The organism is Palleronia sp. LCG004, assembly GCF_032931615.1.
GTDB lineage: Bacteria > Pseudomonadota > Alphaproteobacteria > Rhodobacterales > Rhodobacteraceae > Palleronia.
On record NZ_CP136759.1, the window covers coordinates 1356148 to 1470868 of the forward strand.

Consider the following 114721-nt stretch of genomic DNA (forward strand, 5'->3'; position numbering starts at 1 on the left):
AATCCGTGGTCGAGTGGATCAGGACCACACCGATTGCGGCCATGACGCGGTTCGCGTCGAACCAGGTGAGGCGGGGCTTTCCGGACTTGCTCATCTTTGGCTCCAGTTCGCGGTGCAGGCACGTGGAAGGACGATCCTTGGCTTCGGCTTGGCGAAGACCTGTTCCTCGGGGTGGCATTCGGTCGCCGCGATCCCGTCGGCAGTGTCGATCGGGCGGCAGTAGCGGAAATCGTCCCAAGCGACGGCGTATTGTGGCTCAGGCAAGTCACCGCAGGCGCAGCAGGACACTTCCTTCACCATCGGTTCGGGCAGGCACTTGTTCTTGCGGATGTCGGACTGCGAGAACGCCATGTCCCAGTACTGGGTGTTGTCGTTCAGCCGCTGGAGGATCGGCCCTTGCACCTTGTAGAGAAGTGCAGCCAGGATGATCCCGTTGTTGTTGGCGGTCTGCAGCGGGATGTAGCCGTTGCCGTTCTCGTAGAGGCCCTCGTAGAAGCCGAATTCGGGATCAGAGAGGTCCGCCACCGCCTCGAAGAGGGTGTCGGTATAAGGCACGTCCCAGAGCGCCCACATGCCGATCGCGGCCTTGGCGGCGACGGCGGCGCGGTCCGGCTGATAGACCTGGCTGGGGTCGAGGGTGTTCCACGCATAGCCGTCGGCAAAGATCGAGTCGTAGACGAAGTAGGGCTTGCCATCGACCTGATGCTCGGAACGGGCGGTCAGGATCCCGGTCTGCTCGAAGCGGCGCTGCTGCACGAGGAAAATGCGGTGTGCGAACTCCGCGCGCCACCCTTGGCTGGCCACACCCGGCCACCCGTCATCGCGCTGCGGAAGATCCCAACCGAGTTCCAGCCCGTCGAGCAAGTAGCTCTCGGTCAGAACGTAATTCTGGTTCTTGAAGACCCGCGGATCGCGACCGTCATAAGGCACATCCACATCATAGATGCGGGTATAGGCCAGCGGCTCGGGGTCGAGTGCGCCGGGCACGTCGAAGCCCCACAAGGCAAAGCCCTTGGCGGCATATTCCTCGTAGCCGAGACGGCCTTCCTGAACGTAGCGATTCTCGCCATCGCCCGTGACGATGGATCCGAAGAGCCGGCCGTCGTCGCCAACCATATTGCAGAAACTCCAGCGCATCGGAATGTTGTCGACGCTGTTGGCGAGATAGGGATAGCGTTGCTTAAGGATCTGGAGCCAGTTCAGCATCCGCCCGATATCGAGCACCGAGAACCCGACCTCGCCGGGCTGGTTTGCGTAGTTCACCTTCTCGCCGGTCTCGGTGTTGTACACCTTGTTGGGTGCCTCGCCCCGATAGAGGTCGAGATTGCGCAAGGTCGCGATGAGTTTGGTGGCGCGGTCATCGAAGGTGCGCTTGTCGATGATCCCGAGTTCGTAGGCGGCAACCAGCCCGCTGATATAGGAGGCGGTGTCCCACATGGTCGTCGACGGGTACGACCCGACCGCGTTCACGAGGCCGGTCTCGGGCTGGTATCGCTTCTCGAAATAGGACCAGGCGGTGCGGGCCATCGCCATCTCACGCTCGGTAAGCGGGCCGCGCCGACCAAAGACGTAGTCTGGATCGACTTCGCCATAAACGGGATCTTCCACGCGCGACAACGGCTGTGCCGCGGGTGTGAGGAGCGATCGCAGATCAGGCAGGCCCGAGCCAGCCGGACGCGACCAGAGCGGCGCAAGATCCACAGGCTGCCCTGCCCCGCCGGTGACCGCAGCGGCACCGGCATCCCCGCTATCCGGACCCGCAGGAATCAATGCAGGCAGCAAGGCTTCGGGTTCGTCCGCCTCTACCACCGTGGCGGAATTTCCGCCGGATGGCGCAGCGGCGACGAGTTCGGCCCAGGCGGCCGGCTCGGCGTTGAGATCCTCCGCCCATGCCGTGAGCGAGCCGTCGCAGAGGAAGATCGCACTCGTCAGCGCGCAGGTCAGGAAGGGAAGGCGTGGTGTCATGCGGTCTCTCCTTTGCGTCGGTGGAGGTCGGTTCGGTCCGGGTCGGAATTGTGCGCGCCAAGGCCGAGCGGGTCTGCCAAGCTCGCCGCGAGCTGCGGTCGAGTCACGGGTTTGATCAGGATGTTGGAGATGCCGACGGCGAGACACGCTTCCCGTTCGGTTTGCGTCGCGTTGGCCGTCAGCGCCACGATCGGGGTATGACGGGCGGATCCCGCCCGGATCGCGCGGGCCGCTTCAAAGCCGTCCATCACCGGCATCGAGAGGTCCATGAAGATGAGGTCGTAGTCGAACCGCTCTGCCGCCTCGACGGCCTCCTTGCCGTTCGCCACGAAATCCACCTTCTGCCCGAGCGCCTGAAGCATGGCACGCGCCACGATCTGATTGGTCGGATTGTCCTCGGCGACGAGGATGCGCATTGGCTTCAGTATGTTTGGAACGTCCTTGCCCGGGGCGTCTACCCGCGGTTCTGCTGGCTGGACTGGAATATCCATCCAGAAGGTCGACCCCGCGCCTTCGGCACTGGAAAAGCCCATCTCGCCGCCCATCAATTCAGCAAGGCTGCGGCAAATCGAAAGGCCGAGGCCAGTGCCGCCGAAACGGCGGGTATAGGAGGCGTCGAGCTGGTCGTAGCGACCGAAGACCTTGTGATGATTGGCCTTCGGTATGCCAAGGCCGCTATCCTCGACTGCGAAGCGCAGGCTGGGCGCTGCGTTCGGCTCCTTCGAAATCCGGCTTACGCGGATCACGACACGGCCGTCGGGCGTGAACTTGACGGCGTTGCTGACGAGGTTCGAGAGGACCTGGCGGATCCTTCCGGAATCGGCCGTGATCCAGGTTGGGACGTCTCGATCGACCGCACCGTCAAGCCGGATGCCTTTCTCGCACGCCTTCTGGGCGTAGAGATCGACGACGCTCTGGATAAGCGAAGGCAAGTCGAACGGTGCCACCTCGACCTCGAGCTTGCCGGCCTCGATCTTGGAAGCGTCCAAGATGTCGTTGAGGATTACAAGAAGGGTGTCAGCACTGGCGCGGGCAATACGGAGTTGGTCGCGCTGTTCGCATCCAAAGGCCGCATCGTCGAGCGCGCCGAGCATTCCGATGACGCCATTCATGGGCGTGCGCAGTTCATGACTGATTACGGCCAGAAATTCGCTCTTGGCCGCGTTGGCGCGTTCGGCGGCGGCGACGGCTTCGCGCAGATCTGCCTCGCGTCGAACCTCGTCCGTCACGTCGCGGATCACGCCTGTCAGGATCTCGGCCTCGCCTCTATCGTCGTAACTCATCTCCATTGCGGCACGCACGTGTCGGTAAGCGCCATCGGCGTGACGCATCCGGAAATCGACTGTCGCAAGCCGCTTCTCCAGGGGAGCGTGAGGCTCGTAGATTACTTGAAGCTTCGCTTCGAGCTGCGCCCGCTCCTCCTCATCGGGCAGAAGTTCGGGAAGCGGTGCCGGTCCTGCCTCGGGATCGCGTCCAAGCAAGTCGTAAAGTTCCTTGGACCATTCGACCGTTTCGCTCGCGACCGTCAGGCGAAAGCTTCCCAGACGGGCAACCCTTTGTGCCGCAGCGAGGTGGCGCTCGCTCTCCTTGAGGCGTCGCTTGGCGCAGGCTGTTTCGGTAATATCTCGGACGGTCGAGATCATGCTGACCGGATGTCCGTCCATGTCGGCGCGGAGCTCGGAAAGGGATTCGACCTCTACAAACGTTCCGTCCGTCCGCCGCATCCCAAAGCTGATTTCGCGTCGCACGGGCGCGCCTGTGCGGGCGGATTCGTCCAAGGCCCGCCGCTCGCTTTCCACGATCCGGTCGAGATCCCCCGGCGCGACAAGCGCCGCAAACTCGGTGCCGTTCATCACTCCGCCCGGGGCGAGACCGAAAAGACGGGCGTATTCGTCCGACCAGACGACCTTGTCGCGTGAGAAGTCCCACCTGACTGTCCCCATCCGAGCAATGCGCTGTGCCTCGGCCAGCTCGTGGGTGAGTGCAGCCACCCGCCGACGATGGGCCCTCCCGTGAACGACGAGGGCCGCGAGCAGCGCGATCGAAGCGAGCGTTACCAAGGTGCATGCCCAGTGGGCCGTGGCGAACGCGATCACGACCCGTCACCCCGCACGAACTCCAGGGTGAGCCGGTTCGTCCCGTCGGACGAACGGTAGGACACGCCGTCGGCGAGATGGCCGATCAGTGATAGCCCGCGCCCGCTCTCCGCCATCGTGTCGATAGCCTCGAGCGCCGGAGCGTTCTGGAAGAGGTCGGGTGGCGCGGGACGGCCCATGTCCGAAACGACGAGCGCGACCGTGTCGGAGCCCGCCTCGAATTCGACCGTGATTGCTCCTGTGCCTGCCCCGTCGAAAGCATGTTCGACGACGTTCACGAGCGCTTCGCACAGCGCAATCTCGAACGCCGCCAATTTGTCATCGGAAAGATAGCCTGCGGCGACGGCCTTCAGGGAAACGACCGTTGGATCGACAGCGTCGATCGTCGCAGGCATTTCGAAGGCCCGTCGCATCAGACGCGTTCCTGCAGCGCGTGGATGGCGTCGTCCGCGTCGTAGTACGACGCGAAGACACGGTCCATCCGCGTAATGCTGAACATCTGCGTGACGGTGCCGGACAGGCCGCAAACCACGATCTCTCCGCGGTTGCCGACCTTCTTCAGAAGTCCGACCATTGCCCCGAGACCAGAGCTGTCGACGAAGATCACCTCACCGAAATCGATCACGATCCGGTCGTGACCGGCTTCGATGAGATCAAGGGTCTCGGCCTTGAAGGTTTTGGCGTTGGCCGCCGTCAGCCTTTCGCTGCCGGGCCGGACGATGCAGATACCGTCCTCGATGATTTTGCTTCTGATCATATTACAGTTTTCCTTTCGCAGGCAAAAATGGTCAGATCGTCTTCCAGGGGGGTGCCCGCGCGCCATTCGGCAAGCGCGGTCACGAGAGCGTCGGGAATGCCCGCCGCATCGGCAGCCGCAGTGGCGATCTGCCGTTCGAGTCGGTCCTGACCGAAGGGCTCGCCCGCGCCGTTCTCGGCTTCGATCGCACCGTCGGAATAAAGCACGAGTGTTTCGTCCAGCCCGAACGGAGCGCGTCCGGTCTCGAATGTCGCGCTATCGATCAGGGCGACGGGAAAGCCACCGTCGCCGATCTCGCGCATGCTTCCGTCTCGCGCGACGATCAGCGGCGAGGGGTACCCGGCCTGGCAGTAGTGGAGAATGCTGGTCTCGCGGTCGATGACGGCGCAGAATATGGTGAAATAGTCGGTACTGTCCTCGCGGTAAAAGCGTTGGTCGAGGACCGAAACCAGCCCTGCCGGGTCCGGGCAGCCGTTCGCGGCGATGGCGTAGTGGCGGAAGTAATCGGCTGTCACCAGATGCCCGACCGCCACCGACATAAGCGCGGCGTGGACGCCATGACCCGAGACATCCATCGCATAAAGTCCGGTGAACCGTTCCGATATCTCGAAGAAACCGAACATGTCACCCGATACGAATGACGATGGCACGAAGGCCGAATGAAAGCGGCAATCGCGAGTCGCGGCATGGCTGGGCGGCAGCAGCCGGCGCTGCGCCTGAGCGGCATTGAGCAGATCACGTTCGATATGCTCCCTGGCCTCTTCGAGAACCCTGTTACGTTCGGCCAGCACCTCTTCGTGACGCGCAAGCCGGGACGCCGCTCGCATCCGGACGGTCAGGATGGCGGTATCGATCGGCTTGGCCATGAAGTCATCGACGCCAGACTCGAGCGCACGACGTCTCTCGGAAGCTTGGTCCTGGCCGGTCACCATCAGGATATGAACATAGCGGTCACCCGAACGCGCGCGGATCCGCCGGGTCAGTTCGTGACCGTCGATACCGGGCATGTTGAGGTCGCAAACGACAATGGACGCATCGAGCTCGGTCACGAGGTCGAGCGCACGTTCGCCATCGCCCGCTTCGACCGGACTGTACCCCAGATTTTTCAGAATCGCCGAGATGAACGTACGCTGGATCTCGTCGTCATCGACTACGACTACATGCATTCGACATGCCTCGAACGGAAATGATCTCGAAGCACCCAATGCCTGAAGGAAATGAATTCATGCTTAACCGGGCAAAGATTGGCACCGCTTTGAAAAGGTTGGGGATACGGGCAAGACGACTTGGACCGACCTCCGAGCGGCATAACGTCTATCGCCAATATGGAGGCGGTCCGGTTGCCCGACCAACAGGCGCAGATGACGCCCTGCCCCAGATCGCAATGTCCGGCGCATGAATCGCCTATCTCGCCGCCAATGAATTTCTCTGTCGGAATGCAGAACCGGCACGTACTCCATCCGGAATTCCCGAAAGCTGCTGACGGGTATGCGTGACGAGCCAAAATCAGCGACAATTCCGGGAAGTGATTCAAAGGATTTACAAGGACAGGCTGACACATCTGAAATGATCCTGATGCAGGCCCATCGCGGGCCTTTGTTTCAATCCGGTCTGGAACGATATCGACTAAAGCGCCGCTCTTAGGGCGTTGCGCGTGTTGCGCCAGAGGGCTGGAAGGCGCGAAAGATCCTCGCGTGCTCCGTCTTGCGCGGCGTTCTCGATTGTCACGAGCTCAGCCCGGAAATCGCGCGCGCCAAAGACTGCGGCGCTGCCGGCGGTTTTGTGAACGCGCTCTCGGATCTCGTTGATCGGCGGATCTGTCCCGAGCCAGTCCAGAAGCGCGTCGGTTTCGCTTTCGAACCGGTCCAGAAGCGGCTCGAAGGTTTCGCCGACTGCCGCGCGCATGTCGGCAAGGTGTTCCAGGTCGATCACGGTCTGATCGGGGTCTTGCGACGGTTCCGGCAATCCCGACAACATCGCGTCAAGCGCTTTGCGCGACAGCGGCTTCGACAAGATGGTTGTCATGCCGTCATCTAGGAACGCCGCACGTTCGCTCGCCATAGCATTGGCGGTAAGCGCCACGATGGGTACGTCAGCCGATGCACCGTCGCCCGCCCGGATTGCCCGCGTGGCCGCACGGCCGTCCATCACCGGCATCGAGATGTCCATCAGGATCAGATCGTATCGCGTGGCGGTCGCGGCCTCTACACCGGTGCGACCGTCGCTGACGACAGTCACGTCGTGCCCGTCGAGGAGAAGCATGTCGCGTACCACCTGCTGGTTGATGGGATTGTCCTCGACAACCAGGACGCGGCGCGGTGCAACCTCGATCCGTCGGGTTTCCGCAGGTTCGGCAGGTGCCTCCGGCATGTCGACCGATTTGACGGGCAAATGCAGAGTGAACCGGCTCCCCTTGCCGAGGATGCTCTCGACGCTCACCTTGCCGTTCATCGCAGCGGCGAAGCGGCGGACGATGCCGAGCCCGAGGCCGGTGCCTTCGGCCATGCGATCGTAAAGTACGTCGCCGGTCACGAAATCCTGGAAGATCCGGTCGATCTGGTCGGGCGCGATGCCGATTCCGGTGTCGTCCACCCGGATCTCCAGATCGGCCCCGTCAGACGTGGTGCCGACGATCTCGAGCGTGATGTCGATCCGGCCCTCACGGGTAAATTTCACCGCGTTGCCGATCAGGTTCATGAGGATATGTTCCAGCCGGTCGCGATCCGCCGCGATCCAGTCGAGCGGCTCACCGCTCCACCTCCAGGAAATCTGCGTGCCGTGGCGTGCCGCAGCGGCGGACTGCCCATCAACGAGGTCCTGTACCAGGCCTCCGAGATCCATGGGCGCAGGCGTGATCTGCAACTTGCCCGCATCATACCGGGTAATGTCGAGCACGTCGCTCACGTGCCGCATCAATTGGCGGCCGGACGTGTCCATGTTGGCCACGAAGCCGCTCTGCCGTTCGTCGAGCGACGTATCTTGAAGCAGGGAAAGATTGCCGAGAAGCCCGTTCAGCGGTGTGCGGATTTCGTGGCTCATTACCGCAAGAAAATCGGTCTTCGCGCGTTCTCCGGCGAGCGCCTGATCACGGGCCTCCATGAGTTCCTGTTCGGCCACGACGCGGGCTGTGATGTCGCGAAGGAAGGCGATGAATATCTCGCCGGTATCCGTGCTTGCCGACTGGATCGCCAGTTCGCAGGGAAAGATGGTACCGTCTGCGCGCATTCCCTCAAGCTGAACGCGGCCCTTGCCTACGACGTTGCGCGGCCCGTTGCGGCGCATGCGCTCCATTCCGGCCTCGTGCATGCCACGGTACTTCTCGGGCACGATCACGTCGCCGATGCTACGACCCTTCACGTCCGCAGCGGCATGACCGAAGATGCTCTCGGCGGCAGCATTGAACTCAAGGATATGGCCACCCGCATCGGTCACCACGACCGCGTCGAGTGATGCGGTGATTACGGTGTTCATGCGCTGGCTTGTCTGGGCGATCTGCCGCTGACGCTCGACCCCCTGGGCGTTCAGGCGGGTCAGGTAGAGGACCAAGAGGCCCAGCGTGATGATTAGCGCGGCGAGCGCTGCGGCGAGGCGGCCGAGCGTGATGCCGACATCGGTTCGGCGAGCGTCGGATTCGGAGGCGAAATAGTCGAGACTCGAAGTGACAAGCGTACGCAGAGCTTCATGCAGCGTCTCCGCCTCCTCGATCAGGGTCGGCAGCGCGGCGTAGAGCGCGGTGTCGCCACCGTCGATGAGTGGCACGGCTCGATCTAGGAAAGCACGTACGTCGCCGAGCGCCCGCTCATAAACCGGATCCTCGCGCATGGGGGCGTAGAGCGCAGCCTCCCCGAGTGTACTGATCCGGCTGTAGAAGACGTCGAACTTGCGTCGCAGGTCGATCATCGACCGGTCCGATCCGGTCTGCGTTTCCAGGATCTCTGCCTCGAATTCGAGGAACTCGACCTCGGTCTGTGCTATCGTCCATTCAACATTATCCGACGTCGCCGTATCCAGCAGCCGCATGTCGCGCGCCACGTCGCTCACAAGAAGCGCAATGACCGCGAGCCCGATCAGCCCGGCCAAGGCGAAAACTATGACCGGGCGGCGGCGTCTGCGAATGGACGGGGTCAGTTCTTCACCTCGATCCGATCGAGTTGCCAGATACTCCGCGAATAGATGACTTCGGTGCGGTACTCGGAATTGTCGTCGTAGGGGTAGACAACCCAGAGAGGACCCTTGTCGCGGATCGACATGTCACGCCCATTGCGGCGATAGGCGAGGATCGGTCCACCTTCCACCGCGTCGGCGACCGGGATTTCGATCGAGTAATCGTTGATCGCGGTGGCCCGCAGCGTGCCATCCTCGACTCCGAGCGTTTCCATGAGATCGACGAGTGCGACGCCCTCGAAACTTTGCGTCCCGTCGGTCCAGATCGTGGATGTCTCGAACGCGGAAATGCCGATTTCCTCGAGCATCGCCAGATCGAACTCTGCCATCCCGTCGGCGTTGGTGGACGCGATATCCCCCGATACGGTCAGGATCACGTCGCCCTCGGGTCGGGGCAGATCGGCTGCGATGGCCGCTCCGACACTCAGGACAGTGGCAGCGATGAAAGTGCGTGTGAACATAAGGATCTCCCTACCCTTTCGGTTGAAGTAGGTTTTGGCACGAAAATCCTAAAGTTGCATGGCAGCGTCCGGATAGGACGACCTATCCTGAAGGATAGGTTCTGGCCGCAGCTACCTCCTCCCCGCACGGAACATGAGACGCACCATGCAGGTCGGAACGATGCGATTGAGTGTGCTGTCGACGTTTTCGTGGAGCTCGAGCCGACTGGCATCTACAGGGCGAAGCCTCACGATAATTGCACCCATCGACTCGCGCTTCCGAGCGTGGGGGCAAAATGAGTGAAACATCGCAACCAGCCTTTAATCTGGTGCCGCTCCGGCACCCTGATCACCAAAATTCCCGTCGTCCATAGCCAATTGGCATACGGCCTAACTTTCATCGTGACGTTGCCCGCCATTCCACCCCTACGGTGCTTCGCAAAGGATATGCTTCGGGTATTCGTTGTAGGGTGGCCAGTTCGGGGATGAGCGTCATGGGAGCATTTCTGCGAGAACGAGGGTTTAAATAGCAGTACATGAATCGTTCAACCCTGATCGGTAGCAGTATCCACTCTTGGCGCGACACGCCATCGGGGTCCGTCGAATTGTTTAGAAAGGCTTGGAGCAATTAGATGTTAAGTATGAAACAGCACGTTGCGATGAGCTTATCCCAAAAGCGACGAGGAAACACTTTTCTCGGCAGAGGATTCAGTTGGACACTTTCGAATGAAATCAGCGCCAGTTTTTCCGACTTGTCAGGTAGAATCTTGCCCACTGACAAAGAACTCAATTAGTTTTAGGCAGAACGACGGGCATGACAAATTGCCTGACGGATTTCATACAATACCAGTCGACAGGCATGATTCGTTCGATATTCTGGAAGTTGCAACCTTTCTACGCTAGGTTGAGAGGAGGTGCCGCTGGAGCCGTATCTCGATGCGTATACTCATTGCAGACGACCATGACCTTCTACGCGACATGTTCGTCCTCTTTCTTCAGGGCGAACGTATGGAGGTCGATACCGCAGCGACGCTCGAGGGGGCACTCAGGCGGATCGAAGACGATGCGGATTACGACCTGGTCATCCTCGACTACAACATGCCTGGAATGAATGGGCTCGATGGGCTGGCTCGTGCGCTGGAAAGCGGCGCGCGTGTCGCTCTGATCTCGGGAGAGGCGACCCGTGAGGTTGCGGAAAAGGCACTCTCGTCTGGCGCGGCGGGATTCTTGCCCAAAACCTTGCCGGCGAAATCCATGATCAATGCGGTGCGCTTCATGGCGATGGGCGAGCAATACGCCCCGCTCGACTTTATGAAGGCAACGCACGAGACGGCCGCCCACCCGTTGGCCGACAAGCTGACGCCGCGCGAGCTGCAGGTCCTCAAAGGATTGACTGAGGGCAAGGCCAACAAAGAGATCGCGCGCGATCTCGACGTAACCGAACCCACGGTAAAGCTTCACGTGAAGACACTCTACCGCAAGGTCGGTGCCGCCAACAGAACGCAGGCTGCCCTCATCGCACGAGAAGCGGGATTGTTCTGAAGAACGTTCCTTGAAGGCACGAATTCCATGATGCCGCTTGGACCTGACCTTCTCGGGAATCCTCAAGCCGCTCTTCCGGCGATCCCTTCCTATCCTTCCGAATAGCAACCGATACCACGGTGCACCTAACCTGTCCGGCCGCGCGAAAGACGCAGCTGGTCCGCTGGGATATTCCTTTTCTCGACAAGACGAACACGGAACGGGCCGATCGAAGGACCTCGTTCCTCAGCGAGAAGGAAGATCGACATGACCACGAACAGCTTTGCGAAAGTCCGGGAACTTGGCTTGCTTGCCCTTGTGCTGGTGACGCTCGCCGTCCCCGCGCTCCTCGCCTCGGGCAACGGTATCCGCCCGCTCGACACCGCGTACCTGCTGACGCTCTCCGACCAATAAGTGGCTTTCCCTGCCGCGCTTCGGCCCGATTGACGCATACGATGCACGGCGTTCGATCGAAGCATGGCAGGCATGGACAGTAAGGTCGCACCCCCTGCCCCGGGTCGACCCGGCCGCATTGATGCAAATGACAGCTTTGCCATTACTGCCTACAGACTGGCCGAGACCCCCGACCGGTGCGGAAGGCTATCCTAGCCGCTTCGAACACTTAGAGCCGCACGCGCCTTTCACAGGCTAGGCCGCCTGACAGGCGTTTTATCGCCGGTTAAACTCGACCTTGGTGATAAGGGCTCCGGACGACGATACCGGAAAAAGCCCGGCATGCAGGTCGCGCGAAAACCCAGCGGACAACTCTGGTCATATTGCCAGCGTTACAGGACTGCAGGTCGCATCAGGAACATCTGACCTACCCTGGCTTGCACCCGCATTAATGACGCATGAATGCGTTCCATGTCGCGTCTGGGGTAAGCCGTATCAAGCGCGTGCTTGCCACCCCGATGACACCCCTATCCATCGGTATAACCCAGCCATCCGACAGCGCTTTCGCTTATGCGAATGGGTCCGAGACGACGGAGAAAGCGGGGCGGTAGCAAGACATCATCGAACGCAGCCGGATCAACCAGCGATCAGACGCACTGCAAGAGACCGGTTTTTGTAACGAGGTACACGTGATGGACGATAACATGATGAACCTGATCCAGGGAACGGCGCAGGACGATCGGATCTACGGAACCGGCGGAGCCGATCTGATACTTGCAGGGGCTGGCTCCGACGTTGCCCAGGGCGGGTCCGGATCGGACCACTTGATTGGAGACGATTCGCAGGCGGTGACATTCAAGACGGATCTTCTGACAATGGCGGAGGACCGAGCTATCACCATGACCTTCGATTTCGAGGAAGCCGCTTACCGCAACACGATCGGCGTCTACAAGGTCGACGCAGAAACGGGCGAGTTCCGTGACATCGCACTCGTCTGGGCCAACGCATCGCTCGAAGGGTCCGGTGGCACTCTCGTTTCCGGAATATCATCGGTCGAATACACCGTCGAAGCAGGTGACAAGATCGGCTTCTTTCTGGTCGCGAACGGCTACGCCAATGCCGGCCTCGACGAGATGACCGAAAACGGAGAGTTCTACTTCGTCGATGGGCGGAAGGATGCCGCTACGGTTGAGTCGACCGGGACCAAGCTCATGCATCGCTCGGCCGACGGTCAGGTCCGGTTGGTCTATGGCGACATCTATCACACGGCGGCGTTCGGCGATCGCGCCAAACTCAACTCCGACGGCATTGAACATACCGTCGGCCTGAAGAACGACGATGGGGGCAGCTTTCAGATCGGGTTCGAGGACCTGTCACATGGCGGAGACCGCGATTTCGACGATGCGATCTTCACGGTCGACATCGGAGGCGCCAGCATCGCGGTGCTGAACGCTCACTATGACCAGACCCTGCAAACCGCGACCGAAGGGATGTACATATCCGAAACCTCCAGAATGCGCGCGGACCCGGGCAACGATCGCCTTGCCGGTCAGGAAGGAAGCGACACGATCGAGGGGATGCAGGGCCACGACCTGCTGGCCGGCGGGGATGCTGGTGCTGAATGGAGCTTTGTCGACGGTCGGTGGATATTCGACCCGACACAGCTGCACGGCGATGGCACCTACACCCCAGACGAACATGACGACCACCTCATGGGCGGCACCGGCGATGACGTCCTCCTGGGAGGTCGCGGGAACGACACGCTCGATGGCGGCGCCGGCAACGACACGCTTAACGCCGGACGCGGTCGCGACGCCGCCGACGGGGGTGACGGCAATGACCTGATCAATCTCGAGGACGGTGACGATCTCGGCCTCGGTGGTGCGGGCGACGATGTGATTAATGCAGGCGCTGGTAACGACGTGGCCGAGGGAGGCAGCGGCACCGACCAGTTACGCGGCGCTGACGGCGACGATCGACTGAGCGGCGACGACGGCGCGGACGAATTGCATGGCGGTGCGGACAACGACCTACTCGATGGCGGCACCGGTAATGACAAACTCTTCGGGGGCGCAGATGATGACACGCTCTCAGGTGGGACTGGCGACGATCATTGCTCAGGTGGTCAAGGCGCCGACGACATTGCCGGCGGCGCAGGATGCGACGTCCTTATGGGCGGCACAGGGTCCGACACCCTCGACGGCGGAAGCGATGCCGACAAGATCGTGGGGGGTGCCGGGTCCGACAGGCTGTCGGGCGGTAATGGCAACGACCATCTCTGGGGCGGGGAATGGCACGCTGACGGAGCGGCGGACACCTTTGTCTTCGAGCGGGGATCGGGACGTGACATGATCCACGACTTCGAGGTCGGCGTCGACCGGATCGACCTCTCCTCATGGAACCTCGGCACCGAAGATCTCGCCGACTGCATCGTGGACAAGAACTGGAGCACGGAGATCGTTCTAAGCGGCGCAGACGACACTCTGATCCTCAAGGCTGTCGCCGGAACGGAGCTTGGAATGGAAGACTTCATTCTCTGATCAACAGGAGGTTCGATCAGCGATCTTTGTCGGATTGTCGGCGCGGGCAGGCAATCCGACAAGAAACATCGACCACCGTCAAGGCTGACCCGAACCAGTCCCCGGCGTAACTTCGCAGCCAGAACTCTAAGGCCGCAAATGGAACAACTACTCTCGCAGTAACGCGCCAATCCGTCCGATTCCATTAATCTACCCATCTGACCCTAACAGCGAACCCCTTGGAGAAATTAAGTGGAATGGCGATAGCGTTTTTGTTGCGTTACAGATCGGCTGAAGATGCATGCGGTCCAGGCACGCTTGTCTTTGGGGTACGCGCCCAAATGCGAGGTCAGGATCGCGAGGCGCGCCGCAATTCGGTCAATGTCTGACCGTAGGCAGCGCGAAACGCGCGGCCAAGGGTCGCCGCCGAAGAGAAGCCGCAGCGGGCCGCGATCAGATAGGCGGGGATCTCCGTCTCAACCGCCAAATTTTGCGCATGGGCCAAGCGGACGGAGGTGTAGTAGCGGCCCGCCGTCACCCCAAGTTCTCGCTGGAAGAGCCGTTCGAGAGTCTTCAGTGACACGCCAGCCCGTTCGGCGATCTTACCAAGAGGCAGCGGCTCCTCGATATTCCGGAGCATGATCCTGAATGCGCGGCTGAGAGGTGCCGACAGGGTACCGCTGGCCGCCTTCCGCGTCTCGGCCGGGTCGAAGACAAACAACGTGCTTACGTCATAGGCGAGGACATCGTCGCCAGCCTTGCGGATCACATCCAGGATCAGCGCCATGGCCGAGTTTGCGCTGCCCGCGCTCCATCTGTCGCGGTCGACGACCTTGCTCTCATCAACCACTTCGACGTCGAGAAAGGTCTCGGCGAAGGCATCCAGCTCCTGCCAATGTACCGTCGCTCGCCGCCCGGCAAACGCCCCGCAGGCCGCGAGAATCCAGGGGCCCATGTCCAGCCCCGCGACGACGTCGGCTTGCCGGACAGCCGTTTGCAATGCGAACCGCAGCGTCGGGTCCGATGCCTGCGCCCGTGCACCGTAGCCCGCGATGACGACCAGCATGTCCACAGACGGCACATCGACCAGCGCCGCATCCGCACGCAGGACGAGCCCCGAGGAAGAGCGGGCCGGTTCGCCGTCGAGAGTGAGAACCTGCCACTCGAAAAGCGACCGCCCCGAGAGGGAACATGCGGCGCGTAGTGGCTCCATGGCACTGGCGAGAACCATGTTCGAGAAGCCGTCGAAAACAACGAAGGCGATGGAGGTGGGCCTTTCTGACGTCATAGGCACGATATGTGACGTTTTGGGCAAAATTGAAAGGCCGGGATGCCCCTAACGTCGCCGGATCAAGACATTCCGGATTATTGGAGGCCCAATCGTGAACTGGGACGCATTCATCACCTGTGCCGTGACGGGCTCTGGCCAGAGCCAGCATAAAAGCGACAAGATCCCGGTCACGCCGAAGCAGATCGCGGAGGCCTGCATCGAGGCGGCGAAGGCCGGTGCCGCAATCGCGCATGTCCATGTGCGAGACCCGGAAAGCGGTGCGCCGTCGCGCGATCCCGCTCTCTACCGCGAGGTCGTTTCGCGTGTGCGCGACAGCGGAACCGACGTGATCCTGAACCTCACGGCGGGCATGGGCGGAGACATCGTGCTGGGCTCGGCCGAGGCACCATTGCCTCTGAATGACGAAGGCACCGACCTGATCGGCGCGACCGAGCGGCTGATCCATGTCGAGGAACTGTTGCCCGAGATCTGTACCCTCGATTGCGGCACGATGAACTTCGCCGAAGCCGATTACGTCATGACCAACACGCCCGGAACTCTGCGCGCCATGGCGCAGCGGATTCAGGCCGCCGGCGTGAAGCCCGAGATCGAGGTTTTCGACCTTGGACATCTCTGGCTTGCCAAGGTGCTCGTCGAAGAGGGGCTGATCGACGACCCGGTACTGGTGCAGCTGTGCATGGGGATCCCCTACGGCGCGCCGAACGACCTGAACTCGCTCATGGCGATGGTGAACAACATGCCCGCGGGCTGGGTCTACTCGATGTTCTCGATCGGGCGGATGCAGTTGCCCTTCGCTGCGCAATCGGTGCTTGCAGGCGGCAACGTCCGCGTCGGGCTGGAAGACAACATCTGGCTCGAGAAGGGCGTCCCTGCATCGAACGGCCAGTTGGTCGAACGGGCCGCGACGATGCTTTCAGCGATGAACGTGTCGCTCAAGACGCCGGCGCAGGTGCGCGAGGATCTCAATCTCAAGAAGCGCTGGTAAGTCCGGCGCGCAACAAGGGACCTCAAGGTCCCGCAACGACACGGGGGAACGATCATGTCCACCTATGACCTCAATCGCCGCGGCTTCCTGCGCGGCGGCTCCGCCGCGGCTCTCGGCCTCGGGATGACTCCGATGCTCGCCAGCGCTGCCCGCGCCCAGTCGGGACCACAGCGCGGCGGAAGCATACGCATCGGCCATTCCGGCGGTGCAACTTCGGACACCATGGATCCGGCGACCTATGCCGCCGGCCCCCTCGTCCTCGCGATGCTGGGTGGTGTGTGCAACAACCTCGTCGAGATCGACGAGACCGGTGCCGTGAAGCCCGAACTGGCCGAAAGCATCGAGCCCAGCCAGGATACCCGTACCTGGACCTTCCGCCTGCGGGACGTCACCTTCTCGAACGGCAAACCGCTGACGGCAGCGGACGTCATCGCCTCGTTCGACCACCACCGCGGCGACGACACGACCTCGGGGGCCAAGGATCTTCTGACCGATGTGACCGAGATACGTGCCGAGAACGACCGCACCGTGGTCTTCGAACTGGCATCCGGCAATGCCGACTTCCCCTTCGTGGCGGCGGATTATCACCTCGTCATCATGCCCGCGAACGCCGATGGCCGGATGGATTGGCAGTCGGGCATTGGAACGGGCGGCTACACGCTGGAAGAACACGAACCCGGCGTACGCATTCGTCTGGCCCGGCGCGACGATTACTGGAAAGAAGACCGAGCCTGGTTCGACGAAGTCACTCTGCTGACGATCAACGATCCCACCGCGCGGCAGAACGCACTCGTGACCGGCGAAGTCGACATCATCAACGGCGTTCCGACCAGCACCGTCCACCTGCTCGAACGCCGCCCCGGCATCGACATCGTCGAAGTGACCGGCTCGGCGCATTATCCGTTCCCGATGCATTGCGACGCCGCACCGTTCGACGATGTGAACGTGCGCCTCGCGCTCAAGCACGCGATCGACCGTGAGGAGTTGGTGGCCAAGGTGCTGCGCGGTCACGGCGTGGTCGGCAACGACCAACCCATCGGACCTGCCTACCGCTTCCACGACCCTGATCTGGAACAGCGCAGCTATGACCCAGACAAGGCCAAGTTCCACCTGCGCGAAGCGGGCCTGGACAGCCTCGACGTGACGCTGGCGACTTCCAGCGCGGCGTTCTCCGGTGCGGTCGACGCCGCAGTCCTGTTCCAGCAAAGTGCCTCCGCTGCGGGCATCGACATCAACGTTCAGACAAAGCCGGCGGACGGCTACTGGTCGAATGTCTGGCTGAAAGATCCGTTCTGCTCGGGCTACTGGAACGGGCGCCCGACCGAGGACTGGATGTTCTCGATGGTCTATGCGTCAGGCGCGAACTGGAACGAGACGCATTGGCAGAACGAGCGTTTCAACACGCTTCTGCGCGAAGCGCGGGTCGAGCTGGACGAGAGCAAGCGCGCGGCGATGTATGCCGAGATGCAGCAGCTCTGCCGCGATGACGGCGGCGCGATCATCCCGATGTTCGCCAACTTCCTCGACGGCAAGGCCGAGCGCATCCAGCACGGCGAACTGGCCTCGAACCGCTTTCTCGACGGCTGGAAGGTCATCGAACGCTGGTGGGTGGCCTAAGGCTCCCGCCCTCCTCACTTTGCCTGCCCCGCCGCACTGGTGGCGGGGTCCTTGGCCATCGACCCGGAAAAGAGGCCCGCAATGTCCCAGATCATCAACAAGGCCGCCTGTATCGGCGGCGGCGTCATCGGCGGCGGATGGATCGCCCGCTTCGCGATGAACGGCATCGACGTCGCAGTCCACGACCCCCACCCCGATGCGCGCCGCATCGTCCAGGAGGTGCTCGACGGTGCCCGCCGCGCCTACGACCGCATGCTCTCCGTGCCGCGTGGCCCAGAGGGACGGGTGACCTTCCACGACGAGCTGGCAGAGGCCGTGGCGGATGCCGATTACATTCAGGAAAGCGTGCCCGAACGGCTGGACCTCAAACACAATGTCTTCGCCGCGATCGAGGCCGCGGCCCGGCCCGATGCCCTGATCGGCTCTTCGACCTCGGGCTTCAAGCCGTCCGAATTGCAGGCCGGGATGACCCATCCCGAACGTCTCTTCGTCGCGCATCCTTTTAACCCCGTCTACCTCGTCCCACTGGTCGAGCTGGTTGGCAGCCCCCTCAACGACGACGCGGCCTTGACCCGAGCCGCCGAGATCCAGCGCGAGATCGGCATGCATCCGCTGCGCGTGCGCAAGGAGATCGACGCCCATATCGGCGACCGCCTGCTCGAAGCCGTCTGGCGCGAGTCGCTCTGGCTGGTCAATGACGACATCGCCACCACCGAAGAGATCGACGACGTCATCCGCTTCTCCTTCGGGCTTCGCTGGGCACAAATGGGTTTGTTCGAGACCTATCGCATCGCCGGCGGCGAGGCGGGCATGAAGCATTTCATCGAACAGTTCGGCCCCGCCCTGAAATGGCCATGGACCAAGCTGATGGACGTGCCGGACATGACCGACGCGCTTGCCACGAAGATCGGTGACCAATCCGATGCGCAGTCCGGCCAGCATTCCATCCGCGAGCTGGAACGGATCCGCGACGACAACCTGATCGGCATCTTCCAGGCCTTGAAGCAGCAGGACTGGGGGGCGGGCCGGACCCTTGCGGCGATGGAGGCACGGATGCGTGACCGTGCTGCTCCCGCAGAGGAGCCCGATCCCGCCGCGCCGCTCACGCTGCATCGCGCGCAGGTGCCCGCCGAATGGCTGGATTACAACGGCCACATGACGGAGCATCGATACCTGCAGGTCTTCGGCGATGCGACCGACGCGTTCCTGGAACATATCGGAATGGACGCAGGCTACCGCGCCGCCGGCCGCTCGGTCTACACGGTCGAAAGCCATCTGCGTCATCTGGCCGAAACCGGGCCGGGCACGACGCTGACGGTACGCACCTCCGTGCTGGGTCACGACGTCAAGCGCATCCGCATCCATCACGAGATGGTCGATGGCGCGGGCCGGGTGCAGGCCACGGCCGAGCACATGCTGCTTCATGTCGACACCACGGCCGGCCGCGCCGCGCCCATGCAGGCACCGTTGACGGATCGCCTTGCTGGGCTGTCGGAAGGGCAGCGCGGGATCGCGGTGCCGGACCATGCGGGGTGCCCGATCCGCGACATCGGCTGGCCGACACAGGAGGCCGAATGAAGATGCATCCCCTTCTCACCATGACGCTTCAGCGGCTGGCGATGGGTTTGCTGACGCTCTTCGCGATCACGCTGCTGATCTTCTTCGCCATCGAGTTGCTGCCCGGTGACCTGGCGGAAGAAGTTCTGGGTCAATCGGCGACGCCGGAGACCGTCGTTGCCTTCCGCGCCGAACTCGGCCTCGATCAACCTCCGGTGCAGCGTTACCTGAGCTGGCTTGGAGGCATCGTACAAGGCGATCTCGGCACCTCGCTTGCCAATGGGCGTGAGATCGCCGGCCTGCTGGCCGGGCGTCTCGGAAATACGCTCTTCCTTGCTGCCTATGCCGCTGCCATCGCGGTGCCGCTGGCGCTCGTTCTGGGGCTGCTCGCGGCGCTCTACCGTGGCAGCTGGTTCGACCGGGCGGTCAACGTGACCACCCTGTCCTCCATTTCGTTCCCCGAATATTTCATCGCCTACATTCTGATGCTGTTCCTGTCGGTCAAATGGGGCCTGTTTCCCTCGATCGCCGATATCGGGCCGGATGCGGGACTTGGCACGATGCTCTACCGCACGTTCCTGCCCGCGCTGACGCTGGTCCTTGTGGTGACCGCACACATGATGCGGATGACCCGCGCCGCGATCATCAACCTTCTGGCGCAGCCCTATATCGAGATGGCCCGCCTTAAGGGTGCCTCGCCGATGCGGGTGGTCCTGCGCCACGCTCTCCCCAACGCGCTGGCCCCGATCATCAACGTCGTCGCCTTGAACCTCGCCTATCTGGTAACCGGCGTGGTCATCGTCGAGGTGGTCTTCGTCTATCCCGGCCTCGGTCAGCTGATGGTTGATTCCGTGACGACGCGCGACATCCCCCTTGTTCAGGCCTGCTGCCTCATCTTCGCCGGCATCTACATCCTCCTAAACCTCTGCGCCGATCTGCTGGCCATCGCCACCAATCCGCGCCTGATGAGCCGGAGGTAACCCAATGGATCTGCATAGCTTTAAATCGGTTCCGCCGACCGCATTCTTCGGCATGACCGTCATCACCATCGTCATCCTCACCGGCATTTTCGCTCCGCTCATTGCCCCGTACGGCCAGACCGAGGTCGTAGGCCTGGGCTTCGAGCCTTGGGGCGGCGACTACCTGTTGGGTACCGACAGCCTTGGGCGCGACATCGCTTCGCGACTGATATTCGGCGCGCGCAACTCGGTTGGCATCGCGCTGGCGACGACGGTTCTGGCATTCCTCGTGGGCACGGCGCTGGGACTTCTGGCCGCGGGCTTGGGCGGCTGGACCGATCAGATCCTTGCCCGCCTGATAGACCTGTTGATTTCGATCCCGTCACTCGTCTTCGCCCTGCTGCTTCTGTCAATCTTCGGCACCTCGATCCCGATGCTGATCCTGATCGTTGCCACGCTCGAAATGACGCGGGTCTTCCGTCTGTCCCGCGCCGTGGCGATGGACATCGTGGTGATGGATTTCGCCGAGGCGGCGCGCCTGCGCGGTGAGGGACTGTTCTGGATCCTGCGTCGCGAGGTCTTGCCCAACATCACCGCCCCTCTCATAGCCGAGTTCGGTCTGCGCTTCTGCTTCGTGTTCCTGGCGATCTCGGCGCTGTCGTTCCTGGGCCTCGGCATCCAACAGCCCACCGCCGACTGGGGCTCGATGGTGCGCGACACCGCCCAGCTCATCACCTTCGGAGAGGCGATCCCCCTTCTGCCCGCGGGCTGCATCGCGCTGCTCACGGTCAGCATCAATTTCGTCGTCGACTGGATGCTTCACCGCGCATCGGGACTAGAGGACTGACACCATGACCGCCCCCCTTCTGAGCATCCGCGACCTCTGGATCGAAGGCCGACATGGCCGCGACTGGCAGCCGATCGTCAGGGGCATCGACCTCGATCTGAACCGGGGCGAGGTTTTGGGTCTGATCGGCGAATCCGGTGCTGGTAAATCCACGCTGGGGCTCGCCGCCATGGGCTATACCCGCGACGGCACCCGCATATCGGGCGGTGATATCCGCTTCGACGGGCAGGATCTTCTGGGATTGAGCGAGCGCCAGCGCCGCGGCGTGCGTGGCAAACGGATCGCCTATGTCGCGCAGAGCGCCGCGGCGAATTTCAATCCGGCGCACCGTTTGATCGACCAGTACGCCGAGGCACCGACGGCGATCCACCACCTTATGAAGCGCCCTGAAGCCCTTCGGGAGGCGCAGGCACTTTACCAAAGGCTGCGCCTGCCCGATCCGGCAGAGATCGGCTTTCGATATCCGCACCAAGTCTCCGGCGGCCAGCTTCAGCGCGCGATGACGGCAATGGCGATGTCCTGCAAGCCTGACCTCATCATCTTCGACGAGCCGACAACGGCACTCGACGTCACCACCCAGATCGAGGTGCTGGACGCAATCCGCAACGCGGTGAACGAGTTCGGCACCGCCGCGATCTACATCACCCACGATCTTGCCGTGGTGGCCCAGATGGCCGACCGCATCAAGATCCTGCTGCGTGGCGAGGAGGTCGAGGAGCAGGAAACCCGTGCGATGCTCTCTACCCCAAAGGAAGCGTACTCGCGCACCCTCTGGGCCGTTCGCAGCCACGCCGCCCCGGCCCGACCCAAGGTCGACGATACGACAAATCCGGTTCTTCGGGTCCGGAACGTCAGTGCAGAATACACCCGCGGGATCCCGGTTCTGTCCGAGGTCGGATTCGACGTACATGCCGGGCGGACCGTCGCCGTCGTTGGCGAAAGCGGATCGGGAAAATCGACTCTGGCGCGGGTGATCACGGGCCTCCTGCCCCCCTCCGACGGCGGAATCGAACTGGACGGATCGCCCATGCCCCCGCAGCTCGGGGCGCGCAGCAAGGATCAGCTGCGTCAGGTGCAGATGATCTACCAATCGGCGGATACGTCGCTCAATCCGAAGCAGACGATCCGCGAGATCATCGGTCGGCCGATCCGCTTCTATCTCGGGCTGCGCGGTGCCGCGCTCGACACCCGCATCCGCGAGCTTCTGACCGCGATCGAGCTCGACCCAGACAGCTTCATCGACCGGCTGCCCGGCGCGCTTTCAGGCGGTCAGAAGCAACGCATCGGCATTGCGCGCGCCCTTGCCGCCGAGCCCAGGTTCATCATCTGCGACGAGGTGACCTCGGCTCTCGATCAGATCGTCGCCGAGGGCATCCTCAAGCTCTTGAAACGCCTGCAGGAAGAGCGCGACCTCGCCTACATGTTCATCACCCACGACCTTGCCACGGTTCGGGCGATCGCGGATCACGTGGTCGTCATGCAGAACGGCCGCGTGGTCGAACAGGCACCGCGTGACGAGATGTTCTCTCCCCCGCACCATCCCTATACCGAGCTGCTGCTCGGCTCCGTCCCCGAGATGGATCCCGACTGGCTGGACCGGACGATCGCGCAAAGGGCCAGGAAATGACGATCACCGACCCCGAGATCCTCCGCTTCATCGAGAGAACCGAAGCCGCCTATCCGGCCGAGGCGAACGATGCCGATGCCGCCCGCAATCGTCATTTCTACGATGCAATGTGCGCCGTCTTCCGCGCACCACGTCCCGAAGGTCTGCCAGTGCGCGACGAGACTGTCGCGGGCGTGGCGGTTCGCCGCTATACGCCGGAAGGTGCCGTATCGCGTCCCTTCGTGCTCTATGCCCACGGAGGCGGTTTCGTCGTGGGGTCTTTGGAAAGCCACGACGACGTCTGTGCCGAACTTGCCACCGCCACCGGGTGCGAGGTCGTGTCGGTGGACTACCGACTTGCACCCGAACATCTCTTTCCGGCGCAGATCGACGATGTCGCCGCCGTCTGGCTGGCCGAAACGGAACAGGGCCGGAAAGGTATCGCCGTGGGCGACAGCGCCGGCGGGACCCTGGCGGCGGCGCTGTGCCTGAGGATGCGACGCGTGGGCGGGCAGATGCCATTGGCACAGGTGTTGATCTATCCGGGGTTGGGCGGTGATACCGACGCCCCCTCCTACATTCAGAACGCGGAGGCACCGCTGCTGCGCACGCGCGACGTGATCGGCTATGCCGCGACGATCACCGGCGGAGATATGGAGCTCAAGCTCGGCAACCCGGAGGCCTCGCCGCTGCGCGCAAACAGCTTCGTTTGCCTCCCGCCGGCCCTGATCGTCACCGCAGACGTCGATCCGCTGCGTGACGACGGCACTGCCTACCACGCGGCCCTGCAGGCATCCGGCAGTCGCGCCATCCTGCGAAACGAGCCGCAGCTCGTGCACGGCTATCTCAGGGCGCGTCATATCTCTGCCCGAGCGGCGGCGAGCTTCGACGCGATTTGCACATGGGTCAGCACAGAGATCGACGGAGCCACCGCGCCTGCTCCCTAGCTTACGTGCCTGATTTCGATGCGCACTGGCGTATGTTGTTACGTGCAAGTGACACAATGCTGGAGCCGCTGCAGATCCTCACAAGCAACATTCGCGGGACTTTCGACGTCGGTTCGACACCGCTCGGCACTGCATCGATGTTCCGCCCAACTTGTAGGCAGCCAATCATCCTGGCGCACAGAAGATAACCAACGGCTCGCAGTTTTGGATCTCGAAATGTCGCCGGGCCTACCGGATCGGCGCGGCGGGCGGCTTTCTGACCGCATCTTTAGAACCCCGCGACCCGGCGCGGTGCCGGGTACCGCCGCCAAAGACTGCCACAAGGATTTGCCCCATGACCATTCGCTCTGCTCCTCTCGCCGCCGCGATGCTGGCGACCCTTGGCATCCCGGCCCTCGCCCAGGAACAATCCTGCCCCGTGAAAGTCGGCATCCTGCACTCGCTGTCGGGGACGATGGCGATCTCGGAGACGACGCTCAAGGACACGATGGAGATGCTGATCGAACAGCAGAACGAGGCAGGCGGGCTCCTCGGGTGCGAGATCGAGGGAGTCGTGGTCGATCCGGCTTCCGATTGGCCGACATTTGCCGCCCGCGCGCGGGACCTGCTTACACAGGACGAAGTCGACGTGATCTTCGGTGCCTGGACCTCGGCCAGCCGCAAAGCGGTTCTGCCTGTGCTGGAAGAACTTAACGGATTGATGTTCTACCCGGTCCAGTACGAGGGTGAGGAAAGTTCCAAGAACGTCTTCTACACCGGGGCCGCGCCGAACCAGCAGGCGATTCCTGCGGCCGATTACATGCTGAACGAGCTCGGTGTCGAAAGGTTTGCGCTTCTCGGTACCGACTACGTCTATCCGCGCACGACGAACCGCATTCTCGAAGCCTATCTCAAGGACCAGGGCGTCGCTGAGGAAGACATCTTCGTCAACTATACCCCCTTCGGCCATTCCGACTGGTCCACGATCGTATCCGACGTGGTCGCCATGGGATCAACCGGACAGCAGGTTGGCGTCATCTCGACCATCAACGGCGACGCGAACGTGGGCTTCTACACCGAGCTTGCGGCCCAGAACATCGACGCCTTCGACCTGCCAGTCATCGCATTTTCCGTGGGCGAGGAAGAGCTCTCCGGACTGGATACGGAACCGCTTGTCGGGCACCTCGCTGCGTGGAACTACTTCCAGTCCGCGGATAGCGACCTCAACGACGAATGGGTGGCGAACTGGAAGGCACGGATGGGCGAGGATGCCGTGACCAACGATCCGATGGAAGCCCATTACATCGGCTTCAACATGTGGGTGCAGGCGGTTGAGGAAGCGGGCACCACCGACGTGGATGCCGTGCGCGATGCGATGTACGGCCAGACCGTACCGAATCTCACCGGCGGCACGGCCGAGATGCTGCCGAACCATCATCTCACGAAGCCAGTCCTCATCGGCGAGATCACCGAGGATGGCCAGTTCGACATCCTCGAGCAGACGGAAGAGGTGCCCGGCGACGCCTGGACCGATTATCTGCCGGACTCGGCCGTGCTGACCTCCGACTGGCCGGGGCTCGAATGCGGAATGTACAACACCGAGACCGAAACCTGCGTTCAGATCCAGTCGAACTACTGACGCAATCGGCGGGGCACGGAATGCCCCGCCGCCTTTCCGGGACCTCAGCAATGCGCCATCTAAGACGGTTCCTCGCCGTCCTGACCCTTGCCGTGCTGCCGCTCGGCGCGCCTGCGCAGGATGCGGGCATCGAGGCCGTCCTCGATGCACAAGGCGACCTGATCGAAGAAAGCTCGCGCCGCACGATCGAGCCGGCGATCGCCGCGCTCACGGAAAGCGGGCTGCCGCAGGCACGCGAGGTCCTGCGCCGCTGGCAGGAACGCGAACTCTATCGCCGGATATCCGACGGCGAATTCTTCTTCGCTCAAGAAGCTGGCGACGACACGTTGGCGCTTACCGTCATCGCCACGGGAGAAAGCGCAGGAGAGGGATCCGAGGACGACTTCACCGAGATTCGGCCGAATGCCGGAATCCGCGCAATGATCCAGTCGGCCCTCGCCCAGTTCAGACTTCAGGACGAGGATATTACGCTCAGACGGCGCGCGGTCGAATCCATCGCCCGGAGCCCCGAGCCAGAGCATCTCGCTATGCTGCGAAACGTCATCCCGGCCGAGCCCGACTGGGGCCTCAAGGCGCGCATGGAGCGGCTCGAACGGCTCCTCACGGTACAGTTCGGCGAAACGGATGCAGAGCGCATCGAGGCCATCGAGAGCTTCGGGGCGGATACCGCGCGCGAAGTGCGCGCGGCGCTCACGCCGGTCGTCGCTACCCGCCGCATGGCTTCAGCCGACGGGCCGGCGGAGGGCGACAACGTCGCACGCAACCTTGTTCCCGGTTCTGCCGATCTGTCGGTCGAGGAGGCTTACGGGCTGCTCGTCTCGCGCGGGCTGGCTCCCGAACGGATCGACCGCGCAGCCCGTCGCGACGCGCTCGTCGCCAATATTGTCGACGGACAGGTGGGTGGCGTGCCGGTCGCAGCGCTCGACACCCAGGAGGCGCGCGATGACGCCTATGCCGCGCTCGCAGCCGAAGGCATCGTGCCAGCCACCGCGCTCGAATCGGAAATCGAGGAGATCGTGGATGCGCATGCCTTCTACGACGTCTACACCGAACCGTCGCCCCAAGTCACCGAAGCGGCTCAGGATGCGATCGACGGCATCGCCTTCTCGCTCGAGGCGCAGCAATATGTCGACCTCGGTCTGGATGCGCTGAGCCTTGCGTCGATCTATTTCCTCGCAGCGATCGGCCTCGCGATCACGTTCGGGGTCATGGGCGTCATCAACATGGCCCATGGCGAGTTCATCATGCTCGGGGCCTTTACCGGCTGGCTTGTCCAGACGGTTGTACCCAACTACACGATCTCGCTCATCGTCGCGCTTCCGCTGGCCTTCGCGGTCGCCTTCACGGCAGGCGTCGCGTTGGAGCGGCTCGTGATCCGGCACCTCTATCACCGCCCGCTGGAGACGCTGCTTGCCACCTTCGGCATATCCATCGCGATCCAACAGCTCGTGAAGAACGTCTTCGGTGCGCAGGCAAAGCCGCTGACGCCGCCCGACTGGCTGGCCGGTTCGTTGGTCATCAACGACATCATCGGGATCAGCTATCTCAGGATCGGGATCTTCGGGATGGCACTCGTTTTCCTGGGTCTTCTCCTGTTCGTGCTGAACCGGACGCGGCTGGGTCTCGAAGTCCGCGCGGTCACGCAGAACCCCCGCATGGCGGCGTCGATGGGGATCAATCCCGGGCGGATCAACATGCTGACCTTCGGGCTCGGCTCCGGCATCGCGGGGATCGCCGGTGTCGCGATCGGCATGTTCGCGCAGGTGACGTCCGAGATCGGGCAGAACTACATCGTTCAGAGTTTCATGACAGTGGTGATCGGCGGCGTCGGCAATATCTGGGGCACGCTGGCGGGTGCCTCGCTGATCGGCCTCCTGCAAAAGGGGATCGAGGATTTCAATCCCTCGAACACGCTTGCCGCACAGACCTACATGATCCTCTTCGTCATCCTGTTCATCCAGTTCCGACCGAAGGGCATCGTTGCGCCCAAGGGTCGTGCCGCGGGGGATTGAGCGCAATGTTCCTGAGACGCCATCCCCATCTGCTCGTCTTCCTGAGCCTGCTTGCCCTCTTCACGCTTGGCGTGACGGTGCTGTCCGAAGCGATGGGCACCGGGGCACTGACAACCTCCTTCACCAAGATCCTCGGTCAGACGCTTTGCCTCTGCCTGATCGCGATCGCGATGGATCTCGTCTGGGGCTTCGCGGGCATCCTGAGCCTGGGGCATTTCGCTTTCTTCGGGCTCGGGGGCTACATGATCGGCATGTGGCTGATGTACGAGCGCACACGGCTGATCGTCGAACCCGCGCTTCTGGCGCAGGCCCTGCCCCCCACGGTCGGAGAGGTACAGGACGCCATCGCGGCGCAGATCTTCGGCGTCGTCGGCGCGTCGGAGCTTCCGGCGATCTGGACCTTCGCGGGATCGCTTCCCGCGCAATTGGCACTCGTCGTTCTGGTGCCGGGGCTGCTCGCGCTGGTCTTCGGTTGGCTCGCCTTCCGCAGCCGGGTGACGGGCGTGTATCTATCGATCCTGACGCAGGCGATGACGCTGGCGCTCTCCCTCTATCTTTTTCAGAATGAAAGCGGGCTGCGTGGGAATAACGGCCTGTCGGGTTTGCAGAACATCCCCCATGCGGGCGGCGTTTCCCAGGCCTGGATCACGCTCTGGTTCGTCTGGGGGTCGGCGCTGGCGCTCGCGATAGGCTACATCCTCGCGACCTGTATCGTCTCGGGGAAGTTCGGGTCGGTCATCCGGGGCATCCGCGACGACGAGGCGCGGGTACGGTTCCTGGGCTACCCGGTCGAAACCTACAAACTCTTCGTCTTCACCCTGTCGGCGGTGATGGCGGGGATCGCGGGCGCGCTCTACTACCCGCAGGCGGGCATCATCAATCCGGCCGAACTCGCCCCTATCGCGTCGATCTATCTGGCGGTCTGGGTCGCCATCGGAGGACGCGGGCGACTCTGGGGCGCGGTCCTCGGTGCCGCGAGCGTCAGTCTGTTGTCGAACTGGTTCTCGGGTGGCGGAGCGCCCGATGTGACGATCCTTGGCTACACCATCGCCTGGGTATCTTGGTGGCAGGTCATGCTGGGCATAGGCTTTGTCCTCGTGACCATTTTCGCACCGAAGGGTCTTTCCGGCCTTGTCGATCTCGTGCTCGCGCGGCGCAATCCCGACCGGCACGGAGCGGCGGTCGGACGCGACGAAAGCGCGCTCCGCGATGCGGAGGAGGCACGATGAGCACGCTTCTCGAAGTTTCCGGCGTGTCGAAAACCTTCGACGGGTTCAAGGCGATCAACAACCTTTCCTTCGTCATCGGTCAGGCCGAGCTGCGCGCGGTGATCGGGCCCAACGGTGCAGGCAAGACGACGTTCATGGACATCGTCACGGGCAAGACGCGGCCCGATGAAGGCACGGTCCGCTGGGGCGATCTCGGAACCTCCCTCACCCGCATGTCGGAGGCGCGGATCGCACGTGAGGGGATCGGCCGCAAGTTCCAGCGCCCAACCGTCTTCGAAGATCAAAGCGTCGAGGAAAACCTCGTCATGGCGCTCAGCAATCCTCGCGGACCGTTCTCAGCCCTCTTCTACCGACGCAGCGACGCGGATATGGACCGCGTGCGCGGGCTTGCCGCGCAGATCGGACTGAAGGCACACCTTTCCCGCCGCGCGGGCGAACTCAGCCACGGTCAGAAGCAGTGGCTCGAGATCGGAATGCTTCTGGCGCAGGAACCGCGCTTGCTGCTCGTTGACGAACCTGCCGCCGGCATGACGCTGGAAGAACGCGAACACACGACCGACATTCTGAAAGAGGCCGCCAAGACACGCGCGGTCGTCGTGGTCGAGCATGACATGGATTTCGTTCGCCGGCTCGACTGCCGGGTGACGGTCCTGCACGAGGGGTCGGTGCTGGCCGAGGGCAGCATCGACCACGTCACGCGCGATCCACGCGTCATCGATGTCTATCTGGGACGTTGAACATGCTTCGGATCCGCGACCTGACGCTGCATTACGGACAAAGCCAGATCCTCCACGGCATCGACCTTGACGCCGCGCCGGGCGAGATCACCTGCGTCATGGGGACCAACGGCGTCGGCAAGACGAGCCTGCTCAAGGCGATCGCGGGGACCCATCCGCGGTCCGGCGGGACGGTCGCGCTCGATAACGAGACGCTCGACCGAGCAACGGCCTTCGAGATGGCCCGCCGCGGCGTGGGCTACGTCCCGCAGGGTCGTGATATCTTCCCGCTCCTGACCGTGCGGGAGAATCTCGAAACGGGGTATGCCTGCCTGCCGCGCGGCGAACGGAATGTCGCAAATGAGATCTATGACCTCTTCCCGGTCCTTAAGAAGATGGCGGGCCGTCGCGGCGGTGATCTGTCCGGGGGGCAGCAACAGCAGCTCGCGATCGCGCGGGCGCTGGTTATCCGGCCGCGCGTCCTACTCCTCGACGAGCCGACGGAGGGCATTCAACCCAACATCATCCAGCAGATCGGCCGTGTGATCTCGCATCTCAAGGATGAGGGGCTCGCCATCGTGCTTGTCGAGCAATATTTCGATTTCGCTTTCGACCTCGCTGATCGGATCGTGGTCATGGATCGCGGTCACGTAGTCCATTCGGCCCCGAAGTCCGAGGCGGATCGGCAGCGGATTACGGATCTCATGTCGGTCTAGCAGTTCTGAAGGGTTTCCGCTGTATACGGTCTCTTCTCTTTCGGGCGGGACGTCACGGCGCGGGGGATTTTTCCGCCGGACAGCCAACGGCTCAGATCTTCGGGTGCGGGGAACTATCGTCGGCATCGACGTCAGCGAGACGTATCTCACCGTGCGCGTGCACCATTCCGGGGATCGGTTCCGGGTCCGCAATGGCGCGGCCGGATTGCAAGAGGTACGAGATCGCTGTCTAGCTTCCATCGCCAGCTTGGTCGTGATGGAAGCAAAGGGACGTTATCACCGGGCCACACACACCTGCCTGCACGAAGCGGGCATTCCGGTTGCGATCATTGATGCGTACCGGACCAAATGGTTCGCCGATATCTTCGGACGAGTTGCCAAGACGGACATGATCGATGCGAAGATACTGGCGAAGTTCGCAGCCATTTTGGATCCCGTACCGACGGAGCTACTAATTTTGACTATGACATGAATCACGGAGATCATCGTCGCCCGGCGACAGGTAGTCGGGGAACGCCAAGCGATGGAGAACATACGCGCATGCAAAACTGGATCTTGTAAGAAATCGGCATAACGAGCAGGTCGCGGTTTGTGGAAGGCATCGCAAAGCCTTCAAGGCGAGCCTTTCAGGTTTATTCGATCTGAAAGGACGATCGAACGGCGCTATTACATCCTGGCTTCGATCGCCGCTATCGGACCGACCACGGCTGCGGCGCTACTCTGGAAGAGGAAGGAGCTCAGAGTACGAACGCGGAGGGGTCACCGCTTCAGCAGAAATTGAACCGATGAACCGGGATTCCGGAATGATGCGAGGTCGGAAGATAATCCGCAGTGGCCGAAATCGCCGTCCGGAGCAAACTCTACATAGGGCAGTAGTCACGTTAATTAAAACCAGGACCTCGCGACCTTCTACAACCGACTGCGCGAGGCCGGAAAGCCGTTCAAGGTCACGATCACCGCGGCAATGCGGAAGCTGCTGCTTCGCGCCAACACTCATCCTAAAGAAGACCGAGTCTGGTCGCCCACGCCACCTTGATCAGCCGTTCGCTCCACCGTGCCGGAAGGTCAGGATTGCGGCTCGAAGCTATCACCGAGCGTTCTCCTTAGTGGCGTTCCCTGCTCCGCTGGTTCGCCACGTCAATGCAATTTGTCGCAAAATTGGTCAGACTGCGAAAACCACACAACTTGCACTCGGCATCACCGAAAGCACCATGCTTGACCCCGCCCGATTGCTCGAACGCATTACCGGCAGCTGGAAATAGCCGCCCCCTGCCGTCCGCCACATCCTGCGTTTTGATCCAGTCTCCATTGGAGCTCTTGAACAGCCGTATCTTCGTCCGTTTCTGATCAGCCAGGGTCTCGGCTGTATGGAGCGCTGAGCACCGGTTCCACTGACGCCGATCATCAGTACCCTCATGGGCTCGCGATACTGCAGTCGCCCAAGCGGCGTACGCTCTCCCGTCGCTCAGGGCGGCCAATGCGGCCAATGCGGCCAATGCGGCCAATGCGGGGTGAGGTAGTCGTCTGCATCCCTCCCATTCAGGCAAATAGAGAGGTTTGGTGCTCACTCCGCTTTGTGCCGGGCCGGGTCCTGAATGTCTCAGCGATAATACCCATTCCGGTCGTCGCCGATTTGGGCGCGTCGAAGCCTGGTACGCCATCTTCGATCCGCCCGATCTACCGGTCGGTCAGACCCGACCGGACGAGATCAGAAGGAAAATATTCGTCCGAGGAGAACCCAGGCATCTTGATCAGCCCGGTTTTTCCCACCCCTTCGATCTGGGCCTCGGCGACCGTGCGGGGTCCCCCAATGACCTGACCGATGGCGCGCATCGACGCATGGACGAAAAGGCCGCCCCCCAGACGGACGCCGAGCGCGCCCAGATCGGCAAGAAGGTCAGCTTGAATATAGGAAGTCGCGGCCATGCCTTCGATTAAAATCGTTTCGGCAAGGTCGCATCAGGCAGAATGGCTTCAAAGCGGCCGTCCGCAGAATTCTACTGAATGACCGCGGCAACGAGATGGACCCAGCGTTCGTCGTCTTGCCTCACGGCGGCTGGACCACAGATTAGGAGAATGTCTTCTTACCGCCTGCCCGAAGAGTTCGAGACCCAGAACTATTATCTACGGCGCCCAGACGTCGAAGATGCGGCTGCAATCTTCGCCGCCTATTCTTCCGATGCGACGGTCACGAAGTATCTTACGTGGTTGCCGCACCAAAACGTCTCACAGACCGTCGCTCATCTCGAAGCCAGCAACGCAGATTGGGACCAAGGGAAGCGATACGCTTTCCTCGCTTTCCACCGTGATCGCCGTGAGGTGCCGTTGGGAATGTTCGATGCCAGACCGGCAGGCTTCGCCGTAAGCTATGGGTATGTACTGCGCGCATCGGCATGGGGCCAGGGATGCGCATCGGAGATCATGCGGCGGTTGGTAGGCCACGCCCTATCCCACCGATCGGTCTTCCGGGCTGAGGCCTTCTGCGATGTCGAGAACACGGCGTCTGCGCGCGTCCTTGAAAAGGCAGGAATGTCACGGGAAGGGCTCTTACGTCGCTACCTCGTCCATCCAAACCTCTCAGATGAGCCGCGCGACTGTCTCGTATACTCGAGGGTCCGATGAGGGCTTGAAGCAGACTTGCGCCAGCGAGACGGACCGGACCTGCCGCGGGATTTTTATCCAGTCGCGACCGGGGCCCGGTAGGTGTTTACGCCGTTCAGCGCAGGGTTAGCAATCGCCCGACGCGCGCAGCTTTTATTTTTCGCAGCGGGGCGGGCGATTGCGGGGGGCAGCGCCCACGCGTAGCCAACCGGGGTCCGGTAGTCCAAAGCCGACTGCGGGCGCACGGTTTGTAGTCGGCAGTCCAGGCCGCGATGACGGCACGGGCGTGAGCCAGGTTCCGGAACATGGTCTCATTGGAGCAATTCATCCCGCATCCGAACGTTGACACTCTCTACGGAACCGTGTCTCGCATGGGCTTTCCTGGCGTGATGTAGTGCCATTCGATCCGGTGCTCGGAGCACCATCGCAGGACCGCATTACTGGTCAGGTCAGTCCCGTTGTCACTGACAATCATGCCGGGTTTGCCGCGGCGCTCGATCAAGGCCGACAGTTCACGGGCGACGCGACGTCCTGATATCGAGGTGTCAGGGATCGCCGCGAGACATTCACGGATGACATCGTCGACCACGTTGAGCACCCGAAGCGCTGGCCGTTGGCGAGCTGGTCATGAACGAAATCCAGCGACCAGCGCGCATTGGGCCGCGCCTCGACCAGGATCGGTACTGGCCTGCCCCTATCGGGTGGTCCGGTTTCAGTCTTAGTGCATGATGGGTTTCCGTGCCAAGGCGGATGCCTGCGGCGGGGCTGATCTCCGCCCGGGCGCCGGCCAGTGGACAGCCTCCGGCGCCGGCGGTCGGTAGCCCAGCGACGAATGGGGCCTAACCGTGTTGTAGTGGATCCGCCATGCCTCGATCACGGCGCGAGCCTCCGCCAGCGAGTAGAAGATCTCGCCATTGAGCAGCTCGTCACGGAGCTTCGAGTTGAAGCTCTCGCAGTAGCCGTTCTCCCATGGGCTGCCGGGCTCAATGAACGCCGTCTTCGCACCCACTGCGTCGATCCAGCCCTGCACCGCCTTGGCGATGAACTCTGGCCCGTTGTCCGATCGGACGTGGCCGGGCACTGCCCGAAGGATGAACAGGTCGGTCAGGACATCGATCACGGCGGTCGAGTTCAGCTTCCGGTCGACCCTGATGGCACTCGCCATCGTCCTCGGACCGATGGCGGACAATGGCTCGTAACTCCCGTGTGAACTCATCGACGACGTTGAGCATGCGGAACTTCCTACCGTCATGCGTCCGGCTCTCGACGAAGTCGTAGGACCAGACGTGGTTCGGCCGCTCTGGTCGGAGGCGGATGCATGACCCGTCATTCAGCCAGAGCCGCCCCTTCTTAGGTTGCTTTTGTGGCACTTTCAGACCCTCCCGCCGCCACTCGCCATCGTCCTTGGACCGATGGCGGACAATGGCTCGTTGCTCGACGCGTTTCACGTTCACGGCCCAGCCGGCGTCTCGCGAGCCATGGCCGCGATCCGACGATAGCCGTAACGCCCATAATGGCTGGCCAGCGCGACGATGTCCGCGGTCAGCGCCTCCTCGTCGGCCCGCCCGTGCGGTGCCTTCCGCTGGGTCGATCGATGCTGCCCCAGAACGCGACAGGCAAGACGTTCGGAGATCCGGAACTTCCGTCTGACGTGATCGACGCATGCTCGGCGGCGGGCGGGGCTTAGAAGTTTCACTACGCGGACCTTCGGTTCCCGAGGCCGCCTCCCGCAGGATCAGCTTCTCGAGCGTCAAATCCGACACGGCCTTCCGCAGGCGTTCGTTCTCTTTCTCCAGCTCTTTCAAGCGCTTCACCTGGTCGGCCTTCAGCCCACCAAACTCCTTGCGCCAGCGGTAATACGTAAACTGTGTCACACCGATGGATCGCACCGCCTCGGCCACCGATCGGCCCTGCGATACCAGCACGTCGACCTGCCTTAGCTTCGCAACGATCTCCTCAGGCTTATGTCTCTTCTGTCCCATTCCTTGTCCTCCATACGGCTCGAAAGCATACTCCAGGGAGGACCACTTTTCAGGGGGCAGACCAGCAGCGGCACACACGCGGTCGCCCCAAGCGCACGTGAACCGGGCAAAGCGGTTATTCATTTCACCATTCCGCGGGGGGGTTCCTGCCTGTTGTATCGAACGATGAGTAGGGACCGGTCAGCTTCGTAGCCTTGCGTACCGCATTTCATAATGTAAGGGAGAGCGGCATGCCGGCTTTCTGAGAACGAGTAACCGGCGACTTTTGATATAGCGAAGTGCAAAGCATTCATCAGTTCGATGAACCCTGCCTTTTTATCTTCGAAAGGCGAGATCCGCGTCGGGCCGCGGCCAGCCTCCGGCCTACTGGCACCGTGTATCAACTTGGCCCGGTATGTCGTCTGTGTCCCTTCTTTACCAGAGCGGCAACCGAACTCTCCTGTGCAGTCCGGCGCCTCTATGGGCAGCCGCGTCGACTTGCCGTAGCTAGTCCCGGAACTTTCGCCGCGATGCGTCAGTAGATCAAGACAGGAGACGGTATGGTACAGGAGATGGACCTTATCGCGCGCATCCGCTCGCGTTCGGTTGACCTCACGCAATCCGAAGAGCGGCTTGTGGCCGAACTGATCCGCGCCCCGCGCGACGTGGCGCTGCTCTCTGCCGCCGCCTATGCCGAACGCGCGGGCTTGCACGAGGCCACGTGTTCACGTCTGGCTCGCAAGCTTGGATACGCCAGCTACGCCGACTTTCGCCGCGCCTTGCAGCAGTCCTATCTTGGCGGTGACCCGGCAACGCGGATGGCCAGTACGCTTGCCGAGGCGGGAGAGGATCCACTGCGCCATCTGATCGCGCAGGAGGTCGCCTCGCTCGATCGACTGACAGACCATGTTTCCGCCGTACAGATCAGGACCGCCGCCGCCCTGCTGGACGGGCGTCGAGTGTTTCTGTTCGCCCAAGGCAACGCCAGCGCACTCGCGCTTCAGGCTGAGCGACGGCTCCGGAGAATGGGCATGGACGTGCGGATTCTTTCCGGCAGCGCGCGCGATCTGGCCGAAGGGGCACTTGGGATCGCCGAAGGCGACGCGGTTATGTGTTTTGCCTTTCGTCGCCAGCCCCCGGGTTATGCAGTGCTGATCGAACGCGCGGCTGCCGTGCGTGCCCGCAGTCTGGTGATCGCGGACGAGGTTGGCCCGATGCTGCGCCCGCTTCCCGAGGTGATGCTTGCGGCACCGCGTACCGGCGTTTCAGATGGCTTCCAGACCCTCGGCGTGCCTATGGTGGTTCTTAATGCATTGATCCTTGCCCTAGGACAGAGTGGCGCGGCGCTCGGCACGCTTTCAGAACTTGGGTCACTTATCGCACGCTTCGAGGCGGACAAGTCTCCAAAAAGCTGAAAATACTATTGCAAGAAAACTTGCACGTCATAAACCTGTTGCAAGTTTGATGTACAAGAAGCCTGTACCCTACAGCCGCTTCGAGGTTTCCCATGCGCCGCATCATTCCGACCTTCATCGGTCTTACAGTCACCGTTCTTGCCCTGCCCGCCGCCGCACAGGAACTGGACAGCCTTTCCGCCGCCGAGCTTCTTGCGCAGGCCCAGGCTGAGGGCAGCGTAACAGTCTACTCATTCACCAGCCGCATTGGCCGGGTCGAGGAGGCATTCGAGGCCGCGTATCCCGGTATCGACATGATCGGGTACGACCTCTCCTCGACCGAACAGATAGCGCGCCTGAAGGCCGAGGTCGCCGCTGGCCAGACGGTCGCCGACGTCATCTACGTATCTGACACGCCGGTGGTCACGACCGAGCTTCTGGACGCCGGCCTGATCGCGCCCCACGTGCCGCCCCGGATTGCAGACTTGGTACCGGATCAGTTCCGTTCGCCGCTTCTCGCGCAGCGTCTGTCGACCAAAGTTCTCATGTTCAACGGGGAAAGCTACCCCGATGGAGCGCCGGTCGACAGCCTGTGGGACCTGACGCGCCCCGAATGGACGGGCAAGGTGGTCATGGTCGACCCGCTGCAACGCGGAGACTACCTCGACCTGATGACCGAGGTGGTCCTGCGCTCGGACGAGATGGCCGAAGCTTACGAGACCGAGTTCGGCAAGCCGATCGAGATCGAGTCCGGACTGAACAACGCGGGCGAACAATTCATCGCCGATCTCTTTGCCAATGATCTGGTGCTTGTCGGGTCGACCGATGACGTGAACGCAGCCGTGGGCGCGACGGGTCAGGAGGCTGCGCCGCTCGGCTTCACCAGCTATTCCGACCGGCGCGACAATGCCGAGGAAGGCTGGGCGCTGCAGGTTGCCAATGATGTGGCACCGGCCAATGGCATCGTCTTCCCGGCGGTGCTGGCGCTGACCGCAGAACCACAGAACCCGGCGGCGGCCCGGATCGCCATCGACTTCCTGATGGGCGACGACAGCGAAACCGGCGGGGCGGGCTACGCGCCCTTCTACGTCGCCGGCGACTGGGCGACGCGCAGCGACATCACCCCCCATCCCGACGCGATCCCGCTGGGCGACTTCGGCGGCTGGACCATCGATGCCGAAGAAACGGCGGTGATCCGGGCCAAGGTCGCCGACCTGATCCTGGCGCTGCAGTAAGCTGAAGGCCGTAACCACGGCTAGGAGGCTGACCCGTCACAGGGTCCGCCTCCGCTTCTCCTCTGCCTGGCCTTTCCGCCCAAGAGATCGGAGACCCGGATGACCCTGCCCAAGGGGCTGATCCTCAACCTGATTGTGCTAACCATTCTCGTCGTGCTGGTCGCGGCGCCATTGGCGTCTATCGTTTGGGACACGCTCGGCAGCCCGGCCTGGGGCGAGGTGCTTGCCAGCCGGTTGTCGCGGAACCTGACCTGGGGGCCGCTCGGCAACACACTGCTTCTGGGGCTCGGCACGGCACTGGGCGCGGTCGCGATCGGCGGCTTCCTGGCGTGGCTCGTGACGCTGACCGACGTGCCCTTCGCGCGCACGCTGGGTGTGCTGGCCACACTGCCCTTCATGATCCCCAGCTTCGCCACGGCGCTGGCCTGGTCCAGCCTGTTCCGAAATAGCCGCACCGGCGGGACCGGAGGCATGCTGGCGGGGATGGGGGTCGACATCCCGAACTGGCTGGCCTGGGGCCTGCTACCCACCTTCTTCGTCCTCGTCGCGCAGTATTACGCGCTGGTCTTCACCGTCGTCGCCTCGGCCCTCGCCTCGCTGAACGGCGACGCGATCGAGGCGGCCGAGATGTCGGGTGCATCGCGTCGGCGGATCCTGACGGGGATCGTGTTGCCGATGGTGACGCCGGCGGTGCTGGCGGGGGCCTCGCTGGCCTTTGCCGCCGCAGTATCGAATTTTGCCGCGCCCGCGCTGATGGGACTGCCGGTCCGGATGCAGACGCTCTCGACCCGGCTCTACGGCATGATCGAGATCGGCCAGACAGACCGCGGCTACGTTCTGGCGGTGCTGCTGATCCTCGTTTCGGCGGCGCTGCTGGGGGCGGGCAACCGCCTGCTGGTCGGACGGCGGCGCTTCGCCACAATCTCGGGCAAGGGCGCGCGACGGCATCGCATGACGCTTGGCCACGCGCGCTGGCCGCTTTGCGCGCTGGCCTTCACCATCTGTTTCATCACCACGATCGGCCCAATCATTCTGCTTGTCGCCGCCAGCCTCGCGCCGCAGACCGGCGCGCTGTTCTCGGACTGGACGCTGCAGTTCTGGACCGGTGCCGCCGACCCGGAATTTGCCCGCGGACAGGCCGGCATCCTCCGCAACCCGCAGATCGTGAAGGCCATTACGATCACGCTGGGCCTTGGGATCACCGTGGCCATCGCCGCCGTTGCGATCGGCATTCTGGCCGCCGTGGCGCTGAACGGCGCGCGGATCCGGGGCCTGAGCGGCCTGATTGGCCAGCTGTCCTTCCTGCCGATGCTGCTGCCCGGCATCGCCTTCGGCGCGGCCTTCATTGCGCTTTATGGCGCCGAGATCGGGCCGCTGCCCGGCCTCTACGGCACCCCGCTTCTGCTTGGCCTTGCGCTGACCGCCGCCTCGCTGCCCTTCGCGGTGCAGACCGGACGAGCGACCCTCGCGCAGATCGCCGGCGACATCGACGAAGCCGCGGGGATGACCGGTGCCTCGTTTCAGCGCCGGCTGGCGGCGATCACCCTGCCGCTGGCCAGCCGCGGCCTGATCGCGGGTGCGCTTCTGGTCTTCGTCAATGTCGTCGGAGACCTCGCCATCGTGGCGCTACTCTATACACCCGACACCCCCGTCCTGTCGGTGCTGTCCTACCGCTACGCCTCGGACGGGTTCCAGCAATTTGCCAATGCCATCACCGTGGTGATCCTCGTGATCTCTGTCGCGGCGACGGCACTGGCCCAGATCCTGAAAGGACGCCGCCCGTGATCTCCATCGACCGCCTGTCCAAGGACTATGGCGCAGGCCCTGTTGTTCGTGAGGTCTCGTTGAGCGTCGACCCCGGGGCTTTCCTCGTGCTGCTTGGCCCCTCTGGCTGCGGCAAGTCTACGATTTTGCGGATGCTCGCCGGCCTCGAAGCCCCGAGCGGCGGCACGATCCATTTCGGCGACCGCCTGGTGGCCGACGGTAAAGGCCGCTCGCTGCCTGCTGAGCAGCGCGGCGCGGGGCTGGTGTTCCAGTCCTACGCGCTCTGGCCGCACATGACGGTCGAGGGCAATGTCGACTGGCCGCTGAAGGTGGCGGGGGTCGGTGCGGACAACCGTCGCCGCCGGGTGGGCGAGGCGCTCGAGATGATGGGGATCAGCGCGCTTTCCGACCGGCTTGTGGGCGAGATCTCAGGCGGACAACAGCAGCGCGTGGCGCTGGCGCGGATGATCGCGCCGCGCCCGGCGGTGATGCTGTTCGACGAGCCACTCTCGAACCTTGACGCGTCGCTTAGGGTCGAGATGCGCCACGAACTGGCGCGACTGCACCGCGAGACCGGCGCGACCTCGGTCTATGTCACCCACGACCAGGTCGAGGCGATGACGCTCGCCACCGATGTCGCCGTGCTGAACCGTGGCAGGATCGAGCAGTTCGCGCCGCCGCTCACGCTGCTCGACCGGCCGGCGAGCCCCTTTGTTGCCCGCTTCGTCGGCACGCCACCGGCCAATCTGGTGCCTTTGCGTGACGGGGCGTGGTTCGGTCGTCATCTGGCACCGGGGCTCAAAGGACGCAGCGGGCTTGCGATGATCCGGGCAGAGGAGTTGGGCATTGCCGACGCGGCTTCCTCCGGCTGTATGCCCGCCGAGCGGGTCGAGCTGATCCCGATGGCCGGGCAGTGGCTTGTCACCGGCAAGGTAGAGAATGGTGCGGGCGGTCAGCGGCTGACAGCGATCCTGCCCCGCTCCGCCATTATCCCCGAGCGCTTCCATTTCGTCCCGCCTGCAGAGATCCTCACCATCTTCCCCGAAGGAGATCTCACGTCTTGAAACGCCTGCTTCTCATCCGCCACGGCGAGACCGAATGGAATGCCGATCGCCGCCTGCAAGGCCAGCGCGACATCGGCCTTAGCACCACGGGCGAGGCGCAGGCGCTTGCGCTGGCCCCGCTGGTTGCGTCGCTGGCCCCCGGCCTCGTGCGCAGCTCGGACCTTGTCCGCGCGCGCCGCACCGCCGCGCTTCTCGGTCATCCCGGGGCCAAGACTGAGCCGCGCCTGCGCGAGCAGGCCTTGGGTGATTGGGAGGGCAGGCAGATTGCCGAGATCCGTGCCGAGGACAGGCAGGCCTATCTCGACTGGCGGGCCGGCAGTTATGCCCCCCCCGGAGGAGAAACCTGGACTTCGTTCCGTCAGCGGGTGCAAGCGGGCCTCGAAGCAGCTTTCGCCACGGGTCCAGAGACGGTGGCCCTAGTGTGTCATGGCGGCGTGATCCGCGCGGCATTGGACGCCTGCCTTGGCCTGTCGCCCAAGCAGATCATCCCCGTCGGCCCGGCTTCACTGACGATCCTCGCATTGTCAGAAACCGGGATCCGGCTCGAGGCGTTCAACCTGCGTGGTGGTGGCGTGACCCTGAACGCGCCGGACTGAACGATGTGTCTTGCTTGGCTGCGGAGCCATTAGCATTGCGGGCAGGAACTCGGCAGGCATTCCCAGAGCGCTGCGCAATGTAATGGTTGCATGCTCCCAGCTCGATATAGAGGTCAAGAAAGGGCTCGAACCGGACTTGCGGCGGTGCCGCGTTGTACGATGGCACACCGGCACTGAGTCGGTGAAGAGGTGGCGTGCGGTGGAACGGAGGACCCGTCATGTCTGCTGCAAACCTTCCCGCAATTCGCGCCTGCCGCCCCGCATGGAACAGAGGCCGTATCGTCGGCCAAAAGCGACCACTCATGCCCAAGCACGTCTGGGCGATCCGTGTGCGCCTGGAAATCGCCGGGCTCGTACGAGACTTGGCACTTTTCAATCTCGCGATCGACAGCAAGCTGCGCGGCTGCGACCTCGTCAAGCTGAGGGTGAGCGACGTTTATACCGCGGGTCAGGTCAAGGAACGGGCCTCGATCACACAAAGCAAGACAAGGCAACCTGTCCGCTTCGAGATTACCGAGGGAACGCGGAAATCGCTTGCAGCTTGGCTCGATGATCCGCTGATGCGCGGGTCTGAACATCTCTGGCCGGGGCGGTTCCACGAAAGGCGACATATCTTGACGCGGCAATATGCCCGCCTGGTCCGAGAATGGATAACCTCGATCGGCCTAGAGCCCAGTTCCTACGGCACGCATTCGATGCGCCGCACCAAAGTCGCCCAGATCTACCGCAAGACCGGGAACCTGCGCGCCGTTCAGCTGCTGCTGGGGCACACGAAGATGGACAGCACCGTCCGATACCTCGGTGTCGAGCTCGAAGACGCCCTCGCGATATCCGAGGCGGTCGAGATTTAAGTGAAAGGGCCGCCCTCAATGGGCGGCCCAGAGCCGACTTTCGCGAATGGCTCCGCCGCCGCGGTGCGGTTTCCTCAAGCAGACATTGACGACCTCGCGCAGCATTATTGTGGCGCTTGCTTCAGCCTCTCGGGACCGGGGTACGTCCGCCGTATCCTGCCTCATGCTACCTGCCGCGCAAGGCGTCCGGAGTGCCGTGGTCTACTTACGCTGGGTCCTAAGGGGTATTGTCATCGGTTCAGCGTGACGGGAAAAGAGATGCCGATTGGCACGCTTGCAAGCTGCCGTCGGATCCTAGCGAAGAAAGCGACTGCCATGCTTGAACACCGGTCCGTTCCCATGCAACTCGTACGGGCCATCGGGACCCACGAGAGATCGCTCGCTATGGCGGGCGGCGACGGACGGTCCCTATCCTACGGACAGTTGGGCAGCTTTGTTGAACATATCGCGCCGCACCTTCGCGGCGTGCAGGTCGTGGGCATCCTCGGCGCGCCCGGTATTGCGATGGCGGCAAGCGCCACCGGCTGCGTCATCCGCGGCACGCCTTTCGTTCATCTCGATACCGCGATGCCGCAGGCGGTACTGCGCAACATCGTCGCTGAGCTAGGCGTTAACTTGATCGTCACCTGCGAGGCCGTCGCTCCCGGCCTTTTACCCGGGCATTGCGAAACACTGGACGCGAACGCCTTGCTGGCCGATCTCGATGCCGCGCCTTCGGAACCGCTTCGCGCCGCTAAGATCGCCCCGGACCGGCCGATCTACCTCGTAGCGACCTCTGGCACGACCGGGCGGCCGAAATGTATCCCCGTCACGCATGACGCGGCCTGTCTCTCCTACGACTGGCGCGACGCCTATACGCCATACGCGCCTGAGTATCGCGTCGGCATATACATCTTTGCAATCTGGGAGATGTTCCGTCCGCTGCGACACGGAGCAGAGATATGGCTTCCCGACCCGGGAACGTTGATGGCTCCGCGCCGCTTGGCGGATTTCTTGATCCGTAACAAAATCGACGAGATGCTGTTCACGCCATCCTTCTACGAAACTTTCCTGTCGGCACTGGAGCCAAGGACAGCCGTCACTCTGCCGCTCCGGCGCATCGTGCTCAACGGCGAGGTCGTAAGCGACAACCTCATCAGGGCTTCGCTACGAACAGTCCCAAATGCCGAGCTGTGGAACCTCTACAGTATTTGCGAGACCCACGACGTGAGCATTTCTCGGCTGACGGCACCTGCAGGCGGCAGGCCTGTTTCGGTCGGTGTGCCGATGGAGCACTTGCGCGCCGTGATACTCGACGAGGCAGACGCGCCGTGTCCCCCTAACACGGTTGGCCGCCTGCATTTCGAGGGGCTGCGCATGTTGGGACCGGGCTACGTCGATCGTCCGGAAGAGACGCGCCTACGGTTCCGCGTGCTCCGTCTTGAGGGCCGCAAGATTCGGCTTTACGACACTGGCGACGAGGCGTGGCTCGACACCGACGGTGCCCTCTACATCAAGGGCCGCATCGCGCACATGCTGAAACTGCGCGGCTTCTCGATCCAGACACGGGAGTTGACTGAGGCGATGCAGGCCTACCTCGCCTTTTCGCAGGCCGTCCCTTGGGTCTGCACGGTCGAGGGCCGGGGACCGTCGCTTGTCTTCTATCACACTGCGACCTCAAGGCAGATTTCCAGGAACCAGAAACAATGGGGGCTGGGGCCCGGCACCTCCCGGATGCCCGCCGCGCTAGCGGTTGAATTGCGCAAGGTCCTCCCCTCCTATTGCGTACCAGCCTACCTCGTACAGATGGAGGCAATTCCGCTTCATCCGGTTTCGGGCAAGGCAGACCCGCGTTCACTGCCGTCTGTCATCGACGATACGGCGGACGCCGAAAGCGGCAGCGCTTCGACGAACGACGTGGTGTTCGCCGCGGCGGCCGAAGCCCTCGGCATCGCACCCAATCGGATCGATCCCGCGCTCAGCTTCCACGATCTTGGCGGTGACTCACTCATGTGCGTCACCATGATGCTGCGGCTAGAAAAGATCCTCGGCCGTCCCGTCGGGTTCGATCTGGTCATGAACGTGCCCCTCGATAGGCTCGAACAGCTTCTAGGACGAAAGCCCGACGCAACCAGCGGTCCAGAACGCTTCGACCGGCCGGGCATCCTGCTCACCGGCGCGACGGGTTTTCTAGGGGGGAATGTCCTCGGCCGCGCAAGTCGGGATCTGCCGCCGGAGCATGTCGTCTATTGCCTCGTGCGCGACAAGAGGCGGGATGCGCGGGACCGTCTGGACGAGGCCGCACGTGCCCATGGCGTCGCACCGGATCGCTACGTTATGGTATCCGGCCAGGTTGATACCCCTCGTTTCGGGCTGGACGAGGCCGCCTACGCGGCGCTGGCTTCGTCGGTCACGTCGGTCGTGCATTGCGCGGCGGTGGTCAACATGGCCATCGGTGAGGCCGAGATGCTCGAATGGTCCGCGCGCGGCACGGAGGTGATCCTCTCCTTCTGTCGGGCGGCCAGGGCGGATCTGCGCTTTTCGTCCTCGAACGCGGTCTTTCCCAATCACGGCGGCCCTTGGCCCGAGGGTCCAGCGCACAGCTGGAAGGGCATCACCGGCTACGGCACCGCCAAGATCGCGGCCGAACAGACCATTGTAGACTCCGGTATTCCCTCCGCAATCGTGCGTCTGCCTTCGCTCTATGATCTCAACGCGCCGAATCCGCGCGACATCTGCGAGATCTTACTCGCCGCCGCGCTGCGGGCAGGCGCATGGCCGCGCGGCCTTCGTTTTCCGATGATCGACGTGACCGCGGCGGCGGCTTTCCTACTCGGACCGATCACCGGGTGCAGCGCGTCGTTCTACAATCTGATGGCTGGCGAGATCGCCCCCGACACATCCAGCGGCATGGTTGCGGCCGACTGGCTCGACGCGGTTGACCTGCCGCCCGGCGTCGCACGGCTCGTCGCAGCCACCCCTGGGATCCTCCACGCCGATGCGGCATTCGACACCGCTGCGTCCCGCACGGCATGGGCGCGCCTGTCGGACACGCCCTACGAGGCGATCAGCGACACGCGCGCACTGCTGGAGCTTCGGGCCATCGCCTACCAGGGTGAGCCCGCATTGACCTGATAATCCGTCATGGTGATCGCGCGCGCTGCGTCGCTGACAAGAAAGGCGGCGATTTCGGCGATCTCCTCGGGCTGGACAAGCTGTTTCTGCGGGTTCGAGGCGGCATACTCGGTCCTGACTTGCTCACGCGGCTTGCCGGTCGCCTCTATGTCGGCCTCGATGAATTGCAGGAGCATTTCGGTCTCGACCCAGGTGGGGCTAATCGCTACGCATGTGATACCATGCGCTGCGCCTTCAAGGCTCACGCAGCGTCCAAGACCGAGTAGACCCGCTTTTGACGCGCAATAGGCGGCGTTGTTCTCCATTCCGGTATGTGCCGCCATGGAGGCTAGGTTCACGATGCGCCCCCAACCTCCCGCTTTCATATGCGGCATTGCCGCACGGATCATGCGGAACGTCCCGGAAAGGTTCGTGTCGATCTGGCTTTCCCAGACATCGTCGGAATGGCCGATGACGGGCGCTTCTTCGTAGACGCCGGCGGCGTTCACGAGGATATCCACCCCCCCACGCCGCTCCGCGACTTCGGCAACGAAAGTTTCTACGCTCTCGCCGGACCGTACGTCGAGCGGCGCGACGTTTAATAGCTCTTCTAGCGGACCGAGGACCGCACGAACGGCCTCCTCATCATCGCCACGCCTCGAACCGATAGTCACGTGATTTCCGTCGCGGACCAGCCGGTCTGCTATGGCGCGGCCCATGCCCGAAAGCCCTCCGGTCACGATAGCCGTTCTGTTATTTTGCGTCATGCCTGCCTCCGCTCGATAGCCGTAATGAACTACGCCAAAACCGGCTCGGTTGCACCGCAAAAAGGATGAATCTGTGCCGGGGCTTCCTCGGCGGCATCCCATGTGGGCTTACTTCCCCATGTGACCAAGCGGTTGAGTCAAAGCAATCGTTAATTTAGGCTCGAAGCAGACATGCGGCGGCGCGACGGGTCATGCGCTTGGCAGGCAGCGGCGGCCGACGCTCGCGGCCCTTAGCCGCCCCTCATCTACACTTCTGATGCCGCAGCGTGGCCTACCGAACCGGCCATTCGCTGCAATTGCGACATCTAGGAAGCGCCGAACTTACACCGTGCTGGACAGCGCATTTTCTGCGCTGGTCTGACCGCGCATCTTTCCGAACACCATGATCGCGGTATATGCAGATCGCCATAGAGCAGAGTGGGGTCGTCTCATGGATGGAATTCTCTACCGCCGGGCAACGAAAGCGGACGTGGGAACGATCGTCGCGATGCTGGCCGACGACGTACCAGGATCGTCGCGGGAAACTGCGTCGCCAGATGTCGGGCCGTGCTACCAGAATGCTTTCGACGAAATCGATGCCGATCCAAATCAGTTCCTCTGCGTGGTCGAGGACGGGCAGCAGATCGTCGGAACCCTGCAACTGACCTTCATCCCGGGTCTTGCCCGCAACGGCGCCCGGCGCGGACAGATCGAGGCGGTACGGATCGCAAGCGACCGGCGGGGCAGCAAGCTAGGTGAGGCGATGTTCACATGGGCCATAGACGAATGCAGATCGAGGGGGTGCTCGCTAGTTCAACTGACCACCGACAAGGCCCGACCCGATGCCCATCGGTTCTACGACCGACTGGGGTTCGAGCCGACCCATATCGGATACAAGCTCAAAGTTTGAAGCGGCCCTCAACCGACATTCACTAGGAAGAGCGTCGCTGCAGCGCGGCTGCTCCATACCGGACCTTCGGCTATTCACACCTTGCGCCCTCAGCAAGAAAGTATCTCACGCCGTTGAGGGAAATCCCTCATCGAAGACTCGTTGGATAGCTCCTACTCTACTCAAATGTAAGAAAAGAAGGATTGTATCATGAGCGACGACAAGACCCCGCAACCGGATCCCGCAGAAGAAAACGCCTTTTTCCCATCGGCCTATTCTTTGAGCCAGTTTACATCTCCCAAATCCGATCTGTCGGGCACCGACTACCCAAAGCCCTATGAGGGCAACAAAAAGATCCTGATGATCGGAGCGGATGAACGCTATCTGTTGACCGACAACGGCCGCTTTTTCTCGACCGGCAATCATCCAGTCGAAACGCTCGCGCCGATGTTCCATCTCGATCGGGCTGGGTTTGATTTCGATGTTGCCACGATCTCGGGGAACCCCGTCAAGTTCGAGTTTTGGGCGATGCCGTCCGAGGATGAGGACATCAAAGGCCTGTTTGCGAAATACCATCCCCGGTTCAAACAGCCGCTAAAGCTTTCGAATGTGATCGCAGAGGGTTTGCAGCATTACGCCGCCATCTTCATTCCGGGCGGCCACGGCGCGCTGATCGGCTTGCCTGAAAGCGAGGATGTCTCGGCCGTACTGAAATGGGCTGCGGCCGAGGACCGTTTTGTCATCACCCTGTGCCATGGCCCTGCCGCGTTCCTGGCCGTCGAGGATGACGATTTCTATAGTGGGCGGAAGATCTGCGCATTCCCGGATTCGCTCGACGCGCAGACGCCCGATATTGGCTACATGCCGGGCCACCTGACCTGGAAATTCGGGGAGGAGCTGAAGGCCAAGGGGTTCGAGCTGATGAACGACGACATCACAGGGGCGGTTCACCAGGATGGAAAGCTGCTGACCGGGGACAGCCCCCTTGCCGGCAATGCCTTGGGCCAATTGGCTGCCAAGGCCCTTTTGGATGAGTTGTCGAGCTGATGCTGCGCTCTGCCCAGGCAGAGAGTGCATTCCTCTGCGCTCGCGCATGCGCGGGCGCAGAAAGCATGGACAGGCTATGCGCGCTGGTTCGAGATTTCTCAGCCCCGATGGGCTATGACCGTTTCCTGATGTTTTCCGCGTCCGCCAATGCCGAGGATCCCATCGACCGCATCTACTGGGTTGAAGGCGATTGGTTTGACGATGGCTCATTCGTCGATGCGGATGCATATGTGCGCCGCTGCCCGGTCAACCGGCATGTCACCGAGGTCCGAGAGCCGTTCTTTTGGTCGAAGACGCGGGATCCGGAGGGTGAACGCTACAGGATAGCGCGGCATCCGCGGGGGCCGGGCGTCCATGGGCTTCAGGTGCCGGTGTTCGGCCCGGCAGGTCTGGAAGGAGCGATAAGCCTCGGCGGCCTGCGCATAGACACGTCATTTCACACCCGGCTGGCCATAGAGGTCGTCGCGCGCGCAGCCTTTGTCGCGATGCGGGAGCGACTGGAAGGGCCCAACAAGGCGGTTGCCACCGCGCTGACGGATCGGGAACGGCAAGTTCTGACATGGATTGCCGTCGGCCGGCGCCATGTCGAGATCGCCGGCACGCTTGGCCTGTCGGAAAGAACCATCGAGAATCATCTACGCCGCATCCGCAAGCGCCTCGGCGTGACCACTACGGCCCAAGCCGTCCATGTTGCGATCCGCACCGGAGAGATCTTGAAATGATCCGGTAAAGACTAGCTTAGCTCCGCTGAATATGTGATTTCGACCAGCTCAAGCCTAAGATTGCCCTACACACTCACGCAAAAAGCAAGCGTCTCGCCTACGACCTAATGTCTCAGTTATCAGTGTCCTTAGAAACTCAGTTGGCTGACGCGGGCGGCCCAGAGCCGACTTTCGCAAAAGGCTCTTTTGCTACCGTGCAGATTTCTTGACGGCGGCCGTTTCTGCGCTGCACGTTAAATCGGTGAGTTCATTGCTCGCAGAGCGTAGTACGTCGGCCATTCGTAAGGTTTCTCGGCTGCAGAGGTTCAGAAATGCCTCCGTAACCTCGTCGTGTTATTACGACTGACCCCATGGGTATCTTCTTTCGAGCGCTCAGATCGTCATGCGGATACCGTCTTGAATAGCCGAACAGAAATTCCTCAAATCGCTCCTGTCTTCCGCCAACCGTCTGCGAAGTGATCTCGGCAGTTCGAGTTGCGCACCTGTCCTGGAGCGCGTCCGATTGCAGATGTTGGTTTCATGGGTACCAGGAAGGATCGTATTCAACTCGGCCTCGAAGCCAGCTTCCCGTAAAGACGCGCCGATCCTGTCGCGCAACAGGGCCGCGCGGCCCCCAAGCCAGACCGTATCGGTTCCATCGTCTTTTCGCCCGTGGATCGCCACCGTGATCTCGGCCCTACCCACAAGGTCGAGCGCCACGGGTTCATCAAAACGATGCGAGGTAATGTGGAAATCGCCATGTGCCCCGGCCTTCAATGCTTCGAATGTGTAGAAAGAAAAATCGTTTCCGGCAATCTCTTCCGCGATTTGCGCTGTCACGGGTTCGATCGTGCCCCCATGCGGTGCGATAACAACGACAGGCGAACCGCGATCCTCGCTGCGAATACGATAGTCGGTGCCCCGTTCGAGCTCGGCTGCAAGCTCTGCGAAATTGGCGTATCGGTCAGTCACTGATCGCCATCCTTTTAACCGGGCCAGACATAGGCGAGCGCTCGTGCAAATTCATAAGTTCAGTGTCTTTACGGTTTTCGAGATCTTTCCGTCCGATCTTTTCAGCATCACGATCTCGCCGAACTCAATGTGCAACCACTCTTCGCCGTCTTCGGTCAAAGGCTCGGATGCAAAAATGGCGGATGCGGCCTCGCCCTCCGCAGATGCGTCGACCTTGTAGGAGTTGGCGTAGTCCTGGAAGTTCTGGCCAAGCAGTAGGTACAGCGGCTCCAGCAACATCGACAGTGAAGAGTCATGATTTTTCGATTCCGGGTTACGCAAGTCCTTCCAGTCGCCCGCAACGTCCGTCTCTCCATCGTAGCCACAGCCATAGTTGACGCCGATGATCCTGTTCGGTGCGACAAGTGCGATCTTCAGCTTGGTCAGGTCCGCAAGATTGAGCGTGTTCATTGCCGCGCAAATGAGCTTCAGCAGCTTTTCGAATGCTTCTTTTACTTCGTTGTCGCTGTCGCCTTCGAGCAACGAAAGAAGCAAGACATAGAGAAACTCTGTATCCGTGGTGCCGCGCATTTGCTTGAGATACCGGTCTTGGCAGTGCGGCAACAGCTCCCGCTGCAGCAATTGCCAATTCGGAAGTCCGCCGTTTTGCGCGATGATCCAAGGTGTTCCGGTGAAGGCGAACGGGTGACAGTTTTCATCCGCCTGGACGACCTTGGCATTGTAGGAAGACGCTCTTACATGTGCGAGCATTGTACTGCCCTGAAGGCTCGGAATGATCCGCTCAGCGTTGTCGTCATAGAACGCGGCCTTGGGCCGTCGGTATAGGAAGGGTTCTTCAGGCTTCAGGAGATGTTCGCTCCAAGCGCCGAACCCCCACCCTGCCAACTGAAGGTGCGGGTGTAGTTCCGGATCCAAGCTTTGGTTGATGAGGCTGTTCTCTGGCGACAGTAGCAGGCTCTCGAGGGGCAGTTCCGGACCGATATAGGCAAGGATGCGGCACATATTCTTCCCAAACGTTTCAAGTATGCGAAATCAGGACCGTTCTGCATAACGCGGAGCCCTCTTCTCGCTGGGACAACTGACCTAGGCAGTAGCTGTTCCGAGACGCACCAGAGACCGTTGCCGTGAAGTCTCGGCGGGCCGGAGATCGCTTCATTGATTGCTGTCACAGCTTGAAACGAACCTGCAGCGACACGACAGGACAGACGGTTCACTGAATGGCCACGTCCATTGCTCACGGCCCGGAGCCGACCTTCAGCCTCGGCTCAGCATGCTGCGGCGCGCCCGTCGAAGCCGACATTCGCTGCGCTTGCGAACCCCGGCGGAGGCGAAAGATTAGCTCTCGGCACCAATGCCGTCTCAACCCTTCAAAGATTTGGTAGAGGCCGCCGATCCTCTGAAATGGGTCAGAAGTAAGTCGGCGCGAGATATGCTCTCACCCCCGACCCGAGACAGCACGAGTCCGGACCACAGCGCGCAGAGGCTGATCGCAAGCTGGCGTGTTGGAAACTGATAACTCAGCTCGAAGCGCGTTTTCAGCGTTTCCAGAATTGAGGCTAGGGCGTCATAGCTAGTGTTGCGCGCGTGAGCGCACTGAGCGGCGAAATCGGCGTCACGCTGCGCCTGCAATTGCAGTTCGATCGCCAATAGGGACCATTGTGTTTGCTCCGCGATGGCCGTGAGGTGCTATGAAAACCCTTCCAGAGCGTGATCAAGCGTATCGCTTGACACCGATTTCACCAGAGACTGCAGCAGGGCCGCTTCGCGTTCGATATGACGTTCGAGAACCGAGAGCAAAAGGTCCTGTTTGCTCGCGAAGTTGGAATAGAAAGCCCCCTGCGAGAACCCGGCCTGCTCGCATACGTTTCGAAGCGAAGTCGCATTGACGCCGCCTTCGGCGAACAGCATTTCAGCCGCATTCAGAAGACACTCGCGTGTGCGCTGTTGCTGTTCCTGTCGCGACAGTCGACGGGCGGCACCTGTCATGGCGAGAGTCTTCTGTCTGTGGCTCTGGGATCAGCGGTCATTCGCTCGAGAAGCCTTTGCGGACGTTGCTGATCCAGCTCCCTAGGGCCTTCAGCGCGTCACCGCCTTTGGCGGCCAGGGTATCGACTTCGGCCTCGAAGGCTTCACCACGCTGGGTCTCGGGTTCAGGCAAGGGCGGCAGGATATGCGCATAGTACGTCCGATCCAGCAACCGGTGCAGCAACCTCTCGCCCAGGAACGGCTTGCCGCTATTCAGGGCGCGCGCCCCCCTGAGCAGATTGCGGATGTCATACTGGGTTGGGCTGATGTCGGGCGCCTGCTTGGGAATGTTCAGCAATTTGTAGACGCCGATCCGGGCGGTGCGGATAGAGGCCTCCATGGTGAATATTATGTCGTTGCGGGTTTCGACGAATTGCCCGATCAGGCCCAGATTCGTGCATCCTTCCGGCACGACCCGGGGCCGGTCGCCGGCGGCGCGTTTCATGAATTGCGCCGTGATATAGGGCATCAGCGCGGTACGCACCTTGGTGTTGGCGACCACATCATCGATCTGGTCTGCAATCCCCAGATGATAGCAGAGTTCGCTGAGAATCTCGCGTCCTGTGCACTCCGGTAAGGTCTTGCCGACATGATTGCCCGGCTGGTCCATCAAGAGGCCATAGACCCACAAGACAAGCGTGTCTTCAGGTTGATCGGGAAAATGGGGCTGACGGTTGCACGTCACGTTCAACAGCCAGTTTGAGTCTGTGAAGGTAATGATGCCGCCTGTCACTGTGCGTCCCGAATACGGGTCATTGACCGAAAGCGTCTTGAGCTTGTCGACAAGCGGAGAGGGTTTGCAGGTCAGGGTGGCGGACTCCCAGATCGACTGGTCGGTGTCGCCATAGAATTTCTCGGGATGGCCGAACACATCTGACTTTTCCGCCAGGTTCCGCCAGAGCGTCCAACCGCTGTCCTGGCCGGGCTCGTGTCGTCCGACCGTCAGTTGGGGCACAGTATCCAGATCGCCATAGGCCGTGTTCTCCGTCATCGAGCCTGTCAGCGCAAAGACAAGATCGGTGTCCCCAACCTCCAGTCGTTGCGGCTGACCTGCGACAGTGCAGACAATGCCTGTCACGGTCTTCTGGGCGCCGGTCTCGCTTAGCTCCAGATCCTGCACGCGCGTGCCGAACTGAAAGCGCACGCCTTTTTGGCGCAGCATGTCCGCCAGCGGTTTGATGAAGGTATCATATTGATTGTACTTGGGAAAAACGAGGGCTGACAAATCCCCGAAACCGTCAACGGAATCCAGGAAGCGGTGCATGTACAGCTTGGTTTCCAGAAGGCTGTGACTGTTCTTGAACGCGAACATGGAGCGGAACAGCGCCCAGAAATTGCTGCTCAGAAAACCTTCGGAGAAGTATTCCTCAATGGCTATATCATCGAGGTCTTCTTTTCTCTTAAGCATCAGACGGATCATTTCCCATTGCTGGGAGTGGGTCAGCCCCATATCAGTGAAATCAACGATTTCACCCTGATTGCGCATCAGACGCGCCTTGGAATAATTGGGGTCGTTGTCATTCAGCAGGCGGTATTCATCCAATACCGAATAGCCTTCAGGAAGCTCTACGGCTGGGACATCCTGGAACATGTCCCACAGCGTGTCATAGTTCCAGTTCATCTCCCTGCCGCCCCGAATAAGGTAGCCGTCTTCGGGGTTGCCGGCACCGTCCATTGAGCCGCCTTCGATATCCATCTCTTCAAGAACGGTGATATGGGCGGGCGGCATATGGCCGTCCCGGACTAGGTAAAATGCTGCGGCGAGCCCGCCAATTCCGCCACCGATTATCCAGGCTCTCCGGTCTTCCACGCCGGGCGTGGGGAGCGGGCGGTGCCGGGCATAGGGGCCAATGAAGTCGGGGGGCGGCAAGGTGTTTTTGGCCTGATGGCTCCAGTAGCCGGCTGTAGCGTCAGGTTCGTGCTCGAAACCATCCGGAGCGATGGAAGGGCCGTAAGGGCCGGAGTGTGCGCCATGGGGCATGTGAGGCTCCGCTATCTGTATCTGGCCGTGTCAAACGTGACGGCCTTGAGGAAAATAGGTAGTGTCCGATATTTGAGTATTAATTGACATGTGCAATGGTTGGATTTGGGTGACGGGTCGATCAGATGCACTCGACGTTGGCTACGAGATGGTGCGGGCGCTTGAGCTCCTTGTCCAAACGGCCCGCGCTGCCGTCGGCGGCGATGCTGATGCTCATGGGACAAACCTCTCTTAAGCGGTGATGGCTGGCTGTGATGTCGGGGTTGGAGACTGATGCGATGCTGGCGGCAGCCGCCAAGACGCGCAGCGGGAGCCTCGTCGCGAATGCCGGACGATGCTTGCGGCCATTATCGCGATGGCTGCGGATTGCACTCTATCCCGCCCTTCCCTCCATCGAAGATTTCGGCGATTTCGCCCGCGTCGAGCGGGCCTGCAGTCTCGAGAGCGTCTGCAAGCTGCAGAAGTCGGTTGCGAGGCGCCTCAACGAAGCATTGCGCCATCTGCGTGGCCGCCTGGAGCCGTGCATCACTAAGGTCGAGGAAATCGCCGTCCCGCAGCGGCGGATGCCCCGCGGGATCGACGTTGCGGTGGACCAGCGGATGGTCGGCACCCAGGCCGAGATTGGTTTCCATGGAAAGCGCGATGCGGGTGGCTTGGGCAAGGTCCCTGCAGGCCGGCTCGCCGCTTGCCGCGATAGTGGGATCGAAGACCGCCGCCTCCGCCGCATGGCCGCTGGGGCAGACGGCGATACGCTTCATTAGCCAAGCCTCGGTCTGCACCTCAAGCGGCTCCTCGGTCAGGGGCATTCGCACCCGCAGCGAACAGTTGGTTCCCGGCCTCAGCATCAATCAACCGAGATCCGGCGGAGCAAGTCAGGCTGAATATCCGCTCAGATCGTAAGAACGCGCGGTGCTCGCACCCGCGGCTAAGGTCGGCTCCCCGCCCTCCTCCCAAATATTACAATATTTGTAGGGTAATTTTTGCGGGTGCGGCGAACGGCAGGAAGGTCCCGCATAGTGTGAGTTCGACCCGGCATCGATCTCACGGTCGCGGCGAATGTCCTGTGTGGAGAAGCCACGTTGCCGCGAGGCACTTCTCGATGAACGGCGGCTAAGGGCCGGTCGCGACGAGGAGTGCCTCGCTGCACTTGCAAATACGATCTGCCGCGCAGTGGTCAGTGTGGGCTCATTCCGGTCATTTGCCGCACGCTGCTTGAACGACCGTTCTCGGCTTTAGCGCAGAATTTCATACTCTTCCGCCAACGGCCCGATGCAGTGACCTCCCCATCTTTCCGGTCCGCCGCCATTGTGGGCCGAAGCGCCTATTTATGGCCTTTATCCTTGAGCGTCCTCGAGGTTTTAAAACCGAGAAGGTTCAACAATGACAGGGTCGGCTCGGTAAGAGCGAGGATGATCGCCAGCGCCACGAGCACTGGGTTCGACAGCAGCATATCGATCAGGTCCGGCTTCAGCACGACCGCACGCGCGGTGCCGTACTGGGCGATGCTCAAAGCAATATCACCCGGCTCCGACACGAGCGCGATCTCCAGGATGCCGTCGTTGCGTGACGGGGTAATGTAGCCGTAGACCAGCGCTGGGGTCTTTCCGTTCATCAACGTAGCGCGTGTGCCGTGCGTCAGTCGGCCCGATTTCACGATATCCGTCGTGTCACGGAAAGGCATGGCGGCAAGGCTCGATTGCCGCGCCTCCCAATTTCCGGACAGAAGCAAGGTGTTGACGTTGGGATTGGCCGCCCCCCCCACGATCGCTGTGCCCGCGAAGACCAAAGGTCCGCGTCGGACCCATTCTTCCACGGGAACCACAAAAACGGTATCGGCGGGAAAGCTTTCCGATCCACCGCCGAGAACTCGTATCACAAGCCCGCGGGCGGTCCCGCCTTCGAGCACCAGGCGGGTGCCTGCGGGCCATTCCACGGTCAGTTCGTCACGCGTCGTGATCTCGTAGAGGGTGTCCGGGCAAGACCCTTCGCCGGTCGCCCGCGCCCGCAAATCGGGCACCTTACGTAAACGGCAAACGGTGACGTCACGCAGCTGCCATGCACTGGACGAAACCGCCTCGCCATCGGCTTTTCCGGCGAACGTTATCTCGATCCCACCGCTCGTGGCATCGAGTACGAAGGTTCGCTGACCCGACCAGAGGGCGGCGATCATTACCGCGATCAACAAGGATATCGCGAGGATGATCGGGGGTATTCGCGCGAGCGCTTCCCTAGGACTCATCAAACCAGATGGTGAGCTCGGTCGGGGGCATCGGCTTCTGCCCCACAACGCGTATGATCTCCACAGTAACCGGACCCGACGGAATTTCTCCAATCCGGCATTCCGTATCGAATGCCAGGGGCTGCAGGTCGTCGAGCGGCGTGCAGCGTATCGGCGTTGCCGCATCGCCTACATAGAGGAACACCATCTCGGCCTGGAACGAGTTAAGGAGGATATCAATCTCTTCCCCCCCTTTCGCATTCCAGTTCGTAATGGCCAGCTCCTCCCTGGCTTCCAGATCGCAGCTCCCCCGGTTGATCCGAACGCCGAGTTGATCCTGGGAGAGAGCCGCCAGCAATTCGGGATATTGGCTCTCGTAGGCGACCGACATGGTGCCACCCGCCCATGGGTCGGCAACGAGGTATTCACCCTCAGCGACATAGCGGCCGTCGATGCTTGTCGCACGCAGGCAGACATGCGCGCCGGCCCATTCGGCCGGGATGTGCGCGCTGACCACGAGTTCGTCCGATGGCGCCTCGCGCATCTGGATGCCCGCCACGATGGCACCGGAAATCTCGGCCGCGCGCAGAACCGTTTCGTTGAAGCGCTCGGGTAAGGGTGTAAGCTCCTGACCAAGCGTCGGAGAGGTGCCGGCGACCAGAAGGGACAGAACCGCGATGATTTGGCTATTGAAACGCATGATCGCGATCTTAACCGCTTTTCTTGGTCTGACCAGCTTTTCGCTTGCCCAGACAGTCGCGGTCGAGAACGGGCTCGGGGAGCGCGGCTTCGGCTGGATGTTCTCGCGCGCAGGCACCTGCTATGCTGTCCTGCCGCGCCATGTGGCGGGTGCCTTTCCCCGCATTTCGGTAACCAGCGCTGCTCCCGTGGTTACCGGAACCGGAACGACGATCGCCCCCTTCTGGGACGGGATCGACCTCGCCCTCGCCGTTCTGCGAGGTGCGATCGAGGAGCGGTGCACTGCCGAGCTCGACGACCTCGACCCGGACCGTACCAATGCGGCCGCGACCCGCGTTCAGCTCCTGCGCCTCGGAGGGACCGGCGAAGAGGAGCGCCTGCCTCTCCGGATCGAGGACCGCGGGTATCTGACGTTCACCGGTCTGGTGGAGGAAGCGGGCGACTCCATTGCGCAAGGGACCTCCGGGGCCTTCGCCTTTGCCGCGGGACAGCCCGTCGGCATGGCAATTACCTCCGACGATCCCACCCGCGCGCAATTCATGCGCAGCGAGGAAATCCGCATGAACGTCTCCCGCTATCTCGGGGAACAGGCCACCGCGTTCGCCCGTGCCACCGCCCCGTCCGCCGATGCCGATCGGCCTGGCCTCTCCATGCGACTCGTCTCCAGTAGCGTGCCTCCCGACAATCCCCGCCACGCGCCCGAGAACATGATCGGAGACGGCACTTTCGTCTTCGCACCCGCACGCGACATGATGTTCGAATTCGCGCTCGATGCAGGCGCGCTGGTCCGGGTTGGACGCCTGCGGGTAACCTCGCCCGTGGGCGAGGGGTACAGTCTGCCAAAATCGGTGCTGTTGAGATATGCTGTCGATTCCGAGGGGACCCGCTTTCGCGACTGGAAGCGGCTCGAAATGGGGCTGGACGGCGTCCTAGATACCGGACCCGCATCCACCACCATACCGATGACCCGCCTCCGCATGCATGTCTTCGATGCGTGGTCCCCCGGCCTGATCGCGATCTCATCAGTCACGGCCGAGGGCGGCTAGGCGTCACTCGAAGAGCCGGATGGACGCCGTGACGGGTTCACTTACTCCGTCAAGATTCAACGGTCCTTCGAGACGACCATCCGTCGTGATCTGCATCTTGCCGCGTGCAAAATCAGATCCGGTGCCTCTCCTAAATTCCACAAAGATCCCGTCGCTATTGAGCGTGATGAAGCAAGAACTCGGTGCCTTGCTTTGCGCATAGCACAGCTCATCCTCGAGATAGCCGGTCATATCGAACCGGTAATAATGAAAGCCCTCGGGTGTTGCGGTTCCACCCAAAGTATTGGTCCAGCCTCGCAGGTCTGCATCAGAAGCGTCCAGCATCATCGTCAGGACGGGCTCGGATTCCAGTAGGCCAGCGAGCGCCGCTTTCTGCACCACCACGTCCTCCGCCATCAGCCCGTATTCCGTGGCGATTCGCACAAGGTCACGGTCGCCGGATTCCAGCATGATCTGCATCGCCGCCACACGTCTGCTCGGGTCGGGATCCTGGAGCAATTCCTCGTAGGGGTTGAGGTTTTTCATCCGCTCGTCGATCTGGCGCGCGATATCCTCCGCACTCATCGTCTGCGCCGACACACTTGACGGCATGATGCAGAACGACGCGGCTATCAGGGTTCTCAGCATCTTATAATCTTTCCTTTGCAAATAGGATCGGCCTTGAAAGCGAACAGTCAGGTAAGCGGCACCAGCTTGCCGCGGTCTTGCTGGCATGACTACCCCCGACTGCATTGGGATGTGTTACGGGAACTCCAACGATGGTCTGCAAGACGAAGTATTCCGAAGGCCTAGGGTCGCTTTCTGCTGGGAAAGGGCCCGTCTCCGAACGCGTCCGACACGGTTTTACGGCCGTAAGCCCCGGGCGCGATCCCGGCCGGTTGCATATCCCTATCCCCACATTCTAGCCGCGATATCCTGCTCTTCCTTGCCCACGGCATCTGCGTAGATCGCCGTGGCGCTGAGCTGTGGATGCCCCATCCACTTCTGCAGCATGTGGAGTGGAATTCCGTTCACCGTGGCATTGATGCCGAACCTCTGCCGCAGGCCCTTTGGGCTCCTGTGAGGCGCGTCTGGGATCCCGGCCTCGACCATGACCGGCTTGACGATCTGCCAGAGCCGCACCTGGCCGATCGGCCAGATCGGCAGCGCCGCCCGCTTGCGGGAGCGCTGCGCCTTGCAAAGCCGGTGGGCGGTGTTCATCGTATCGACATAATCCGGCGGGACCGGCACGGCGCGCCTGCCGCATCCCGCCGCTTCTTCAAGCTGCGGATCGTGATCGTACCTCCCGAGAGATCGACGCGGGCCGGCGTGATCTCAAGAAGCTCCGAGGCCCGGCACCCGGTCCAATGCAGCGTCTCGCAGAGCGTCCGGTCCCGGGCACCCTGGCGGCGGGCCGCGGCAAGGAAGGCGGCCCGCTCCCCGGCGTTCAGGTAGAGCCGGTTCCCGGCGGTATCGTGGAGGCGCATTTCGCTGATGTGAACAGAATGCGCGACAAATGTTCAAAGAGGAAGCATCGATCGGTCCCCTGCCCCGATCCGGCGGCCCTGCTTTTGCTGAGACATGGCGCGGAGCAGCGGACGCTGTGGTGAACACTATTATTAATAGTGTTAAATTAGCTGAGTAGGTCTACGCGTCGGCGTCTCCGACAAGCTTCGCCTTGTGCTCCGCCGCATAAGACCGGAGGGACTTGCCTGTTAGCTGCCGGCCCTGAAGCTTGGACAGTTCCAGCGTGCCCGCGGTGTTCCGGCCAGTCTGCCAGCTTCTACGCGTCCAGTAGGTGCCTTCGGCGACCGTAAAGTCGTCAGTCGTCAGCACCAGGTCGGCGGCGCCGAGGTGGGTCCCCTCGTCCGTGGAGGCGTGGTTCGGCGTGTGCTGGCGGTACACGTAGGAGAGGTGGAGCCGGCCGGTGTGCTGGTCATGACCAAACCGGAGGCGTGAGCGAACCCACGGCGAGCCGCCTCGACCTTAGCGTAGGATTTCGCTCTCTCCTGCAAATGACCCCGAGATCGCCGTCTTTTAGCATATGGGCGAGTTAATGTGTGGGCATGAGCCCATTCTGTTGGTTGCTTGGGTTAGGTGACGCCTCGGCCGAGCGCCGCGTTAAGCCCTTGCGCGCTCGCCGCCAAGGCCTCCAAGAGTTCGTCCTTGCGCCGGCGATCGGTCGTCGCTGGGACCATGAAGCACAGCGTTGCGACGGGGGAGCCGTCTCGTTCGCGGATCGCCGCGGCGAGGCAGGTGGTGAAGGGATCCGACAGACCTGAAGTTTCCGTCACGCCTTGGCGGTGTGCCTCGCGGACCTGATCGAGGAAATTCTGTCGGTCAAGGACCTCTCCGGAGGGGAGGCGGAAGTCTTCCTCGGGGATCAATTCAAGGATCTTGTGATCGCTGAGACCTCCGAGAAGAAGCCGGCCCGAGGCAGTCCAGGGAATCGGAACGATGACACCGGCCTCAGAACTTATCCGGAAGAGACTGGCGCCAGGGTGCATGAAGGCGACCGTGTACTTGTTATTCACGAGGACGCAGAGTTGTGCCGTTTCTCCCGACTGACGGCTGAGGCGGATGACTTCGTCGCGGCCGAGTCGCGTCACCGGCTGCGACTCCAGGTAGGCGTCCGCGTAGAAGTAGACCTGCCGCCCGAAGAAGATGTCTCCATCGCCATTGGTCTCGAGAATCCCCGCCTCGGTAAGCCGTGAGATAAGGCTGTAGATCGACGAGCGAGGCGCGTTCAACGCTTTGGCCAGCGCCCCGATCGGCATCGGTCTGCGCACTTCGCGAAGATGTTCGAAAATCGAGATTGCCCTGTCGATTCCGCGCGCTCTGCCGTTTTCACCATCCGCCACGTTCGCTGCTCCTCAATCGCTTTCGGCAACATCTTCACAGAGGCCTTGCACGGACACCATTGGCTGGCTAGCCTCATCTGTAGACAAGCTGTCCATTATACGGGACAATATTTGGAGATATCTAGTGACGAAATCAACTGCAGTCGCCGCAGAGCCGGGCATTAAGCGCATCGACAGTGGCATCCGGATGAGCCAAGCCGTGATCAGCGGCGGACAGGTTCACGTGGCGGGGCAGATCGCGGAGGACACGACGGCCTCTATCACCGAGCAGACGCGCCAGGTTCTCGGTAAGATCGAGCGCCTGATCGCCGCGGCGGGTGCGAAGAAGTCCGATCTCATTGCGGTCAATGTCTTCCTGCCGAACATCGTCGACTTCGACGCCATGAACGCCGTCTACGATGCCTGGATCGATCCGGCGCATCCACCGGCACGCGCCTGCGTCGAGGCGCGGCTCGCCGATCCGGATCTGCGCGTCGAGATGACCGCGATCGCGGTCGCCCGGGTGTAGTCTGCATGTTGGCGGCTTGGAACAAACGTTTCTCCGCTATTGCACCGGTTCTGCTTGGAAGCAGGCTACTTGTCGCCGGCGCCACCTTGTTTCTGTTGGTACTCGGGGCGATCCTGTTCCTGCCGCTCTTCATGCCGCTCGATCCCCTGGCGCTCAACTATACGGCCATCCTCGCACCGCCGGGCTCCGAGCACCTGCTGGGGACCGATGCGATGGGGCGCGATCTGCTGGCGCGGATCGTCTACGGCGGCCGCAGCAGCGTGATGATCGGTGCGCTGGTGATGGTGGTGACGGCCCTCGTAGGGACGTTAATCGGTGTCCTCGCCGGAACGTCCCGCCGCCTGGACGGGCCGCTGATGCGGTCGATGGATGTTTTGATGGCATTCCCCGTGCTGCTCCTCGCCCTAGCAATCCTGGCCGCCCTCGGGAACACCGCGCTCAACGTGGTTTTCGCGCTGTCGCTGGTCTACATTCCCCGGACCGCCCGCATTGTCCGGGGCGAGGCGCTGGTGATACGCTCCCAGCCGTTCGTCGAAGCGGCACAGTCGATCGGCGCCTCTCGGCTCCGCATCCTCTTCGTCCACATTCTGCCGGGCGTGCTTCCTGCGCTCATGGTGCAGGAGACCTTCCTCTTTGCATACGCCATCTTGGGCGAGGCGGGGCTGAGCTTCGTCGGTCTCGGCCTGCAGCCGCCGGATCCGAGCTGGGGGAACATCCTCGGCGAGGCGCGCGCGACCTACCGCACTGCACCTTGGCTCATGATATATCCGGGCCTCGCGCTCGCGCTCACCGTACTCTCGCTCAATCTACTCGGCGACGGGCTGGGCCAGGCGATCGACCCTAAGCGGAGAAATTAACCGATGCACGACAGCAGCTCCAATGCGCACTGGGCTGAACCCGCTGCCGCCGACAAGGGCTGGTTGCGAAGCCTGGAAACGGGCCAGCGTTATGCCATGGGACCTCTCTTCGCTTGTCCCGCAACGGGGGGGGAACTGAGCGTCGAGGTCGATCTCGAGGCGGCAGCGGAGAGCTTCGCCCAGGATTGGAATCAGGCCGGATCGATCTGGAAGCGCTTTTCCGCCGTGCTCGCGCCATTCAACGCGGACCGTGCCGTCAGCCTGGGCGAGGGCAGCACGCCCCTCGTCCGCAGCGAACGGCTCGCAAGGGAGCTCGGTCTGCGCAACCTTTTCTTCAAGCTGGAAGGGTCGAACCCCACAGGGTCCTTCAAGGACCGGCAGATGTCGGTGGCATTGAGCATGGGCCGGCTCTGGGGCAAGACGTTGTACGCGACGATTTCCAGCGGAAACGTCGGTAATGCGCTATCGGCTTATTGCGCAAAGGCGGGTGCCGAGGCCCATGTTTGGGTCGCCGAGAACACCGCGGAAGCCAAGCTGCGCCAGATCGCCGTCTACGGCGCGCAGCTTTACCATATCCCTGCGCCCGGCCCCGGGAAGATGCGTGCCTACTGGGAGCTCTTCGCTGGAATGCGCGCCTTCTGCGAAGCCAATGGCGCGATGCCGATGGTGTCGGCCCGGCCCGTCAACCCCTTCATGGTCGAGGGCACGAAGACGATCGCCTTCGAGCTTGCCGCAGAACTTGGTTCGGTTCCGGACGAAGTCTTTTGCTGTGTCGGCGGTGGCGGCCTGCTCGGCGGCGTCACCAAGGGGTTCAAGGAGCTTCGCGAGATGGGGCTCGCCGACAGGCTGCCCCGGATGACGGGCGCGCAGCGCTCCGATCAAGAGCATGCGCCTATCAACCGACTGCACGAGGAGCCATACGTCAGCGGCGACTACTATCTCCCGCTCGACGGGGACTGGGCCGCGGAGTCGATCGCCGAGACTGAAGGCCAGCTCGATCTCGTCACCGATACCGACATCCTCGAGGCCCAGGCCCTTCTGGCAGAGCGCGAGGGCATCTTCGCTGAGCCGCAGGGCGCCTATGCCGCAGCCGCTCTTCTAAAGGCGTCGCGCGAGACGCGAATCGACCCCGACGCGACCGTCGTCTGCACGATCACCGGCACCGGCCTCAAGGACATGGCGGCCACGGCCCGCTTTGGCGAGGTCGTGACCCCAAAGCGGATAATTCAGGCGCAGAACCTGAACGACGCGACCTTCGCAGGTGCGTCCGCGAACTGACACATCAACACAATTGGGAGCGTAACTATGCAGAGCACGTCAAGATTTCTGGCCGGCGCGGCGCTGGTGGCCGCGTCCACCACCACCGCCCTGGCAGAGTGCCAATCGATGGGCGGCACCATCGAGGCGGCCATGACGACCAATGCCTCGACAATGGACCCCATCCTGTCGACCACGAACGCGAGCCGTCAGGTGTCGATCTACATCTTCGAGAGCCTCGTGACGCTCGACGATGCGTACCAGCCGATCGGCCAGCTCGCCGAAGACTGGGAGCGCAGCGAGAATGGCCTGAGCTATATCTTCCATCTCCGCGAGAACGTCCCCTTCCACAATGGCGATATCCTTGATGCCGATGACGTGACCGCGTCGCTCCAGCGCTTCCTCGCGTCGTCGCCCGGCGCGGGCCGATTCGATGCCGTGGAAAGCGTCGAGACGGTCGATCCCCTGACCGTACGGGTCACGCTTTCGGAAGATTTCCCCTTTATTACCAATCTGGCGATGCCCTCTCCGGTCGTGGCGATCATGCCCAAGGAGATTGTTGACGCTGCGGGCTCGGACGAGATCCGGGGCGAGGACATCGTGGGCACGGGGCCTTTCTCGCTTGAAAGCTGGACGCCCGACGTGTCCATCGACCTCGCGAAGTTCGAGGACTATCCCACCGATGAGCGTTACGAGGGGCCAACCGGCTTCGGCGGCGCGCGCACGGCCTGCGTGGACCTGGTCCGGCTCCTGCCCGTGACCGAGGAATCGAGTCGCGTGGCCGGCATCCAGACAGGGGATTTCGACTACGCCGAAGCGATCTCGATCACCGCGGTGCCCGAGCTTCAGGAAAGCGACGAGGTCAACGTCGAGATCGTGAAACCCCGCTGGGCGATCGTGCTTGAGCTCGACCATCGCAACCCGCTGATGCAGAATGTGGCCTTCCGGCAGGCTCTGCTTGCAGCGATCGATCCGCAGCAGGTCCTGCTTGCCTCGGCCTTCGGCCGCGAGGAGTACACGCGCGTCCAGCCGAGCATCTTCTTCCCCGAACAGAGCGGCTTCTACACCGAGGCCGGCGGCGATGCATATGGCACCCGCGACCTCGACAAGGTCGAGGACCTTCTGGAAGAGGCCGGCTACGATGACGAGCCCGTTATCTACCTGACCAACCAGAACTACGGTTGGATGTTCAGAGCATCTCAAGCGATCGCAGCGCAATGGCGCGAAGCCGGGATCAACGTTCAGACCGAATTGATGGACTGGCCGTCGCAGATCCAGCGCGCCCAGACCCAGGATGACTGGGCCGTGAACCAGACCGGCTGGTCGCCGCGCTTCGACCCCTTTCAGGTCCTGACCTCGATCCAGTGCGACTCGATCTCGGCCTTCGGCTACTGCGACGATGAGATGCAGGAACTGCTGGCGACCATCAGCTCGGGTGCCGAGGCCGACGAGCGACAGACTGCCTGGGAAGATATCCAGCAGAAGATCTGGGACGACGTCGTTGTTCTGCGGGTTGGCGATTACTTCGAGCCTGAGGCGACCCGGGCGGGGCTGACCGGCTACGAGCCGTTCTACGTAACGCCGCGCTTCTGGGACGTTTCGAAAGCCGAGTGAGGTCCGCGCATGGCCAGCATGATCTTCCGCCGTCTGCTGCTTTTCATCCCGATGTGGATTGCAGTCAGTATCCTGTCCTTCGTCATCGTTCACGCGACACCGGGGGACCCGGCGGCTAGCTTCGTCGGCATGGATACCGGGGCGGAAGGCATGCAGGCCGTGCGCGAGAGGCTCGGTCTCGACCAGCCCTACTTGCAACAGCTGGGCAGCTGGGTCGTGAACAGCATGCGTGGTGACTTGGGAGAGTCCTACTTCCTGGGCCGCAGCGTATCTCAGGCGATCATCGAAAGATTGCCCGTGACCTTCAGCCTCGGATTCCTGTCGCTTTTGGTCGCCATCGTCATTGGCATTCCGCTCGGCACGATCGCGGCGCTGTCCCCGAATTCCTGGAAGGACGCCTCCTCGATCGTGGTGTCGCTGACCTTCCTGTCAGTGCCGGAATTCGTGGTCGGCATGCTCCTGATCTACATCTTCGGCGTCGAGTTGCGCCTCTTGCCAATCGGGCGATACGTTCCCCTGTCCGAAGGGGTTTGGCCTTGGCTGTATCACATGATCCTGCCGGCATTCGCGCTTGGCGTGGGGCAGGCGGCGCTTCTTGCGCGGATGACGCGGGCCAGCCTGCTGCAGGTCCTCGGGGCCGACTACATCCGGACGGCGCGGGCCAAGGGCTTGCGCGAGCGCCGGATCCTGATCCGGCACGCCTTCCGCAACGCGATCATCACGATCATCACCGTCATCGGTTTGTCGTTCGCCCTCCTTTTGAGCGGCGCCTTCATCACCGAGGCTCTCTTCCAGTTGCCCGGCATCGGCAGCCTTGGGGTCAACGCCGTGATGCGGCGGGACTATCCAGTGGTGCAGGGCATCCTGGTGATCGCCTCGTCCTTCGTCCTCATCGTCAATCTGCTGGTCGATATCCTCTATCGCCTCCTCAATCCCTCAATTCGGTAATCTTATGGCTGACAGAGAACTTTGGATAAGGTCGGAGGCCATTTGGCGTGCCGAAACCGAAAGCTTTCGGCCCGGCTGGGTCGTCGTTGAGGGAGACCGCATTAAGGCGCTAGCCAAGCCTGGGGACGTCCCGGCGGAAGATGCCAAGCAGATGGACCTCGGGGGCAGGCGACTGCTGCCCGGTCTCATCAACACACACGTCCATCTAGAGTTCAGTGGCGAGGCCGATCCGCTTTCGGACTACTACGCCGAGGACGATGCCGAGCATCTGATGCGGGCGATCACCAATGCACATACGCTGCTCGAAAGCGGCGTGACTACCGCGCGCGACTGCGGGTCGGGCTGGTCCATGCTCGCGCTGTCCCGGCGCCCCGACCTCAGCCCCATTCCACTGCCACGCCTGCTGCTGTCCGGGCCGCCGATAACCGTGCCGAAGGGGCACCTGCACTTCATGCATGGTCTCGTTACGTCCGACGAGGATATCCGTGCCCACGTTTCGCGTCTCGCTCTGGAGGGCGGTCGAAGCGTGAAGGTCATGGCCAGCGGCGGCGGCATGACGCCGGGCTCCGACCCGGCGCAGACGATGTTCTCGCAAGGCAGCCTCGACCTCATCGCTTCGCTGGCGCGGGAGCATGGCTATCCGAGCGTCTCTCACGTTCTTGCCAGCGAGAGCATCCGCCTCTCGGCCCGGGCCGGGATCGACAGCCTCGAACATTGCGCGTTCCACGTTCACGGTGCCGGCGGCCGACTCGAGCGGCATTACGACGCCGACATCGCGCAGGAAGTCCGCGACGCCGGTGTACACGTGATGCCGAACCTTTCGACCGCCACCCATCCGCTCGACCGTCTCCGGGAGGCGGCCCGCCGGAGCGCCGATGAAGACCATGCCCTATACCAGTTCGACGTCATGCTCGAAACATTCCGACGTCTCCAAGGGCTCGGCATACCCTTCACCTGCGGTTCCGATGCAGGCGTGCGCGAAACCCATTTCGACGAAACCTGGCGCGAGATCATGTGGACGATGCGCGCCGGGCTGAGCGGGGCCGAAGCCATTCGTTCCGCCACGACCGGCGCGGCTGCCGCCATTGGCCTGGCCCACGAGATCGGCAAGATAGCCCCCGGCTATTCCGCGGATCTCATCGCCGTCGACGCCGATCCGCTTGAGCAGGAGGACGCATTCCGCGCGCCCTCCTTTGTCATGGCGCGCGGCGGCATCGTCAGGGGAGAGGGGAGGGCCGTCTGATGGCCGATGAGATACAGACCAACGTTCTTTCGGTGCGTGGGTTGACCGTCGGGTTCCGGTCCGGCCCCGAGTGGCAAAACGTGGTGCGCGATCTCGACTTCGACATCCCCGCCGGCCGCACCGTCGCCATCGTGGGCGAATCCGGGTCGGGTAAGAGTGTCAGCTCGCTCGCCATAATGGGGCTGCTTTCGAAGGAGCGGGCCCGAGTGAGCGGCCGGGTGGTCTACGAGGGCACCTCGTTGCTGGACCTCGGGCCGGAAGAGATGCGCCTGCTGCGCGGCGATGACATCGCCATGATCTTCCAAGAGCCGATGACGAGCCTGAATCCGGTCATGACCCTAGGTCAGCAGGTCTCGGAGGCGGTGCTTGCCCACAGGACCATTTCGCCAAAGGCGGCGCGCAAGGAGGCGCTTGACCTGCTCCAGCGCGTCCGGATCCCCGACGCGGAGCGCAGGTTCTCCGACTATCCGCACCAGTTCTCAGGCGGCATGCGGCAGCGTGTGATGATAGCCATGGCGCTGGCCGGCAATCCGCGGCTGCTGATCGCGGACGAGCCGACCACCGCGCTCGACGTGACGGTGCAGGCCCAAATCCTCGATCTGTTGGAGGAGCTTCAGCGGGAAACCGGGCTATCCATCCTCTTCATCACGCATGACATGGGCGTCGTCGCGGAGATCGCCGACGACATCGTTGTAATGTATCGTGGCGACTGCGTCGAACGCGGACCGTCAGCGGAGATCTTCTCGGCGCCCAAGCAGCCCTATACCCGCGCATTGCTCGCGGCTGTGCCGCGCCTCGGGGCGCTAAGGGGATCTGAGCTTCCCAGGCGATTTGATCTCGTTGATTTCAAGACCGGACGCTCGAAGCCGGCCATTCCCGTGATCGATACTGTCGAGCACGACCAAGAGCCAATCCTCGAGGTTGACGGGCTCACGACGCGTTTCGATATCCACGGCGGGCTCCTTGGGCGCGTCACGGCTCGAGTGCATGCCGTGGAGGACGTTTCCTTCACCGTGAAACGCGGGGAGACGCTGTCCCTAGTCGGCGAGTCGGGCTGCGGGAAATCGACGCTCGGCCGTTCGGTCCTGGGGCTTCTTCCGATCAGCGGCGGCACCGTCCGTCTGCGGGGCATGAACATTTCGGACCTCTCGCATGCCAAGCTGGCGCAACTGCGGCAAGCAGCCCAGATGATCTTCCAGGACCCTTTCGCGAGCCTCAATCCCCGTCTGAGCGTCGGAACCTCCATCGCCGAGCCCCTGATCGTGCATCAGCGGGCCGAAGATGGGGGGATCAGAGCCCGAGTCGGGCAGCTCCTCGAGCAGGTCGGCTTGTCCGCCTCGATGGCCGATCGCTACCCGCACGAATTTTCCGGCGGCCAACGCCAGCGCATCTGCATCGCCCGTGCCCTCGCCCTCAACCCGGACCTCATTGTCGCAGACGAGGCCGTCTCGGCCCTCGACGTTTCGGTCAAGGCCGAAATCATCAATCTTCTGCTCGACGTGCAGGAGGCGGCCGGGATCGCGATGCTATTCGTTAGTCACGACATGTCTGTTGTCGAACGGGTGAGCCATCGCATCGCGGTCATGTACTTGGGCCAAGTCGTGGAGATCGGCCCGCGAGAGGCCATTCTCGGGAATCCGCAGCACCCCTACACCCAACGTCTTATCGCGGCGGTCCCGATCCCCGACCCGAGCCGCCGCGGTGCCCGCCTCCCGACACCGTTGGAGGAGATTCCGAGCCCGGTCCGCCCATTGAGTCACGTGGTGCCGAAGACGGAGTGGAGGTCGGTGGGGCGAGACCATTCAGTCCTGTTCTCCGCTTATAGCAGTTAGGGTCAGAATCTATTGATTTTCCTAGAGCAGCGTGGTTCACGGCTCGAAAGTCGAGCGATGAACAGGTCTGATCTCTTCTGGTTGAGCAACGCGCAGATGGCGCGTCTGGAATCCTTCTTTCCCAAGTCCCACGGCAAGCCTCGCGCCGATGACCGGCGTGTATTGAGTGCTCTGCCCCTGAGAACTGGACCGCGCGAAGCTGGAGTTTTCGGCTACCATTCCCTGGCTGGGATAGGAGCTGAGGACGATGAAGGCATCGAGGTTCACGGAGGCGCAGAAGGCGTTCGTGCTGAAGCAGGGCTGGCCTCGGTCGCTTTCATTGTCTGCCTCGATGATCATTCGCTCACGAACAACCTGCCCCATACGCGACGGCGTGGCTACGGTGCTGAAGACACAGCACGACACACACTGAGCGTTCCAAATACCAGTGCTTTTGGACGCCTGTCGCCTAGCCCGGTCAGCGCAGATTTTACAGAATGACCCAGTCCGTTAAGCGCGAAGTGCTGGAAGGCGTGCAGTATTGCATGACCGTTTTGCCGCTCGCCGGCACGGCAGTGGATAGGACGGCCAAGTTCATTTCGTAGGTTCCGTAGCTTCGGGAAGTGCGCGCTGCATCTTCCGCTCCCAGGTTTCGATCAGGAAGAGCGCTATGGTGCTCGACGCGTGGATGGCGAGACGCGCGATCCGCGGGTCGATCCGACGGTGGCCTCGCTCCCGGCCGTGGGCGTCGCCGCCATGGGTGCGCAGCGCCCCGATCCCTTCGGTGGCCGTGGTCAGGCCACTGAGGACCTTGCGGATGTCGCTGGCGATCAGATCCGGTAGGTCCGTGCGCCCGGGCGAGAGGCCAAGCGGTTCCTGGACCGCACGCACGAGCGCCGAGACGTCCTTCTTCGCCGGCAGCTCCAGCCCAAGCTCGACGATGATCGAACGACAGACCGCCTCCAGCGTCGAGCAGGCGGCCGTCACGGCGTCCTCGGGGTCGTCCTCCGCGTTCCGGGTGGCGCGATCGAGATCCCGGCTCACCGTCCCGAAATCCAGCGTCGCGGTCTTCTCGGCGATAGCCCCGACGACCGCGGCCCCCGCTTGCGCAGCAATGCCCGGCCCTCACGCAGTGCCACCTCGAAACCATCCGGGGCGAGATGCAGGTTCAGGTGGTCGAGCACGGACTCCGTCTTCTCCGGCTCTCGAGCGTGGTTCCTTGGGTCGGCGACTGCCTCGATTGCCCGACCGATCAGCTCGTCACCATTCTCCTGCCGGGTGGCCCATCTGAGACATTCCCTCAGCGCCGGTAACCGAGATCCCTCGCCATGCGCGGGGTCGATACCGATCCCCATCAGGAAGCTGTCGATCTTGGGACCGGAGCGATAGATGCCGATCGGCGGCTCCGTGTTGCCAAGGCCGGGTCCGCCGGAAATCACCTGAACGAGTGCCTCGATGGTGAATGCCGAGAACGACGGCATCAGACATGCGTCCCTTGGGAGAGGTCATTTTTGTGGTTCGACGGCATGGTAACTTCCCTCGGTCGGACGCTTATCATATATAGAAATCAAGAAATTTTGCACTGCCCGGGGGATATTGGGCCTCCGGCCCAAGGCCTGAGCGCCTGCGGGGCAAGGCATCACTGCCGCCCCGGGGAGAGGCGCTTGTGCCTCCCAAAGCAGATTCCCCACAATCATACTCCTCCGAATAGACGCAGTGTCGAGTAACCCAAAATGAAGCTTGGGGGGGGGCGCTATGGCCCCCCGGAGCGATTTGCTAAGGCGCTCGCAAGCCAGCATATGTAAGCCATCGCATACGACGGAGACGAAAATGGCGGACCAGAAAAAGGAGGCGCAACTCCAGAAAGAACTGCGCACGAACGAGAAGAAGTGGTCGAAGGAGTTGATGGCTCCCGGGTTCACCGTAATCCCCAATGTCATCGTGACGCGCATGCAGGCTCTCGGCCTCGACGCCATGGACCTCGCCATCATCGTCTATCTTTCGACCTATTGGTGGACTCCCGAGGGTCTACCGCGTCCCTCGAAGAAGACCATGGCGAGCGCCTTGGGGTGTGATCCCAGCACGATCCGGAAAAGGATTCAGAAGCTCGAGGCCGGAGGGCTTCTACAACGTATCGAGCGCCGTGAAGGTTTATCAGGCTCGAAGCCGAACGAGTATTCCTTCGCCGGTTTGATCGAGGCGGCCACGCCCTACGCCCAGGAAGAGGTTCAGGAACGCGAAACAAAGCTCGCCGCCCGAAACGCAAAGGCGAAGCGCAAGGGTCGGCCCAAGCTGAAGGTAGTCAAGAACAAGGACGAGTGATGGCGTTTTTCCGCAATAAGAAAATACGGGGGGTCATCTACGATTTCGCCCACCTTGAACCCATGACCTTCCAAGTCGCGGACCAAGGGCAGGACTTCCATGTTCAGGTGGAATACAGCTGCCACGTATTCACCGAGAAATTCGATCCGGCGGCGCACACGCCGGACCTGCGGTATAACCATCCTGGAGAACCGCAGGAACGTGCCTTTTGTCTTGATCGATATGAGCAGTCGAAGTTTCTCCCCGGGCTTCTCGCGGGCCTCAGAGGGCATTCTGTCTACGACAGCGACCGGGCGACATACTTCGTTGTGAAGGGGATCGGAAACGCGCCCAACGTCCAGACCTATGTCTGCTTCTTTGCGGCAGTCCGTGCCAAGAAGCAGGGGGTGGATGTGCACCTCAAGGTCCGGTCAGCTTACTCGAAGGACCGCTTGGTGCGGACCGCGCGGCCAATACACTTCCCTACGTTGATCAGGAGCGTAGCGAACGGACAGCAGGTCCAGTTCGGCCCGCCCTCACAGATCAAACGGCGCTGATCAGAAACAAAAATAGGCTCCGCAGAGCCTACCTTGTGGAGCTTTAGGCTCCGGTCGGGACCACCTTGCACCTCACAGAGGATCGGCTTGCACCGATGTGGCCGCTGTATTGCCCTTTCAGGCTCACCCGATCATGAGCGGCGAGACAAGATATAGCGTAGAAGCGCGAGTATATCAAGCCTCCCGGGGAGGCACACACCCCCCGGGCTACATAAATATCGTCTATATGCAAACCGTTAACATATAGTATTGCACGAGTTCGATCAGACTTTATCTGGCGGTTTTTCCTGTTGCGCTGGCCTCCGCGCGTCGACTATGCGCAGCAGATGGCTGGCGAGCGTGACGATCTCGATCGCCTCGCCGGCATCCTCCATGGCGACGTTCCGATGCGAGTGTGGGTTTTTGTAGGAGCCCATGGCACCGATGAAGAGGTGCATGAGCCCGTCCTCTTCGGCCGTGTCGGCCTCGGAGTCCCGCAGCGGCCCACCCTGCCCGAAGGCAGCCTGCATGAGCTTTGTGCCGACCTGTTTCTGCGCGAGCCCCCCGGCCTCGCGCACCGCGATCTCGACGGCCCGCATAGCCTCGAAGACGGCGGATGCGAACCGCCCTCGAACGAAGGAGAGCCAGGCTTCCTCGGCGATCGCGGGATGCAGAAGATCGCGGTTCAGGCACCGGGCCAACTGGAACTGTCGGAAGTCCTCTTCGGATTGGAACCGCCGGGCGCGCCGGCTGAGGACCGACCAGCCCGTCGATCCGGGTTGCGGCACCAGAAGAGCCTGGGCCTCCAGCCAGGCGAAGGCCTCGGTTACAGCAAGCGCGATTTCCTCCCTCGCTTCCGGTGGATACCCTTGGCCCCCGCGAACACTCGAGGCACCGCTGGTGATCTCCGAAATGCAGTTGTGCACGCTGATCGGGCGAGGCTCCCGCTCGATCCGGTCGCGCAGCAGGATCAAGATCGTGCCGGCCAGTTCCTCGGGTTCGAGGGCGAGCAGAGCGTCCGGGTCCGTGATTGTCGTGTGGAGTTCTCTCATGCCCCCAGTAGTATCCGATAACCCTTCTTATCGGATAGTAACGGAGACAACAGAGCGAGTCCGATAAGCCGGCTATATGCATCTAAACTGAATGTCCGCTTTTGTCCGAGCTCCATCTGAGTGTGCAGCCGCAGCGGAGGTCTGCTTTCCGCCCATGTGGTAGAACCCCAGTTCGCGAGTGGGCAACTCTGGCCTTTCGAAGCCGCTTGCAGTTTTGCTATTAGGCTAGCCGCAGTTTCTGCGACGCGGGAAGGATCTTCGCCAGCTACCGGAGCGGAGGTTCTGGGCGGTAGCGGCGAGGCGGAGTTCTTCGTCTGCACTCTATGGGCCACGTAACTGCAGCCTCTTGAGCCCGAGGATGCGCCTCGGTAGGCGAAGAGCTTCTTGACCTGCTTCCCCAGCCCCAACGAGACCGCGTATTGCGAGGTTTTGGCGATGTCCTGAGCCAGTTGGCGGGTGCCCTCATGCTTTTCGCGGGAGATCTTGCAAGCGTCTGCGTTCACGCTGCCCCTCGATCTGGATAGGCAGCCCGGCAGACCTCTTCCAACCCACGATAGCGAGCCGCCCCCTTGTCGGTCGGCCCTCGGGGTAGGTAGAAACAGTTCCTGTGCGCTGACTGGGTGCGTTCGCGCCAGCAGCGAATGACCGGAACCACCATCCTGTCGCTGACGCTCGCGCGGTTGTCATGACTATAACATCGTTAATATGCCCCGCGTCGATGTCGACCTGACCTCGACGGCAGCGAGGCTGAATGAAGATCGAACATGTGCTCGGATGGTCATCGGCCGGGGGAGCACGTAATCCGTTTGGCTGACGGCCGTAACGAGGATCGCCGTCGGAATCGTCAGCGACGCGCCTCCGGTGCAGATAAGTTCTGCCGTGATCTCGGCCTGTCGCCATCCCCTTGGAGGGCCCGAACCTCCCCTACCCGGCTGATGACACAAACACCGTCGCGCCCTCTGCCCCTGACTTGACCGCGGGAATCGAAGACCTTTGCAGGGGGCAGACTACTCCAGCACAAGCGCCACATGCCCCAGGCCCTGGCTCTCCGCGCCGCTCCGGTTCCCCGCGAGACGGTCCATTCCTTCCTCGGCCGAATGGCGGCAATGAATGGCATAGACACTTCCAGCTTCGCGAGGGACTTCAACCTCCCGTTCAGGAGCCTCCTTCGGGTCAAGGAGGAAACCACAAGTGTACTCGGTGCTCTTGCGGGAATCTCTCTCGAAAGGATGGAGGAAATGGTCTCATGGACAGGCCGACCGTCCACGCAGGGACGCATGACGTATCGCCGCGAGGGACATGCCGTCAGGGCCCTCCGTGTGCCCGAAATCCGCGGATACCCGCAATGCTTGCGAGAGGACATGGATGGTCATGACGATCGTCCGGAGAAGTGGATGGCGCTCCGCGGCGACTGGCTTCTCCGCGACGTCCGTGTCTGCTTTCGGCATCGGCACCCCCTGGTGGATCTGTGGACCGAGATGGCGACCGTCGAGAGATATGACGTCCAGCGGCAAATGAAGAAGATCGCGCCTGCCATCCTGGCCGGCGAACTCGACCGGCCCGAGCCCCCCCCCTCACCACGTATGACAGATGGCTCGAAGGTCGACTTCGCGACGGATCGGACGACACATGGGTGGCAGAGGTTCCAGTCCGGGCTGTCACAACGATATGCGGCCTCCTCGGTGGAGAACTCGTGCGAAGGCAGTTTGCCAATACCCGTGATACAGATCCGCTGGTTGCCGGCTTCGAGGTGCTGACCAAGGGCCCCGAGGCCATCCTCGCCTCCCTCGACGACCTGTTCCATGCGTCCCAGGGCGCGATGGACAAGCACCAGGTCGTCTATGGTCGTCTCTATAACGATCTTCGCCGCGAGTATGTGAGCGATCCCGGCTTCACGCCGTTCCTCGGCCTGCTGAGGGACCACATTGCGGCACGATGGCCTCTCGCAGCGGGCGACGATCTCCTCGGCGTTCCGCTTCCCTCGCGCCGGCTCCATTCGGTTCGGAGTGCGTCTCAGGCCACCGGCGTGAGCGAGCTGCACCTCGCGAGGATCCTGATCTCGGTCGGCGCGATCGCGGCGGACGATCCGCGTCCCCACGCCCGACATACCTTCGACGCCGTGAAGCACGCGGAGCTTCTGGAGCGGCTACCCCGCCTCGTAGGCACCGAGAACATGAAGCGGTTCTGCGGCCTGACGAAGAGCCAGTTCGCGGCCGTTGTCGAGGCGGGCCTGCTCACCCCCTATCTCGACCCCGAGGTAACGGAGCATCCCTGGGACCCGGAGGACGGGCACGCGCTTCTCGCCAGTCTTCTGGACGGCGCTCCGACACTCGACCTTGCCCACGGCGAATGGACAAGCCTCCGTATGGCCGGCGTCCGACGACGCCTTCCCCTTGTGGCCCTTTTCGAAGCTTTGGGAGACGGGCGGCTCAGCGCGGGGCGACGCGCGGATCTTCAAGGGTTCGATGCAATTCAGGTCCGGTCGGATGAGGTCGATCGCGCAATCCCTCCACAGGCTCGCCCTCAGACGACCGTCGCCGAGTTCGCCCGGAGCATCGGCCTGCGCGACGGCACGACCCTGCCCGGCATGATTGAGGACGGGCTCGTCCAGTCCATCGAGGTTCCGAATCCCCGAACGGGGCGGACGGACTCATGTATGACAAAGGATCACATCGCTGCGTTCCGGACCCGCTTCGTGACCCTGTCGGAACTCGTGGAGGAACGCGGGGAGCATCGCAACACGGTTCTGGCTTGGCTCAGGGGGGCCGGAGTGTCGCCGGTATCGTCGAAGACGCGAACCTACGATCGCGTCTTCTTCAGGCGTGATCTCTGAATTCAGCAATCAAGTTCAGTCGTTTGCCAGCTTGACAGCAAAACCCGCTTGACTTGAGAAACCAGCCATTTGGCGCAAATGTGCGCTCTTATGCTTTTTTCCCAACCCTTATCTAAATGGCGATCCCTGAAGGACTCGAACCCTCAACCTGCTGATTAGAAGTCAGCTGCTCTATCCCGTTGAGCTAAGGGACCGCACCGAGCGGGTGATAACGTCCTTTGCCGCGCGACGGCAAGCGGAACCGCCCTTCCGCCGTCCCGTTTGTCTGGCAGACCGAAAACAGGAGACGTCAATATGAAACGACTGAGCCTTGGCCTCGTCTGCGCCGCTGCGATCACCGCCCCTGTCATCGCGCAGGAAGCACCCGAAATGCAGCTTCGTGCGGACGTCATGAACAGCGAGGGGACGTCGATCGGAACGGTGACGGTCAACGACACTGCTTCCGGGCAGGCATTGATCGTCGTAGCCCTGAGCGATCTTCCGGAGGGTTCGCACGGCATTCACCTGCATGAAACGGGCGATTGCTCGGCCGACGACTTCTCCAGCGCGGGAGGACATATCTCCGGCGACCGTGAGCACGGAATTCTGGCCGCAGGTGGACCGCATCCCGGTGACCTGCCGAACGTGGTCGTGGGGAGCGACGGCAACGTCAATGTCGAGATTTTCAACGATCTGATCGATATCGAAGGGATGCTGCTGGACGATAATGGCGCAGCCTTCATCGTTCACAGCGAGCCGGATGACTACTCGTCACAACCTTCAGGCGACGCGGGCGACCGGATCGCTTGCGGGGTTCTCGAAGAAGTCTGATTGGCCCCAAAGTCCTGAGACCGGAACCTCGCCCATCGGGCGGGGTTCTTCAGTTTTAAGTACCTGAAACCGAAATCGACATGTCGCAATCGGAGAGGGTGCCGAACGCCCTTAATGCGTCCAGGAACCGCGCCGGCTCGTCGCGAAATTCTCGCCATATCCGCCGGCCCGGACATTCGCCCGACGCACCTTGGGTCGGGTAACGACGGCATCGATACCGTTCTCCTCGGCGTATTGACGCGCTTCCTGCTCGGTCTCGAATCGGAGACGCACCTGCGCCTGGGTGTCTCGCGAACTCGTCCAGCCCATGAGCGGATCGACCGAGCGCGGAGCGTCCGGTGTGAAATCGAGGATCCATTCGCGGGTCTTGGCGCTGCCCGACGACATTGCGGTCCGGGCGGGGCGATAGATGCGGGCAGGCATGACAGGCTCCGGGTTGCGGCGGTAATGAGCGAACACTATGCCAAAGGCGGCAGCATCCGGCAAGATCGGGTGGATATGAAACATCGGCCGCGGCGCGGGAAAAACGCCGCGGCCGGACTCAAGAAGGCGACCGATCCGCGAAGGTGAGTGGGGAAATTTCGTCGAATCGGGACATGTCCGCCGCTTGTAGGTCGACTGAAAAGCAAGTGAGGCGATCTTTCAAGTCTTTTTCGCCTCTAGGTTGATCTGTTGGTGTCGGCGAAAACGATGTCGGTGATGCGATAAAACGCCTCCGTCGGGTTGTCGCCGGGCCCGTCCTGATCACATGTTTGCAAAGCCGCGCACGAGGAGCCGACCCGATGCCTTACGCACATTCCGACGCCCAGGAACCGATCCTGACCGCACCCGCCCCACCGGTCGCGGCGCGGGAAAAACTCGAAGGCGGCATCGCCTTCCGCATGAACTCCGAGTTCCAGCCTGCGGGCGATCAGCCCACCGCCATCACCGAGCTTGCGGGCGGGGTGCGCGATGGTGAGCGCGACCAGGTCCTGCTGGGCGCGACCGGTACCGGCAAGACCTACACGATGGCGAAGATCATCGAGGAGACACAGCGCCCCGCCATTATCCTTGCCCCCAACAAGACGCTGGCCGCCCAGCTCTACGGCGAGTTCAAGGGGTTCTTCCCGGACAACGCTGTCGAGTATTTTGTAAGCTACTACGACTACTACCAGCCTGAAGCTTATGTTCCGCGTTCGGACACCTTCATCGAGAAGGAAAGCCAGATCAACGAGCAGATCGACCGGATGAGGCACTCCGCGACGCGTGCACTCCTCGAACGGGACGATGTCATCATCGTGGCGTCGGTCTCTTGCATCTACGGCATCGGCTCGGTCGAGACCTACGGCGCGATGACCCAGGATCTGCACGTGGGCAAGAGCTACGATCAACGGGCGGTCATGGCCGATCTCGTCGCGCAGCAATACCGCCGGAACGATCAGGCTTTCCAGCGTGGCTCCTTCCGGGTGCGCGGCGACTCTCTCGAAATTTTTCCGGCCCACCTCGAAGATCGGGCATGGCGGTTGAGCTTCTTCGGAGAAGAGCTTGAGGCTATTACGGAATTCGATCCGCTGACCGGCGACAAGACCGGCAGTTTCGACCGGATCCGTGTTTATGCAAACAGTCACTACGTAACGCCGAAGCCGACGATGCAGCAGGCGGTGATCAACATCAAGAAGGAGCTCAAGCAGCGCCTCGACCAGCTCGTCGGCGATGGCAAGCTCCTGGAAGCGCAGCGCCTCGAACAGCGGACGAATTTCGACATCGAGATGCTCGAAGCGACGGGCGTCTGCAACGGGATCGAGAACTATTCACGGTATCTCACCGGCCGCGCGCCGGGCGAGCCGCCCCCCACCCTTTTCGAGTTCATTCCCGACAACGCGATCGTCTTCGCGGATGAAAGCCATGTCAGCGTTCCCCAGATCGGCGGCATGTATCGCGGCGACTACCGGCGCAAGTTCACCCTGGCCGAGCATGGTTTCCGCCTGCCCTCCTGCATGGACAACCGACCGCTCAAGTTCGAGGAATGGGACGCGATGCGACCGCAATCGATCTTCGTCTCGGCGACCCCGGCGGCGTGGGAACTTGAACAGACCGGCGGGGTCTTTACCGAACAGGTGATCCGGCCGACCGGCCTCGTCGATCCTCAGATCGAGATCCGTCCGGTCGAAACCCAGGTCGACGATCTCCTGGACGAGATCCGCAGGGTCACAGAAGCCGGTTACCGCACACTCTGCACCACCCTGACCAAGCGCATGGCGGAGGACCTGACCGAGTATCTCCACGAACAGGGGATCAAGGTCCGCTACATGCATTCGGACATCGATACGATCGAGCGGATCGAGATCCTGCGCGACCTGAGGCTCGGGGCCTTCGACGTCCTTATCGGCATCAACCTGCTGCGCGAGGGGCTCGACATTCCCGAATGTGGTCTCGTTGCGATCCTCGATGCCGACAAGGAAGGGTTCCTGCGGTCTGAGACATCGCTGATCCAGACGATCGGTCGCGCCGCTCGGAACGCCGATGGACGCGTCATCATGTATGCGGACCGTATCACAGGGTCGATGGAACGCGCGATGAACGAGACGGAGCGTCGCCGGGAGAAGCAGATCGCCTACAACACCGAGCACGGAATCACGCCCGCGACGATCCGCAAGAACGTGGATGACATTCTCGCAGGTCTCTACAAGGGCGACGTGGATATGAACCGTGTGACGGCCAAGGTCGATCCGATGCAATCGGGATCCAACCTTCAGGCAGTGCTCGACGGCCTCAGGACCGATATGCGCAAGGCGGCCGAGAATCTGGAATTCGAGGAAGCCGCGCGGCTGAGGGACGAAGTCAAACGCCTCGAGGCAGTGGATCTGGCCGTAGCCGACGATCCGATGGCGAGGCAATCCACGGTCGAGGCCGCCGGAGAAGCTTCATCCAGATCGAGCGGGCGATCCACCGCCGGTCGGCCCGGTCAGCGTGGCGGCAATGTCCAGCGCAAGAAGAAGCGCTGATCATAATAAAACGTCACCCCCGATGATCGGGGGTGACGTCCGAATTCTTACTGATTGGTCGTCGGCTCGGGATCGTCGTTCGCCTCTTCGGGCGTCTCGACGTCGACGGTCGGAACTTCGATCGTCTGCTCTTCGGTGCCGACATCGATGTCGCCGGTTTCGACTTCGGTTTCGGGCAGCTCCCCACCTTCGACCTCGACGCTCGGCATCGATCCTTCTTCCGTCACGTTCACGTCCACGAAGAAGAACGCGATCACGACAGCGATGATCACCACGACGATCGCAACGACTACACCTTTTCTCATCCTGATTATTCCTTGAGTTGAGTTATCTGCTTGGAAATACGCGTGCCGCTACAATCGGTTCCGGCAAGTTCCAAACTCGCCGCCGATTTTGGCCACATGGCACTGAAAGACACCGTTCGGGTTTTAGCTCCGCTTCGTTACCGCACGTACGATCGCAAGAACGAGAACGGCACCGATCGCGGCAATCACGAGAAGCAGCAGCAATCCCCCCGCAGCGATGATCCCGATCCCGAGCGCCGCAAGCACGAAAGGCAGGGCAACCGCCCCCGCGATGCCGGCAACGATATAGAGAAGCATCCGCCGTCCGGCGAGCCAGCCCGCGATCGCTCCTGCGATCGCGCCGATGATGACCAGCAGGATCAGCGCAGTCGCACCGATGACGTTGAGCAGTTCTTCCATGAGCGCCCCCTTTTCAAGGTCGCAAACGGCACCGACGCAATCGGGTTCCGTATCCTTCGATATAGACCGCCTTCGATCAGGTCCGATCGCAGCTCAGCGTCACCGCAACCCGACCGCTGACCGGTTCCGGCCAGTGCAGTTCGATCCGGCGCGCCTGACCGACGGTCGTCGTACGCACCTGTGGCATCACCCCGCCGACGGGTTGTCCCGAATGGTCGAGAAGCGGCCATTCGGGCAGGATCGCCACGATCTCCCCCAAGCACCCACCGAAAGCGAGATCTCCCGCCGGCTCTAGGATCCATCGGCGTGCCGCCTCGGGCTGATCGAACCGGAGCGTGACGGGGGTTCGCGTCTCATTGGTTATCCCGCAGAAGATATTGCCCATCACCCTCAGGGAGGCCGCTGCGGCGCGGTCGATGGTCCCCGTGGATTCGTCGACCCTTTCCACCCGGCGCATGGGCCCGCCCAGCGACCTGAACGTGTTGCCGTCGACCGCGACATCCCGGATCGCGCGGTCGGGCCCGCACGGTTTCACCACCAGAAAGGCGGTCGTGTCCGTCGCGGCCCATGCCTCGAAGATGTTTCCCCCGATCGCGACGCCGCCGAGGCCGACAGCCGACACCCTTTCGTCGCAATGCCTGTCGGATAAAAGGATCGTGCAGTTTGCGAAACGGTTGGTTCGAACTTGCGCGACGGCATGCCCCCGGCTCAGGATGACGGCCGGCGTCGGAAGGGCACTCGTCCGGCGCGGTGATTGCGCGAACTCGTTGCCTAGAACCAGTTGTCCGGTCCCGGCGAGGATCAGGGCGGTTCCGAACCCCGTGAAGCCGCTGTCACGGATCAGGGCGCCGTCACCATGACATGCGATCGCAGCCGTTCGCCGCCGCGCCGGAGCGATCTCGGTCAGGCTGTCGAAGCGGCACCGTTCGACGCGCAACCCCTGGCAGCCACGACCCGGGCTCGCCACGCCGTATCGATGCGGCGCGGATATCGTGCAATCGAGGAGCGACACCGCCTCGCCTTCGGGAGCGAGAAGCACGCCGCTGGCGGCTCCGCGAAGTTCGAGCGTGATCCGCTCGAGTGTCAGCCCCGCCACCCGTCGAAGCCCCGACAGGTCGATCGCATAGCGTGCACGGCCGAACGTGTGCGGCCGCCGCGAGGGCGGCACGCGGAGAGGCTGGGACAATTCGACGGACCGCGCCACGGGATCGATGGAGCGGACGAAGACGCCCTCACCCTGCCCCCCGACGCTTGATCCGACATCGACCGCATCGGGGCCGAGGTCGAACAGCCAGGCGGGATCGCGCGATGGATCGTGCCGGGCGGACCGGACATGCGTCGTTTCGGTCCAGCGCCCACCCGGAACCGCGACGATGGTCCCGTTCCGGACCAGATGTTTCGCGCGCGAGACATCGCGCCCGGCAAGCGAAAAGAGGTCCAACGGCCCCGTGATCTCGATCCGGCGGTCGTCGAGGTCGAGAATACCGGGGCGCGGCATCGACAGAAGCGTGCGGAATGCACGGGCCAGACCGATCTCGGGCCGCGTGTCCCCATCGAGATATTCCGCGACATCGACCCGCGCCGCATCCCCGTTTCGTTTCCGCATTCTCCGTCCCTCTGGCGGCGCGGGCCCGACGGGCCTGTCGCATCAGGGACAAAGGATAGGGATAGCCGGGTTAATCCCGCGCCGAGGGTGCGTTCGGTGCTCAGACGCCGATGCGCGCCGCGTCGAGCAGGCGGACGCCGTCGATCCGCCAGACACCGTCGATCCGGACCATGTCGTATTCGAGGATATGAACCGCGCCGTCGTCACCGCGCATCATGACGCGCTGCTTCTGCTCTCCATCTTCCTCCCGCAAGGTCAGGAATACGACTTCGGAAGGACGATGCACCATCGGGTAGCCCTGCTCGACCATCCGGCCGAATTGCTCCGGCGTGCCGAAAAGGTCGCGGATACCGGGAGAGGCATGCTCGAAGGCCGACGCGAAATCGTCGCCGCGAAACGCCTCGATCTGATCGCGTATGACGCTCTCGATCTGGTCTTCCTGCGCGAAGAGGGGCTGTCCGATGGTCGCAAGACCGATCAATGTGGCTGCAAGGCGTTTCAACGTCGGTCCCTCCTCCGGTGCTGTCACAGGCACGGAGGAGGGAGCGCCAGAGTTTCAGGCAGTTCCGCCGCTCGCCACCAGCTCGCCCGAAAGTGCCGCATCGATGAGGGCGCGTGTCTCGTCCACGCCGTAGAGCGCGATGAAACCGCCGAAACGCGGGCCCTGCGACGCCCCGAGGAGCACTTCGTAAAGCGTGCGGAACCAGTCGCGCAGCGGCTCGAACCCGTGTGCCTTCCCGACCGCGAAGACCTCGGACTGGAGTTCCTCGGCATCCGGTGCGGCGCTCCAATCGGCAAGCCGGTCGCGCAGATCCTCGAGCGCGGCACGCTCCGAAACGCTCGGCGCGCGATAGACCTTCTCGGGCTTCACGAAATCGTTGTAGTACCGCACCGCATATTCCGCCGCAGCGTCGAGATCGGGATGCGTCGACGGTCCGGCTGCGGGCGCGTAGCGCCGGATGAAGCCCCAGAGCGTCGCGGCATCGTCGGCCCCCGCCACAGAGGCAAGGTTCAGGAGCATCGCGAACGACACGACCATGTGGGATTCGGGCACGTCCGCGCCGTGGATGTGGAACACCGGGTTGGCGAGGCGCTGCGTCTCGTCCTGGTCGGGATAGGCCCTGAGCTGCTGGTGGTATTCGTCGACCGCCTTCGGGATCACGTCGAAATGCAGACGCTTCGCCGTGCGGGGCTTCTGGTACATGAAATAGCCCAGCGATTCCGGCGCGGCATAGCGCAGCCATTCCTCCATGCTGAGACCGTTGCCCTTGGACTTGCTGATCTTCTGACCGTGCTGATCGTTGAAAAGCTCGTAGGTCAGCGTCTCGGGGCCCGGCCCGCCCAGCGCGCGGCAGATCTTGCCGGCCTGCGTCACGGAATCGATCAGGTCCTTGCCCGACATCTCGTAATCGACGCCGAGTGCGTACCACCGCATGGCCCAGTCGGGCTTCCACTGCATCTTCACGTTTCCGCCCGTCACCGGAACCTCGACGCGCTCTCCGTCGGGTTCCTCGTAGACGATCGTCCCCTTCGCGACGTTCCGCTCCAGCGTAGGCACCTGCAGGACGTGACCGGTCTTCGGACTGATCGGCAGGAAGGGTGAATAGGAGGCGCGCCGCTCTTCGCCCAAGGTGGGCAGCATGATCGCCATGATCTTCTCGTATTGCTCGAGGGCGCGCAGCAACGCCTCGTCGAAACGACCGCTCGTGTAATACTCGGTCGAAGACGCGAATTCGTACTGAAAACCGAAGGAGTCGAGAAACGCGTTGAGCCGTGCATTGTTGTGCGCGCCGAAGCTGTCATGCGTGCCGAAAGGATCGCGCACGCGGCTCAGCGGCAGATGCAGGTCCTCTTCCATCGCCTCGCGGTTGGGCACGTTGCCGGGCACCTTCCTCAGACCGTCCATGTCGTCCGAAAAACAGATGAGCCGTGTCGGAATGTCCGAGATGAGCTCGAAGGCGCGACGCACCATCGTCGTGCGCATGACCTCTCCGAACGTGCCGATATGCGGCAGACCCGAGGGGCCGTAGCCCGTCTCGAAAAGGACATGGCCCTTCTCGGGCGGACGTGCCTCGTAACGTTTGACCAGCCGACGGGCTTCCTCGAACGGCCAGGCCTTGGATGTCATGGCGATGTCGCGCGTGTCGGTCATGTGTCGTGCTCCTGCGGCAGGCGGCTCTGTCGGCATTGCTGCCTATTGCCGCCCGGTCGCAAGGTCAATAAATTGCGGTGACGAAAAGGATCTTCCAGATGGCCGATATTTCCCATTCCCTCTCTCCGCCGGATTGCCTGGTGGCCGTGATGATCGCGGTCTCGGCTTCCGATGCCAATCTGCAGACCTCCCAGCTCGTCACGATCGAGCGGATCGTCAATCATCTTCCGGTCTTCGCCGATTACGATCAGGACCGCGTCCGCATCATGGCCGAGACGGTCTTCGACCTCTTCGCCGAGGAGGACGGGCTCGACGCGCTTTTCGGCCTGCTGCGCGACAACCTGCCCGAGAAGCTCTTCGAGACCGCCTACGCGCTGGCCTGCGACGTGGCCGTGGCGGACGGATCGCTTCAGGAAACCGAGATCCGCCTGCTCGAGGAGATGCGGTTCGAGCTCGACATCTCGCGGCTGTCGGCCGCCGCGATCGAACGGGGTGCCCGCGCGCGTCACATGACCGTCTGAACCGGCCGGGCAACCTTTCGTGCAGCTGCGGCGTTACGTCGCCGGGCAGCATGGAAAGGGTCTCTCATGGAATACGGCATATTCGGCATCATCGTCCTCATCGCGGACGTCTATGCCCTCTACAACATCATCACGAGCGGCGCTTCGACCCTCGCCAAGATCGTCTGGTGTCTTGTCGTGCTGATCCTGCCGATCCTCGGCTTCATCGCATGGCTCGTCGCGGGCCCGCGCGGCGGCAGTGCCCGCATCTGACGCGTCAGGCGCCGAAAAGCGTCGCCCAGCGCGCGAGCAGCGCGCGCTGGAGCGTGCGGGACCGATTGGCCCAGGCACGCCCCCCTTCGGGACGTTCACGTTGCGCAACGGTCAACGTGTCGCGCCGATCCGTATCCGAACAGAAGATCGAAAAAGCGAGCGGCCGCCCACGCGGGCCGGTGATGTACCCCGTGAGCGCGGTCACGAAGTTCAGCGTGCCGGTCTTGGCATCCACCTTCAATGATCGGTCGTTGAGCGGATAGGGCTTCATGATCGCTCGGAGGGGACCGTCGGGTCCGGCCCGGACCATCGCCCGCGTCATGTCGGTGGCCGAGATCCGGCTGTCGTCGCCAAGGCCGGAATGATCCTCGAACGCGATATTCTCGAGCCCGTAATTCTCTTTCAGCCATTCACCCATCCGTGTCGCCGATTGCGGCAGGCTCTCGACCGGACCGAGCTTCTCGCTCGCCGATAGCCCCATGATCTCGGCGGTGATGTTGGTCGAATGCTCCAGCATGTCCTTCAGGATCGCGTTGCTCGGCCCGCTGTGGTGCTGGGCGAGCAACGTGCCCTCGGCTGCATCCGCACGCAGGACGGGGCCGCCGATCTGGATGCCGTTCGACCGGGCGAGCACCTGGAACACCTCGCCCGCATAGAGCCCCGGATGCCGGATCGGCAACCAGCGGCTGCCGCTTTCGCCGAGCGCGGTGCGTGCCACGGTCCAGTCGTCGACATCCTCCTCGCGGCGGTAGGTATAGATCGGCCCCCTGCGGTCGACGACCGCCATCCGCGCCGATGTGACCCCGGGAATGTAGCGCCCTGCCCGCGCATCCATGTCGACCTGGTAATCCGCCCCGACGCGCTTCCAGCCGAAATGCACCCGGTTGAAGTTGAGGTTCAGCCCCCCGATCGAAGGATTGTAGCTCACGTGATCGGGCTGTTCGTCGTCGATCTCGACGATGCTCGGCAGCGCGCCGGTCCAGATCCTGAGATAGCCTCCGACCTCGCGCACGCCCGTATCCTTCAGCGCGGAGGCGAGTTCGGCCAAGCCCGACGTGTCGAGCGTCGGATCGCCGCCGCCCGCCAGGATCAGATCGCCGTCGATCCGCCCGTTGAAGATGGGCCCCGTTGCAAGCAATCGCGTCTCGAACCGATGATCCGGTCCGAGGACGCCCAGATGATACAGCGTCGTCAACGCCTTGGCCGTGCTTGCGGGTGGCTGCACGAGGTCCGGATCGCGCGTCTCGAGCATCTCGCCCGTGCGCGCATCGGCAACCGCGAAGCTGACCTTTCCGCCATCGAGCCATGCGCGATCCACCATCGACTGGACCGTGTCGATCGCCGAACTCGCGCCGCCGTCTCCCCGGCGCCGCGGCCGGACATCCGGCATCGGACCGGCTCCGAAGGCCTGCGTCGCCCCGCTCGCCAGAATGGCCGCCAGCATGTCGCGTCGTGTCAGTCGCAAGTCCGCACCCTCTCAAGGACAGATCCGTCGATAGGCCATGATCGTCGGGACGATCAATGCCGATCGCGCGCAAATATCCGTCAGTCGGATCGCCACGCGCCCGACCTGCGGATCGCCGAAGAACTCTCGGCGCGCATCGGCAGATTGAGGAACGCCCAGGCAGGCGGCTTGCGATGGGCAAGGCCATGTGCCGCAGAGGCTCCGACGCGGGCCTGCCGCAGAAGTCGCGCCGCGGGCGACAGGCATGCCCTGAGCCTGTCGCCGGGCCGCGCGACGATTCCCATGGGCATCCGTGCCGGGATGTCCGTCCAGTCGTCCCAGCGATGCAGGCTCGCGAGGTTGTCCGCCCCCATGAGCCAGACGAAGCGCACGCCGGGATAGCGCGCCTCGATCGCGGCCAGCGTGTCGGCGGTATAGCGCGTGCCTAGCCGCGTCTCGAGATCGGTGATCCGCACGCGCGGATGATCGACGACGGCCCGTGCATAGGCCATGCGGTCGACAAGTGGTGCCGGGCCTCTCGCCTTCAGGGGGTTCCCGGGCGAGACGAGCCACCAGACCTGGTCGAGGCCAAGCCGCTTCAGCGCCTCGCGCGTCAGATGAACGTGGCCCTCATGTGCGGGATCGAAGGATCCCCCCAGAAGTCCGATCGCCATGCCCGCGCGCGCGATGGGCCAACCCGGTCCCCACCCCATGCCGCGTCCCCCGTCTCCAAGAACATTCCGCCGGAGCGGTAAAGCGCGTCTCGCACCGCTTTGCAAATGGGCAGGCGCGGCAATTTTTCCACCGCTTTGCCGTTCAGCGACATTGCGGAGCCTCACCCGCCCGAGTAGAACAATGACCCAAGTGCCGGGGAGTCCGGCGCGCAGCTTATCGAAACCTCAGGAGGCAAGACATGGCTGACGCAGCCGCTCACGGCCACGATGGGCACGACGAGCGGGGTTTCTTCACCCGCTGGTTCATGTCCACCAACCACAAGGACATCGGGATCCTCTACCTGTTCACGGCAGGCTTCGTCGGGTTCATCTCGGTCGCCTTCACCGTCTACATGCGGATGGAGCTCATGGCGCCTGGCGTCCAGTTCATGTGCATGGAAGGCGCGCGTCTCTTCCCGACGGCGGTCGAGAACTGCACGCCGAACGGTCATCTCTGGAACGTGCTGATCACGGCGCACGGCATCCTGATGATGTTCTTCGTGGTCATCCCGGCTCTCTTCGGCGGCTTCGGCAACTATCTGATGCCCCTGCAGATCGGTGCGCCGGACATGGCGTTCCCGCGGCTCAACAATCTCAGCTACTGGCTCTTCGTCGCCGGCTCGACGCTCGCCGTCGCCTCCGTCTTCTCGCCGGGCGGCAATGGTCAGCTCGGTTCCGGCATCGGCTGGGTGCTCTATCCGCCGCTCTCGACGACCGAAGGCGGCTTCTCGACCGACCTCGCGATCTTCGCCGTGCACGTCTCGGGCGCCTCGTCGATCCTGGGCGCGATCAACATGATCACGACCTTCCTCAACATGCGCGCGCCGGGCATGACGCTCTTCAAGGTGCCGCTCTTCTCGTGGTCGATCTTCGTCACAGCCTGGCTGATCCTGCTGGCCCTGCCGGTGCTTGCCGGTGCGATCACCATGCTGCTGACCGACCGCAACTTCGGCACCACCTTCTTCGATCCGTCGGGTGGCGGCGATCCGGTCCTCTACCAGCACATCCTGTGGTTCTTCGGCCATCCCGAGGTTTACATCGTGATCCTGCCGGGCTTCGGCATCATCAGCCACGTGATCTCGACCTTCTCGCGCAAGCCGATCTTCGGCTACCTGCCGATGGTCTGGGCGCTGATCGCCATCGGGGTCCTGGGCTTCGTCGTCTGGGCACACCACATGTACACGGTGGGCATGTCGCTGACGCAGCAGAGCTACTTCATGCTGGCGACCATGGTCATCGCGGTGCCCACGGGCATCAAGATCTTCTCGTGGATCGCTACGATGTGGGGCGGCTCGGTCGAGCTCAAGACGCCGATGCTCTGGGCGTTCGGCTTCCTCGTCCTCTTCACCGTGGGCGGCGTAACCGGCGTCGTGCTGAGCCAGGCCGCGGTCGACCGGGTCTATCACGACACCTACTACGTCGTGGCCCACTTCCACTACGTGATGAGCCTGGGCGCGGTGTTCGCCATCTTCGCGGGCATCTACTTCTACTTCCCGAAATTCACCGGCAAGATCATCCCCGAATGGATCGGCAAGGTGCATTTCTGGGCGATGTTCATCGGTTCCAACCTGACCTTCTTCCCGCAGCACTTCCTCGGGCGTCAGGGCATGCCGCGCCGCTACATCGACTATCCGGAGGCCTTCTCGCTCTGGCATCACGTCTCGTCCTGGGGCGCCTTCATAAGCTTCGCGTCGTTCGTGTTCTTCATCGGGGCCGTGTTCTGGGTGCTCATCAAGGTGCCGCGCACCGCGCCGGCGAATCCCTGGAACGAACATGCCGACACGCTGGAATGGACGCTCCCCTCCCCGCCGCCCGAACATACGTTCGAGATCCTGCCGCGGCGCGAGGACTGGGACAGAAGCAACGCGCATTGATGCCATGCCCGTCAAATGGCTGAAATCAGAGAAGGTCCCGGCAATGCCCGGGTCCTTTTCGTATCGGGACGGCGACGCGCCGCAGGCTCGCATCGCCCTCTGGCCTCACAGATCGCTGCCCAAGAAGGGTTTCGTCTTCTTCATCGGCGCGACCTATTGCCTGCTCCTCATCCCGGTCATCCCGCTTCTCGGCACGCCGGTTCTCTGGGGGCTGCTGCCCTTCCTGATGATGGCGCTCGGCGGGATCTACATTGCGCTGCAACGCAACTATCGAGACGGCGAACTCCGCGAGGAATTGCTGCTCTGGTCGGATCGTCTCGAACTCACGCGGAGCGATCCGCGCCGGCCACCCAGACGCTGGGAGGCGAATCCCTTCTGGGTCCGCCTAAACCTGATCGAGAAATCGGGCCCCGTGCCCTTCTACCTGACGCTCTCGGGCGCTGGACGCGAGGTCGAACTCGGGGCGTTCCTGAGCCCCGAGGAGCGTCAAGGCCTCTATGACGAACTGAGTCGCGTTCTGGGACGCAACGTCTAGCTCAGGCGGCGCTTCACCTCGGGACCCGCCGCGCCGAAATCCATCTGGCCGGTATGGCGGTCCTTCAGGACACCCATCACCTTGCCCATGTCGCGGATCGAACTCGCCCCGGTATCCTCGATGGCTTGCGCGATGGCGCGATCCGCTTCCTCCTCGGTAAGCTGCCGGGGCAGGAACTCCTCGATCACCGCAATCTCGTTGCGTTCGCGATCGGCAAGCTCGAGCCGTCCGCCTTCCTCGTAGGCGCGCACGCTTTCCTGACGCTGCTTGGCCATCCTGGCCAGGATCTGCCGCAGCTCGGCCTCGCTCGCGGCACCGGGCGCATCGTCCGATCCGCGCGCGGCGATGTCGCGATCCTTGAATGCCGCATTGATCAGCCGCAACGTGCTGAGACGATCGGCCTGCTTCTCCTTCATCGCCGCCTTCATGGCGGTATTGATGCGATCGCGGATATCCATGACGTCACCTCGACATTGCGCCTTGCGAAGAGCCGAAGGCCTATCCCACCCGGGTGCCCCAGGCAAGCTGCACGCCCCCGTCTCGTGGCTTGACCCCGGAGGGCGGTCTCCATAGGTTGCCGCAGATTTGGCCCGCCCCGCGATCGGAAGGATCTCTCCCCATGCCCCGCCCTCATCCCACAGCATGTCTTGCCCTCGCAGACGGGACCATCTTTCGCGGAATGGGATTCGGCGCGACCGGCGAGACCGAGGCCGAGCTTTGCTTCAACACCGCGATGACCGGGTATCAGGAGATCATGACCGATCCGTCCTATGCCGGGCAGATCGTCACCTTCACCTTTCCCCATATCGGCAATACCGGCGTCACCCCCGAGGATGACGAAACCGCCGCCCCCTTCGCCGCGGGCATGGTCGTTCGCTGGGACCCGACGGAGCCCAGCAACTGGCGCTCCACCGGCGATCTCGATGCCTGGCTGCGCAGGCACGGCAAGATCGGCATCGGCGGTCTCGATACCCGCAGGCTGACCCGCGCGATCCGCAATCTCGGCGCGCCGCATGTCGCGCTCGCCCACGATCCCGACGGAAAGTTCGACATCGAGGCGCTCGTCGCGAAGGCCCGCGGTTTTCATGGGCTCAGCGGCCTCGACCTCGCGGGTCAGGTGAGCTGTGCGCAATCCTATCAGTGGGACGAGATGCTCTGGTCTTGGCCCGACGGCCATCGCCGGCGCGAGACGCCCGGTCGCAAGGTCGTGGCGATCGATTACGGCGCGAAGCGCAACATCCTGCGCAGCCTCGCCTCGGCCGGCTGCGACGTGACCGTTCTGCCGGCGACGGCCACGGCCGATGACGTTCTCGCGCTCGAGCCCGAGGGCCTGTTCCTGTCGAACGGGCCCGGCGATCCGGCCGCCACCGGAAAATATGCCGTACCGATGATACAGGAGGTGATGGAGCGTTCGGACATGCCGATCTTCGGCATCTGCCTCGGTCATCAGCTCCTCGCCCTCGCGCTCGGCGCCCGCACGGTCAAGATGAACCACGGCCATCACGGCGCGAATCATCCCGTGAAGGACCACGAAACCGGCAAGGTCGAGATCACGTCGATGAACCACGGCTTTACCGTCGACAGCCAGACCCTGCCATCGGGCGTGATCGAGACGCACACCTCGCTTTTCGACGGGTCCAATTGCGGGATCCGCATGGCCGACCGTCCGGTCTGGTCCGTGCAGTATCACCCCGAGGCGAGCCCCGGCCCGCAGGACAGCTATTACCTCTTCCAGCGCTTCGCGCGCGCGATGGAAGAACGTGCGCCGGAAACGGTTTAACGCGCGGTTAACGAAATGAACCGATCCTGCCGCAGGATTTGCGGCAGGACTTTCCATTGCTCGACTTGACCGCGCCGCAGGAGCATTCGCTTCGCAGGCGGCACCCGACAGGCAGGAAGACCAGGCTCGGTGAGCTTCTCGTCGAGGATGGTTCGATCACGGCTCGCGACCTCGAATGGGCGCTGAGGCGCCAGCGGCATCACATCTGCACGCTGGGCCACGTGCTGACCTCCAACGATCTGGTTTCAGAGCATGCGCTCTATCGCGCCCTTGCCAAGCAGAAGGGTGCCGCACTCTTCCGCGCGACCGACGTTGCTGCTTCTCCGCCCCTCGTCGACCGCATCGGCGTCGATCGCTGCGCCCGGCTCGGGATCCTGCCGATCGGTCGGGCGGGCGGGACCACGATCGTGGCGACCAGCCAGCCCTTCGCGTTCGAAAGCCATCGTGACGATCTGGAACGGCTGATCGGCCCCGTCGCGATGGCCGTCATGCCGGAAAGCGACCTTCGGTCCACGCTTACGTCCCTCCGCCGGCACAGCCTCGCGGGTCATGCCGAAACCCGGGTGGACCTCAGCGATTCCTGCCGCACGTTCGGCGGCAGGACGCCGTGGATCGTCGCGGGAGGGATTGGCCTCGCGCTCGTGCTATCCTTCGCCTTCGCCCCGGTGGCAAGCTTCGCGGCACTTGCCGCGATTGCGGTCTCGATGCTGCTCGTCAACGCAATCGTCCTGCTCTACGCCATGCAGATCGCGAAGCCGCCCCCGCAGGACATCGCGGCCGACACGCTCTCGCTCGCCCGGCTGCCCCGCGTCTCGATCCTCGTGCCTCTCTACCGCGAGAAGGAGATCGCGGCCAAACTGATCAAGCGGCTGTCGGTCCTCGATTACCCGGCCGAGCTTCTCGATGTCTGCCTCGTGGTCGAGGAAAGCGACGCCGTCACGCGTGCGACCATCGCACGCTCGACCCTGCCGATCTGGATGCGGATGATCGCCGTGCCCGAAGGGGCCGTCAGGACCAAGCCACGGGCCATGAACTATGCGCTCGACTTCTGCATGGGCGACGTGATCGGGATCTACGACGCCGAGGACGAACCGCCTGCGGACCAGATCCTGCGCGTCGTTCGGCAATTCGCGCGTTCGCCCGCCGAGACCGGGTGCCTCCAGGGCAGGCTCAACTTCTACAACTCGACCGATACCTGGCTCACACGCTGTTTCACCGTGGATTACTCGACGTGGTTCTCGCTGGTCCTGCCCGCGATGCACAGGCTCGGCTGGCCCATCCCGCTGGGTGGCACCACGGTCTTTTTCCGCCGTTCGGCGCTCGAGGATGTGGGCGGATGGGACGCCCACAACGTGACCGAAGACGCCGATCTCGGCATGCGCCTTGCCCGGCGGGGATACCGTACCGACCTGCTCGACAGCACCACGCGCGAAGAGGCGACGATGACCCCCGGGGCCTGGATCAGCCAGCGCTCACGCTGGCTAAAGGGCTACGCGATCACCTGGGCGGTGCATATGCGCGATCCCGGGCGGCTGCTGCGCGATCTCGGCCCGCGCCGCTTCCTGGGATTCCAGGTGCTGTTCCTGGCGAACCTGCTCTCCGTGTCGCTCGCCCCGGTTCTGTGGTCGTTCTGGCTGTTGCCGCTGGGTCTGCCGCACCCGCTTGCGCATGTCTTCACGGGCTGGCCGGCGATCGTGACGATCGTCTCGCTCTTCGCCATCGGGCTCATCGGCTTCGCCGCCAATATCCAGGCGCTCCTGCGCGAACGCCACGGCAAGCTCATCCCGTTCGTGCCGCTCATGCACGTCTACTACCCGATGGCCACCATCGCGATGGCCAAGGCCTTCTGGGAGATCCTGAGAAAGCCCTTCTTCTGGGACAAGACGCAGCATGGCGTGACGCTGCCCGATAACCCGGTCACGCAGGAGAATGCCCGTCCGCATCGTGCCTGAGGCGCGTCTCGAACGCGTTCGAGATATGCTCTCGGATGGCACGTCCCGCGGCCTCGCCGTCGCCCGCCCGGATCGCCGACACGACCCGCGCATGCTCGGCCAGCGCGTCCTCGCGCCGTTCGCGCCCGGCCAGCGACGTCGTCGCCAGCAGCGCCATGGAGCGATGCACGAGGTCGAGCTGCCGTACCAGAAACCGGTTGTGCGACGCCAGATGGAGCTGCTTGTGAAAGCGCCTGTTCGTCCGGACGAGCGCTGCCGGATCGTCGATCCGCGCACGGTCCTCCTCGACCAGCCGGTCGAGCACCCGGATCTCCTCCGCCGTGGCATGCCGCGCGGCGAGGGCTGCGGCCAGCGCCTCGAGCTCGGTGCGCACGACATAGAGCTCCGCCAGCTGATTGTGATCGAGCGAGGCCACGATCAGGCTGCGCCCGTCGCGCGTCAGCAGCGATTGCGTCTCGAGCCGTTGCAGCGCCTCACGGATCGGCGTGCGCGACATGTCGAAGCGCAGCGCGAGCTCGGTCTCCACCAGCCGGTCGCCGGGGCGATAGATGCCCGTGTCGATCGCGTCGAGGATCAGCCCGTAGGCGTCGCGCTGTCCCGTCTTTCCGTTCGTCATCAGGCCGCTCCTTCGTCGCCCCATACTTGTGCAAACCGCACGGGAAGGCTAGCCGTCCGGGCATGAAGGATTTCGCCGATGTCCGCGCCTGGATCTTCGATCTGGACAACACGCTCTATCCCCCCGAGGCCGATCTCTTCTCGCAGATCGAACCCCGGATGACGGATTGGGTGATGCGTGCGCTCGGGGTCGACCGCGCGGCCGCCGACACCCTCCGCGACCAGTACTGGGAGCGCTACGGCACCACGCTCGCCGGGCTCATGGCCGAACACGATCTCGATCCCGTGCCCTATCTCACGGACGTGCACGACATCCTGCTCGACCATCTCGTTCCCGACGCCACCCTTGCTGCAAGGATCGCGGCGCTGCCAGGGCGACGCGTCGTCTTTACCAACGGAAGCGCACCCTATGCCGAGCGTGTCCTGCGTGCGAGGGGGCTCGATCACGTGTTCCACGCCGTCTACGGCGTCGAACATGCGGGCTATCGCTCCAAACCGGAACGCGTCGCATTCGACACTGTCATCGCGCTCGACGGGATTGCCGCCGAACGGGCCGCGATGTTCGAGGACATGTCGCGCAACCTCATCGCGCCGCACGAGATGGGGATGCGCACGATCCTCGTCTCGCCTCTGCCCGAAACGGCCCCGCACATCCACTATCACACCGACGACCTGTCGGACTTTCTGTCGCGCCTGCCGTGACTTTCGCGCGCCCCCTCTAGGTTCCTGTCCATGAGCGACGTTTTCATCTCCGGGGCCGGGCTGGCCGGCATGATCCTCGCCGCGCGATTGGCGCAGAAGGGCCTGTCGGTCACGATCTGCGATCCGTCCACCCCCCCGCGCGAGGCTGCGGCCGAGGGGTCGGACCTGCGCTCGACCGCGTATCTCGAGCTTTCGCGCCGGGTCCTGGCCGAAGCGGGGCTCTGGGACGCGCTCGCCCCGCATTCCATGCCGCTCGACGCGCTGCAGGTCATCGACACGAGCGGGTGGCCCCCGGTCGAACGGGCGCGCCGCACCTTCCGCCCCGCCGACATGGAACTCGACAGTTTCGGCTGGAACGTGTCGAACTGGCGGGCGCGGTCGGTCCTTGCCGATCATCTCGAGGGGCATCCGGGCGTGACGCTGCGCCTCGGAACCGGCTTTCGCGAGATGTTCACGCGTGACGACATGGTCCGGGTCACGCTCGACGACGGGACGACGATCCGCACCAGGCTCGTCGTCGGTGCGGACGGCCATGCCTCGCCCGTGCGCCGTGCCGCGGGGATCGATGTGCGCACCTGGCGCTACGGCCAGAAGGCCTTTGCCTTCGCCGCCCGCCACGACGCCCCTCACGACAACGTCTCGACCGAGATCTACAATTCGGGCGGTGCCCTCGTGACGGTGCCGCTGCCCGATCACGAAGGACAACCGACTTCGGCGATCGTCTGGATGAACGACGGCCGCTCGGCCCGGAGGCTCGCCGCCCTCGACGCGGACGGGTTCGCGGCCGAACTCGACACCCGGACACTGCGCGTCCTCGGTCACATGCGTCCGGTGACGGCGATCCGGGCCTGGCCGGTCGTGACGCAGATCGCCGAACGCCTGTCGGCAAGGCGCGTCGTCCTCGTGGCAGAGGCCGCGCATGTTCTGCCCCCCATCGGCGCGCAGGGGCTCAACACCTCGATCGCCGACATCGCGGCCCTGGCCGATGCGATTGACCCCGCAGATCCGGGCGCGGCCGCGCCGCTCGAGCGCTATGCCCGCGCGCGCGAACGCGACATGCGCCTGCGCAGCGGGACGATCGACCTCTTTAACAGGATCTGCCGGTCGGGCAACCCGCTGGTGCAGGGGCTGCGGCGCACGGGGCTGGGGGCGCTGCATGACATCGCGCCGCTCAGGCTCAAGGTCATGCAGGCCGGGATGGGCGGCGACCCCGCCCTCCGCTAGAAGATAGCGTCGAGCACCTTTTCGAGCCGCGCCACCGACGCATCCACGTCCTTGAGCTTGTCGAGCCCGAAGAGGCCGAGCCGGAACGACTTGTAATCGTCGCCCTCGCCGACCATCAGCGGCACGCCCGCGGCGATCTGCATTCCCTGTTCGGCAAAGGCCTTGCCCGACTTCACGTCGTCGCGCTCGGTAAATGCCACGACGACGCCCGGCGCGCCGTAACCCTCGGCCGCGACCGACCGGATGCCACGGTCATTCAGCAGGGTCCGCACCCGGTCGCCCTGCTCCCACTGGGCCGAGCGCAACCGCTCGAATCCGTAATCGCGCGTCTCGACCATCGTGTCGCGAAAGACCCGCAGCGCATCGGTCGGCATCGTCGCATGATAGGCGTGGCCGCCGTTCTCGTAGGCCTCCATGATCGAGAGCCACTTGCCGAGATCGTTGGCATAGCTCGTCGACTTGCGAGAGCGCACCACCTCGAGCGCCCGGTCCGACAGCATCACGCAGCCCGCCGCCGGCGAGGCCGACCAGCCCTTCTGCGGGGCCGAGATCAGCACGTCGACGCCCGTGGCCTCCATGTCGACCCAGATGCAACCCGATGCGATGCAATCGAGCACCATGAGCCCGCCGACCTCGTGCACCGCCTTCGCGACGCGGGCGATGTACTCGTCGGGCAGGATCATGCCGGCGCTCGTCTCGACATGCGGGGCGAAGACGACGCTCGGTCGCGCCTCGGCGATGCGGGCCTCCACCTCTTCGATGGGCGCGGGCGCGAAAGGCGATTGCGGGTCGTTGCCCTGCCGTCTCGCGCTCAGAACGATCTCCTCTCCGGCCATGTCACCCGCCTCGAAGATCTGGCTCCAGCGGTACGAGAACCAGCCGTTGCGGATCACCATCGCGGTTTCGCCGGGGACAAGCTGACGCGCGACCGCTTCCATCGCATAGGTGCCGCCGCCGGGGACCAGCGCCACGCCCTTGGCGCCATAGACCTCGCGCAGCATCGACGAGAGGTCGCGCATGACCTGCTGGAACGCGGCGGACATGTGGTTGAGCGAGCGGTCGGTGAAGACGACCGAATATTCCATCAATCCGTCGGGATCGACATCGTTCAAGAGAGCGGCCATGGCTGTTCCTCCGTTTTGCCTAGCGTCTAGCCCCCTGCCCGCGCGCTCGCAATCGTTCAAAGCGGACCGGGCCGCCGCTCCTCCGACAGAAGCACGTTGGCCTCGACCTCCCCCACGCCCGGCAAGGTCATGATCCGCCGCCGCAGGACCCGCTCGAAATCCGACAGGTCGCGGGCCACAACCCGCAGGCGGTAATCGTAGAGCCCGAGCACATGTTCGACCGTCTGGATCTCGGGGATTGCGCTCAGCGCGCGTTCGAAATCCGGCAACGCGACACGCCCCCGTGCGGCGAGTTTCACGCCGAGAAACACCGTCACCCCGAAGCCGAGCCCCGCCAGATCGAGGTCGAGCTGCCGCCCCGCGAGGATTCCCGCCTCCTCGAGCTTCCGGATGCGCCGCCAGACGACCGGCTGGCTCAGCCCCAGCTGCGCCCCCAGCTTCGCCGAGCTCTGCGTCGCATCGTCGGACAGCGCACGGAGGATCGCACGGTCGGTCTCGTCGGGATCGATCATATCGGCAGCCGTTCGTCGGTCTTGAGCGTCGCGACCTGCATCAGCGCCTCGATCTCGGCGATATGGGGAAGCGTCACGATCCGCTGGCGATAGAGCTGGTGATAATGTTCGAGATCCCGAGCGATCACCGACAGACGCAGATCGACGCGCCCGAGAAATGTCTGGATCTCGATCACCTCCGGGACTTGACGCGCGGCCTCGACGAAATCGTCGAAGGCACGCGGGGCCGCCTTGTCGAGTGTGAACCGCAGAGACACCGCCACGGAATAGCCCATCGCCCGCCAGTCGATCCGTGCCCTCTGCCCTTTCAGGATGCCCGCCGCCCGCAATCGCTCGAACCGCCGCGCGGCAAGCTGCGCGCTCACTCCCGCGCGCGACGCCAACGCCTGCAAGGTCGCGGCGGGGTCGTTCTGAAGCTGCCTGAGCAACCGGCGATCCGTATCGTCGAGCATGGATTATCGCATTCCCGGCATTCCGATGAATAACTTCGATACTATCCGGGCCGGCAATACGTCGCCAGACCGCTTTTCTCCGCAATCCTGACGGTTATCCTGCGCCCACGAATACTAGAGAGAGGAATACCGACATGCGCGTCTATTATGACCGCGATTGCGACATCAACCTGATCAAGGACAAGAAGGTCGCAATCCTGGGCTACGGCTCCCAGGGCCACGCCCATGCGCTGAACCTGCGCGATTCGGGGGCCAAGAACCTCGTCGTCGCACTTCGCGAAGGTTCGCCGTCCCGCAAGAAGGCCGAGGCCGAGGGCCTTGAGGTCATGGGGATCGAGGAAGCCGCCGCCTGGTGCGACCTCATCATGTTCACCATGCCCGACGAATTGCAGGCCGAGACCTACAAGCGTCACGTCCACGATCACCTGAAGGAAGGCTCCGCCATCGCCTTCGCGCACGGCCTCAACGTGCATTTCGGCCTGATCGAACCGAAGCCCGGCGTCGACGTGCTGATGATGGCCCCGAAAGGCCCCGGCCACACGGTGCGCGGCGAGTTCACCAAGGGCGGTGGCGTGCCCTGCCTCGTCGCTGTCGACAACGACGCGTCCGGCAAGGCCATGGAGATCGGCCTCAGCTATTGCTCGGCCATCGGCGGCGGCCGCTCCGGCATCATCGAGACGAACTTCCGCCAGGAATGCGAAACCGACCTTTTCGGCGAGCAGGCCGTACTCTGCGGCGGTCTGGTCGAGCTCATCCGCATGGGCTTCGAGACGCTGGTCGAGGCCGGCTACGAGCCGGAGATGGCCTATTTCGAGTGCCTCCACGAGGTGAAGCTCATCGTGGACCTGATCTACGAAGGCGGCATCGCGAACATGAACTACTCGATCTCGAACACCGCCGAATACGGTGAATACGTCTCGGGTCCGCGCATTCTTCCCTACGAGGAAACCAAGAAGCGCATGAAGGAAGTCCTCACCGACATCCAGTCGGGCAAGTTCGTCCGCGACTTCATGACCGAGAACGCCGTGGGCCAACCCATGTTCAAGGCCACCCGCCGTCTCAACGACGAGCACCAGATCGAAGCCGTCGGCGAAAAACTGCGCGGCATGATGCCCTGGATCAGCGAAGGCCGCATGGTCGACAAGGACAAGAACTAATCCCAATGAGTCTGGCTGCTTCTCTAGGCAGCCAGACTCTTCTTGCGGCTGCATGAATTAGTTAATAATACCGCTAAAGTAATATCTCGATTATTTTTCGCAATAACGACCGTCCAGTACAAACTTGACTGAATGATCAAATACGTCCTACGGAAGCATCACTACCACGCTTCGGGACCATTTCATGCGCATTAAAACCTTAGATGGATTAAGGGGTTGCTTTCTCCTTTTAATGATGTGGATGCATTTATATCCACTTTCATCAAGTATAGGCTTGATCAATCATCATCTCTTCAGCTTTGCTGACGCAGCTCATGGTTTTGTGGCCCTTTCAGGTTTGGTGGTAGGGATCGTTTTCACCAGAATACTTGAAGAGAAAGGCAAACAAGATCTTTTTCGGATCGCATTTAAACGACTTAGAATAATTTATGTCTATATCGCAGTGACCAGCCTCGTCGGATGGGCTTTGATTAAGTTTATTCCTACCGTACCTGGATCATATGATGCGGAACGCGCTCGCTTCACTGAGATCTCCGATCTTGGCCAGATGCTTCTTTTGATCAAGAATGTGATTCCGAACGGTGATATTCTGCCGATGTACCTTATACTTATCGCGCTTTCGCCTTACGTCATTTTACTCTGCAAATCGGGAAAAGCATCCGTAGTTCTCTCTCTATCCCTCGCGGCGTGGTCACTTTCACAGTTCGGCTTACCTCAGTTTCTGGGCAGGAGCGCCTTTGACGCGATCGGAATGGAATTCCTGTCATTTTCATCAGCCTTCGACATCTTTGCATGGCAATTATTGTTTATACTACCATTATATTTAGGGTTCAGAATCAGAACTGATCAAAAAGTTCTGCCCACAATTGATTACTATCTACGAAAACATAAGGTCGCCATATTCATCGCCTTTGCCTCCCTGATCCCGCTAACCATCCTCGCCGACCTCGCACGCGGCTCGGCACATCTTGATATTGAGCAAGCCACGAGAATTCTAAGATACGAAGACAAGTTCCTGCTGACTCCCTTCTACATTCTCAGCATGCTGATAAATTCATGCGTTATTTATATTCTATGCTCAATCGCTCCCGGCTCCTCGGTAGCTGTCATAAATTTCATCGGCAAAGTTATTAGACGCGTATTAACCTCGTCCGTTATGATCAATCTTGGCAAGCGCTCGATCGAAGTATTTTCTGCGCATATCTTGATTGTATTGATCGTAAGATTGACAGTACCGGTTGATCAATTGTCTGATCTTGTACGCTCAGTTTTGCAAGTTGGGCTTACGGCTTCCCTCTTCCTCGTACCGTCTTTGTTGCAACTTCTTGGATCTACACGTCAAAAGATCAGCTTGACCTGACGGAAAGAGCCGAACGGGACCTAACGCTATCGGCAGTCCTTTGAGAAAATCACGATGACGTTCCGTGCGAAGTTTACTATAATCTGTTCGATTGATGGAGACGTCGATGCCATTCCACGACATCGCCCGGCAGGACCGGTACGGGCCCGAGGTGGCCGAGTACCGGCTCATGCTCATCACGGATGAGGACAAGGCGTCGCAGGTCACGCTCGACGACGGCGAGACCTACTTCATGGCGCATCTCCGCTACTGGACGCTGACCCGCCGCGACGGGCGGTACAGCTTCGAGGCCGTGCCCGAGATCGAGGGCGGAGAGGAGCATGTCTATTCCAAGTTCGGCGAGGTCGACCGGGATACGTTCCGCGGCGGCGAGTTCTCGGAACTCGTCAAATGGGGACGGCACATGATGGTCTTCGATGACCGCACCGGCATCGTGGGCGAGGTTCGTGGCGAGGATCACACGATCATCCCGCGCCAGATCCTCATGACCGGACCCGGCGATGCCCTTCAGAAGGGCTTCAAATGCGAATGGGCGACGCTGAAGGGCGACGACCTCATCGTCGGATCGCATGGCAAGAGGCCGAGCGAGGAATGGGTCAAGCGCATCGATGCGAGCTATCGCGTCGAGAGCCTTGATTGGGGCGGGATCTACCGAAAGATGCGCGAGGCGTTCGGGGTGGGCGAAGAAGGTTATGTCGTCCACGAGGCCGCTGAATGGCATCCCCTGCGCGGCAGATGGTACTTCTTTCCGCGCAAGATCTCGACGACGCCCTTCGACGAGCCGATCGACGAGCGCGAGAAGGGCAACAACCTCCTTCTGGAGGCGTCCGAGGATTTCTCCGACATCCGCATCCTCCCCGTGGGCGAGCGTGTGCCCGAACGCGGCCCGTCATCGCTCAAGATCGTGCCGGGGCGGCCAGAGGAATTCGTCTATATGAAATCCGTCGAGATCGGCGACCACACCGAAAGCTGGATCGGTGCCGCATCTCTCGACGGGACGCTCCTCGCCGACGAGGTGAAGGTCGGCGACTTCAAATGCGAGGGGATCGAGTTCACCTGAGGGCTCAGAACCCGCTGACCCTCGGCAGCCATGTCGAGAGCATCGGCACGAAGGTGATGAGCAGGAGCGCCGCGATTAGCGCCGCGAAGAAGGGCGGCATCTCCCGCACGAGGACCCAGGGCTTGATCCGCACAGTCGACGAGACGACGAAGATCAGGCTGCCCACGGGCGGCGTGGTCAGTCCGAGCGTCAGGTTCACGATCACGACGATCGCGAAATGGTTCGGATCGATGCCGAGCGCGAAGCTGATCGGGGCCAGGATCGGCACGAGGATCATGACCCCCGGAAGCGGGTCCATGAACAGACCGAAGACCAACAGCAGCACGTTGATGGCGAGCAGGAAGACGATCGGCGAAAGATCCCAGGCGATGATGGTCTGCGCCAGATATTGGGGGATCCCCTCGATGATGAGGATCCAGGCAAAGGCGCGCGCGGCCCCGAGGATCAGCAGAACGGCCCCCGAGACGAGCGCCGCACGCAGGATGATCTGCGGAAGATGGCGCACCTTGAGCGAGCGATAGACGAACATCCCCACGACCAGCGCATAGAACACCGCCACGACCGACGCCTCGGTCGGCGTGAAGATCCCGAAGCGGATACCGCCGACGATCAGCAGGATGAGCAGCAGCGCGGGCACCGCATGAAGGGCGATACGCGCGATCTCGCGCACCGGCGGCATGGGCTCTCCGGTCGCGTAGCCGCGCCGGTGACTGACCCGCGCATTGGCGATCAGCACCATGAGGGTGATGAGCAGTCCCGGCAGCACGCCCGCCATGAACAGCGATCCGACCGAGACGTTCTGGTCCTGCATCGCATAGATGATCATCGTGATCGACGGGGGGATGATCGGCCCGACGACCGAACTCGCGATGGTCAGCGCGCCGGCATAGGCACGGTCGTAGCCGCCGCGCTCCATCATGCGGATCATCACCGATCCCGGCCCCGCCGCATCGGCCAGTGCGCTGCCCGAAATGCCCGCGAACATGGCCGAACTCACCACGTTCGCATGCCCGAGGCCGCCCTTCAGGTGCCCCACGAGCGATTGCGCAAGCCTCAGCACGGCGAGCGTCACCGCACCGCCGGTCATGATCTCGGCGGCCAGAATGAAGAACGGCACGGCCAGCAGCGGAAAGCTGTCGAGCCCCGCGAACATTTCCTTCACGACGACAAGGTTGGGGTAATTCGACCCGAGGCTCAGCGCCGCGAAGACGGCCATGGCCATCGCGAAGGCCACCGGGATGCCGAGCGCGAGCAGCACGAAGAGGGCAGCAAAGAGGATCTCAGCCATTCTGCGCGTCCGGCAGCGCCGCATCCTCGTCGCCGGGCTTGTACTCTCCCGCCATCACGAAGGGCCGGGCGATGAAGAGGAGGTGCACGATCAGCAGCCCGAACCCCACCGGCATCGCGGCATAGACATAGAGGAACGGCATCCGCAGCGCGGGGGTCAGCTGCGACTGCATCCGCAGCGCGTATTCCACGCCCACCTGCACCATGAACGCGAAGAAGACCAGCAACCCCAGGCAGATGACCCCGCGCAGGATCTTCTGCAGGCGTCCCGGAAGCGCGTCCTGAAGGTTCGTTATCGCCACATGGCCACCCACCCGCAGCGCGAGCCCCGCCCCGCCGAACGTCATCCAGATCATCAGATAGCGCGCCGCCTCGTCCGCCCATGGCAGCGAGTGGCCCGTCAGGTACCGCAGCGAAATGTTCGCGCCCACGATGAGGGGCATCGCGGCCAGGATCGCGATCAGCGCCCAGCCATTGGCCGCCACGAATATCTCTTCGAGCCGTTTCATCGAGCGGCCTCCGGATGGGTCGCGCCGGCACCCGATCTCGGGCATCGGCGGGACGGAATCACTGGTAGGTCACGATCGACTCGACGAAATCCTGCCCGTAAGTGTCGTAATACCCGTCATAGGCATCCGCGATCGCCTCCTGGAAGTTCGCCTTCTCCTCGGCCGAAAGCTCGTTGATCTGCATGCCGCGCTCCCGCAGCGTCTCGACGCCGCTCGTCTCGACCTCGTCGACATAGGCGCGCATCGCGATCACCGCCTCTTCGGCCGCGGTCTCGAAGACCTGCTTCTGGCTGTCGTCGAGCCCGTCCCAGAACGGCTTGGACACAAGAAGGATCGCCGGCGAATAGACATGGCCCGATAGCGTCAGGTAATCCTGCACCTCGTCGAGGCTCACCGACACGATGACCGAGAGCGGGTTCTCCTGTCCGTCGATCACGCCCTGCTGCAGGGACGAGATCACCTCGGGCCAGGCCATCGGCGTGGGGGCGGCCCCCATCGCGTCGAAGGCGGCGAGGTGAACCGGATTCTCCATCGTGCGGATCTTCAGCCCCTCGACATCGGCGGGCGTCTCGATCGGATTGCGGTTGTTGGTGATGTGGCGGAACCCCTGCTCGCCCCATGCAAGGCCGTGCAGATCGACATCGTCGAACCTGGCGAGGATCTCCTGCCCGATCTCGCCGTCGAGCACGGCGCGCGCGTGATCGAGATCGCGGAACAGGAACGGAATGTCGAAGACGCCCGTCTCGGGCACGAAGTTGGCGAGCGTGCCGGACGACACGATCGTCATCTCGACCGTGCCGATCTGCAGCCCCTCGATCACCTCGCGCTCACCTCCGAGCCCCGAGGACGGGAAATGCGTGAAGGTGAACTGGCCGTCGGCATTCTCGGTCACGACCTCCTCAAACCGCTCGGCCGCGACGCCGTAATGGCTGTCGGGTGCGAGGGCATAGCCGATCTTGACGTCGGTCTGGGCGAAACCCGGTGTGCCGAGCGCGATGAGGGCCCCGGCGAACGCCGGTGCACGGAAACTGAACGCCATGATATCCTCCCTGGAAGCGTGCCGACAGTGCTACCGAACGCCGTTTTGACTGACAAGCCCGCTGCGCGCGCAGCTACTTGCGAAAGATCCGCACGAGTTCCGGGATATAGGCCTCTCCCTCGCCGGTCGCGAGCGCGCGCTCCATCGCCGCCGCGACGCCGTCGGCCACGACGTGCCGCGCGCCGGCCTCCTCCGACATCTGCCGGTAATAGCCGATATCCTTTGCCCCGTTCGAGATCGAGAAGGCCAGCCCCTCGCGATCTCCGTCCTTGAGGTAGGGCGTCAGCCGGTCGAGTGCGGCCCCCGCCCCGCCCCCCTTGGCGAGTACGTCGATCAGCACCTCCGGGTCGACATCGGCATCGGCGGCCAGCGCCGCCGCCTCGGCCAGCAGCGTCACCGAACCGATCGAGACGAAGTTGTGCAGCAGCTTCATCCGGTGCCCGTGACCGACGGGACCCACATGCGTCACGTTCTCGGCAAAGGTGTCGAGCACCGGGCGCACCTTTTCCAGCGTCTCGTCCGCGCTGCCGACGAGCAGGTTGAGCTTGCCCTCATGCGCGTGACGCGCCGTCCGTGTCATCGGCGCGTCGAGATAGGCCCCGCCGGCCGCCTCGACCGCGGCCGCCATCCTGAGCGTCGAGGCCGGCAGCGCGGTCGAGCAATCGATCACGATCGTGCCGGGCCGCAACCCCGAAAGCAGACCGCCTTCGCCCTCGACGATCGCCTCGACCTGCGGCGATCCCGTCACGCAGAGAATGACGACATTCGCGGCCCGGGCGATCTCGGCCGGGCTCCCGCGGGTCGTCGCACCGAGATCCGTCAGTTCATCCGTGGGCTGGTTTCCCGGATGGTCGAGAAAGACCAGCGGGTAGCTGCCCTTCCGCATCACGTTGCGCGCGATCCCGTGGCCCATCAGGCCAACGCCGATCATTCCGATCTCGAAATTCATCCGAACCTCCTCTCAGGTCATTCAGGTCTGCGCCGACGGACGGCCATCGATACGCGGCCAGCCGATCGGGTCCTCGCGCATCCCCTCCCAGAGCCGTGCGAGACCCAGCACGCGGACATCGTGGAACCGCGGTCCCACGATCTGCAGACCGATCGGCATGCCGCTGTCCGAGAACCCGCAATTGACCGACACCGCCGGTTGCTCGCCCATGTTCCAGGGCACGGTAAAGCCGATATGCTCGAAGGGACGCGCCGGATCGTTGACGGGCGAGGCCCAGTCCGCGGGATAGTCGTTGGCGGGATTGACCGGCGACAGGATCGCGTCGAGGCCGTGGAACGCACGTATGGTCGCCTCGCGCATAGCAAAGATCTGGTCCGCGCCGCGCGCGACATCCGTGCCGCTCGCCCGCGCGGCCCCTTCGGCCCATTCGCGGATATAGGGCAGGATCAGCTCGCGTTTCTCGGGCGTGAACCCTTCCATCTGCGACCAGAACCGCGCGCGCCACGCGATGTCGAGACCGTCGATCATCTCGCGCGTCATCACGGGCGGGATCTCCACGATCTCGGCCCCCGCCGCGACAAAGGCCTCCGCCGCGCGTTTCACCGCGGCCACCACCTGCGGCTCGGGGTCGAGCCCCACCCCCGCATCGAGCATGAGGCCGATCCGCAGCCCGGACATGTCGGCCTCCGCGTCGTAATCGAGCGCCTCGTAGGGCAGCGCCATCGCGTCACGCCAGTCCGGCCGCGCGATCGTCGCCATGAGCAGCGCGGAATCGTCCACCGTCGGCGTCATCGGCCCGGCGCAGCGACCCGTATAATAGGGCGAGATCGGCACCCGCCCGTTCGACGGCTTGAACCCGCAGATCCCGGTAAGCCCGGCGGGAAGCCGGATCGACCCGCCGATATCCGTCCCGATATGCAGCGGGCCGTATCCCGCCGCCGCCGCCGCCGACGCCCCGGCGGACGACCCACCGGGATTCTTGGCCGGATCCCATGGGTTGCGGCTGAGCCGGTGAAAGCTCGACAGCCCCGAGGTCAGCATGCCGTAATCCGGGCTCGTCGTCTTGGCAAAGCAGATCGCGCCGGCCTCGCGGAGGCGTGCGGCCGTCGGGGCATCTTCCTCTGCCGGGACAAGCTCGGTCGCCGCCGTGCCCATCGGCACGGCCTCCCCGCGCGTGGCGATGAGCTCCTTGATCGTCACCGGCATCCCGTCGAGCGGGCCTTGCGGGGTGCCCTTCACCCACCGCGCTTCCGAGGCGCGGGCCTCGTCCATCGCGCGCTCGGGCGCGAAGGACCACAGCGCGGCGACCGTGGGCTCGCTCGCCTCGACGCGCGCGATCAGCGCGTCCATGTAGTCGACGGGCGAAATCGTCTTCGCGGCGAAATCCGCGAGCGTCTCGCGCGCGGTCCGGTCGAGCATCTCGGTCAAGTCCTGTCCTTTCCTTGGCGGGCGTGGCGGCGGCCGATCACCTCGAGCGTTGGCTCGGCGGCGATCAGGCTCCGCGTGTAGTCTTCGGAGGGCGCGTCGAGCACGTCGCGCGTGGCTCCGCGTTCGACCACCCGACCCTGCCGCATCACCACGACCTCGTCGCAGATCTCGTCGACCACGCCGATATTGTGAGTGATGAAGAGCACGCCGATCCCGGTCTCCGCCCGCAATTCGAGGATCAGGTCGAGGATCTGCTTCTGCACCGTAAGGTCGAGCGCCGAGGTCGCCTCATCCGCGACCAGCAGTTTCGGCCGCGAGATGAGCGCGCGGGCGATGGCGATGCGCTGCCTCTGACCGCCCGAGAATTCGTGCGGATACCGCTCGGCATCCGCCGCCGTCAGCCCGACATCCTCGAGCGTTCTCGCCACAAGATCGCGGCGTTCCCGCCCCTTCGGCGCGTCCTCGACCAGATGCAGCGGCTCGGCCACGATGCGGTGGACCTTCTGGCGCGGATCGAGCGACCCGTAGGGGTCCTGGAACACCATCTGGAAATCCCGCCGCGCCCGCCTCAGTTCGGACGGCTTCAGATCGAAAAGCGACCGCCCCGCGATCTCGACCCGGCCCGCATCGGGCCGCTCGAACGCCATGACGGCCCGGGCGAGCGTCGACTTCCCCGATCCGCTTTCGCCCACGACCCCGAGAATGCGCCCCGGCCCGAGGCTCAGCGACACGTCGTCGAGCGCCGCGATGCGACTGTCGCCCATCTCGAAGATGCGGCTGAGACCTTCGACGCGCAGCAGATCAGACATCGCCACCCCCGAGAGACAGGCGCGAGCGCCGCGGCATCGCGTCGAGCAGCTTGCGGGTATAGGGATGGCCGGGGCGGCGCAGGATCGTCTCGGTCTCGCCCCGTTCCATCTCCTCGCCGCGATACATGACGAGCGTGCGGTCCGCGATCCGCGCGATCACGCCCAGATCGTGCGAGATGAAGATCAGCCCGAGGTTCAGATCGCTCACCAGATCGTCGAGGATATCGAGGATATCGGCCTGCACCGTCACGTCGAGCGCGGTGGTAGGCTCGTCCGCGATCAGAAGCTCGGGCTCGAGCGCGAGGGCGATGGCGATGCCCACACGCTGACGCTGGCCACCCGACATCTCGTGCGGAAAGCTGTCGATGCGGGCCCGGGCATCGGGAATCTTCACCCGGTCGAGCAGTCGCAGCGCCTCGGCCCGCGCCTCGCGCGACGACAGACCCCGGCGCAGGCGCAGCCCTTCGGCGATCTGGGCACCCACGCGCATCGCGGGGTTCAGCGCGCTCATCGGCTCCTGGAAGATCATGCCGATCTTGCGCCCGCGAATGCGGTCGAGCTCCCCCTCGCGCATCGTCAGGAGCTCTTCCCCGTCGAGCCGGATGGAGCCCGTGGCCCGCGCCGACCGCGGCAAAAGACCGATCGTGGCGAGCGACAGCACCGACTTGCCCGACCCGCTTTCGCCTACGATGCCCAGCGTCTCGCCACGGGCGAGGTCGAGGTCGATGCCCTTCACGACCTCCCTCTGGCCGAAGCTCACCCGCAGGTCCCGGATCTCGAGCATCATGCCGCCTGCCTCCGTCGCGGGTCCATCGCGTCGCGCAGCCCGTCGCCGAGCAGGTTCAGCCCCAGCACCGCCACCGCGATGGCAAGCCCCGGTGCCAGCACCAGATGCGGAGCGGAGCCGAGATAGGTCTGCGCCTCGCCCAGCATCCGGCCCCATGACGGGTTCGGCGGCGCGGCCCCCATGCCCAGAAAGCTCAACCCCGCCTCGGCCAGGATGGCGAGGCCCGTCTGGATGGCGAGCTGCACGATGATCTGCGCCGAGATGTTCGGCAGGACATGCTCGACCGTGATGCGCGCCGCACCCTTCCCGGCCATGCGCGCCGCCACGATATAGTCCCGCGCCCAGATCTGGATCGCCGCCCCCCGCGCGATCCTGGCGAAGACCGGCACCATGAACACGCCGATCGCCACGATCGCGGTCGTCGCACCAGGGCCCAGCAACGCGCCCAGAAGGATCGCCGACAGGATCGGCGGAAAGGCGAAGAGCACGCCCATCACGGCCATCGCCGCGCGTTCCGAGCGCCCCCCGCGCGCGGCCGCGGCCACGCCGATCGCGGTGCCGACAGCCCCCCCGACGATCACCGCGACGAGCGCCGTGCCGAGCGATGTCCAGGCCCCCGCCATGACGATCGACAGCACGTCCCGCCCGATCTGGTCGGTCCCGAGCGGGGCCGCCGCGCTCGGCCCCTTCAGGCGATTGACGATGTCCATGCCGGTCGGGTCGGCCGGTGTCCAGACCCGGCTCAGAAGCGCGGTCCCCACCAGAAGCGTCGTGATCGCGCCACCGAGCCAGAGGGAAAGCGGCCCCCTCATGTGCGGGCCCTCAGACGCGGATCGAGAACCGCATAGAGCAGATCGACGACCACGTTCGAGACAAGCACGATGGCCGCGAACAGCAGCACGACGTTCTGCACCACGATGAGGTCGCGCTGCGCCAGTGCGTTGTAGGCGAGCGTGCCTATCCCCGGCAGGGTGAAGACGTTCTCGACCAGCACCGTGCCGGAAATCAGGAACGGGATCTGAAGGCCCAGCATCGTCACGACCGGCAGCAGCGCATTGGGAACGGTGTGCCGCCAGAGCGCGCGCCTGCGCCCGAGCCCCTTGGCCCGTGCCGTGCGCACGAAATCCTCGGCCGTGATCTCGGCCACGGCGGCGCGTGTCACGCGGGTCAGCACGGCCGCCTGCGGAATGGCGAGCGCGACCGCCGGCAGGATCAGCGCCGAGATCGCGGCACCGATCCCCGCATCCCATCCCGCGAAGCCCCCCGTGGGCAACCATCCGAGCCCGAGCGCCACGCCCAGGATCAGCAGCAGGCCGATCCAGAAGTTCGGCACCGCGATCCCCACCTGCGCGAAAAGCTGCGCGGCCCAGTCCACCGCCCCGCCGGGACGCTCCGCCGCGAAGACGCCCAGCGGCAGCGCGATCGCCACCGACATGACCGTCGCCAGAACCGTGAGCGGCAGCGTCACCGCCAACCGCTGCGCGATGAGATCGCCCACCGGAATGCCATAGGTATAGGACGTCCCCAGATCGCCGGTGGCGAGCCCGACCAGCCAGTCGAGATACCTCAGCATCAGCGGCTGGTCGAGCCCGAGCTCGGCGCGCAGGGCCGCGACCGTCGCGGGCTCCGCGCTCATGCCGAGAATGATCTCGGCGGGATCGCCGGGTGCCGCCTCGATGAGGAGGAACACGACGAGGGACGTGCCGAGCAGGATGGCCAGAATGCTGGCCATCCGCGTCGCGATACGCGCGGTTCGGGTCATGAGCGGGGCTGTCTTCTTCGGGATCGGTCGGGTCGGATCACTCGGACCAACGTACGTCCGTCATGTCGTTCGACGGCACCGGCGCGTTTTCCCACACCCCTTCGAGACCCGCCTTCCAGATGCCGAGCTTCGGCTCGGAATAGATGAAGAGCGCGGGCAGATCCTCGGCCAGGATGCGCTGCGCCTCGCCATAGGCGGCCTCGCGGTCCTCGACGGATCCGGCATTCGCGATCTCGTCCATCGCGGTGGCGAACGCATCGCTGTGGTAGTTGAAGTAATAGGGATCGCGATTGTAGATATCGATGTCGAGCGGCTCGGCATGACCGATGATCGTCATGTCGTAATTGGTGTCCTGGAACACGTCCTGGATCCAGGCGGCCGGAAAGTCCGAATTGACGATGTTCGCGGTCACGCCGATCTGCGCGAAATAGGCCTGCATGATCTCGGCCGAACGCTGCGCGTAGGGGCGGTTCGGTACCTTGAAGGTGAACTCGAACCCACCGCCGAGCCCCGCCTCCTCGAGCAGCGCCTTCGCCGCCTCGGGGTCGTAGGGTGCGACATCGGTGAGATCGACATAGGCCGGGCTCGCTGGCGAGAAATGCGACCCGATGGGCGTGCCGTAGCCGGACTTCACCGCCTCGACCACGGCGTTGCGGTCGATCGCCTGCATGAGCGCGCGACGCACGCGCGCGTCGTCGAAAGGCTCTCGCTCGCTGTTCATTCCGGCGACGACTTCCATCTCGCCGGCCCCCACATGGGTCTCGAACGCGTCGTCCTCCGCGAACTGACCGAACAGCTCGGGTGCCCCGAAAAGCGAGATGACGTCGACCTGACCCGACCGGATCGCGGCCGCCTGCGCCTGCGGATCCGAGATGAAGCGCGCGACAATCCGCTCCAGCGCGGGGGCCTCGCCCCAATACTCGTCCCAGCGCTCCATGATCACGCGGTCGCCCTGCCGCCAATCCGTGACGCGGAACGGACCGGTGCCGACGGGCTCGGTCTGGTTGGTGGGCGTCGAGACCGGCTCGACCATCACGGCGGCCGGAAAGCCCAGCCAGTAGAGCAGGTCCGAGGACGGCGCGGAGAGGGTCAGCACCAGCGTCGTGGCATCCGGTGCCTCCACGCTCTCGATCTCGTCGTAGAGCGCCTTCTGCCCGCTCACCGAATCCTCGGCCAGGATGCGGTCGAGCGTGAATTTCGCCGTCTCGGCGTCGAAGGCCTCGCCGTTCTGGAATGTCACGTCGTCGCGCAGCGTGAACGTGTAGGTCAGCCCGTCATCCGAGATTTCCCACTCGGTGGCGAGCTGCGGCACGATCTCGCCGTCGCGGTCGATCGCGACGAGCCCCTCGAACACGTTCTGCCAGGTGACCTCTCCCGCCGCGACGGGCGCGCCCACCGTCGGATCGAGGCCCGCGGGCTCGACCGACTGCACGAAGGTCACCGTGCCGTCCTCGCCCTGCGCGAGCGCGGGACCGCAGAGGATCGCGGCCAGCAGAGCGCCGGCCGTGCTGAAGGTGACGCGGCGTGGGGCGATATGCATGGGCGTTTCCCTGTCTCTGGCAACCGTCCGGTCCCGTACCCGGACGTCGTGTCTGTCGCGACGGACCCTCCCGGCCCGTTCGTTCGGGCACAAGCTATGACCGAATGCGACCGAGTGTGAAGGGCGAATTTCGACATCGCGGTCCGTTGGATGCCCGACGTGAAAGAACTGGCGTGACCTTGCGTCACGTGCCAAGCTCGATTCCGTCCAGGGAGGATGACCAGATGACAAAATTCCACCGCACGCTGAGCCGTCGCCAGGCACTCGGTGCGATCGGCGCAGGCGGCGCAGGCATCGCGCTTGCCGGCCGAAGCCTCGCACAGGAGAATGCCGAACTCGGCACGCCGCTGACGACCATCACCGACCCGCCGCGAAGCTTCGCGCCGGACGCGCCTCCGAGCGTCTATTTCTGGGACCCCGACGTCATCACTGTCGATCCCGCCTTCCAGGGCCTGGCCCAGCCCAACGCGCCGATCGAACGGCTCTGGACCGGGGCGCTCTGGGCCGAGGGACCGGCCTGGAGCGGGGTCGGCAAGTATCTCGTCTTCAGCGACATCCCCAACAACCGGCAGATGCGCTACCTGTCCGAGGACGACCATGTCAGCACGTTCCGGATGCCGTCGCAGAACTCCAACGGCAATTCCTTCGACCATGAGGGACGCCAGCTCAGCTGCGAACATCTGACCCGCCGCGTCGTCCGCTACGAGCTCGACGGCTCGGTCACGATCCTCGCCGACAGCTTCGAGGGGAACCCCTTCAACAGCCCCAACGACGTCGTCGCCCATACCGACGGCAGCTACTGGTTCACCGACCCGCCCTATGGCGGCCAGCTCTACGAGGGCGCGCCGGACGTCGCCGGTGGCCCCTCCAATCCCGATGGGCTGATCGATCCGACGCTGGGCCAGCCGCCCGGCATCGGCACGATGCAGCGCGAGATGCCGACCGCGACCTACCGCATCGCGCCCGACGGGACCGTCGCGCGCGTGGTGGGCGAGGATCAGGTCCCCGACCCCAACGGCCTCGCCCTCTCGCCGGACGAGGACAAGCTCTATATCGCCTCGACGGGCCCCGGCCCGGGCGATGGCGGCGAAGGCGGCGAGGGCAACATCTTCGTCTTCGACATCGAGAACGGCGAGGCCATCAACGGGCGCATCTTCAGCGAATGCATGGTCGACGGCGTGAAATGCGGACCCGACGGGCTGGCGATCGACGTCTACGGCAACGTCTGGGCGTCGTCGAATGCAGGCCGCAACGTGGGCTATAACGGCGTGACGGTCTGGTCGCCCGAAGGCACCCTGCTCGGCCGGATCCGCCTGCCCGAGGTTTGCGGCAACCTCTGCTTCGGCGGCCCCAAGCGCAACCGCCTCTTCATGACGGCGAGCCAGTCGCTCTATGCGGTCTACACCGCCACGCAGGGCGCGGGCCCGGCGTGACCCTCCGCCCCGTCCGGATCCTCCGGGCGGGGCTCACTCCTTGCTCATTTCCTCGCGGTTCATCAGCTGCACCAGCCTGCGGATCCTGAGCGCGCGGTTGAACTCTCCCCCGGCGATGAGGACGAGCGCCGCGAGATAGATGAAGTAGAGCGCCGCGACGATCCCCGCGAGGCCCGCGTAATAGCTCGAATAGCTGGCAAAACTCCGCAGGTAGAACGAGAACGCCGCCGTGAACAGGATCCAGATCGTCAGCGTGAAGAGCACGCCCGGCCAGATGTTCCTGAACCGGATACGCCGCGCCGGCAGAAAAAGATGCGCCACGAAAAGCGCCGCGATGAGGATGATCGCCGCCGCCGGATAGCGCACCAGCCCCACGGTGACCGAGGCCGGATCGAATTCCGGCATCAGCTGGTGCAGCAGCGACCCGATCTGCGGCGCGATCACGAGCAGGTATCCCACCATCGCGAAGGCCAGGCTGCCCACTACGACGACCGCGATCTGCACCGAATAGAGCAGCAGCGTCGAGCGGGTCTCCCGGATGCCGTAGGCCCGGTTCAGCCCCACGCGGACGCCATCCACGCCCCCGACCGCGAAGAAGATGGTGAGCAGGATACCGACGCTGAGCACGCCGCCGCGCTGGACGGTCATGACCTGTTTCACCTCTGACACGATCGGTTCGACCAGTGCCTGCGGCAGGATCGCGATCAGGAACTCGATAAGCTGATCGGCCATCGACCGGTCGCCGATGAACGCGGTGAGCGAACTGGTGAAGATGAGGAACGGGAATGCGGCAAGGATCGTGCGAAAGGCGACGTTGCCCGCCAGTCCGAAGGCATCGTCGCTCCAGAGCCGCAGGAACGTCTCGTGAAAGACCGCGCGAATGACGCTGAAGCCCGTCCCCTCGAGGAGGTCCTCCGGATGGTCGATCAGGATTCCGTGGGTCAGGACGGCATCCCGGCCCATCTTCTGTTGCGGCGCATTCGTGCTCATTGACGGCTCCCCGTGCGCGGTGCCGCCTCGGGGGAAGTGGACACTGCCCCGGAAGAGATAGGGGGCACGGCCCCCTTCTCCAGATTTTCAGCATGCATCAGGGCAAGGACGGCAGGATCGTGGCGGCGGAACCGACGACCAATGCCGCCCCCGACCGGCCTTTCGCTGCGGGATCGCCCCCCTTCCAGGCGGCGATCCGTGCGCCCCCGATCCTGCGCGACGTCACGAATGGCGGGCCCGCAGGCGCCGCGATCAGGCCGCCTCGCGCTTCGGGTTTTTGCCCAGGATGATCATCGACAGGATGTCGTCCTCGGTCACGTCCTCGACATGTTCGGTGCCGACCAGCGCGCCGTTCTTCATCACCGATACCCGATCGCAAAGCGCCATCATTTCGCGCGTGTCGTGGCTGATGAGAAAGATTCCGAGCCCCTGCGCCTTCAGCTCCTTGATGAGATCGGCGACCATCTCGGTCTCGTGGACGCCCAGCGCCGCCGTCGGCTCGTCCATGATGACGATGCGGGCGTTGAAATAGACCGCCCGCGCGATGGCGACCGATTGTCTCTGGCCGCCCGAAAGCGCCGAGACCGGCACGCTGAACTTCTTGAAGTTGGGGTTGAGGCGCTTCATGATCTTGCGCGTCTCGGCCTCCATCGCACTGTCGTCGACAAGGCCCAGAGGCGTGGTGAGCTCCCTTCCGAGGAACAGGTTCGCAGACGCGTCGAGATTGTCGGCGAGCGCGAGCGTCTGGTAGATCGTCTCGATATTGTAGTTGCGCGCATCCGCCGGGCTGCGGATCTCCGCACGCTCGCCATTGATGAGGATCTCGCCGGAATCGGCGCGGTAGGCCCCGGCGAGGATCTTGATCAGCGTCGATTTCCCCGCCCCGTTATGGCCCAAAAGGCCCACGACCTCGCCGGGAAAGAGGTCGATCGACACCCGGTCGACCGCCTGCACGCCCCCGAACGCGATCGAGATCTCCCGCATCGAGACCAGCGGCGTGCCCGACCGGTCGACGCTGGACGACTTCGTTGTCTCGGTCATGGTCTCAGCCCTCCACGCGGCGGCGATAGATGATGTCGATGAGCACGGCGAGCACGAGGACCGTTCCCACGACGATGTTCTGCAGGGGCGCATCGACACCGACCATGGCCATGCCCGATTGCAGCGACTGCATGATGAGCGCACCGAGGATCGCGCCGTAGATCGTGCCGACCCCGCCGGCCAGGGCGGTTCCCCCGATCACCGCCGCGGCGATGACGCGAAGTTCGTCCAGCGTGCCGATATCGTTCGAATGGAACGTCAGGCGCGCCGAGGCGACCATCGCGGCGATGGCGACGAGCATCCCCATCAGCGCAAAGACCTTGACCGTCAGCTTGCGCGTGTTGATCCCCGACAGCTCTGCCGCGTCGGGGTTGCCGCCGGTCGCGAAGATGTAGCGCCCGAAGCGCGTCTTGCGGGCGATGACCGTCATGGCGATGGCCACGCCGATGAGCAGCAGCACCGAGATCGGCAGGCCGTAGGCGGCGGAGTAGCCTTCCGGCATCTCGATCCCCTGCGCGGCGAAATTGCGCTCGAGCACGCGGACGGGAATCTCGTAGGCGTTGAGGATCGCGATGAACCCGAGGATCGCCACCACGAAGATCGCTCCGGTCAGGATTTCGGCCCAGATCGGCTTGACGGGAAAATCGTGGCGCAGCTTGGCGCGGCGCGCCGACACGACGGCCAGGATCGCGGCCGCGGCGGCGATCAGCCCGACGACCCATGACATGGTCGAGCCCAGCGTCCCGTTGATCCCGCCGAAAAGCTGGAACGTCTCGTTGAGCGGACCGATCGTCTGCCCGTTCGTCAGGTACCAGGCCACGTTGCGCCAGACCAGCAGACCGCCCAGCGTCACGATGAAGGACGGAACGCCCAGATAGCCCACGATGAAGCCCTGGAACCCGCCGATGGCCGCACCGACCACAAGGCCCGCGACGATGGCGATCACGGCGAGCATCGGATGGCCGAGCGGCAGGCC

Annotated in this window: 103 protein-coding genes, 1 tRNA gene and 6 pseudogenes (2 of these 110 running past the window's edge); 55 read left to right on the forward strand and 55 right to left on the reverse strand. The window is 63.2% G+C overall.

Features of this window, described 5'->3' with window-relative positions:
• The 8 genes from RVY76_RS06530 to RVY76_RS06565 all read right to left on the reverse strand — a co-directional run.
• A protein-coding gene (locus tag RVY76_RS06530; RefSeq protein WP_317376577.1) for an acyltransferase crosses the window boundary here: on the reverse strand, positions 1-94 show its start. It extends 1058 nt beyond the left edge of the window; 94 of the gene's 1152 nt are visible here — the first part of the coding sequence; its start codon is at positions 92-94; its stop codon lies beyond the left edge, outside the window.
• The gene (locus tag RVY76_RS06535) at positions 91-1965 is read right to left on the reverse strand and encodes a DUF3131 domain-containing protein (protein ID WP_317376578.1); all 1875 of its coding nucleotides are present in this window, start codon (positions 1963-1965) and stop codon (positions 91-93) included. The genes RVY76_RS06530 and RVY76_RS06535 overlap by 4 nt, the downstream gene beginning before the upstream one ends.
• A complete protein-coding gene (locus RVY76_RS06540; protein WP_317376579.1) occupies positions 1962-4061 on the reverse strand; it encodes an ATP-binding protein in 2100 nt (699 codons plus the stop codon). Before RVY76_RS06540 ends, RVY76_RS06535 begins: the two co-directional genes overlap by 4 nt.
• A complete protein-coding gene (locus tag RVY76_RS06545) occupies positions 4058-4474 on the reverse strand; it encodes an ATP-binding protein (protein WP_317376580.1) in 417 nt (138 codons plus the stop codon). Before RVY76_RS06545 ends, RVY76_RS06540 begins: the two co-directional genes overlap by 4 nt.
• Positions 4474-4818, reverse strand: coding sequence for an STAS domain-containing protein (locus tag RVY76_RS06550; RefSeq protein WP_317376581.1), 345 nt, complete (start codon positions 4816-4818; stop codon positions 4474-4476). The genes RVY76_RS06545 and RVY76_RS06550 overlap by 1 nt, the downstream gene beginning before the upstream one ends.
• Positions 4815-5984, reverse strand: a complete 1170-nt coding sequence (locus RVY76_RS06555; protein WP_317376582.1) for a PP2C family protein-serine/threonine phosphatase — start codon at positions 5982-5984, stop codon at positions 4815-4817. Before RVY76_RS06555 ends, RVY76_RS06550 begins: the two co-directional genes overlap by 4 nt.
• 460 nt (positions 5985-6444) lie before the next feature.
• Positions 6445-8898 carry an ATP-binding protein gene (locus RVY76_RS06560; RefSeq protein WP_317376583.1) on the reverse strand — a complete coding sequence of 818 codons (2454 nt, stop codon included), beginning with the start codon at positions 8896-8898 and terminating at the stop codon, positions 6445-6447.
• A 44-nt stretch (positions 8899-8942) separates the two neighbouring features.
• Positions 8943-9443, reverse strand: a complete 501-nt coding sequence (locus RVY76_RS06565) for a molybdopterin-dependent oxidoreductase (RefSeq protein WP_317376584.1) — start codon at positions 9441-9443, stop codon at positions 8943-8945.
• 915 nt (positions 9444-10358) lie between these two features.
• On the opposite strand from RVY76_RS06565, the gene RVY76_RS06570 reads away from it, so the two are divergent.
• The 4 genes and pseudogenes from RVY76_RS06570 to RVY76_RS06580 all read left to right on the forward strand — a co-directional run bounded on the left by RVY76_RS06570 (position 10359) and on the right by RVY76_RS06580 (position 13876).
• Positions 10359-10964: a response regulator transcription factor gene (locus tag RVY76_RS06570; protein WP_317376585.1), complete on the forward strand. Its 606-nt coding sequence runs from the start codon at positions 10359-10361 to the stop codon at positions 10962-10964.
• Positions 10965-11210: 246 nt separating this feature from the next.
• A complete protein-coding gene (locus RVY76_RS06575; RefSeq protein WP_317376586.1) occupies positions 11211-11357 on the forward strand; it encodes a hypothetical protein in 147 nt (48 codons plus the stop codon).
• A gap of 686 nt (positions 11358-12043) precedes the next feature.
• Positions 12044-12121, forward strand: a pseudogene (locus tag RVY76_RS18680) (hypothetical protein); the annotation flags it as partial.
• 114 nt (positions 12122-12235) lie between these two features.
• Positions 12236-13876 carry a DUF4114 domain-containing protein gene (locus RVY76_RS06580; RefSeq protein ID WP_317376587.1) on the forward strand — a complete coding sequence of 547 codons (1641 nt, stop codon included), beginning with the start codon at positions 12236-12238 and terminating at the stop codon, positions 13874-13876.
• A gap of 328 nt (positions 13877-14204) precedes the next feature.
• Here RVY76_RS06580 and RVY76_RS06585 read toward each other — a convergent pair whose 3' ends face one another.
• Entirely contained in the window at positions 14205-15143 is a 939-nt protein-coding gene (locus RVY76_RS06585; protein WP_317376726.1) for a GlxA family transcriptional regulator, read from the reverse strand.
• 94 nt (positions 15144-15237) lie between these two features.
• Here RVY76_RS06585 and RVY76_RS06590 point away from each other — a divergent pair, with 94 nt between their 5' ends.
• The 13 genes from RVY76_RS06590 (at position 15238) to RVY76_RS06650 (ending at position 30427) form a co-directional block, all read left to right on the forward strand.
• On the forward strand, positions 15238-16131 hold the full coding sequence (locus tag RVY76_RS06590) for a 3-keto-5-aminohexanoate cleavage protein (RefSeq protein ID WP_317376588.1): 894 nt from the start codon (positions 15238-15240) through the stop codon (positions 16129-16131).
• Between the two features lie 54 nt (positions 16132-16185).
• The gene (locus tag RVY76_RS06595; RefSeq protein ID WP_317376589.1) at positions 16186-17748 is read left to right on the forward strand and encodes an ABC transporter substrate-binding protein; all 1563 of its coding nucleotides are present in this window, start codon (positions 16186-16188) and stop codon (positions 17746-17748) included.
• 81 nt (positions 17749-17829) lie between these two features.
• Positions 17830-19326: a carnitine 3-dehydrogenase gene (locus RVY76_RS06600; protein WP_317376590.1), complete on the forward strand. Its 1497-nt coding sequence runs from the start codon at positions 17830-17832 to the stop codon at positions 19324-19326.
• 2 nt (positions 19327-19328) lie between these two features.
• Entirely contained in the window at positions 19329-20285 is a 957-nt protein-coding gene (locus tag RVY76_RS06605; protein WP_317376727.1) for an ABC transporter permease, read from the forward strand.
• A 4-nt stretch (positions 20286-20289) separates the two neighbouring features.
• Positions 20290-21111, forward strand: coding sequence for an ABC transporter permease (locus tag RVY76_RS06610; RefSeq protein WP_317376591.1), 822 nt, complete (start codon positions 20290-20292; stop codon positions 21109-21111).
• A gap of 4 nt (positions 21112-21115) precedes the next feature.
• Entirely contained in the window at positions 21116-22738 is a 1623-nt protein-coding gene (locus RVY76_RS06615) for an ABC transporter ATP-binding protein (RefSeq protein WP_317376592.1), read from the forward strand.
• Positions 22735-23664 carry an alpha/beta hydrolase gene (locus RVY76_RS06620; protein ID WP_317376593.1) on the forward strand — a complete coding sequence of 310 codons (930 nt, stop codon included), beginning with the start codon at positions 22735-22737 and terminating at the stop codon, positions 23662-23664. Before RVY76_RS06615 ends, RVY76_RS06620 begins: the two co-directional genes overlap by 4 nt.
• A gap of 334 nt (positions 23665-23998) precedes the next feature.
• Positions 23999-25282: an urea ABC transporter substrate-binding protein gene (gene urtA / locus RVY76_RS06625; RefSeq protein ID WP_317376594.1), complete on the forward strand. Its 1284-nt coding sequence runs from the start codon at positions 23999-24001 to the stop codon at positions 25280-25282.
• Between the two features lie 50 nt (positions 25283-25332).
• Complete coding sequence (gene urtB, locus RVY76_RS06630) at positions 25333-27294, forward strand: urea ABC transporter permease subunit UrtB (protein ID WP_317376595.1); 1962 nt, start codon at positions 25333-25335, stop codon at positions 27292-27294.
• Between the two features lie 5 nt (positions 27295-27299).
• A complete protein-coding gene (locus RVY76_RS06635) occupies positions 27300-28523 on the forward strand; it encodes an ABC transporter permease subunit (protein ID WP_410796012.1) in 1224 nt (407 codons plus the stop codon).
• A complete protein-coding gene (urtD, locus tag RVY76_RS06640) occupies positions 28520-29260 on the forward strand; it encodes an urea ABC transporter ATP-binding protein UrtD (RefSeq protein WP_317376597.1) in 741 nt (246 codons plus the stop codon). The genes RVY76_RS06635 and urtD overlap by 4 nt, the downstream gene beginning before the upstream one ends.
• Before the next feature lie 2 nt (positions 29261-29262).
• Positions 29263-29955, forward strand: a complete 693-nt coding sequence (gene urtE / locus RVY76_RS06645; RefSeq protein WP_317376598.1) for an urea ABC transporter ATP-binding subunit UrtE — start codon at positions 29263-29265, stop codon at positions 29953-29955.
• Positions 29956-30058: 103 nt separating this feature from the next.
• A complete protein-coding gene (locus RVY76_RS06650) occupies positions 30059-30427 on the forward strand; it encodes an IS110 family transposase (protein ID WP_317376599.1) in 369 nt (122 codons plus the stop codon).
• Positions 30428-31058: 631 nt separating this feature from the next.
• Here RVY76_RS06650 and RVY76_RS18685 read toward each other — a convergent pair.
• Together RVY76_RS18685 and RVY76_RS18690 are read right to left on the reverse strand one after the other, a co-directional pair.
• Positions 31059-31523, reverse strand: a complete 465-nt coding sequence (locus tag RVY76_RS18685) for an AAC(3) family N-acetyltransferase (RefSeq protein WP_410796013.1) — start codon at positions 31521-31523, stop codon at positions 31059-31061.
• A pseudogene (locus RVY76_RS18690) lies at positions 31495-31881 on the reverse strand (AAC(3) family N-acetyltransferase). The gene RVY76_RS18685 and the pseudogene RVY76_RS18690 overlap by 29 nt, the downstream one beginning before the upstream one ends.
• A 150-nt stretch (positions 31882-32031) precedes the next feature.
• Between RVY76_RS18690 and RVY76_RS06660 the strand changes: the two are divergent.
• On the forward strand, positions 32032-32577 hold the full coding sequence (locus tag RVY76_RS06660; RefSeq protein WP_317376601.1) for a GNAT family N-acetyltransferase: 546 nt from the start codon (positions 32032-32034) through the stop codon (positions 32575-32577).
• A 53-nt stretch (positions 32578-32630) separates the two neighbouring features.
• Here the strand turns inward: RVY76_RS06660 and RVY76_RS06665 are convergent.
• A pseudogene (locus RVY76_RS06665) lies at positions 32631-33243 on the reverse strand (integrase core domain-containing protein); the annotation flags it as partial.
• Positions 33244-33274: 31 nt separating this feature from the next.
• Positions 33275-34538: pseudogene (locus tag RVY76_RS06670) on the reverse strand (IS3 family transposase).
• A gap of 539 nt (positions 34539-35077) precedes the next feature.
• On the opposite strand from RVY76_RS06670, the gene RVY76_RS06675 reads away from it, so the two are divergent.
• The 7 genes from RVY76_RS06675 to RVY76_RS06705 all read left to right on the forward strand — a co-directional run bounded on the left by RVY76_RS06675 (position 35078) and on the right by RVY76_RS06705 (position 44535).
• Positions 35078-35932 carry a MurR/RpiR family transcriptional regulator gene (locus RVY76_RS06675; protein WP_317376602.1) on the forward strand — a complete coding sequence of 285 codons (855 nt, stop codon included), beginning with the start codon at positions 35078-35080 and terminating at the stop codon, positions 35930-35932.
• Between the two features lie 92 nt (positions 35933-36024).
• On the forward strand, positions 36025-37146 hold the full coding sequence (locus RVY76_RS06680; protein WP_317376603.1) for an ABC transporter substrate-binding protein: 1122 nt from the start codon (positions 36025-36027) through the stop codon (positions 37144-37146).
• Positions 37147-37245: 99 nt separating this feature from the next.
• On the forward strand, positions 37246-38931 hold the full coding sequence (locus RVY76_RS06685) for an iron ABC transporter permease (protein WP_317376604.1): 1686 nt from the start codon (positions 37246-37248) through the stop codon (positions 38929-38931).
• Positions 38928-39974 carry an ABC transporter ATP-binding protein gene (locus RVY76_RS06690; protein WP_317376605.1) on the forward strand — a complete coding sequence of 349 codons (1047 nt, stop codon included), beginning with the start codon at positions 38928-38930 and terminating at the stop codon, positions 39972-39974. Before RVY76_RS06685 ends, RVY76_RS06690 begins: the two co-directional genes overlap by 4 nt.
• The gene (locus RVY76_RS06695) at positions 39971-40570 is read left to right on the forward strand and encodes a histidine phosphatase family protein (RefSeq protein WP_317376606.1); all 600 of its coding nucleotides are present in this window, start codon (positions 39971-39973) and stop codon (positions 40568-40570) included. Before RVY76_RS06690 ends, RVY76_RS06695 begins: the two co-directional genes overlap by 4 nt.
• Positions 40571-40788: 218 nt before the next feature.
• Positions 40789-41421 carry a tyrosine-type recombinase/integrase gene (locus RVY76_RS06700; RefSeq protein ID WP_317376607.1) on the forward strand — a complete coding sequence of 211 codons (633 nt, stop codon included), beginning with the start codon at positions 40789-40791 and terminating at the stop codon, positions 41419-41421.
• 18 nt (positions 41422-41439) lie between these two features.
• Positions 41440-44535 carry an AMP-binding protein gene (locus tag RVY76_RS06705; protein WP_317376608.1) on the forward strand — a complete coding sequence of 1032 codons (3096 nt, stop codon included), beginning with the start codon at positions 41440-41442 and terminating at the stop codon, positions 44533-44535.
• On the opposite strand, the gene RVY76_RS06710 is transcribed toward RVY76_RS06705, so the two are convergent.
• Entirely contained in the window at positions 44508-45281 is a 774-nt protein-coding gene (locus tag RVY76_RS06710; RefSeq protein WP_317376609.1) for an SDR family oxidoreductase, read from the reverse strand. The two genes, RVY76_RS06705 and RVY76_RS06710, sit on opposite strands and share 28 nt — an antisense overlap.
• 487 nt (positions 45282-45768) lie before the next feature.
• On the opposite strand from RVY76_RS06710, the gene RVY76_RS06715 reads away from it, so the two are divergent.
• The 3 genes from RVY76_RS06715 (at position 45769) to RVY76_RS06725 (ending at position 47918) form a co-directional block, all read left to right on the forward strand.
• Entirely contained in the window at positions 45769-46170 is a 402-nt protein-coding gene (locus RVY76_RS06715; RefSeq protein ID WP_317376610.1) for a GNAT family N-acetyltransferase, read from the forward strand.
• 189 nt (positions 46171-46359) lie between these two features.
• Positions 46360-47196, forward strand: a complete 837-nt coding sequence (gene hchA, locus RVY76_RS06720) for a glyoxalase III HchA (RefSeq protein WP_317376611.1) — start codon at positions 46360-46362, stop codon at positions 47194-47196.
• Positions 47196-47918, forward strand: coding sequence for a PA1136 family autoinducer-binding transcriptional regulator (locus tag RVY76_RS06725; protein WP_317376612.1), 723 nt, complete (start codon positions 47196-47198; stop codon positions 47916-47918). Before hchA ends, RVY76_RS06725 begins: the two co-directional genes overlap by 1 nt.
• 372 nt (positions 47919-48290) lie before the next feature.
• Here RVY76_RS06725 and RVY76_RS06730 read toward each other — a convergent pair whose 3' ends face one another.
• From RVY76_RS06730 to RVY76_RS06760, 7 genes are all read right to left on the reverse strand, one after another.
• A complete protein-coding gene (locus tag RVY76_RS06730) occupies positions 48291-48869 on the reverse strand; it encodes a poly-gamma-glutamate hydrolase family protein (protein ID WP_317376613.1) in 579 nt (192 codons plus the stop codon).
• A 51-nt stretch (positions 48870-48920) separates the two neighbouring features.
• Positions 48921-49871 (reverse strand): class II glutamine amidotransferase, encoded by a 951-nt coding sequence (locus RVY76_RS06735; protein WP_317376614.1) that lies wholly within the window; start codon positions 49869-49871, stop codon positions 48921-48923.
• Between the two features lie 684 nt (positions 49872-50555).
• A complete protein-coding gene (locus RVY76_RS06740; RefSeq protein WP_317376615.1) occupies positions 50556-50855 on the reverse strand; it encodes a TetR/AcrR family transcriptional regulator in 300 nt (99 codons plus the stop codon).
• Positions 50856-50892: 37 nt separating this feature from the next.
• A complete protein-coding gene (locus tag RVY76_RS06745) occupies positions 50893-52875 on the reverse strand; it encodes an oleate hydratase (RefSeq protein WP_317376616.1) in 1983 nt (660 codons plus the stop codon).
• Positions 52876-53222: 347 nt separating this feature from the next.
• The gene (locus RVY76_RS06750) at positions 53223-53681 is read right to left on the reverse strand and encodes a hypothetical protein (RefSeq protein WP_317376617.1); all 459 of its coding nucleotides are present in this window, start codon (positions 53679-53681) and stop codon (positions 53223-53225) included.
• 515 nt (positions 53682-54196) lie between these two features.
• Complete coding sequence (locus RVY76_RS06755) at positions 54197-55045, reverse strand: hypothetical protein (protein WP_317376618.1); 849 nt, start codon at positions 55043-55045, stop codon at positions 54197-54199.
• Positions 55046-55103: 58 nt separating this feature from the next.
• Positions 55104-55793, reverse strand: coding sequence for a hypothetical protein (locus RVY76_RS06760; protein WP_317376619.1), 690 nt, complete (start codon positions 55791-55793; stop codon positions 55104-55106).
• On the opposite strand from RVY76_RS06760, the gene RVY76_RS06765 reads away from it, so the two are divergent.
• Positions 55792-56838, forward strand: coding sequence for a hypothetical protein (locus RVY76_RS06765; protein ID WP_317376620.1), 1047 nt, complete (start codon positions 55792-55794; stop codon positions 56836-56838). The genes RVY76_RS06760 and RVY76_RS06765 overlap by 2 nt on opposite strands.
• A 3-nt stretch (positions 56839-56841) precedes the next feature.
• Here RVY76_RS06765 and RVY76_RS06770 read toward each other — a convergent pair whose 3' ends face one another.
• The 4 genes from RVY76_RS06770 to RVY76_RS06785 all read right to left on the reverse strand — a co-directional run bounded on the left by RVY76_RS06770 (position 56842) and on the right by RVY76_RS06785 (position 59678).
• Complete coding sequence (locus RVY76_RS06770; RefSeq protein WP_317376621.1) at positions 56842-57465, reverse strand: hypothetical protein; 624 nt, start codon at positions 57463-57465, stop codon at positions 56842-56844.
• A gap of 261 nt (positions 57466-57726) precedes the next feature.
• A complete protein-coding gene (locus RVY76_RS06775; RefSeq protein WP_317376622.1) occupies positions 57727-58038 on the reverse strand; it encodes a tyrosine-type recombinase/integrase in 312 nt (103 codons plus the stop codon).
• On the reverse strand, positions 58035-58304 hold the full coding sequence (locus RVY76_RS06780; RefSeq protein ID WP_317376623.1) for a tyrosine-type recombinase/integrase: 270 nt from the start codon (positions 58302-58304) through the stop codon (positions 58035-58037). Before RVY76_RS06780 ends, RVY76_RS06775 begins: the two co-directional genes overlap by 4 nt.
• A 606-nt stretch (positions 58305-58910) precedes the next feature.
• Entirely contained in the window at positions 58911-59678 is a 768-nt protein-coding gene (locus RVY76_RS06785) for an IclR family transcriptional regulator (protein ID WP_317376624.1), read from the reverse strand.
• A 124-nt stretch (positions 59679-59802) separates the two neighbouring features.
• Between RVY76_RS06785 and RVY76_RS06790 the strand changes: the two genes are divergently transcribed.
• The 8 genes and pseudogenes from RVY76_RS06790 to RVY76_RS06825 all read left to right on the forward strand — a co-directional run.
• Positions 59803-60186 carry a RidA family protein gene (locus RVY76_RS06790; protein WP_317376625.1) on the forward strand — a complete coding sequence of 128 codons (384 nt, stop codon included), beginning with the start codon at positions 59803-59805 and terminating at the stop codon, positions 60184-60186.
• 86 nt (positions 60187-60272) lie between these two features.
• Positions 60273-61043 carry an ABC transporter permease gene (locus RVY76_RS06795; RefSeq protein WP_317376626.1) on the forward strand — a complete coding sequence of 257 codons (771 nt, stop codon included), beginning with the start codon at positions 60273-60275 and terminating at the stop codon, positions 61041-61043.
• 3 nt (positions 61044-61046) lie between these two features.
• A complete protein-coding gene (locus RVY76_RS06800; protein WP_317376627.1) occupies positions 61047-62321 on the forward strand; it encodes a pyridoxal-phosphate dependent enzyme in 1275 nt (424 codons plus the stop codon).
• 27 nt (positions 62322-62348) lie between these two features.
• Positions 62349-63914, forward strand: a complete 1566-nt coding sequence (locus RVY76_RS06805; protein WP_317376628.1) for an ABC transporter substrate-binding protein — start codon at positions 62349-62351, stop codon at positions 63912-63914.
• 9 nt (positions 63915-63923) lie between these two features.
• Positions 63924-64862 carry an ABC transporter permease gene (locus tag RVY76_RS06810; RefSeq protein ID WP_317376629.1) on the forward strand — a complete coding sequence of 313 codons (939 nt, stop codon included), beginning with the start codon at positions 63924-63926 and terminating at the stop codon, positions 64860-64862.
• A gap of 151 nt (positions 64863-65013) precedes the next feature.
• Positions 65014-66105 (forward strand): amidohydrolase family protein, encoded by a 1092-nt coding sequence (locus RVY76_RS06815; RefSeq protein WP_317376630.1) that lies wholly within the window; start codon positions 65014-65016, stop codon positions 66103-66105.
• Positions 66105-67937, forward strand: a complete 1833-nt coding sequence (locus RVY76_RS06820; RefSeq protein ID WP_317376631.1) for an ABC transporter ATP-binding protein — start codon at positions 66105-66107, stop codon at positions 67935-67937. The genes RVY76_RS06815 and RVY76_RS06820 overlap by 1 nt, the downstream gene beginning before the upstream one ends.
• A 57-nt stretch (positions 67938-67994) precedes the next feature.
• Positions 67995-68111 (forward strand): annotated as a pseudogene (locus tag RVY76_RS06825) (IS5/IS1182 family transposase); the annotation flags it as partial.
• A 399-nt stretch (positions 68112-68510) separates the two neighbouring features.
• Here RVY76_RS06825 and RVY76_RS06830 read toward each other — a convergent pair.
• Both RVY76_RS06830 and RVY76_RS06835 read right to left on the reverse strand, forming a co-directional pair.
• Positions 68511-68969, reverse strand: a pseudogene (locus RVY76_RS06830) (abortive infection family protein); the annotation flags it as partial.
• Positions 68957-69397 carry a hypothetical protein gene (locus RVY76_RS06835; RefSeq protein WP_317376633.1) on the reverse strand — a complete coding sequence of 147 codons (441 nt, stop codon included), beginning with the start codon at positions 69395-69397 and terminating at the stop codon, positions 68957-68959. The pseudogene RVY76_RS06830 and the gene RVY76_RS06835, both read right to left, overlap by 13 nt.
• Before the next feature lie 349 nt (positions 69398-69746).
• Here RVY76_RS06835 and RVY76_RS06840 point away from each other — a divergent pair, with 349 nt between their 5' ends.
• Positions 69747-70238 carry a helix-turn-helix domain-containing protein gene (locus RVY76_RS06840; protein WP_317376634.1) on the forward strand — a complete coding sequence of 164 codons (492 nt, stop codon included), beginning with the start codon at positions 69747-69749 and terminating at the stop codon, positions 70236-70238.
• A complete protein-coding gene (locus RVY76_RS06845) occupies positions 70238-70774 on the forward strand; it encodes a hypothetical protein (RefSeq protein ID WP_317376635.1) in 537 nt (178 codons plus the stop codon). The genes RVY76_RS06840 and RVY76_RS06845 overlap by 1 nt, the downstream gene beginning before the upstream one ends.
• Positions 70775-71037: 263 nt before the next feature.
• Here RVY76_RS06845 and RVY76_RS06850 read toward each other — a convergent pair whose 3' ends face one another.
• The gene (locus RVY76_RS06850) at positions 71038-71805 is read right to left on the reverse strand and encodes a TIGR02391 family protein (RefSeq protein WP_317376636.1); all 768 of its coding nucleotides are present in this window, start codon (positions 71803-71805) and stop codon (positions 71038-71040) included.
• Between the two features lie 1028 nt (positions 71806-72833).
• Between RVY76_RS06850 and RVY76_RS18695 the strand changes: the two genes are divergently transcribed.
• Both RVY76_RS18695 and RVY76_RS06855 read left to right on the forward strand, forming a co-directional pair.
• Positions 72834-73562 (forward strand): TniQ family protein, encoded by a 729-nt coding sequence (locus RVY76_RS18695; RefSeq protein ID WP_410796014.1) that lies wholly within the window; start codon positions 72834-72836, stop codon positions 73560-73562.
• Complete coding sequence (locus tag RVY76_RS06855; RefSeq protein ID WP_317376637.1) at positions 73499-74638, forward strand: hypothetical protein; 1140 nt, start codon at positions 73499-73501, stop codon at positions 74636-74638. Before RVY76_RS18695 ends, RVY76_RS06855 begins: the two co-directional genes overlap by 64 nt.
• Positions 74639-74755: 117 nt before the next feature.
• On the opposite strand, the gene RVY76_RS06860 is transcribed toward RVY76_RS06855, so the two are convergent.
• Positions 74756-74832, reverse strand: a tRNA-Arg gene (locus RVY76_RS06860).
• Positions 74833-75007: 175 nt separating this feature from the next.
• Here RVY76_RS06860 and RVY76_RS06865 point away from each other — a divergent pair.
• On the forward strand, positions 75008-75448 hold the full coding sequence (locus RVY76_RS06865; protein ID WP_317376638.1) for a superoxide dismutase family protein: 441 nt from the start codon (positions 75008-75010) through the stop codon (positions 75446-75448).
• 111 nt (positions 75449-75559) lie between these two features.
• Here the strand turns inward: RVY76_RS06865 and RVY76_RS06870 are convergent, their stop codons facing one another.
• Entirely contained in the window at positions 75560-75871 is a 312-nt protein-coding gene (locus RVY76_RS06870) for an ETC complex I subunit (RefSeq protein WP_317376639.1), read from the reverse strand.
• 359 nt (positions 75872-76230) lie between these two features.
• On the opposite strand from RVY76_RS06870, the gene uvrB reads away from it, so the two are divergent.
• Positions 76231-78432, forward strand: a complete 2202-nt coding sequence (uvrB, locus tag RVY76_RS06875) for an excinuclease ABC subunit UvrB (RefSeq protein ID WP_317376640.1) — start codon at positions 76231-76233, stop codon at positions 78430-78432.
• 47 nt (positions 78433-78479) lie between these two features.
• Here uvrB and RVY76_RS06880 read toward each other — a convergent pair whose 3' ends face one another.
• The 5 genes from RVY76_RS06880 to RVY76_RS06900 all read right to left on the reverse strand — a co-directional run bounded on the left by RVY76_RS06880 (position 78480) and on the right by RVY76_RS06900 (position 82894).
• Positions 78480-78737 (reverse strand): hypothetical protein, encoded by a 258-nt coding sequence (locus tag RVY76_RS06880; RefSeq protein WP_317376641.1) that lies wholly within the window; start codon positions 78735-78737, stop codon positions 78480-78482.
• Between the two features lie 123 nt (positions 78738-78860).
• Positions 78861-79136, reverse strand: coding sequence for a GlsB/YeaQ/YmgE family stress response membrane protein (locus tag RVY76_RS06885; RefSeq protein ID WP_317376642.1), 276 nt, complete (start codon positions 79134-79136; stop codon positions 78861-78863).
• A 76-nt stretch (positions 79137-79212) separates the two neighbouring features.
• Positions 79213-80742: a hypothetical protein gene (locus RVY76_RS06890; RefSeq protein WP_317376643.1), complete on the reverse strand. Its 1530-nt coding sequence runs from the start codon at positions 80740-80742 to the stop codon at positions 79213-79215.
• Positions 80743-80842: 100 nt separating this feature from the next.
• Positions 80843-81244, reverse strand: coding sequence for a DUF4864 domain-containing protein (locus RVY76_RS06895; protein WP_317376644.1), 402 nt, complete (start codon positions 81242-81244; stop codon positions 80843-80845).
• 54 nt (positions 81245-81298) lie between these two features.
• Complete coding sequence (locus RVY76_RS06900) at positions 81299-82894, reverse strand: lysine--tRNA ligase (protein WP_317376645.1); 1596 nt, start codon at positions 82892-82894, stop codon at positions 81299-81301.
• A gap of 98 nt (positions 82895-82992) precedes the next feature.
• Between RVY76_RS06900 and RVY76_RS06905 the strand changes: the two genes are divergently transcribed.
• The gene (locus RVY76_RS06905; RefSeq protein WP_317376646.1) at positions 82993-83415 is read left to right on the forward strand and encodes a tellurite resistance TerB family protein; all 423 of its coding nucleotides are present in this window, start codon (positions 82993-82995) and stop codon (positions 83413-83415) included.
• A 66-nt stretch (positions 83416-83481) separates the two neighbouring features.
• On the forward strand, positions 83482-83667 hold the full coding sequence (locus RVY76_RS06910; protein ID WP_317376647.1) for a PLD nuclease N-terminal domain-containing protein: 186 nt from the start codon (positions 83482-83484) through the stop codon (positions 83665-83667).
• A gap of 4 nt (positions 83668-83671) precedes the next feature.
• Here the strand turns inward: RVY76_RS06910 and dacB are convergent, their stop codons facing one another.
• Both dacB and RVY76_RS06920 read right to left on the reverse strand, forming a co-directional pair.
• Entirely contained in the window at positions 83672-85132 is a 1461-nt protein-coding gene (gene dacB, locus RVY76_RS06915; protein WP_317376648.1) for a D-alanyl-D-alanine carboxypeptidase/D-alanyl-D-alanine-endopeptidase, read from the reverse strand.
• An 80-nt stretch (positions 85133-85212) separates the two neighbouring features.
• Positions 85213-85824: a nicotinate-nucleotide adenylyltransferase gene (locus RVY76_RS06920; RefSeq protein ID WP_317376649.1), complete on the reverse strand. Its 612-nt coding sequence runs from the start codon at positions 85822-85824 to the stop codon at positions 85213-85215.
• 200 nt (positions 85825-86024) lie between these two features.
• On the opposite strand from RVY76_RS06920, the gene ctaD reads away from it, so the two are divergent.
• Both ctaD and RVY76_RS06930 read left to right on the forward strand, forming a co-directional pair.
• A complete protein-coding gene (gene ctaD, locus RVY76_RS06925) occupies positions 86025-87698 on the forward strand; it encodes a cytochrome c oxidase subunit I (protein ID WP_317376650.1) in 1674 nt (557 codons plus the stop codon).
• 4 nt (positions 87699-87702) lie between these two features.
• On the forward strand, positions 87703-88233 hold the full coding sequence (locus RVY76_RS06930; protein WP_410796015.1) for a DUF2244 domain-containing protein: 531 nt from the start codon (positions 87703-87705) through the stop codon (positions 88231-88233).
• Here the strand turns inward: RVY76_RS06930 and RVY76_RS06935 are convergent.
• Positions 88230-88691 (reverse strand): GatB/YqeY domain-containing protein, encoded by a 462-nt coding sequence (locus RVY76_RS06935; protein ID WP_317376652.1) that lies wholly within the window; start codon positions 88689-88691, stop codon positions 88230-88232. The two genes, RVY76_RS06930 and RVY76_RS06935, sit on opposite strands and share 4 nt — an antisense overlap.
• A gap of 161 nt (positions 88692-88852) precedes the next feature.
• Here RVY76_RS06935 and carA point away from each other — a divergent pair, with 161 nt between their 5' ends.
• Both carA and RVY76_RS06945 read left to right on the forward strand, forming a co-directional pair.
• Positions 88853-90013 (forward strand): glutamine-hydrolyzing carbamoyl-phosphate synthase small subunit, encoded by a 1161-nt coding sequence (gene carA, locus RVY76_RS06940; RefSeq protein ID WP_317376653.1) that lies wholly within the window; start codon positions 88853-88855, stop codon positions 90011-90013.
• Between the two features lie 56 nt (positions 90014-90069).
• Positions 90070-91965, forward strand: coding sequence for a glycosyltransferase family 2 protein (locus RVY76_RS06945; protein ID WP_317376654.1), 1896 nt, complete (start codon positions 90070-90072; stop codon positions 91963-91965).
• Here the strand turns inward: RVY76_RS06945 and RVY76_RS06950 are convergent.
• Positions 91931-92581 carry a GntR family transcriptional regulator gene (locus tag RVY76_RS06950; RefSeq protein ID WP_317376655.1) on the reverse strand — a complete coding sequence of 217 codons (651 nt, stop codon included), beginning with the start codon at positions 92579-92581 and terminating at the stop codon, positions 91931-91933. The two genes, RVY76_RS06945 and RVY76_RS06950, sit on opposite strands and share 35 nt — an antisense overlap.
• Positions 92582-92643: 62 nt before the next feature.
• Between RVY76_RS06950 and RVY76_RS06955 the strand changes: the two genes are divergently transcribed.
• Together RVY76_RS06955 and RVY76_RS06960 are read left to right on the forward strand one after the other, a co-directional pair.
• Positions 92644-93282: a pyrimidine 5'-nucleotidase gene (locus RVY76_RS06955; protein ID WP_317376656.1), complete on the forward strand. Its 639-nt coding sequence runs from the start codon at positions 92644-92646 to the stop codon at positions 93280-93282.
• 30 nt (positions 93283-93312) lie between these two features.
• A complete protein-coding gene (locus RVY76_RS06960) occupies positions 93313-94506 on the forward strand; it encodes an FAD-dependent monooxygenase (protein WP_317376657.1) in 1194 nt (397 codons plus the stop codon).
• On the opposite strand, the gene RVY76_RS06965 is transcribed toward RVY76_RS06960, so the two are convergent.
• The 3 genes from RVY76_RS06965 to RVY76_RS06975 are packed head-to-tail and all read right to left on the reverse strand — an operon-like array spanning position 94503 to position 96594.
• Entirely contained in the window at positions 94503-95630 is a 1128-nt protein-coding gene (locus RVY76_RS06965) for an aminotransferase class V-fold PLP-dependent enzyme (protein ID WP_317376658.1), read from the reverse strand. The genes RVY76_RS06960 and RVY76_RS06965 overlap by 4 nt on opposite strands.
• Before the next feature lie 56 nt (positions 95631-95686).
• Entirely contained in the window at positions 95687-96142 is a 456-nt protein-coding gene (locus tag RVY76_RS06970; RefSeq protein ID WP_317376659.1) for an Lrp/AsnC family transcriptional regulator, read from the reverse strand.
• Positions 96139-96594, reverse strand: coding sequence for an Lrp/AsnC family transcriptional regulator (locus RVY76_RS06975; protein ID WP_317376660.1), 456 nt, complete (start codon positions 96592-96594; stop codon positions 96139-96141). The genes RVY76_RS06970 and RVY76_RS06975 overlap by 4 nt, the downstream gene beginning before the upstream one ends.
• 134 nt (positions 96595-96728) lie before the next feature.
• Between RVY76_RS06975 and ilvC the strand changes: the two genes are divergently transcribed.
• The 3 genes from ilvC (at position 96729) to RVY76_RS06990 (ending at position 100171) form a co-directional block, all read left to right on the forward strand.
• Positions 96729-97751 (forward strand): ketol-acid reductoisomerase, encoded by a 1023-nt coding sequence (gene ilvC, locus RVY76_RS06980; protein ID WP_317376661.1) that lies wholly within the window; start codon positions 96729-96731, stop codon positions 97749-97751.
• A gap of 184 nt (positions 97752-97935) precedes the next feature.
• Complete coding sequence (opgC, locus tag RVY76_RS06985) at positions 97936-99111, forward strand: OpgC domain-containing protein (protein ID WP_317376662.1); 1176 nt, start codon at positions 97936-97938, stop codon at positions 99109-99111.
• Between the two features lie 106 nt (positions 99112-99217).
• Positions 99218-100171, forward strand: a complete 954-nt coding sequence (locus RVY76_RS06990) for a hypothetical protein (RefSeq protein ID WP_317376663.1) — start codon at positions 99218-99220, stop codon at positions 100169-100171.
• Positions 100172-100175: 4 nt separating this feature from the next.
• Here RVY76_RS06990 and RVY76_RS06995 read toward each other — a convergent pair whose 3' ends face one another.
• The 10 genes from RVY76_RS06995 to RVY76_RS07040 form a co-directional block, all read right to left on the reverse strand.
• The gene (locus tag RVY76_RS06995) at positions 100176-101459 is read right to left on the reverse strand and encodes a TRAP transporter large permease (RefSeq protein WP_317376664.1); all 1284 of its coding nucleotides are present in this window, start codon (positions 101457-101459) and stop codon (positions 100176-100178) included.
• Positions 101452-101967 (reverse strand): TRAP transporter small permease, encoded by a 516-nt coding sequence (locus RVY76_RS07000; RefSeq protein ID WP_317376665.1) that lies wholly within the window; start codon positions 101965-101967, stop codon positions 101452-101454. Before RVY76_RS07000 ends, RVY76_RS06995 begins: the two co-directional genes overlap by 8 nt.
• A gap of 58 nt (positions 101968-102025) precedes the next feature.
• Positions 102026-103006 (reverse strand): TRAP transporter substrate-binding protein, encoded by a 981-nt coding sequence (locus tag RVY76_RS07005; RefSeq protein WP_317376666.1) that lies wholly within the window; start codon positions 103004-103006, stop codon positions 102026-102028.
• A 73-nt stretch (positions 103007-103079) separates the two neighbouring features.
• Complete coding sequence (locus RVY76_RS07010) at positions 103080-103955, reverse strand: NAD(P)-dependent oxidoreductase (protein WP_317376667.1); 876 nt, start codon at positions 103953-103955, stop codon at positions 103080-103082.
• Positions 103956-103976: 21 nt separating this feature from the next.
• On the reverse strand, positions 103977-105374 hold the full coding sequence (locus RVY76_RS07015) for an amidase (protein WP_317376728.1): 1398 nt from the start codon (positions 105372-105374) through the stop codon (positions 103977-103979).
• A 5-nt stretch (positions 105375-105379) separates the two neighbouring features.
• Positions 105380-106192: a dipeptide/oligopeptide/nickel ABC transporter ATP-binding protein gene (locus RVY76_RS07020; protein ID WP_317376668.1), complete on the reverse strand. Its 813-nt coding sequence runs from the start codon at positions 106190-106192 to the stop codon at positions 105380-105382.
• Positions 106185-106979 (reverse strand): ABC transporter ATP-binding protein, encoded by a 795-nt coding sequence (locus RVY76_RS07025; protein WP_317376669.1) that lies wholly within the window; start codon positions 106977-106979, stop codon positions 106185-106187. The genes RVY76_RS07020 and RVY76_RS07025 overlap by 8 nt, the downstream gene beginning before the upstream one ends.
• Positions 106976-107791, reverse strand: a complete 816-nt coding sequence (locus RVY76_RS07030; protein WP_317376670.1) for an ABC transporter permease — start codon at positions 107789-107791, stop codon at positions 106976-106978. The genes RVY76_RS07025 and RVY76_RS07030 overlap by 4 nt, the downstream gene beginning before the upstream one ends.
• Positions 107788-108741, reverse strand: a complete 954-nt coding sequence (locus RVY76_RS07035; RefSeq protein WP_317376671.1) for an ABC transporter permease — start codon at positions 108739-108741, stop codon at positions 107788-107790. Before RVY76_RS07035 ends, RVY76_RS07030 begins: the two co-directional genes overlap by 4 nt.
• 37 nt (positions 108742-108778) lie before the next feature.
• Complete coding sequence (locus RVY76_RS07040) at positions 108779-110281, reverse strand: ABC transporter substrate-binding protein (protein WP_317376672.1); 1503 nt, start codon at positions 110279-110281, stop codon at positions 108779-108781.
• Positions 110282-110505: 224 nt separating this feature from the next.
• Here RVY76_RS07040 and RVY76_RS07045 point away from each other — a divergent pair, with 224 nt between their 5' ends.
• Positions 110506-111714 carry an SMP-30/gluconolactonase/LRE family protein gene (locus tag RVY76_RS07045; protein ID WP_317376673.1) on the forward strand — a complete coding sequence of 403 codons (1209 nt, stop codon included), beginning with the start codon at positions 110506-110508 and terminating at the stop codon, positions 111712-111714.
• A gap of 33 nt (positions 111715-111747) precedes the next feature.
• Here the strand turns inward: RVY76_RS07045 and RVY76_RS07050 are convergent, their stop codons facing one another.
• From RVY76_RS07050 to RVY76_RS07060, 3 genes are all read right to left on the reverse strand, one after another.
• A complete protein-coding gene (locus RVY76_RS07050) occupies positions 111748-112704 on the reverse strand; it encodes a YihY/virulence factor BrkB family protein (protein ID WP_317376674.1) in 957 nt (318 codons plus the stop codon).
• A 252-nt stretch (positions 112705-112956) separates the two neighbouring features.
• Positions 112957-113745 carry an ATP-binding cassette domain-containing protein gene (locus RVY76_RS07055; RefSeq protein WP_317376675.1) on the reverse strand — a complete coding sequence of 263 codons (789 nt, stop codon included), beginning with the start codon at positions 113743-113745 and terminating at the stop codon, positions 112957-112959.
• A gap of 4 nt (positions 113746-113749) precedes the next feature.
• Positions 113750-114721, reverse strand: partial view of a sugar ABC transporter permease gene (locus RVY76_RS07060; protein WP_317376676.1) — the 3' portion only. 336 nt of this gene lie beyond the right edge of the window; 972 of the gene's 1308 nt are visible here — the last part of the coding sequence; the start codon falls outside the window, past its right edge; it ends in the stop codon at positions 113750-113752.

Bases quoted from the DNA above. Each gene is read 5' to 3' on its own strand.
- RVY76_RS06595 (WP_317376589.1), top strand. From the start codon at position 16,186: ATGTCCACCTATGACCTCAATCGCCGCGGCTTCCTGCGCGGCGGCTCC.
- RVY76_RS06960 (WP_317376657.1), top strand. From the start codon at position 93,313: ATGAGCGACGTTTTCATCTCCGGGGCCGGGCTGGCCGGCATGATCCTC.
- RVY76_RS06555 (WP_317376582.1), bottom strand. From the start codon at position 5,984: ATGCATGTAGTCGTAGTCGATGACGACGAGATCCAGCGTACGTTCATC.
- RVY76_RS06715 (WP_317376610.1), top strand. From the start codon at position 45,769: ATGCTGGCCGACGACGTACCAGGATCGTCGCGGGAAACTGCGTCGCCA.
- opgC (WP_317376662.1), top strand. From the start codon at position 97,936: ATGCGCATTAAAACCTTAGATGGATTAAGGGGTTGCTTTCTCCTTTTA.
- RVY76_RS06585 (WP_317376726.1), bottom strand. From the start codon at position 15,143: ATGACGTCAGAAAGGCCCACCTCCATCGCCTTCGTTGTTTTCGACGGC.
- carA (WP_317376653.1), top strand. From the start codon at position 88,853: ATGCCCCGCCCTCATCCCACAGCATGTCTTGCCCTCGCAGACGGGACC.
- RVY76_RS06870 (WP_317376639.1), bottom strand. From the start codon at position 75,871: ATGCCTGCCCGCATCTATCGCCCCGCCCGGACCGCAATGTCGTCGGGC.
- RVY76_RS06990 (WP_317376663.1), top strand. From the start codon at position 99,218: ATGCCATTCCACGACATCGCCCGGCAGGACCGGTACGGGCCCGAGGTG.
- RVY76_RS06710 (WP_317376609.1), bottom strand. From the start codon at position 45,281: ATGACGCAAAATAACAGAACGGCTATCGTGACCGGAGGGCTTTCGGGC.
- RVY76_RS07010 (WP_317376667.1), bottom strand. From the start codon at position 103,955: ATGAATTTCGAGATCGGAATGATCGGCGTTGGCCTGATGGGCCACGGG.
- RVY76_RS06680 (WP_317376603.1), top strand. From the start codon at position 36,025: ATGCGCCGCATCATTCCGACCTTCATCGGTCTTACAGTCACCGTTCTT.
- RVY76_RS06620 (WP_317376593.1), top strand. From the start codon at position 22,735: ATGACGATCACCGACCCCGAGATCCTCCGCTTCATCGAGAGAACCGAA.
- RVY76_RS07025 (WP_317376669.1), bottom strand. From the start codon at position 106,979: ATGATGCTCGAGATCCGGGACCTGCGGGTGAGCTTCGGCCAGAGGGAG.
- RVY76_RS06635 (WP_410796012.1), top strand. From the start codon at position 27,300: ATGTTCCTGAGACGCCATCCCCATCTGCTCGTCTTCCTGAGCCTGCTT.
- uvrB (WP_317376640.1), top strand. From the start codon at position 76,231: ATGCCTTACGCACATTCCGACGCCCAGGAACCGATCCTGACCGCACCC.
- RVY76_RS07045 (WP_317376673.1), top strand. From the start codon at position 110,506: ATGACAAAATTCCACCGCACGCTGAGCCGTCGCCAGGCACTCGGTGCG.
- RVY76_RS06725 (WP_317376612.1), top strand. From the start codon at position 47,196: ATGCTGCGCTCTGCCCAGGCAGAGAGTGCATTCCTCTGCGCTCGCGCA.
- RVY76_RS06850 (WP_317376636.1), bottom strand. From the start codon at position 71,805: ATGAGAGAACTCCACACGACAATCACGGACCCGGACGCTCTGCTCGCC.
- RVY76_RS06545 (WP_317376580.1), bottom strand. From the start codon at position 4,474: ATGCGACGGGCCTTCGAAATGCCTGCGACGATCGACGCTGTCGATCCA.
- RVY76_RS06750 (WP_317376617.1), bottom strand. From the start codon at position 53,681: ATGCCCCTGACCGAGGAGCCGCTTGAGGTGCAGACCGAGGCTTGGCTA.
- RVY76_RS06580 (WP_317376587.1), top strand. From the start codon at position 12,236: ATGACCTTCGATTTCGAGGAAGCCGCTTACCGCAACACGATCGGCGTC.
- RVY76_RS06700 (WP_317376607.1), top strand. From the start codon at position 40,789: ATGTCTGCTGCAAACCTTCCCGCAATTCGCGCCTGCCGCCCCGCATGG.
- RVY76_RS06880 (WP_317376641.1), bottom strand. From the start codon at position 78,737: ATGAGAAAAGGTGTAGTCGTTGCGATCGTCGTGGTGATCATCGCTGTC.
- RVY76_RS06600 (WP_317376590.1), top strand. From the start codon at position 17,830: ATGTCCCAGATCATCAACAAGGCCGCCTGTATCGGCGGCGGCGTCATC.
- RVY76_RS06835 (WP_317376633.1), bottom strand. From the start codon at position 69,397: ATGCCGTCGTTCTCGGCATTCACCATCGAGGCACTCGTTCAGGTGATT.
- RVY76_RS06920 (WP_317376649.1), bottom strand. From the start codon at position 85,824: ATGGGGTGGGGACCGGGTTGGCCCATCGCGCGCGCGGGCATGGCGATC.
- RVY76_RS06610 (WP_317376591.1), top strand. From the start codon at position 20,290: ATGGATCTGCATAGCTTTAAATCGGTTCCGCCGACCGCATTCTTCGGC.
- RVY76_RS06905 (WP_317376646.1), top strand. From the start codon at position 82,993: ATGGCCGATATTTCCCATTCCCTCTCTCCGCCGGATTGCCTGGTGGCC.
- ilvC (WP_317376661.1), top strand. From the start codon at position 96,729: ATGCGCGTCTATTATGACCGCGATTGCGACATCAACCTGATCAAGGAC.
- urtA (WP_317376594.1), top strand. From the start codon at position 23,999: ATGACCATTCGCTCTGCTCCTCTCGCCGCCGCGATGCTGGCGACCCTT.
- RVY76_RS06780 (WP_317376623.1), bottom strand. From the start codon at position 58,304: ATGCGCCTCCACGATACCGCCGGGAACCGGCTCTACCTGAACGCCGGG.
- urtB (WP_317376595.1), top strand. From the start codon at position 25,333: ATGCGCCATCTAAGACGGTTCCTCGCCGTCCTGACCCTTGCCGTGCTG.
- RVY76_RS06760 (WP_317376619.1), bottom strand. From the start codon at position 55,793: ATGCGTTTCAATAGCCAAATCATCGCGGTTCTGTCCCTTCTGGTCGCC.
- RVY76_RS06885 (WP_317376642.1), bottom strand. From the start codon at position 79,136: ATGGAAGAACTGCTCAACGTCATCGGTGCGACTGCGCTGATCCTGCTG.
- RVY76_RS06800 (WP_317376627.1), top strand. From the start codon at position 61,047: ATGCACGACAGCAGCTCCAATGCGCACTGGGCTGAACCCGCTGCCGCC.
- RVY76_RS18695 (WP_410796014.1), top strand. From the start codon at position 72,834: ATGCCCCAGGCCCTGGCTCTCCGCGCCGCTCCGGTTCCCCGCGAGACG.
- RVY76_RS06615 (WP_317376592.1), top strand. From the start codon at position 21,116: ATGACCGCCCCCCTTCTGAGCATCCGCGACCTCTGGATCGAAGGCCGA.
- RVY76_RS06810 (WP_317376629.1), top strand. From the start codon at position 63,924: ATGGCCAGCATGATCTTCCGCCGTCTGCTGCTTTTCATCCCGATGTGG.
- RVY76_RS06565 (WP_317376584.1), bottom strand. From the start codon at position 9,443: ATGTTCACACGCACTTTCATCGCTGCCACTGTCCTGAGTGTCGGAGCG.
- RVY76_RS06815 (WP_317376630.1), top strand. From the start codon at position 65,014: ATGGACCTCGGGGGCAGGCGACTGCTGCCCGGTCTCATCAACACACAC.
- RVY76_RS06900 (WP_317376645.1), bottom strand. From the start codon at position 82,894: ATGACCGACACGCGCGACATCGCCATGACATCCAAGGCCTGGCCGTTC.
- RVY76_RS07005 (WP_317376666.1), bottom strand. From the start codon at position 103,006: ATGGCGTTCAGTTTCCGTGCACCGGCGTTCGCCGGGGCCCTCATCGCG.
- RVY76_RS06570 (WP_317376585.1), top strand. From the start codon at position 10,359: ATGCGTATACTCATTGCAGACGACCATGACCTTCTACGCGACATGTTC.
- RVY76_RS06735 (WP_317376614.1), bottom strand. From the start codon at position 49,871: ATGTGCCGCATCCTTGCCTATATCGGTCCGGAACTGCCCCTCGAGAGC.
- RVY76_RS07035 (WP_317376671.1), bottom strand. From the start codon at position 108,741: ATGACCCGAACCGCGCGTATCGCGACGCGGATGGCCAGCATTCTGGCC.
- RVY76_RS06935 (WP_317376652.1), bottom strand. From the start codon at position 88,691: ATGGATATCCGCGATCGCATCAATACCGCCATGAAGGCGGCGATGAAG.
- RVY76_RS06765 (WP_317376620.1), top strand. From the start codon at position 55,792: ATGATCGCGATCTTAACCGCTTTTCTTGGTCTGACCAGCTTTTCGCTT.
- RVY76_RS06910 (WP_317376647.1), top strand. From the start codon at position 83,482: ATGGAATACGGCATATTCGGCATCATCGTCCTCATCGCGGACGTCTAT.
- RVY76_RS07050 (WP_317376674.1), bottom strand. From the start codon at position 112,704: ATGAGCACGAATGCGCCGCAACAGAAGATGGGCCGGGATGCCGTCCTG.
- RVY76_RS06930 (WP_410796015.1), top strand. From the start codon at position 87,703: ATGCCCGTCAAATGGCTGAAATCAGAGAAGGTCCCGGCAATGCCCGGG.
- RVY76_RS06975 (WP_317376660.1), bottom strand. From the start codon at position 96,594: ATGCTCGACGATACGGATCGCCGGTTGCTCAGGCAGCTTCAGAACGAC.
- RVY76_RS07015 (WP_317376728.1), bottom strand. From the start codon at position 105,374: ATGCTCGACCGGACCGCGCGCGAGACGCTCGCGGATTTCGCCGCGAAG.
- RVY76_RS06745 (WP_317376616.1), bottom strand. From the start codon at position 52,875: ATGCCCCATGGCGCACACTCCGGCCCTTACGGCCCTTCCATCGCTCCG.
- RVY76_RS06535 (WP_317376578.1), bottom strand. From the start codon at position 1,965: ATGACACCACGCCTTCCCTTCCTGACCTGCGCGCTGACGAGTGCGATC.
- RVY76_RS06950 (WP_317376655.1), bottom strand. From the start codon at position 92,581: ATGACGAACGGAAAGACGGGACAGCGCGACGCCTACGGGCTGATCCTC.
- RVY76_RS06840 (WP_317376634.1), top strand. From the start codon at position 69,747: ATGGCGGACCAGAAAAAGGAGGCGCAACTCCAGAAAGAACTGCGCACG.
- RVY76_RS06740 (WP_317376615.1), bottom strand. From the start codon at position 50,855: ATGACAGGTGCCGCCCGTCGACTGTCGCGACAGGAACAGCAACAGCGC.
- ctaD (WP_317376650.1), top strand. From the start codon at position 86,025: ATGGCTGACGCAGCCGCTCACGGCCACGATGGGCACGACGAGCGGGGT.
- RVY76_RS06755 (WP_317376618.1), bottom strand. From the start codon at position 55,045: ATGATCGCCGCCCTCTGGTCGGGTCAGCGAACCTTCGTACTCGATGCC.
- RVY76_RS06770 (WP_317376621.1), bottom strand. From the start codon at position 57,465: ATGCTGAGAACCCTGATAGCCGCGTCGTTCTGCATCATGCCGTCAAGT.
- urtE (WP_317376598.1), top strand. From the start codon at position 29,263: ATGCTTCGGATCCGCGACCTGACGCTGCATTACGGACAAAGCCAGATC.
- RVY76_RS07040 (WP_317376672.1), bottom strand. From the start codon at position 110,281: ATGCATATCGCCCCACGCCGCGTCACCTTCAGCACGGCCGGCGCTCTG.
- urtD (WP_317376597.1), top strand. From the start codon at position 28,520: ATGAGCACGCTTCTCGAAGTTTCCGGCGTGTCGAAAACCTTCGACGGG.
- RVY76_RS06550 (WP_317376581.1), bottom strand. From the start codon at position 4,818: ATGATCAGAAGCAAAATCATCGAGGACGGTATCTGCATCGTCCGGCCC.
- RVY76_RS06890 (WP_317376643.1), bottom strand. From the start codon at position 80,742: ATGCGGAAACGAAACGGGGATGCGGCGCGGGTCGATGTCGCGGAATAT.
- RVY76_RS06820 (WP_317376631.1), top strand. From the start codon at position 66,105: ATGGCCGATGAGATACAGACCAACGTTCTTTCGGTGCGTGGGTTGACC.
- RVY76_RS06955 (WP_317376656.1), top strand. From the start codon at position 92,644: ATGAAGGATTTCGCCGATGTCCGCGCCTGGATCTTCGATCTGGACAAC.
- RVY76_RS06575 (WP_317376586.1), top strand. From the start codon at position 11,211: ATGACCACGAACAGCTTTGCGAAAGTCCGGGAACTTGGCTTGCTTGCC.
- RVY76_RS06660 (WP_317376601.1), top strand. From the start codon at position 32,032: ATGTCTTCTTACCGCCTGCCCGAAGAGTTCGAGACCCAGAACTATTAT.
- RVY76_RS07000 (WP_317376665.1), bottom strand. From the start codon at position 101,967: ATGAAACGGCTCGAAGAGATATTCGTGGCGGCCAATGGCTGGGCGCTG.
- RVY76_RS07020 (WP_317376668.1), bottom strand. From the start codon at position 106,192: ATGTCTGATCTGCTGCGCGTCGAAGGTCTCAGCCGCATCTTCGAGATG.
- RVY76_RS06845 (WP_317376635.1), top strand. From the start codon at position 70,238: ATGGCGTTTTTCCGCAATAAGAAAATACGGGGGGTCATCTACGATTTC.
- RVY76_RS06970 (WP_317376659.1), bottom strand. From the start codon at position 96,142: ATGATCGATCCCGACGAGACCGACCGTGCGATCCTCCGTGCGCTGTCC.
- RVY76_RS06685 (WP_317376604.1), top strand. From the start codon at position 37,246: ATGACCCTGCCCAAGGGGCTGATCCTCAACCTGATTGTGCTAACCATT.
- RVY76_RS06705 (WP_317376608.1), top strand. From the start codon at position 41,440: ATGGGCGGCCCAGAGCCGACTTTCGCGAATGGCTCCGCCGCCGCGGTG.
- RVY76_RS06805 (WP_317376628.1), top strand. From the start codon at position 62,349: ATGCAGAGCACGTCAAGATTTCTGGCCGGCGCGGCGCTGGTGGCCGCG.
- hchA (WP_317376611.1), top strand. From the start codon at position 46,360: ATGAGCGACGACAAGACCCCGCAACCGGATCCCGCAGAAGAAAACGCC.
- RVY76_RS07055 (WP_317376675.1), bottom strand. From the start codon at position 113,745: ATGACCGAGACAACGAAGTCGTCCAGCGTCGACCGGTCGGGCACGCCG.
- RVY76_RS06775 (WP_317376622.1), bottom strand. From the start codon at position 58,038: ATGAACACCGCCCACCGGCTTTGCAAGGCGCAGCGCTCCCGCAAGCGG.
- RVY76_RS07030 (WP_317376670.1), bottom strand. From the start codon at position 107,791: ATGAGGGGGCCGCTTTCCCTCTGGCTCGGTGGCGCGATCACGACGCTT.
- RVY76_RS06865 (WP_317376638.1), top strand. From the start codon at position 75,008: ATGCAGCTTCGTGCGGACGTCATGAACAGCGAGGGGACGTCGATCGGA.
- RVY76_RS06605 (WP_317376727.1), top strand. From the start codon at position 19,329: ATGCATCCCCTTCTCACCATGACGCTTCAGCGGCTGGCGATGGGTTTG.
- RVY76_RS06965 (WP_317376658.1), bottom strand. From the start codon at position 95,630: ATGGCCGCTCTCTTGAACGATGTCGATCCCGACGGATTGATGGAATAT.
- RVY76_RS06675 (WP_317376602.1), top strand. From the start codon at position 35,078: ATGGTACAGGAGATGGACCTTATCGCGCGCATCCGCTCGCGTTCGGTT.
- RVY76_RS06995 (WP_317376664.1), bottom strand. From the start codon at position 101,459: ATGGCTGAGATCCTCTTTGCTGCCCTCTTCGTGCTGCTCGCGCTCGGC.